Source organism: Pseudomonas sp. A125, assembly GCF_055409485.1.
Genome location: NZ_JBUZVP010000014.1, coordinates 1 through 115343 on the forward strand (window position 1 = coordinate 1; position 115343 = coordinate 115343).

Annotated in this window: 79 protein-coding genes and 1 pseudogene (1 of these 80 running past the window's edge); 26 read left to right on the forward strand and 54 right to left on the reverse strand. The window is 62.2% G+C overall.

The window, feature by feature from the left end; all coding sequences use genetic code 11:
* Positions 1-115: 115 nt before the first annotated feature.
* Positions 116-1006, reverse strand: coding sequence for a LysR family transcriptional regulator (locus ACZRN6_RS19380; RefSeq protein WP_464008558.1), 891 nt, complete (start codon positions 1004-1006; stop codon positions 116-118).
* A 101-nt stretch (positions 1007-1107) separates the two neighbouring features.
* Here ACZRN6_RS19380 and ACZRN6_RS19385 point away from each other — a divergent pair, with 101 nt between their 5' ends.
* The 3 genes from ACZRN6_RS19385 (at position 1108) to ACZRN6_RS19395 (ending at position 5170) form a co-directional block, all read left to right on the forward strand.
* On the forward strand, positions 1108-2523 hold the full coding sequence (locus tag ACZRN6_RS19385; RefSeq protein WP_464008559.1) for an aldehyde dehydrogenase family protein: 1416 nt from the start codon (positions 1108-1110) through the stop codon (positions 2521-2523).
* Positions 2524-2718: 195 nt separating this feature from the next.
* On the forward strand, positions 2719-4611 hold the full coding sequence (mrdA, locus tag ACZRN6_RS19390; protein WP_322146272.1) for a penicillin-binding protein 2: 1893 nt from the start codon (positions 2719-2721) through the stop codon (positions 4609-4611).
* A 91-nt stretch (positions 4612-4702) separates the two neighbouring features.
* Entirely contained in the window at positions 4703-5170 is a 468-nt protein-coding gene (locus tag ACZRN6_RS19395) for an SRPBCC family protein (RefSeq protein WP_322146271.1), read from the forward strand.
* Between the two features lie 21 nt (positions 5171-5191).
* Here the strand turns inward: ACZRN6_RS19395 and ACZRN6_RS19400 are convergent, their stop codons facing one another.
* The 6 genes from ACZRN6_RS19400 to ACZRN6_RS19425 all read right to left on the reverse strand — a co-directional run bounded on the left by ACZRN6_RS19400 (position 5192) and on the right by ACZRN6_RS19425 (position 11208).
* On the reverse strand, positions 5192-5779 hold the full coding sequence (locus ACZRN6_RS19400) for a hypothetical protein (RefSeq protein ID WP_464008560.1): 588 nt from the start codon (positions 5777-5779) through the stop codon (positions 5192-5194).
* Positions 5780-5858: 79 nt separating this feature from the next.
* Complete coding sequence (locus tag ACZRN6_RS19405) at positions 5859-6830, reverse strand: cyclase family protein (RefSeq protein ID WP_322146269.1); 972 nt, start codon at positions 6828-6830, stop codon at positions 5859-5861.
* Between the two features lie 27 nt (positions 6831-6857).
* Positions 6858-7616, reverse strand: coding sequence for an SDR family oxidoreductase (locus ACZRN6_RS19410; RefSeq protein ID WP_464008561.1), 759 nt, complete (start codon positions 7614-7616; stop codon positions 6858-6860).
* Between the two features lie 32 nt (positions 7617-7648).
* Positions 7649-9097 carry an aldehyde dehydrogenase family protein gene (locus ACZRN6_RS19415; protein WP_464008562.1) on the reverse strand — a complete coding sequence of 483 codons (1449 nt, stop codon included), beginning with the start codon at positions 9095-9097 and terminating at the stop codon, positions 7649-7651.
* Between the two features lie 2 nt (positions 9098-9099).
* The gene (locus ACZRN6_RS19420; RefSeq protein ID WP_464008563.1) at positions 9100-10206 is read right to left on the reverse strand and encodes a tartrate dehydrogenase; all 1107 of its coding nucleotides are present in this window, start codon (positions 10204-10206) and stop codon (positions 9100-9102) included.
* A 120-nt stretch (positions 10207-10326) separates the two neighbouring features.
* Positions 10327-11208: a LysR family transcriptional regulator gene (locus ACZRN6_RS19425; RefSeq protein WP_464008564.1), complete on the reverse strand. Its 882-nt coding sequence runs from the start codon at positions 11206-11208 to the stop codon at positions 10327-10329.
* A gap of 150 nt (positions 11209-11358) precedes the next feature.
* Here ACZRN6_RS19425 and ACZRN6_RS19430 point away from each other — a divergent pair, with 150 nt between their 5' ends.
* The gene (locus ACZRN6_RS19430; protein WP_464008565.1) at positions 11359-13716 is read left to right on the forward strand and encodes a DNA polymerase II; all 2358 of its coding nucleotides are present in this window, start codon (positions 11359-11361) and stop codon (positions 13714-13716) included.
* Positions 13717-13920: 204 nt separating this feature from the next.
* Here the strand turns inward: ACZRN6_RS19430 and ACZRN6_RS19435 are convergent, their stop codons facing one another.
* Positions 13921-14136 carry an AbrB/MazE/SpoVT family DNA-binding domain-containing protein gene (locus ACZRN6_RS19435; protein ID WP_003208231.1) on the reverse strand — a complete coding sequence of 72 codons (216 nt, stop codon included), beginning with the start codon at positions 14134-14136 and terminating at the stop codon, positions 13921-13923.
* Between the two features lie 244 nt (positions 14137-14380).
* On the opposite strand from ACZRN6_RS19435, the gene ACZRN6_RS19440 reads away from it, so the two are divergent.
* Positions 14381-14962, forward strand: a complete 582-nt coding sequence (locus ACZRN6_RS19440; RefSeq protein ID WP_322146264.1) for a DUF4174 domain-containing protein — start codon at positions 14381-14383, stop codon at positions 14960-14962.
* A 182-nt stretch (positions 14963-15144) separates the two neighbouring features.
* Here ACZRN6_RS19440 and ACZRN6_RS19445 read toward each other — a convergent pair whose 3' ends face one another.
* The 14 genes and pseudogenes from ACZRN6_RS19445 to ACZRN6_RS19510 form a co-directional block, all read right to left on the reverse strand.
* A complete protein-coding gene (locus ACZRN6_RS19445) occupies positions 15145-16188 on the reverse strand; it encodes an acyltransferase family protein (RefSeq protein ID WP_464008566.1) in 1044 nt (347 codons plus the stop codon).
* Positions 16189-16224: 36 nt separating this feature from the next.
* On the reverse strand, positions 16225-17640 hold the full coding sequence (gene murJ / locus ACZRN6_RS19450) for a murein biosynthesis integral membrane protein MurJ (RefSeq protein WP_322146262.1): 1416 nt from the start codon (positions 17638-17640) through the stop codon (positions 16225-16227).
* Positions 17641-17642: 2 nt separating this feature from the next.
* Positions 17643-19070 carry an O-antigen ligase family protein gene (locus ACZRN6_RS19455; protein ID WP_464008628.1) on the reverse strand — a complete coding sequence of 476 codons (1428 nt, stop codon included), beginning with the start codon at positions 19068-19070 and terminating at the stop codon, positions 17643-17645.
* A 2-nt stretch (positions 19071-19072) separates the two neighbouring features.
* A complete protein-coding gene (locus ACZRN6_RS19460; RefSeq protein WP_464008567.1) occupies positions 19073-20176 on the reverse strand; it encodes a glycosyltransferase family 4 protein in 1104 nt (367 codons plus the stop codon).
* Positions 20167-21384 (reverse strand): glycosyltransferase family 4 protein, encoded by a 1218-nt coding sequence (locus tag ACZRN6_RS19465; protein ID WP_464008568.1) that lies wholly within the window; start codon positions 21382-21384, stop codon positions 20167-20169. The genes ACZRN6_RS19460 and ACZRN6_RS19465 overlap by 10 nt, the downstream gene beginning before the upstream one ends.
* Positions 21385-21392: 8 nt before the next feature.
* Positions 21393-22721 (reverse strand): GH39 family glycosyl hydrolase, encoded by a 1329-nt coding sequence (locus ACZRN6_RS19470; protein ID WP_464008569.1) that lies wholly within the window; start codon positions 22719-22721, stop codon positions 21393-21395.
* On the reverse strand, positions 22711-23901 hold the full coding sequence (locus tag ACZRN6_RS19475; RefSeq protein ID WP_464008570.1) for a glycosyltransferase: 1191 nt from the start codon (positions 23899-23901) through the stop codon (positions 22711-22713). Before ACZRN6_RS19475 ends, ACZRN6_RS19470 begins: the two co-directional genes overlap by 11 nt.
* Positions 23901-25892 carry a GumC family protein gene (locus ACZRN6_RS19480; protein WP_322146257.1) on the reverse strand — a complete coding sequence of 664 codons (1992 nt, stop codon included), beginning with the start codon at positions 25890-25892 and terminating at the stop codon, positions 23901-23903. Before ACZRN6_RS19480 ends, ACZRN6_RS19475 begins: the two co-directional genes overlap by 1 nt.
* A 14-nt stretch (positions 25893-25906) precedes the next feature.
* Positions 25907-26671, reverse strand: a complete 765-nt coding sequence (locus ACZRN6_RS19485; RefSeq protein ID WP_076014315.1) for a polysaccharide biosynthesis/export family protein — start codon at positions 26669-26671, stop codon at positions 25907-25909.
* Between the two features lie 29 nt (positions 26672-26700).
* Positions 26701-27612 (reverse strand): glycosyltransferase family 2 protein, encoded by a 912-nt coding sequence (locus ACZRN6_RS19490; protein WP_464008571.1) that lies wholly within the window; start codon positions 27610-27612, stop codon positions 26701-26703.
* 1 nt (position 27613) lies between these two features.
* Positions 27614-29074: a mannose-1-phosphate guanylyltransferase/mannose-6-phosphate isomerase gene (locus tag ACZRN6_RS19495; RefSeq protein ID WP_322146255.1), complete on the reverse strand. Its 1461-nt coding sequence runs from the start codon at positions 29072-29074 to the stop codon at positions 27614-27616.
* A complete protein-coding gene (locus tag ACZRN6_RS19500) occupies positions 29074-30513 on the reverse strand; it encodes an undecaprenyl-phosphate glucose phosphotransferase (protein ID WP_322146254.1) in 1440 nt (479 codons plus the stop codon). Before ACZRN6_RS19500 ends, ACZRN6_RS19495 begins: the two co-directional genes overlap by 1 nt.
* A gap of 459 nt (positions 30514-30972) precedes the next feature.
* Positions 30973-31275 carry a DUF6124 family protein gene (locus ACZRN6_RS19505; RefSeq protein WP_464008572.1) on the reverse strand — a complete coding sequence of 101 codons (303 nt, stop codon included), beginning with the start codon at positions 31273-31275 and terminating at the stop codon, positions 30973-30975.
* A gap of 298 nt (positions 31276-31573) precedes the next feature.
* Positions 31574-32899: pseudogene (locus ACZRN6_RS19510) on the reverse strand (aminotransferase-like domain-containing protein).
* Positions 32900-32993: 94 nt separating this feature from the next.
* Here ACZRN6_RS19510 and ACZRN6_RS19515 point away from each other — a divergent pair.
* Positions 32994-33623, forward strand: coding sequence for a LysE family translocator (locus tag ACZRN6_RS19515; protein WP_464008573.1), 630 nt, complete (start codon positions 32994-32996; stop codon positions 33621-33623).
* Positions 33624-33650: 27 nt separating this feature from the next.
* A complete protein-coding gene (locus ACZRN6_RS19520; protein ID WP_177048732.1) occupies positions 33651-33992 on the forward strand; it encodes an antibiotic biosynthesis monooxygenase family protein in 342 nt (113 codons plus the stop codon).
* Here ACZRN6_RS19520 and inhA read toward each other — a convergent pair.
* Positions 33989-34669, reverse strand: coding sequence for an isonitrile hydratase (inhA, locus tag ACZRN6_RS19525; RefSeq protein WP_322146250.1), 681 nt, complete (start codon positions 34667-34669; stop codon positions 33989-33991). The two genes, ACZRN6_RS19520 and inhA, sit on opposite strands and share 4 nt — an antisense overlap.
* Before the next feature lie 91 nt (positions 34670-34760).
* Between inhA and ACZRN6_RS19530 the strand changes: the two genes are divergently transcribed.
* The 3 genes from ACZRN6_RS19530 to ACZRN6_RS19540 all read left to right on the forward strand — a co-directional run bounded on the left by ACZRN6_RS19530 (position 34761) and on the right by ACZRN6_RS19540 (position 38614).
* Entirely contained in the window at positions 34761-35744 is a 984-nt protein-coding gene (locus ACZRN6_RS19530) for a GlxA family transcriptional regulator (RefSeq protein WP_464008574.1), read from the forward strand.
* 114 nt (positions 35745-35858) lie between these two features.
* The gene (locus ACZRN6_RS19535) at positions 35859-36446 is read left to right on the forward strand and encodes a biliverdin-producing heme oxygenase (RefSeq protein ID WP_322146248.1); all 588 of its coding nucleotides are present in this window, start codon (positions 35859-35861) and stop codon (positions 36444-36446) included.
* Positions 36443-38614, forward strand: a complete 2172-nt coding sequence (locus ACZRN6_RS19540; RefSeq protein ID WP_464008575.1) for an ATP-binding protein — start codon at positions 36443-36445, stop codon at positions 38612-38614. The genes ACZRN6_RS19535 and ACZRN6_RS19540 overlap by 4 nt, the downstream gene beginning before the upstream one ends.
* Here ACZRN6_RS19540 and ACZRN6_RS19545 read toward each other — a convergent pair.
* The 7 genes from ACZRN6_RS19545 to ACZRN6_RS19575 all read right to left on the reverse strand — a co-directional run bounded on the left by ACZRN6_RS19545 (position 38592) and on the right by ACZRN6_RS19575 (position 44379).
* On the reverse strand, positions 38592-39500 hold the full coding sequence (locus tag ACZRN6_RS19545) for an alpha/beta fold hydrolase (protein ID WP_464008576.1): 909 nt from the start codon (positions 39498-39500) through the stop codon (positions 38592-38594). The two genes, ACZRN6_RS19540 and ACZRN6_RS19545, sit on opposite strands and share 23 nt — an antisense overlap.
* 49 nt (positions 39501-39549) lie before the next feature.
* Complete coding sequence (locus ACZRN6_RS19550; protein WP_322146245.1) at positions 39550-39945, reverse strand: VOC family protein; 396 nt, start codon at positions 39943-39945, stop codon at positions 39550-39552.
* On the reverse strand, positions 39942-40574 hold the full coding sequence (locus ACZRN6_RS19555; protein WP_322146244.1) for a BRCT domain-containing protein: 633 nt from the start codon (positions 40572-40574) through the stop codon (positions 39942-39944). Before ACZRN6_RS19555 ends, ACZRN6_RS19550 begins: the two co-directional genes overlap by 4 nt.
* Positions 40575-40587: 13 nt before the next feature.
* Complete coding sequence (locus tag ACZRN6_RS19560) at positions 40588-40977, reverse strand: hypothetical protein (protein ID WP_464008577.1); 390 nt, start codon at positions 40975-40977, stop codon at positions 40588-40590.
* A gap of 122 nt (positions 40978-41099) precedes the next feature.
* Positions 41100-41561: a cysteine hydrolase family protein gene (locus tag ACZRN6_RS19565; RefSeq protein WP_464008578.1), complete on the reverse strand. Its 462-nt coding sequence runs from the start codon at positions 41559-41561 to the stop codon at positions 41100-41102.
* 198 nt (positions 41562-41759) lie between these two features.
* On the reverse strand, positions 41760-43586 hold the full coding sequence (locus tag ACZRN6_RS19570) for a glycoside hydrolase family 15 protein (protein ID WP_464008579.1): 1827 nt from the start codon (positions 43584-43586) through the stop codon (positions 41760-41762).
* Positions 43579-44379 (reverse strand): SDR family oxidoreductase, encoded by an 801-nt coding sequence (locus tag ACZRN6_RS19575; RefSeq protein ID WP_322146240.1) that lies wholly within the window; start codon positions 44377-44379, stop codon positions 43579-43581. The genes ACZRN6_RS19570 and ACZRN6_RS19575 overlap by 8 nt, the downstream gene beginning before the upstream one ends.
* 161 nt (positions 44380-44540) lie before the next feature.
* Here ACZRN6_RS19575 and ACZRN6_RS19580 point away from each other — a divergent pair, with 161 nt between their 5' ends.
* From ACZRN6_RS19580 to ACZRN6_RS19595, 4 genes are all read left to right on the forward strand, one after another.
* On the forward strand, positions 44541-45284 hold the full coding sequence (locus ACZRN6_RS19580; RefSeq protein WP_322146239.1) for an AraC family transcriptional regulator: 744 nt from the start codon (positions 44541-44543) through the stop codon (positions 45282-45284).
* Positions 45285-45398: 114 nt separating this feature from the next.
* Positions 45399-46844: an efflux transporter outer membrane subunit gene (locus ACZRN6_RS19585; RefSeq protein WP_464008580.1), complete on the forward strand. Its 1446-nt coding sequence runs from the start codon at positions 45399-45401 to the stop codon at positions 46842-46844.
* Complete coding sequence (locus tag ACZRN6_RS19590) at positions 46841-47971, forward strand: HlyD family secretion protein (protein ID WP_322146237.1); 1131 nt, start codon at positions 46841-46843, stop codon at positions 47969-47971. The genes ACZRN6_RS19585 and ACZRN6_RS19590 overlap by 4 nt, the downstream gene beginning before the upstream one ends.
* Positions 47961-49472, forward strand: coding sequence for an MDR family MFS transporter (locus ACZRN6_RS19595; RefSeq protein ID WP_464008581.1), 1512 nt, complete (start codon positions 47961-47963; stop codon positions 49470-49472). The genes ACZRN6_RS19590 and ACZRN6_RS19595 overlap by 11 nt, the downstream gene beginning before the upstream one ends.
* Here ACZRN6_RS19595 and ACZRN6_RS19600 read toward each other — a convergent pair.
* Positions 49469-50047 (reverse strand): TetR/AcrR family transcriptional regulator, encoded by a 579-nt coding sequence (locus ACZRN6_RS19600; RefSeq protein ID WP_322146235.1) that lies wholly within the window; start codon positions 50045-50047, stop codon positions 49469-49471. The genes ACZRN6_RS19595 and ACZRN6_RS19600 overlap by 4 nt on opposite strands.
* Positions 50048-50181: 134 nt before the next feature.
* On the opposite strand from ACZRN6_RS19600, the gene ACZRN6_RS19605 reads away from it, so the two are divergent.
* Positions 50182-51354 carry an MFS transporter gene (locus ACZRN6_RS19605; protein ID WP_322146234.1) on the forward strand — a complete coding sequence of 391 codons (1173 nt, stop codon included), beginning with the start codon at positions 50182-50184 and terminating at the stop codon, positions 51352-51354.
* Here ACZRN6_RS19605 and ACZRN6_RS19610 read toward each other — a convergent pair whose 3' ends face one another.
* Entirely contained in the window at positions 51355-51711 is a 357-nt protein-coding gene (locus ACZRN6_RS19610) for a type II toxin-antitoxin system HicB family antitoxin (RefSeq protein WP_322146233.1), read from the reverse strand.
* Positions 51708-51959, reverse strand: a complete 252-nt coding sequence (locus ACZRN6_RS19615; RefSeq protein WP_464008582.1) for a type II toxin-antitoxin system HicA family toxin — start codon at positions 51957-51959, stop codon at positions 51708-51710. The genes ACZRN6_RS19610 and ACZRN6_RS19615 overlap by 4 nt, the downstream gene beginning before the upstream one ends.
* A 209-nt stretch (positions 51960-52168) precedes the next feature.
* Between ACZRN6_RS19615 and ACZRN6_RS19620 the strand changes: the two genes are divergently transcribed.
* From ACZRN6_RS19620 to ACZRN6_RS19630, 3 genes are read left to right on the forward strand one after another with little or no spacing between them, the layout of a single operon-like run.
* Positions 52169-64492 carry a non-ribosomal peptide synthetase gene (locus ACZRN6_RS19620; RefSeq protein ID WP_464008583.1) on the forward strand — a complete coding sequence of 4108 codons (12324 nt, stop codon included), beginning with the start codon at positions 52169-52171 and terminating at the stop codon, positions 64490-64492.
* Positions 64492-79503, forward strand: coding sequence for a non-ribosomal peptide synthase/polyketide synthase (locus ACZRN6_RS19625; protein ID WP_464008584.1), 15012 nt, complete (start codon positions 64492-64494; stop codon positions 79501-79503). The genes ACZRN6_RS19620 and ACZRN6_RS19625 overlap by 1 nt, the downstream gene beginning before the upstream one ends.
* A 52-nt stretch (positions 79504-79555) precedes the next feature.
* Positions 79556-80515 carry an alpha/beta hydrolase gene (locus ACZRN6_RS19630; RefSeq protein WP_464008585.1) on the forward strand — a complete coding sequence of 320 codons (960 nt, stop codon included), beginning with the start codon at positions 79556-79558 and terminating at the stop codon, positions 80513-80515.
* A 57-nt stretch (positions 80516-80572) separates the two neighbouring features.
* Here the strand turns inward: ACZRN6_RS19630 and ACZRN6_RS19635 are convergent, their stop codons facing one another.
* The 5 genes from ACZRN6_RS19635 to pvdM all read right to left on the reverse strand — a co-directional run bounded on the left by ACZRN6_RS19635 (position 80573) and on the right by pvdM (position 88557).
* The gene (locus tag ACZRN6_RS19635; RefSeq protein WP_464008586.1) at positions 80573-83035 is read right to left on the reverse strand and encodes a TonB-dependent siderophore receptor; all 2463 of its coding nucleotides are present in this window, start codon (positions 83033-83035) and stop codon (positions 80573-80575) included.
* Between the two features lie 117 nt (positions 83036-83152).
* On the reverse strand, positions 83153-84802 hold the full coding sequence (locus tag ACZRN6_RS19640) for a cyclic peptide export ABC transporter (RefSeq protein WP_464008587.1): 1650 nt from the start codon (positions 84800-84802) through the stop codon (positions 83153-83155).
* 159 nt (positions 84803-84961) lie between these two features.
* Complete coding sequence (pvdO, locus tag ACZRN6_RS19645) at positions 84962-85861, reverse strand: dihydropyoverdine dehydrogenase (protein WP_464008588.1); 900 nt, start codon at positions 85859-85861, stop codon at positions 84962-84964.
* Positions 85862-85900: 39 nt separating this feature from the next.
* Positions 85901-87190: a pyoverdine-tailoring periplasmic protein PvdN gene (gene pvdN, locus ACZRN6_RS19650; protein ID WP_464008589.1), complete on the reverse strand. Its 1290-nt coding sequence runs from the start codon at positions 87188-87190 to the stop codon at positions 85901-85903.
* Positions 87187-88557 carry a pyoverdine-tailoring dipeptidase-like protein PvdM gene (gene pvdM, locus ACZRN6_RS19655; RefSeq protein WP_464008590.1) on the reverse strand — a complete coding sequence of 457 codons (1371 nt, stop codon included), beginning with the start codon at positions 88555-88557 and terminating at the stop codon, positions 87187-87189. Before pvdM ends, pvdN begins: the two co-directional genes overlap by 4 nt.
* Before the next feature lie 178 nt (positions 88558-88735).
* On the opposite strand from pvdM, the gene pvdP reads away from it, so the two are divergent.
* Positions 88736-90355: a pyoverdine maturation tyrosinase PvdP gene (pvdP, locus tag ACZRN6_RS19660; RefSeq protein WP_464008591.1), complete on the forward strand. Its 1620-nt coding sequence runs from the start codon at positions 88736-88738 to the stop codon at positions 90353-90355.
* A 49-nt stretch (positions 90356-90404) separates the two neighbouring features.
* On the opposite strand, the gene ACZRN6_RS19665 is transcribed toward pvdP, so the two are convergent.
* Genes ACZRN6_RS19665 through ACZRN6_RS19675 form a run of 3 tightly spaced genes read right to left on the reverse strand, consistent with a single transcriptional unit; the run spans position 90405 to position 94953 of the window.
* Entirely contained in the window at positions 90405-91799 is a 1395-nt protein-coding gene (locus ACZRN6_RS19665) for an efflux transporter outer membrane subunit (protein WP_464008592.1), read from the reverse strand.
* Between the two features lie 7 nt (positions 91800-91806).
* Complete coding sequence (locus ACZRN6_RS19670; RefSeq protein WP_464008593.1) at positions 91807-93780, reverse strand: MacB family efflux pump subunit; 1974 nt, start codon at positions 93778-93780, stop codon at positions 91807-91809.
* Complete coding sequence (locus ACZRN6_RS19675) at positions 93781-94953, reverse strand: efflux RND transporter periplasmic adaptor subunit (RefSeq protein ID WP_322146220.1); 1173 nt, start codon at positions 94951-94953, stop codon at positions 93781-93783.
* A 269-nt stretch (positions 94954-95222) separates the two neighbouring features.
* Between ACZRN6_RS19675 and ACZRN6_RS19680 the strand changes: the two genes are divergently transcribed.
* From ACZRN6_RS19680 to ACZRN6_RS19695, 4 genes are all read left to right on the forward strand, one after another.
* Positions 95223-95705 (forward strand): sigma-70 family RNA polymerase sigma factor, encoded by a 483-nt coding sequence (locus tag ACZRN6_RS19680; RefSeq protein WP_322146219.1) that lies wholly within the window; start codon positions 95223-95225, stop codon positions 95703-95705.
* A gap of 127 nt (positions 95706-95832) precedes the next feature.
* On the forward strand, positions 95833-97170 hold the full coding sequence (locus ACZRN6_RS19685) for a lysine N(6)-hydroxylase/L-ornithine N(5)-oxygenase family protein (protein WP_464008594.1): 1338 nt from the start codon (positions 95833-95835) through the stop codon (positions 97168-97170).
* Positions 97171-97238: 68 nt separating this feature from the next.
* Entirely contained in the window at positions 97239-98459 is a 1221-nt protein-coding gene (locus ACZRN6_RS19690; protein WP_464008595.1) for a putative DNA modification/repair radical SAM protein, read from the forward strand.
* Positions 98456-99289: a TIGR03915 family putative DNA repair protein gene (locus ACZRN6_RS19695; protein ID WP_464008596.1), complete on the forward strand. Its 834-nt coding sequence runs from the start codon at positions 98456-98458 to the stop codon at positions 99287-99289. Before ACZRN6_RS19690 ends, ACZRN6_RS19695 begins: the two co-directional genes overlap by 4 nt.
* Before the next feature lie 196 nt (positions 99290-99485).
* On the opposite strand, the gene ACZRN6_RS19700 is transcribed toward ACZRN6_RS19695, so the two are convergent.
* The 7 genes from ACZRN6_RS19700 to ctlX form a co-directional block, all read right to left on the reverse strand.
* Entirely contained in the window at positions 99486-99983 is a 498-nt protein-coding gene (locus ACZRN6_RS19700; protein WP_322146215.1) for an Lrp/AsnC family transcriptional regulator, read from the reverse strand.
* Positions 99984-99995: 12 nt separating this feature from the next.
* Positions 99996-100841, reverse strand: coding sequence for an ABC transporter ATP-binding protein (locus tag ACZRN6_RS19705; protein ID WP_322146214.1), 846 nt, complete (start codon positions 100839-100841; stop codon positions 99996-99998).
* A gap of 3 nt (positions 100842-100844) precedes the next feature.
* Positions 100845-101558 carry an ABC transporter permease gene (locus tag ACZRN6_RS19710; RefSeq protein ID WP_008434490.1) on the reverse strand — a complete coding sequence of 238 codons (714 nt, stop codon included), beginning with the start codon at positions 101556-101558 and terminating at the stop codon, positions 100845-100847.
* The gene (locus tag ACZRN6_RS19715) at positions 101555-102256 is read right to left on the reverse strand and encodes an ABC transporter permease (protein WP_464008597.1); all 702 of its coding nucleotides are present in this window, start codon (positions 102254-102256) and stop codon (positions 101555-101557) included. The genes ACZRN6_RS19710 and ACZRN6_RS19715 overlap by 4 nt, the downstream gene beginning before the upstream one ends.
* A 133-nt stretch (positions 102257-102389) precedes the next feature.
* Positions 102390-103169, reverse strand: a complete 780-nt coding sequence (locus ACZRN6_RS19720; RefSeq protein ID WP_322146212.1) for an ABC transporter substrate-binding protein — start codon at positions 103167-103169, stop codon at positions 102390-102392.
* Positions 103170-103543: 374 nt separating this feature from the next.
* The gene (locus ACZRN6_RS19725; protein WP_322146211.1) at positions 103544-104590 is read right to left on the reverse strand and encodes an ornithine cyclodeaminase; all 1047 of its coding nucleotides are present in this window, start codon (positions 104588-104590) and stop codon (positions 103544-103546) included.
* Positions 104591-104601: 11 nt separating this feature from the next.
* On the reverse strand, positions 104602-105528 hold the full coding sequence (ctlX, locus tag ACZRN6_RS19730; protein ID WP_322146210.1) for a citrulline utilization hydrolase CtlX: 927 nt from the start codon (positions 105526-105528) through the stop codon (positions 104602-104604).
* A gap of 298 nt (positions 105529-105826) precedes the next feature.
* Here ctlX and ACZRN6_RS19735 point away from each other — a divergent pair, with 298 nt between their 5' ends.
* Positions 105827-106723 carry a GNAT family acetyltransferase gene (locus ACZRN6_RS19735; protein WP_464008598.1) on the forward strand — a complete coding sequence of 299 codons (897 nt, stop codon included), beginning with the start codon at positions 105827-105829 and terminating at the stop codon, positions 106721-106723.
* Between the two features lie 185 nt (positions 106724-106908).
* Here the strand turns inward: ACZRN6_RS19735 and ACZRN6_RS19740 are convergent, their stop codons facing one another.
* From ACZRN6_RS19740 to ACZRN6_RS19760, 5 genes are all read right to left on the reverse strand, one after another.
* The gene (locus tag ACZRN6_RS19740; RefSeq protein ID WP_322146208.1) at positions 106909-107928 is read right to left on the reverse strand and encodes a branched-chain amino acid aminotransferase; all 1020 of its coding nucleotides are present in this window, start codon (positions 107926-107928) and stop codon (positions 106909-106911) included.
* A 242-nt stretch (positions 107929-108170) separates the two neighbouring features.
* Positions 108171-109550 carry a dihydrolipoyl dehydrogenase gene (lpdA, locus tag ACZRN6_RS19745; RefSeq protein WP_464008599.1) on the reverse strand — a complete coding sequence of 460 codons (1380 nt, stop codon included), beginning with the start codon at positions 109548-109550 and terminating at the stop codon, positions 108171-108173.
* Positions 109551-109553: 3 nt separating this feature from the next.
* Positions 109554-110831, reverse strand: a complete 1278-nt coding sequence (locus ACZRN6_RS19750; protein ID WP_322146206.1) for a dihydrolipoamide acetyltransferase family protein — start codon at positions 110829-110831, stop codon at positions 109554-109556.
* The gene (locus tag ACZRN6_RS19755) at positions 110832-111890 is read right to left on the reverse strand and encodes an alpha-ketoacid dehydrogenase subunit beta (RefSeq protein ID WP_010166768.1); all 1059 of its coding nucleotides are present in this window, start codon (positions 111888-111890) and stop codon (positions 110832-110834) included. It lies immediately after the preceding gene.
* A 1-nt stretch (position 111891) separates the two neighbouring features.
* Positions 111892-113127: a thiamine pyrophosphate-dependent enzyme gene (locus ACZRN6_RS19760; protein ID WP_464008600.1), complete on the reverse strand. Its 1236-nt coding sequence runs from the start codon at positions 113125-113127 to the stop codon at positions 111892-111894.
* Between the two features lie 195 nt (positions 113128-113322).
* Between ACZRN6_RS19760 and bkdR the strand changes: the two genes are divergently transcribed.
* On the forward strand, positions 113323-113808 hold the full coding sequence (gene bkdR, locus ACZRN6_RS19765; RefSeq protein WP_003212855.1) for a Bkd operon transcriptional regulator BkdR: 486 nt from the start codon (positions 113323-113325) through the stop codon (positions 113806-113808).
* A 118-nt stretch (positions 113809-113926) separates the two neighbouring features.
* Here the strand turns inward: bkdR and ACZRN6_RS19770 are convergent, their stop codons facing one another.
* Complete coding sequence (locus ACZRN6_RS19770) at positions 113927-114790, reverse strand: MBL fold metallo-hydrolase (protein ID WP_322146204.1); 864 nt, start codon at positions 114788-114790, stop codon at positions 113927-113929.
* Between the two features lie 180 nt (positions 114791-114970).
* Between ACZRN6_RS19770 and ACZRN6_RS19775 the strand changes: the two genes are divergently transcribed.
* Positions 114971-115343, forward strand: partial view of an FAD/NAD(P)-binding oxidoreductase gene (locus ACZRN6_RS19775; protein WP_322146203.1) — the 5' portion only. It continues 872 nt past the right edge of the window; 373 of the gene's 1245 nt are visible here — the first part of the coding sequence; it begins with the start codon at positions 114971-114973; the stop codon falls past the right edge of the window.

Sequence of the window (115343 nt, forward strand, 5' to 3'; positions counted from 1 at the left end):
GGGGTTTCCCCATGTGAGAGTAGGTCATCGTCAAGATTAAATTCCAGAACCCCTGATTGCTAACGCAATCAGGGGTTTTGTTTTTGCGCGGTCGAAAACGTTACGAGCAAACGGTTTAAAAGCCTTGCTCCCTGATCAGCTCAATCAGCGCCCTTAACCCCGCCGGCACATGACGTCTGCCTGGATAATAGAGGCGCAAGCAGTCAAAAGACGGCGTCCAATCCTCCAGGACGCGCACTAACGTCCCCTTCGCCAAATCAGCAGCGGCGTTCCATTCCGTAAGGTAGGTCAATCCCAGTCCCGCCCTGGCGGCCTCGAGCATCAGCGTCGGGTTATCCAGTGTCAAAGCGCCGTGCACCTCAACAGCAAGTGCTTCACCATGACGCTCAAACTCCCAGTGATAGATCGCACCGCCGGGCATTCGGCTGCGAATACACTGATGTGCACGCAGATCCAACGGGCTGACAGGAATGGGGTGGCGGGTAAAGTAGCCCGGGCTGCCCAATACCGCAAAACGCTGGGCCGGGCTGATATCGACGGCGATCATGTCTTGCGGCACTGTATCCCCGAGTCGAATCCCCGCATCAAATCCCTGAGCAACGATATCCACCAGGCGCCCTTCAGTGACGATATCCAGCTTCATCCGTGGATAACGCCGCAGGTATTCCAGCAGCAGTGGCATCACCTGCTTTGCCGCCCCCGCCGAGGTATTCAGGCGCAACGTGCCGCCTGGTTCTGAACTGCGATTTCCCGCCTGCTCCAAGGCCGTACGGATGCTCTGCAGCGCCGGGGTAATCGTCTCGACAAACTCTGCGCCCACTTCAGATAACGACACGCTGCGCGTAGTGCGGTTGAACAGCCTCACGCCCATCCGTGCTTCGAGCCCTGCGATAGAGTGGCTCAGTGCCGACGTCGACACATTCAACTCGGTCGCCGCTGCACGAAAACTGCGATGCCGAGCCACGGCCAGCACGGCTTCCAGCTCATTGAGTCCGGATGTATTCATTGTCCTGGTTCACTCATCAACTCATGCCGATTTGTACGGCTTATCAGCTCAATCATAGTGGCTTACCGTAGGACGCACTAGCTCAGTGTCCCGGAGGACCTATGCAACACATCAACCAGATTTACATCAACGGCGCCTTTGTGACTCCCCAGGGCGACGAACTGTTTGACCTGTTCAACCCTGCCACAGGCCAACGTATCGGCCAGGTCCGATTGGCAAATGAACAGGATGCCCTGGACGCCATCGCCGCCGCCAAGCGAGCGTTTGCCGAGTTCTCCCAAAGCACCACAGACGTACGTATCGGCTATCTCAAACGCATGCACGCAGCAGTTGAATCCATCGAAGACGAACTCACCCACGCAATCATCGAAGAATATGGCGCCCCGATTTCCCGTGCGCGATGGATGGCCAGGCACGCCGCCAGCGTCTTGCAGGATGCCGCATCTGTACTGGAAAACTACAACTTCACCCGACGCATCGGCATTGCCGAAGTGGTTATGCAGCCTCTGGGTGTGGCCGGGCTGATCACCCCATGGAACAGCAACGCCGGTTTCATCTGCGCAAAGCTCGCGGCGGCGTTAGCCGCTGGCTGTACCGCAGTGATCAAACCCAGTGAAATGAGCGCAACCCAGACGTTCATAGTCAGCTGTGCGCTGCATGACGCGGGCTTGCCTCCCGGTGTGTTCAACATCGTTACCGGCCGTGGTGAAACCGTAGGCGCCGTGTTGAGCACCCACCCCGACATCGCAAAAGTCTCGTTCACCGGCTCGACCGCTGTCGGTAAAACGATCCTGCGTGCCGGTGCCGACAGCCTGAAGCGCGTTACCCTGGAGTTGGGCGGCAAATCACCGGTTCTGATTCTCGATGATGCGGACCTCAACGTCGCAGTGCCCATGGCTCTCCAGGCCGGCTTCATGAACAGTGGCCAGGCCTGCATCGCCGGTACCCGGATCCTTGTACCTGAAAGTCGCCTGGCTGAAATCGAAGCGCTGATGATCGAGGAGGTCGCCAAAGTACAAGCCGGAAATCCCCGTGATCCGGCCACCGCTGTCGGCCCTATGGTCAGCCATAAGCAATGGGAACGCGTGCAGCGCTACATTCAAATCGGAGTCGAGGAGGGCGCCCTTCTATTAGCGGGCGGGCCGGGCTTGCCAGAGGGGATCACGGCGGGCTGGTTCGTGAGACCGACGGTATTCAGCCGCGTGACCAATCAAATGACCATCGCCCGCGAGGAGATTTTCGGCCCGGTGCTCTCGATCATTACCTACGCAACCGAGGAGGAAGCACTGACCATCGCCAACGACACGCCCTACGGCCTCCAGGCGTATATCCTGTCATCAGATCCGCAGCGTGCTCACAGGTTAGCCAGCCACATCGATGCTGGCCGAGTCCTGATCAACACCTTGGCCCATGAGCCACTTGCCCCGTTTGGCGGTTTCAAACAGTCGGGGATTGGCCGCGAGTACGGCACGTTCGGCCTGGAAGCCTTCCTGGAGCCGAAGTCGATCCTGAGCTGATTCTCAGCATAAAAACGCATGAGTAAGGCCGACGACCCAAACCAAAGTGCATGAAGAGGCTCCATAAGCACACCGTTCAGGGAAATCGATGCAAAGTGTTTCTGCATTTTTGGTATGGTGCAGCACATTTTCACAAGGACGGATTTCACTTGCGCAGGAAGCGGCGTCGACCTTATTCAACGAGATGCTGTAGAAATGCCTGAACCAATACCGATCAAGGATCACGAAAAAGAAAACCGCCTGGTCAACAAGCGGCTGCTGGCCTGTGCGCTGCTGGTAATCGGCATCACTTGCGCCTTGGTAGGCCGGATGTACTTCCTGCAGGTGGTGCAGTACGACTATCACTCTACGATTTCCGAAAACAATCGCGTCCACGTCCTGCCGATTACCCCGACGCGGGGCTTGATCTATGACCGCAACGGCGTAGTCCTTGCCGACAACCGCCCCAGCTACAACTTGATCATCACCCGAGAGCGCACGACCGACCTTAAAGGTGAGTTGGACGAAATCGTCAGCCTCCTGCATCTGCCCGCCGAAGATCGCGGTGTGTTTGATAAGGCGCTCAAGCAGGCCCGTCATCCGTTCGTGCCCGTCACCCTGTTTTACGAACTGACGGAAGAACAGATCGCCGTGCTGGCCGTCAACGAATTCCGTCTTCCCGGTGTGGATGTCGAGCCGCAATTCGTCCGGCATTACCCGCTGGGTGCACACTTTGCCCACTCCATTGGCTACGTCGGCCGGATCAACGAAAAAGAATCCAAGGCCCTCGACTCGGTGGAGTACCGCGGCACGCAGTCCATTGGTAAAACCGGTATCGAGCGCTTCTATGAGTCCGAACTGCATGGGCACGTAGGCTATGAAGAGGTCGAGACCAACGCCCAGGGCCGGGTGCTGCGGGTGCTCAAGCACACCGACCCGATCCCCGGCAAAAACATCGTGTTGAGCCTGGACGTCAAACTCCAGGAAGCCGCTGAAGAAGCCCTTGGCGATCGGCGCGGCTCGGTGGTTGCCCTGGACCCGGCAACCGGCGAAGTCCTCGCGATGGTCAGCAAGCCAAGCTTTGACCCGAACCTGTTCGTTACCGGCATCAGCTTCAAGGAATACGCCGCACTTCACGATTCCCTCGACCGGCCGCTGTTCAACCGTGTGCTGCGTGGGCTTTATGCGCCGGGCTCGACGATCAAGCCGGAAGTGGCCATCGCCGGCCTCGACAGTGGCGTCGTCACCGCCCAGACCCGTGTGTTCGACCCGGGCTACTACCAACTCCCGGATTTTGACCACAAATACCGCAACTGGAACCACAGTGGCGACGGCTGGGTGGACATGGACGCGGCGATCATGCGCTCCAACGACACCTACTTCTATGACCTGGCCCACAAGCTGGGCATTGACCGCCTGCACGACTACCTGGCCGAGTTCGGCCTCGGCCAGAAGGTCTCGCTGGACATGTTCGAAGAGTCGGCCGGCTTGATGCCTTCCCAGGCCTGGAAGCGCGCCACCCGGCGCCAACCATGGTTCCCGGGCGAAACCGTGATCCTCGGCATTGGCCAGGGCTACATGCAGGTCACCCCGTTGCAACTGGCCCAGGCCACAGCCCTGATCGCCAACAAAGGCGTGTGGAACCGCCCGCACTTGGCCAAGACCATCAACGGCGTGCCGCCAGTGGATGAAAACCCGATGCCCAACGTGGTCCTCAAGGACCCGCGTGACTGGGAACAGGTCAACCACGGCATGCAGTTGGTAATGCACGACCCACGTGGTATCGCCAGGGCAGCAGCGCTGGGCGCGCAATACCGGATTGCCGGCAAGAGTGGTACCGCACAGGTGGTGGCGATCAAGCAGGGCGAACGCTACAACCGTCTCAAGACCCTGGAACGCAACCGCGACAATGCCCTGTTCGTCGGCTTCGCCCCGGCCGAACACCCCCGGATCGTGATTTCGGTGATGATCGAGAACGGCGAGGCCGGTGGCCGCGTGGCGGGGCCGGTGGTGCGGCAGATCATGGACGCCTGGCTGCTCGACCAGGAAGGCCACTTGAAGCCGCAATATGCGACCCCCAGCAAGGCGCCGGGTGACCCCCACGTTTGAGGCCACAAGGGCATGACGCCGTCATGCCTTATCCCTTTTCAAAGGTTGCGCATTGGTCGATGTCGCCTACTGTCAATACAGGAGGTGTCTCATGCACGAATCAAATGAAATAAAACGTAAAGTCCTGCTCAACGCTCCACGTCAACGCATTTGGGAAGCACTGACCGATGCCGAGCAATTCGGCAGCTGGTTTGGCATCGCCCTCAAGGGCAAGCAGTTTGCCCAGGGCCGGGCCATCGAAGCCCCGATTACTTACCCGGGTTACGAGCACGTGGTGTGGAAGGCGAGAATCGAACGCCTTGAGCCGCAGACGCGGTTCTCGTTCAGTTGGCATCCCTATGCCGTAGACCAGGAGGTGGATTACGACACGGAAACCCCCACGCTGGTGGAGTTCACCCTTGAGGATCACGCCGAGGGCATCCTGTTGCGGGTGGTGGAGTCAGGTTTTGACGCGATCCCGGACGCACGCCGCCAAAAGGCCTACAAGAAGAACTCCCGAGGCTGGGACGATCAGATGAATAACATCGAAGACTATTTGGCGAAATCCCATCAGCCGTGAGCTGATGGGGCGCCGTCGCCATCAGCCCTCGTGGGCGGTGCTGATTTGCAGGGTGTCGGTGTAGGTCACCAGCACGCTCTGGCCGACTTTGAGGTTTTTTAGCCCGGCGCGAATTTCCGGTTTTTCCACGGTCAGCACTTTGCTCTGGCCGGCTGGGTTTTCCAGGGTCACCTGGTTTTTCTTCAGGTCGATGTGGGTGATCTTCAACTGCACCTGTACCTGGCGGAAAGCCGCACCGCCAGGGTTTGGGTTATCCGCGGTAGCGCGCAGCACGCCGGCTTTTTCGGTGGCGTCCGGTGCGCTCTTGTCGATGTCGGTGTCCAGCACGGCCGCAACCGAGTGCGTCACCAGCACCTTGACCTGATCACCTACCTTCAGATTGCCCAAGTCCTTGGCCTGATCGCTGAGCTGCACATGCACCTCACGGCCTTCGGCGCCCTGCAGTACCACCTGATGGCTGGCGGCATCCACTTTGAGCACCTTGGTGGTCACCTCATCGGCTTCCAGGGACTTGGACAGCGGGATATCGGCGGCATGTGCCGTCAAGGCACCAGCGGACAGGAGCATAGCCAGGGCAATGGCCTGGCGAAGAGGGCGAATTACGTTCATTGAGTGGACTTCCATGTAAGAGGAGCCCTGAGTCTAGTGGCGAGTTCGCGATTCGCAAATTCGCCACTGGATTGAACGCCTACTTGATCACCACCGGATTCACCGGCGCACCACTGCCGCCGACGATCTTCAACGGCGCCGCGGTGTAGAGGAATTTCCACTGGCCGTCGTCCGCGCAATCAGCGGCCAGTTCCTCCAGCAGCACGATTTCGGTGAAGGCGATGCCCAGGTTGCGCATCAGCGCGCAATGCAGCGGAATCTGCACCCCCGACACCGGATCGGTGATCACCTCGTTGGCGATCGTATCGGTCACCAGGTTGGGGATTTCCATCTCATGGAACCACTCCACCAGCTCCCGGCTGTAGGTCAGCCCCGGCTCCATCAGGTCCTTGAAGAACTCGGCTTTACCCAGCTCATAAAACGCGCCCATGGAGCCGGTGCGGATGATCAGGATGTCGCGCTTTTCAATGGTCACACCCTGGGCCTTGGCGGCGTCGAGCAAGTCCAGGTGGTTGAAGGTTTCGCCACGGCCCAGGCATTTCTTGCCGCGATGGCGGGCCATGTCGATCAGCACCGCGCGCCCAACCACGCCACGCTCGGCAATCGCCAGCACGCTGGCCTTAGCCATGCCGCCGACAGTGGTCTGGGCGTCGTAGCCGTTCCACAGTTGATTGTCATACCAGGCGTGGCCGAGGGCGTCGTACTGGGTCGAGCCTTGCAGCTGCATGAAGATCACGTCGTCGGAATACGCCGCGCCGCCGGTCATGTGTGGCTGTTTGCCGAAATGGTAATGGCTGTGGTCGAGGGTGTTGAAGCGCATCGACGGGTTACGCGCCGGCCACATCGGGTCGCCGTCGGGATGGCCGATCTGCACTTGCAGGGTAAACGTCTTGCCCTGGCGCACCGACGCCACGCCGCGCAGCACTTCGGTTTCAGTCAGGTAATTGAGGGCGCCGACTTCGTCGTCCGGTCCCCATTTACCCCAGTTCTTTGGCAGGCCTTCAAGCAATTGTCGGGTGTTCGGCTCATTCTTATTATGAAGATCACACATAGCAATTCCGGTCCCTGTGAGAGTGAGTTACGCGCAGCGACCGCCATCGACTTCCAGGCAGGTGCCAGTGATGAACGCCGCCTCGTCCGACGCCAGGTACAGGCAGGCGTTGGCCACGTCTTGCGGGGTGGAAAAGCGCCCCAGAGGAATGGTCGCCATGAACTTCTGGCGGTTTTGCGGGGTGTCCGGCACGCCCATGAACTCGCTGAGCAACGCCGTGGCACCCACTACCGGGTTCACGCAGTTGACGCGGATATTGTCCGGCCCCAGCTCTGCCGCCATGGTCTTGCTCATGACCACCACTGCACCCTTGCTGCCGTTATACCAGACCAGCCCCGGGCGCGGACGGATCGCCGCGGTGGAGGCAATGTTGACGAACACACCACCGCCCTGGCCGCGAAAGTGCGGCACAAAATGCCTGGCGCTCAGGAAGATGCTTTTGACGTTGACCGCAAACACCCGGTCGAACTCGGCCTCGTCGACCTCCAGCATCGGCCGGTTGCGGTGGGTGGTGCCGGCATTGTTGATGACGATATCCAGGCCGCCGAATTGCTCCAGCGTGCCGCGCAGCAGGGCGCCCATGCTTTCATCGTTGGCCACGTTGACCTCGATGAAATGCGCATGGCCGCCGCTTTCGGCAATTTCATTCACTACGCGCTGACCGCCGACGGCATTCATGTCAGCGACGATAACCTTGGCGCCCTGGCGGGCGAAGGTCTTGGCGATGCCCTCGCCAAAACCCGAACCGGCGCCGGTGACGATTGCAATTTTATTGGCTAAACGCATGGTGTGTTCTCCGTTCTTGTTGTTGTGAGGAATCAACCGTGTTTGATCGCAATGGTCTTCAAGGTGGTAAAGCCCAGCAGCGCCTCGAAGCCTTTTTCCCGGCCGTAACCGCTGGCCTTCACCCCGCCAAATGGCAGTTCGACGCCGCCACCGGCGCCATAGTTATTGATGAACACCTGGCCACAACGCAGCTTGCGCGCCAGGCGCAGTTGCCGAGCGCCGTCGCGGGTCCATACGCCGGCTACCAGGCCAAACTCGGTGCCGTTGGCCAGGCGGATGGCTTCGGCTTCATCGTCGAAAGGCATCACGGCCAATACCGGGCCAAAGACTTCCTGTTGCGCCAGGCGACTGTCTGGCGGCACGTCGCGAAACAGCACCGCTTCCTGGAAATACCCGCCGCTGCCGGCCTCGGCCACCACTGTCCCACGTGCGGCGACGCTGATCCCGGCCTGTTCGGCTTCGCGAATAAACTCGCGCACCTGGCGTTGCTGCTTCTGGTTGATCAGCGGGCCCATGTCCAGGTCCAGCGCCGAAGGCCCGGCGCGCAGTTCACTGAAACGCTGGCTGAGGCGCGCAAGCAGGGTTTCGTAAATGCTGCGCTCCACCAGCAAACGGCTGCCGGCCGAGCAGGTTTGCCCGCAGTTCTGCACGATGGCGTTCACCAGCACCGGCAGTGCTTCATCCAGGTCGGCATCGGCAAATACCAATTGCGGCGACTTGCCGCCCAGCTCCAGGGTCACCGGGCAGTGGCGTTCGGCGGCGGCTTTCGACACCGCAGTGCCGGTGGCGGTGGAGCCGGTGAAGGAAATGTGGTCGATGCCTGGGTGTGCGCATAATGCTGCGCCGGCTTCATAGCCATAACCGGTCACCACATTGATCGTGCCGGCCGGGAAGCCGACCTCGGCGGCAATCTCCGCCAGCCTTAGTAAAGACAAGCTGGCATCTTCCGCCGGCTTGACCACACAGGCATTGCCCGCCGCCAACGAGGCGCCGACGCTGCGCCCGAAAATCTGCATCGGGTAATTCCACGGGATGATATGCCCGGTCACGCCATGGGGTTCGCGTACCGTCAGCACGGTGTAGCCGGCCTGGTACGGCAGGGTTTCACCGTGCAGCTTGTCGGCGGCCCCGGCGTAGTACTCGAAATAACGGGCGAGGGCGGTGGCATCGGCGCGGGCGACTTTCAGCGCCTTACCGGTGTCCCGCGCTTCGATCTGCGCCAGTTCCTCATGATGTTCCAGCACCGCCATGCCGAGCTTGGCCAGCAAGCGGCTGCGCTCCACGGCAGACAACGAGCCCCACGGCCCATCGAAGGTTTCCCCGAGTGCCAGGCGCGCCGCGCTGATCGCCGCATCGATATCGGCAGCGGTGCCACGGGCAATGCTCGAATAGCGTTCGCCGGTGCTGGGGTCGATCACCGGAATGTCTTCCCGTGAAGTCGAGGCCAGCCATTGGTTGGCGATGTAATGTGCGTTGGTCATGTTCAGCTCCTGTTCCCGCAAACGCATTCGGCGATGGCGCGGCCCACGTCGACGGTGCTGGCGCTGCCGCCCATTTCGCGGGTGCGCGGGCCTTCGGCAAGCACCGTTTCGATGGCATACACGATGGCCGCCGCGGCTTCCTGATAAAGCGGATCACCGTCACCCAGGTGCTCGATCATCAGCGCCGCCGACCAGATTTGCCCGATAGGGTTGGCTACGCCCAGCCCGGCAATGTCCGGCGCCGAACCGTGTACCGGTTCAAACAACGACGGGTAACGCCGCTGCGGATTCAGGTTGGCCGACGGCGCAATACCAATGGTGCCGGTGCAGGCCGGGCCAAGGTCGGACAGGATGTCGCCAAACAGATTGGAGGCCACCACCACATCGAACCAGTCAGGATGCTGCACGAAGTGCGCACACAGAATGTCGATGTGAAACTTGGTGGTCTTCACGTCCGGGTAGCGTCGGGCAATCTCGTTCACCCGCTCGTCCCAGAACGGCATGGTGATCGAGATACCATTGGATTTAGTCGCCGCCACCAGGTTTTTGCGGGGCCGCTGTTGCGCCAGTTTGAAGGCGTAGTCCACCACGCGGTCCACGCCTTCACGGGAGAAGATCGACTCCTGCACCGCGATTTCCCGGGAGGTGCCTTCCCACATCCGCCCACCGACGCTGGAGTATTCGCCCTCGGTGTTTTCCCGCACCACGATAAAGTCGATGTCTCCCGGCACGCGGCCAGCCAGCGGGCAGGGCACACCAGGCATCAGGCGTACCGGGCGGATGTTCACGTATTGGTCAAACTGGCGGCGGATCTTCAACAGTGACTCCCACACGGCGGTGTGGTCGGCAATGATGTCTGGCGCACCCACGGCGCCGAAAAAGATCGCGTCATGGCTGCCAATCTGCTCGGCCCAGTCGTGCGGCATCATCGTGCCGTGGGCCAGGTAGTGCTCGCTGCACCAGGCAAAGTGGTCGAAGTGAAAGTGGATACCGAAGCGCCGGCTGACGGCATCGAGTACCCGCAGGCCTTCGGGCACGACTTCGCGGCCGATGCCGTCGCCGGGAATCACGGCGATGCGGTGGGTGGAGCGGGTGTGGGATTGGGACACGCCGTGTCTCCTGTGTTGTTTTTATAGGAAGGTCTGGCGAGGGCATTCTTGGCACAGCTGTAACGACAGGGGAATTGCTCATTGTGAAATCGGCCTTCGCAAAATTCGAAGGCCGAAGGTTTATGCAGGGTTGGCGCTGAGGTAGTCGAAGAGCGCCAGGCTGGTCAACGAAGGCTGTTCCTTGCGCATGCACAGGTACATCTGTCGGTCGGCCCAGCTGTCGTCGATTTCGATAAAGCGCAAGGCCATCTCCTTGCGGAAAATCTGCACCGCGCCCTGTGGCAGCACGCCCACGCCTTGGCCTGCGGCAATCAAACGGCACACCGCTTCGAAACTGCGCACCTGCATCCGCAGCCGCAACGGCATGCCGATGGCCGCGGCGGCTTCGGTAATCAGCGGGGTAATCGCGGCGTTGTCTTCCAGGCCGACGAACTCATAGCCGAGCAAATCCTCGAAGCGCGCGTGGCGCATTTTTAGCGGATGGTCATTGGGCACGATCAGGCACAGGCGGTCCTGGCAGTAGGGTTCAAACCGCAGCTCTTCGCTGGGCCGGGTGGTGACGATGCCGACGTCCGCCACGCCCTCGCGCACGGCCTGGAGGATTTCCCGGCTGCGCTCCTCGCGAATGTCCAGGCGGATGCCCGGGTGCAAGGTATTCCACTGAGTCAGCTGGCGCGGCAGCTCCTGGCTCATCGCCGAACTGTTGGCGTACAGGCACACCCGGCCGGTGGCGCCCTTGGCGTAGTCGGCGAGGTCGGCATGCATGCCGTCCACTGCCCGCAGGATCGACTGCGCATGCTGGGCCAACACTTCCCCGGCCGCCGTCGGTGAAACGCCGGTGGAGGTGCGGGTCAGCAGGGCAACCTTGAAGTGCTGCTCCAGCAGCGACAGGCGTCGGCTGGCGGCAGAGAGGGAGAGATGCGATTGCTCGGCCGCCCGGGACAGGTTGCCCAGCTTGACCGCCTTGAGGAACAGCTCGATGGAAGTGAGGTCGGGGGACATGCCGGGGTCCTTGTGCGCAGTGGGTGAAAAACTACGCAGTTGCGACCCCGGTGTCCAACCCGGGTTAGAGGTCATTTCCGTTAAATCGCCGCGCCGTGGCACAGGCCGAGTAGAATCACGCCCTGAAAGCGATTCTTGAGGTGTGGCAAGGTGGATTTACAGCAGGGGTTTGTCCTGACCCGGCATTGGCGCGACACCCCGGCAGGCACGGAGGTCAGCTTCTGGCTGGCCACCGATCAAGGCCCAAGGTTTGTGCGCTTGCCGGTGCAGACCTCCGTGATGTTCATCCCCCAGGCCCATCGCAAGCCTGCCGAGCTGCAGCTCAAGGGCGAGCGCGGCATCGAGTTGCGCGACCTGGCGCTCTGCGACTTCCACCATCGCCCGGTGCTGGGCCTCTACACCAAGCAGCACCGCCAATTGATGGACCTGGAAAAGCGCCTGCGCAAAGCCGGTATTGACGTCTACGAAGGCGATGTACGCCCGCCTGATCGCTACATGATGGAACGCTTCATCACCGCGCCGGTGTGGTTCGGCGGCACGCCGGGCGAGGGCGGCATGCTGGTGGAGGCACAGATGAAGCCCGCGCCGGATTACCGTCCACCACTCAAGCTGGTGTCGCTGGACATCGAGACCACCGCCCAGGGCGACCTCTATTCCATCGCTCTCGAAGGCTGCGGCGAACGCCAGGTGTACATGCTCGGCCCGCCGAACAAAACCGACGCGGTGGACTTCAAACTCGACTACTGCGACACCCGCGCCGAACTGCTCGAACGCCTGAACCTGTGGCTCGCCACCCACGACCCCGACGCGATTATCGGCTGGAACCTGGTGCAGTTCGACCTGCGTGTTTTGCACGAACATGCGCAGCGCCTGAACGTGCCGCTGCTGCTGGGCCGTGGCGGTGATGCCATGGGCTGGCGCGAGCATGGCAGCCGCAACCACTACTTCGCCGCAGCGGCCGGGCGGCTGATCATCGACGGCATCGAAGCCTTGCGTTCGGCCACCTGGAGTTTTGAATCGTTCAGCCTGGAAAACGTCGCCCAGACCTTGCTCGGCGAAGGCAAATCGATCGCCACGCCGTACCAGCGCATGGACGAAATCAACCGCATGTTCGCCGAGGACAAGCCGGCACTCGCGCGCTACAACCTCAAGGATTGCGAGCTGGTGACGCGGATTTTCGAGAAGACTGAGCTGCTGAAGTTCCTCCTCGAACGCGCCAGCGTCACCGGCCTGCCGGCGGACCGCAACGGTGGTTCGGTGGCGGCCTTCACTCACCTGTATATGCCGCTGATGCACCGCCAGGGCTTCGTCGCGCCGAACCTGGGAGACAAACCGCCCCAGGCCAGCCCCGGCGGGTTCGTGATGGACTCGCGCCCCGGCCTCTATGAATCGGTGCTGGTGCTCGACTACAAAAGCCTCTACCCGTCGATCATCCGCAGCTTCCTGATCGACCCGTTGGGCCTGGTCGAAGGCCTGCGCCATCCCGAAGACAGTGAGTCGGTCGAAGGCTTTCGCGGTGCGCGGTTTTCGCGTACCCGGCATTGCCTGCCATCGATTGTCGCGCGGGTTTCCGAAGGCCGCGAAGTGGCCAAGCGCGAACACAACGCGCCGCTGTCCCAGGCGCTGAAGATCATCATGAACGCCTTCTACGGCGTACTCGGCTCCAGCGGTTGCCGCTTCTTCGACACCCGGCTGGCGTCGTCCATCACCCTGCGCGGCCATCAGATCATGCGCCAGACCCGCGAGCTGGTTGAAGCTCGGGGTTATGAAGTGATCTACGGCGACACCGACTCGACCTTCGTCTGGCTCGGCAGCGCGCATTCCCAAGAGGACGCCGCACGTATCGGCCTGGACCTGGTACAGCACGTCAACACCTGGTGGCGCGAGCGCCTGCACAATGAGTTTGGCCTGCAAAGCGCCCTGGAGCTGCAATACGAAACCCACTTCAGCCGCTTCCTGATGCCGACCATTCGCGGTGCCGAAGAGGGCAGCAAAAAGCGCTACGCCGGGCTGGTCACCCGCGCCGACGGCAGCGAAGAAATGATCTACAAAGGCCTGGAAACCGTACGCAGCGACTGGTCGCCCCTGGCCCGGCAATTCCAACAGGAGCTCTACCAGCGGATCTTCCACCGCCAGCCCCATCAGGATTACGTGCGCGACTACGTACGCCGCACCTTGAGCGGTGAGCTCGACGAATTGCTGATCTACCGCAAACGCCTGCGCCGGCAACTGGGCGACTACGAACGCAACGTGCCGCCCCACGTACGTGCCGCACGATTGGCGGATGAATACAACGACCGCCAGGGCCGCCCGCGCCAGTACCAGAACGGTGGCTGGATCCGCTACGTGATCACCGTCAACGGCCCCGAACCGCTGGAGGTGCGCCAGGCGCCGATCGACTACGACCACTACGTCACCCGGCAGCTGCAACCGGTAGCGGATGCGATCCTGCCGTTTGTAAACGACGACTTTGGCACCCTGGTGGGCGGGCAGATGGGCTTGTTCTAAAACGGCTTGCCTTGCAGTGGCCAGAGCCTGCAATCTTGACCACTGACGAGCACCAGGCAGCGCAACTTCCATGTGCGGGTGCAGTTCACCGCCGGTGAACTGAATGAGAAATCCCAGGCAACGATCCTGCGCCTCGGTGCGCTTGAGCATCATTGATCCGCAATAGCCGCAGGTGAAGGCGCGGTTGCAAGCCAGGCGAGCTTGCTAGGGCTTGTGGCTCAGTTCTTCCACCAACTCATCCATCCGGTCGGCAATCTTCGGCGTGGTCGACAACACAAAGCCTTTTTGCGTGCCCACATAGGTCTCGACGATATACAGCGTGTCGCCCACATCCAGCCCCAGCTCCTGCAAGGCTTCGTCTGGCAGGCGAATGGCGCCGTCGCCGTCCCAGTCTTCGATCGTGACGCGTTTGCTGTGCATGATGGCTTCCCGTTGAACGATTGAACGGCCTAGCCTAACACCTCAACCCACTGCAGGAGCCTTGGCAATGGTCACGATGAGCAACCGCAATCAAAAGAAACAATGAGGCGTAAGGTGGCTAAACGCCTTGCTTCGCGGGCGTCCTGACCTACGCTTTCTGAAGTTGTCGTAGGAATCATCCTTGAATTTGACTGTCGCACACATGAAACTCAAGAAACCTGCATGGAATTCAAAGGAGGTGTGCATGCTCATCCGGTCGCTGACCCTGGCTACCTTGATGGCTTTTACGGGGCCGCTGCTGGCCGCGGATGATCTCAATCCACTCAAGCAGGATTTGGGTAAATCCCGTCCGTTGGTGGTGGTGGAACTCGACTCCGGCAACCCGACGTTGGCCACCCTCAAGAAACAGCTGGAGGAGCCTGCCAACAAGCAGTCCTTTGAAGAGCGCAACATGGTGCTCTACACCGTGTCATTCGGCAGCATCGGCGCCGAAGGCGAGAAGTTCGCCAAGGACGCGAAGGACAACAAGAAGCTCGCACCGCCTGAAACCAACGCGCTGATCCGGGCACTCAAATTGGGCGCCGGCAGTGGCACCAAAGTGATTCTGGTGGGCAAGGACGGCGAGAAGAAACTCGAGAAGACCGTGCCACCAGATACCCTCAACCTGGCGGAGTTCTTCAGCGCGATTGACCAGATGCCCCAGGCTGAAAAGAACCTGGCCGCCCCGGCCGAGCCTGAGCCTGCTGCCCCGGCGGCTGGCAAGCCGGGCGCCAAGGCTGGCAAGAACACCAAGCATCCTGCGCCGCAACCATCCTTGGACGATTGAACCCTCGCAAGAGCCGGCCAGTCGGTGCGCCGGGCGTTTCTCTGGTCTCAGCCATGGCGAAAAACCATTGTGGGAGCCGGGCTTGCCCGCGATGAGGGACAGACAGTCGACATAGAGTTGACTGACAGTCGGCCATCGCGGGCAAGCCCGGCTCCCACGGGGTTATGCGCCGTTTGAAAAAACTACGTTCCAGGCTTCTCCCCAGCCACCACCGGCGCCTTGCGCACCGGAAACGGAAAGTAGAAAAACCGCAAAAACGCCACCCGCTTGATCACCTCGCCGATCAACAACGGCACCACCACTGCCACCACCAGCCCGATGCTCGCGGACAACAGCGGATGCAGCCCCACGCGCTCCATCAAGTCCACGGTCTTGTGCTGAATCTCCCCGTGGAAGATCAACAGAATCAACGTCGACTGCCCGATGTAGGTCATGGCCCGCGTCAGCACCCCCGAGACCATCATCACCCCGGCCAGCGCCCAGCACACATACACCCCGATCACCGCCAGCAAACTGGTCCACAACCAGTGGTCGTAGCGCCGCTGTGCCAGGTCCATGGTGTCCCAACTGTAGATAAACACCAGCGCAAACAGCGCCATTGCCCCCAGGAGGGTCAGCAGTGAACTCTGGTGGCGGCGCAACACGTCCCGCAGCAGATAACCGAAGATGAAATAGGTGCTGCTGATCAGCGTTACATCAAGGCTGAACGGCAGCCCCGGCATCGTCCACGTCTGCTCCCCGACGGTCACCGGCACCTGCCAGAACCACGGAAGGGTCCAGATCCCGAGCATCAGTTGCAGGGTGATCACCACACAGCTCACGGGCAGTGACAAGCCCAGGCGCTGCATCAGCCGCAACATCACCCAGCCGAACAGAATCGCCACCCAAAAGTGCGGCAAGAACCACAGCGCCTGCCATGGAATGGTGTCCACCGAGGCATACAGCACGCCGCCGATGTCTGGCAGCAGCGCCTGGCCGCGCAGCAGGTCGCGGATCAGGATGTACACCAGCATGGTGAAGAAGAACGGCTTGAGCAATGCATCGGCCTTGCGCACCGCCATCTCGACAAAGGGTTGCTCGGGCTTGAAAAACACCCCGGAAAGAAAGAAGAACAGCGGCAGGATAAACACCGCCAGCAGCGGGTACAGCAAGTCCAGGGAGCTGGCGACAAACCAGCTGTGCCCGAACACGATAATCAGGATGCCAATACCCTTGGCAATATCCATTTGAATCCAGCGTTTTTTCACCTGACTGCTCCCACTCTATAAATCTGCTTTGCGCCACGGCTTGAGCCACAGGCCCATGCCCAGCAACACCACGGCCCCGGCCAGGGTGCTCAAACCCAACTGCAGCCATATGCCCTGAACCCGAAACAACACCAGTGCCGCCACACCCATCGCCAGAGCACTCAACACCCAGTGGCGCTTCCAGGGCAGGGCGCCGAGCAAACCCTGGCGTTGCATCAGCAGTAACGCGGTGCACAGCACGCCGGCCAGCGCGGCCAGCGGGATGCCCGCCAGGCCAAACACAAACGGCAGCATACCCAGCAGCACCACGTTGACCAGGCTGCCCAGCAACTCGCAACGCAGCGGCTGGCGGGTGTCGCCGGCGGCGTAGGCATAACGCGCCAGCAGGGCATTCCAGGCGCCGAATACCAGCGGTACGGCAAACCAGGCCAGCAGCAGCGGCAACGGCGAATCCAGCGACTGCTTTGGCAGCAACAACGCCACCAGGCTCGGCGCTGCCGCCACCAGCCCGACGCCGGCAGGCAGGGTCAGCAGGCTGGCGGTCTCCAGGCCGCGCTTGAGCAGGGCCAGGCGCTCGTCGCCCTGGCGCCGGCTCATCATGCCCAGCAGCACCTGGTTGAGGCTCATCAGCGCAATCAGCGGCAAGTTCATCAGCTTGCGGGCCAGGTTGACCCACGTCACCGCGCCTTCACCCAGCAAGGACGCCACCAGCCGCTCAATCAATGCCAAGCCCTGGCTGGCGCCGTTGCTCAACAGTAACGGCCCGATGCGCCCGCCCAGCTCACGCAATTCCAATGTCGAAGCGCGCAACCGCCACGGCCGCCAACCCAGGCGCACCATCGATGGCAACAGCGCCAGCGGCATCAGCAGGCTGCCGGTCAGGCAGGCCAATGCCAGCGCGTGCGGTTGGGTGGCGGTGCCGGCCAGGGCGAGGTAGGTCACCGGCGGCAGGTTGAACAGCAACGAACCGAGCCCCGCGACCACAAAGCGCTCGCTGGCCTGCAACGGAATACTGAACAGTGCATGCAGCATCAGCCCCGGCACGCTCCAGGCAAGGATCTGCAAGTTGCTGCTGGCAAGGCTGGTGGCCGTTTGCGCGAGCCCCGGGCCGAGCAGTTGCACCAGCCACGGCGCCAGCAGCGTCAACAGCAGGCTGGTCAGCAGGGCAATCAATAGCAGCGCCGGGAACAACACCGCCAGCCAGTCCAGGCGCTCGCCGTCCTTGCGTTGCAGGTACAGCGGCAGGGCGGCGGCACTCAGCACGCCACCGGCCAGCGACATGCGCAACGCTTCGGGCAAGAACAGCGCAATCAGGAACGCATCACTGCGCTCGCCCGCCCCCCAGGCCGCCACCAACAACCACTCACGGGCAAACCCGAGGCACAGCCCCAGCAAGGTCGCCAGGGTCAACCAGAACGCCGATCCGAGCATGCCTAGGGTCCGACGCTGTCGAGCACGGGCTTGCGAAAGCGCAAGGCCTTCGCCTGTGGCAGCCGCGCCGGAAACAGTCGCCGCGCCTCCAGCACGTTGATCCCTACCATCAGCCAGAACAGCGCAATCATCACCAGGGCAAAACTGAAGTAGTGGTCAAAAAAGCCGCTGACCAATGCCGACAGGATCCCGGCCGTGCTGCCCAGCCAGATCGCGTTGTCCTTGGTCAGGCGGATCGGGCCGATCTCCGGCCGGGACTCGCGCCACCAGCGCCAGGTCACGGCGATAAACAGCAGCATGCTGATCACGCCGGTCTTGTAGACGAAGTTCAGCCACAGGTTGGAGATCCCCAGCAAATGTGTGCCGGGCACCGGCGGGTCAACCTTGAAGCCAATGCCCAGCGGGTAACTGGCCACGGCCTGGGGGAACATCCGGTATTCGTCAAAGCGCACTTCGGTACTCGCATTCTGTGTCGAAAAAATCGTCGCCAGACGCTCCTGCAACGGTGGGTAAGACACCACCAGCGCCGCCGCCAATGCCAGGGCGATCATCAGCAACCGCCCGGTGTACGGCACTCGCCGCGACGCCATCCAGATCAGCACCAGCGCCAGGCTGACCATCGCGCCCCGGCTACTGGCCAGTAGTAAGGCCGCTGCGCCCAGGCACGCAACGCCCAGGCCGAGGCCGCGTTTCCAGCCGGTGTTGGTGATGCCGTAGCAGAACGCCAATGGCAGCAGCAACGCCATGATCCCGCCAGTGGCGTTAGGGTGCATCCACGGCGAACCCATGCGCGAGGCCATGGCATCCAGGCCAAGGGACAACGTGTCGATGCTGCCGTAGTTCATCAGGGTCAGGATCGGCAGCATGCCCGAAGCCGAGCGCGTACGGATAAACACCCCGATAGACATCACCAGCATCGCCAGGGTGCCCAGCAGCAGTGCAATCACCAGGGCTTCGCGGTTCTTCTGTTCAACCAGCAGCTTGGCGGCGAGGAACAGCACCGACAGGTTCAGCAACCAGCGCAGCCAGTTGGCCAGGCCGCTGGCCTGGGCGGTAATGCTCACTTGGCCGACGATAAACGGCACCACCGTGAAGATCATCAGCCACAGTAGCATCCGGTCGGTTGGGCGCCGGGACAGCGATGGCACGGCAGGCATGCGTGACAGGAAGCCGTGCCAGATCACCGCGGCCCACGTCAGGGCAATAAGCGCCTCGCTGACCGTACTGCGAATCCCCAGGTTGAGGGTGGAGTAGGGCATGAACGTCGCCACCAGGGCGAACAGCAGTAGCCCCCAGAACGGGAACCGTAAAATCGTCACGGCGGCGGCCATGCCGATCACCGCCAGCACGGCCTTGGCCGGGGAAAGGAATAGGATCAACCCACCAAACAGCAGGCCGAAGACGATGGCGACGAGGCTACCCAGTGAGATTCTCAATTCAATTCCTCGATCAGTTCGGCCAGGCGCCGACGGTAGGCCTGGTGGTTGAAGCGTTCGGCCCAGCTGCGTAACTGTTCAGGTGGCTGTTCAATAGGGTGGTCGGCCAGGTGCAGCATCAACTGCACCAATGCTGCGCCGTCGGTGGGTGAAAAACGCGGCGCCAAGGGTGGAGTAATTTCGTCCAGCGAGGTACCGCTGGCCACCGCGACCGGGGTGCCGACGCTCAGGGCTTCGATCACCGGCAAGCCAAAGCCTTCCGCGTAGGAAGGCTGCCACAGGCGCGAGGCCTTGCGGTAGAGCCCGTGCAGTTCGGCGTCAGATACACCGCTCAACGCGCGTATGCCGGGGTAGTTGCGTTGCGCTTCGGGCAAATGCTCCAGGCTGCCCACCAGCACCAGTTCCGGCACGCTGGGCGACTGGCTGCGCGCCTGCTGCCAGGCGTTCACCAGGAACGGCACGTTCTTGCGCAGTTCCCGGGTGCCCACCAGCAGCCAATAGCGCTCGGGCAATTGCCGGGCCGAGAGGTCCGCTGGCAGTCCGACAAAACCGACCACCTGGTTGGGCAGCACACGAATCTTGCCTGCCGCCTTGGGAAACAGCCGTACGGTTTCATCGGCACTGTATTGCGAAGGCGTCCACACCCGGTCTGCCGTGTGCACCGCGTAGGTGATCGACAAGCGATCGCTGGCCTTGTAGATCATCGCCTTCAGGCGATTGGCGTGGTAGTTGTCCAGGGTGATCTGAAACAGGTCATGCAGCAGCACCACGGTGCGCAGGCCTTTGGGCTTGGGTGGCAGCGGCAGGCCCATATTGAAGGTGCTGATGTACACATCGATGTGCTCGTTGCGCAGGGCCTTGGGCAAGAACCCCGCCTCGAAACGCAGGCGCTGATGAGGTTGGTGCATTGCAGTCTTGGCGCAGCCCCAGTCCGGGCAATGGGCGTTCAGGCGCAGTTCGTCGCCCAGCGGCGCGACACTGAAGCGTTCCAGCTCGATGCCGGGCATAGCGCGCAGGGCATCTTCCAGGGCGTACACCTGGCGGCTGATGCCTGATTGCGGCGAGGTGCCGACGGTGCGGTAATCGAGGCCTACGCGCATGCCGGCTCCTTTTGGCTCAGGGGCGACAGTTGCGCGTACACCTGCTCCAACTGGCTCGCGGCGACGCTCCAGTCGTGGGCGCGGCGCACATAGGCGCGACCGGCTTCGCCCATCGGGGCGGCGACTTCAGGCTGTTGCAGCAGGCGCACCACGGCGTCGGCCAGGCTGTCGGCGGTCTGGCCGCCGAGGTAGTCAAGGCCTTCCACCAGGTCCAGCCCGGACACGCCCTGGTCGGTACTCGCCAGCGGCAGGCCGGCCGCGAGTGCCTCAAGCACTTTGAGCTTGGAGCCGCCGCCATGGCGCAACGGCGCCAAAAACACCGAGCAACTCGATTGCAGGGCCAGCAGGTTGGGGACAAACCCTTGCCACTCAATGCGCCCGTCCTTCCAGCGTTCCCGCCAGCTTTCGGGCATACCAAAGCCGCAGACACTCATGCGCGCGTCAGGGCAGCGGGCCCAGACCTTTGGCAGGATTTCATCCAGAGCCCATTCGATGGCATCGACGTTGGGTGCGTATTCGTAGTTGCCGAGAAACAGCACGCGGCGGGTCGCCGGGTCGGGGCGGGCAGCGGCGAAGTGCGCGCAATCCACGCCGTTGACCACCACCGGCACCGGTTTGCCGGTAATCTGCGCCAGGGTCTGGGCGTCGGCTTCGGTCACGGCAACCACTTGCGCCGCCTGGCGCATCACCCGGCGTTCCCAGCGGGCGTAGCGCCATTGATCGTAGCGAATGAACGGCAGCGCCCAGCCGGGCAAGCGGTCGTAGGTGGCGGCGCCGAGGGACGACTCCACATTGTGTTCGGTCAGTACAAACGGCTGGGAGCGGCGGGCCAGCGCACTTTCGTAAGGCTGGAAGGTGTACGTGTGCTCGATCTGCACCACGTCCCAATGTTCCACCAGCAACTGCTCAAACGTGTCCTGCAGTGCACCCGACAAGCCATTCACGCTGACCAGCAGCGGGTACGGCGCAAACAGCCCGGCCAGCAGGGTTTTCAGGCTACGCAGCGGGCGGCGCGGCAGCACGATCAGTTGTTCCAGGAAGGTTTCCAGCACCTGGCGATCGGTCAGCGATACGGCGTTCTTGTCATGCAACAGCAGGGTGATCCGATGCCCGCGCGCCGCCAGGCTGCGCAGCAAATGAAACTGGCGCGTCTTGCCACCGCTGGTAGCGGGCCAAGGCGAGTAGGGCAGGATCCAGAGGATGCGCATGGGTGGCTTCAATCCCATAACAGAATTTGCAGGTTCGGCTTGACCGGTACGTCCAGTCCATTGGTGCCACTCAAAGGTGTTTCGGTGCCGCGTAACGGGTCATACAAGGTGGCAGTGGTCATGCCCGGCAAGTGTGCGCTGCCGCCACGCGCCGACCAGAAGAACCATACCTTGCGCCCGTCGGCACGGTTCCAGCCGATGCTGAACAGGCCATCGGGCAACTGGTCGGCGGTGGGAGGGTCGCCGGGGGTCAATTTAGGCCCGCTCACCTGCAGGAAATTCTGCAACGCGGTATAGGACGGCTTGGGGTTGGTGTCGATATCCAGCAACCCATAGCTCTGGTCGCGCACGCTGGCGCGCTGGTCCAGGTCGCTCAGGGTAAACAGGAAAATCTTGTCGAAATCCAGCGCGCTCATCAAGGCCACACGGCGCACGATGTAGTCGGCCTGGCCTTGTGGGGTGATGAAATCCTGCACCTCTTTCGGGCCTTTATACGTCGACCAGCCCCACTCGGTGCTCCACAGGGTCTTGACCCCGGCAGCCCGCAGTTTCTGGTTGAGGGCGCCGGTCTTGGCGACGAAGTCCAGGTTCGACGGCTCGTTGCCTTCGGGCAATTGGGTGTAGGGGTGATAGGACATGACAGTGTTCAGGCTCGGCACGCCCAGTTGCAGCAGCCCGTCGAGCATGTTCTGGCCGTTGGGCATTTCGCTGAAGAACGCCATGCCGGCCGCTACCACCGGATTGTTCGGGTTCACCGCCCGCAGCGCGGCGGCGGTGACTTGCAACAGGTTGGCATAGCCGGCCGGGTCGGCGGCGGGGCGCCAGAACCCCAGCAGGTTGGGCTCGTTCCATACCTGCCACGCGTCTACGCTGGGGTAACGCTGGGCCAGCAACGCCATGCGGTTGGCGAAGATGCCTGGGTCTTTGGGCGGGAACTGGTCCTGATAGGGCGAGGAGGCAGGCGCGGTGGTGGCGAACTTCGCCGAGCCCACTAGGTAGAACACCGACTTGATCTGGTTCTGCGCCAGCTTGTTCACCAACTCGTCCAGGGTCGCGACGTTGTACTGGTTCTCGGCGGTTTCCAGTTGGTCCCAGTGCAGGTCCAGGCGCACCCATTCCAGGCCCAGGGCCTTGAGGCGGTCGATCTGCTTCTGATAACGCTCGGGGCTGAACCACAGGAACTGCGCGTTCACCCCCAGGAAATCCTTCCACACGATCTCTTTGCTGCCCTTGAGCACATGGCTTTCGGCGTCGGCCGGGCGGCCCCAGAGAAAGGCGGTCAGGCCCAGTGCCGCGACCACCACCAGGGTCGCCAGGTAAGTGCGTTTACGTGCCATGGTTGCCTCCTGCAATGGCTTGTTCAAACAGTGTTGCAAACTTCTGCGCGGTCAGTGGCCACAGCCGTTCGCGACCAATCGCGGCGGCGCGCTCGGCCCAGTCCCGGGCCAGTTGCGGGTTACGCGCGAGCCGCAGCAGCTGCTCGCTCAAGGCGGCTACGTCGCCTTGGGGATAGATGGCACCGTTACCGCTGGAGACTTCTTCGGCAAACGCCCGGGCATCGGAGGTAATCGCCCCACGGCCGCAGGCAGCCGCCCACGACAATGCACCGCTGGTGCCGCGCTGGCGGCCCAGCAGGCCAAGCTTTTTCGATTCGCGATACGGCAGCACCATCACATGGTGCGCCTGGATCGTCTGCGGGATGTCGCCGGCGGGCAAATTCAGCCGCCAGTCGATGGAGCCCGCCAGGCCGAGTTCGGCGATCTGGCTGTTCAACTGCTCCAGGTAATTGCCGCCTGCGCCAAACGCCATTTCGGCGGCAGTGCCACCGGCCAGGGTTAGGCGCACACGGTCACGCAATTCAGGGGCTTTTTCGAAGACGGCGGCCAGGGCCTGCAACAGGTCTTCGATGCCTTTGCCACGGTAGATAAAGCCAAAGTACAACAGGTGCAGCGTGTCCAGTGGCGGCAGGGCCACGGGCGGGATGCCCAGGTTGGCGTGGTTGATCACCGCCACCTTGCCTGCGGGCAAGTGCATGCGCGCCGTCAGGCAGTCGGCGCCCAGGCGGGTGAGGGTCACCAGCCGGGTCAAACCCCGGGCGACGTGACGTTCTTCGCGCAGGGTCAAGGGATCGGCCAGCACCACTGCCGCTTGGGGTAATGGGCTGGGCAAGGACTCCAACAGGTTCAGCGGAAAGGGCAAATGCTCGCGCCGCCACACCATGCGTTCCGGGTCATGCACGGTGGCGGTCAGTGGCAGTGCAGGGTAAGCCTTGCGCAATTCGCGCAGGGCCAAAAATTCCCCCAACCGCCCACCGCCCAGTTCGGCGTGGACCAAATCGACACCCTGCCAGTCGAAACCGGCGATGGCCTGCTTGATCGACGCCGTGCTGCCGACCACGCCCGTCAAGGGCGTAGCCACCTCGACGCCCAGTTGCTCCAGTGCCGTCTTGAAGTGGTTCGCGTAGTCGGCGATCCCGTTCTTTTCTGGCGGCAGGGGAGCGAGCAGGGCGATACGCATCAGAACGAACCCCGGTATTTGGCGATGGTTCTAAGCACCTTGACCGGCACCTCGAACTTGCGACGGTTGATGATGATGCCATCGACCTTGCCAAACGCCGTGGTGAGAATCGACAGTGCATGCTCAACCACCGGCACCGTACTTTTTTGCGCTTCCACCACCAGCGCAATCAGGTCGGCACGGCGCAGGTTGATGAACGCGTCGCGGTTGTCCAGCAGCGCCGAGGCATCCAGCAACACCACCTGGCCCGGAATGGCCGGCTCAACGCCGCCAACCCGCACCCGCACGCCGTTCTCTTCCAGCAACTGGCGCAACTGCTCAACAATAAAACTCACCCCTTCGCCGTGTCGTGCCGAAGTCAGCCCCAGGGTCAGGCCCTGTTCGGCAATCTGCTCCAGCGGCAGCAAGCCATACAGGCGATAGATACTCGCGTTGAAGGCGTTGGTGCTTTGCGCGGTACTGGTGTCCAGCTCCGGCAGTGTGGTCCACAGCGGCAGGCCAAACTTGCCTTCCACCAGGCCGCCGTCGTGAATACGCTGGTCCAGCAGGTAGCACAGGTAGATCACCAGCAGCCCGACCACGATCGAGAACGGGATGGCCAGCAACAGCATCAACAGGGTTTTCGGGAAGACGCGCCCCGGGTTGAGTGTGGCTTCTTCGATCACCGCGATGTTACTGATCTGGCTTTTATCCAGTTCCCGGTCGATCCGTGATTTTTCCAGGCTGTCCACATACAGCGCGTAGTTTTTCTCGGTGCCGTTCAGCTCACGGGCCAGGCGCGCCAGTTCCGGCTCAATGGCCAGGGCGTCCTTGCGTTGGGCTTCCAGCTCCGTCAGTTGCTTTTGCTGTTGCGTCAGTTGCGTGCGCAGCGCCAGGTTATTGCTGGTTTCATCCAGCAGTACCCGTTGCAGGTGGATTTCCAGGGTGTTGGGTGCACGGTTTTCCGAGCTTTGCACCGTATCGCTTTCACCGGCGACCTGGGCCTGCATGGCACGGATCGACGCGTCCAAAGCTTTGACCGGCGGCGCGTTATCCGTGTAGGTACGCATCATGTCGGCTTTTTCCAGGAGCTTCTGGTTGAGCAGGCGACGCAAGTCTTGTTGCTGAGGGTTCAGTGCAATCTGGCGTACCGTGGTCACCTCTTTGGGCTGGCCCTTGAGTTGGTTGCGGGTACTGTCGATGGCGCTGTCGGACGAGGCAATCAAGCGCGTGGAGTTGAACACTTCGCCACGCAGCACGTTGATCCGCTCAGACAAGTCTTCCAGGCGATCGGTGATGCTCGATGCGCCGATGTCATTCAAGTGCGTGAGGATCTGGTCCTTGTAGCTCTTGATCTGGGCAGCGCTGGAAGACACCTGGCCTTCATAGAACGCGTACAGGCTCTTGCGGCCCAGGGCCTGGGTGCGCTCGTCGATGTAGGTTTCGACCCAATCCTTGACCACCGCCTGGGCGATTTGCGGGTCATCCCAGGTGAAGCTGATGTCCATCACCGTGGAGCCGACGGCGTGGGTCACGTCGAAGTTTTTCTCCAGGCTTTTCGCCAGGCGTTCCACCGGGGTGGTTTCTTCAATGATGCCGACGGTTTCCAGCACCACCCGCACACCGTCGAACACCGAGCCGATGCCTTTTTTGACGTACCACTTGGTGCGCTTCCACACGCCTTCCGGCGGCTGCATCTTGTCCATCACGTCCAGGTAATGTTCGGCCACGGCGCGCACGATAGGGCGCCCGGTCAGCAGGCGCTCTTCGTCGACAATCGGGTCGCGCTGGGTGCTCGGCATGACGATTGGCTGACGGTTGTCGACCTCGATCGGCATCGTCGAGTCACGGCCCGGTTTCACCAGCAACCGCGCGGTGGATTCATACTTGGCCGGCAGCAGAAACGCCCCCAGCAAAATGATCACCAGCGCGGCAAGGGCCGCCAGTTTGAACTCGTGCTTGAAGATGAAGAACAGACGCAGAAGATCACGAAAAGAACGGATCTCGATCATGGGATGTCGCTCCTTTAGTGGTTCGTGGTGTAGCTGTAGCCCACACCAATGGATTTGGTGAAGGGAATCAGCTGGTTCAGGTAAGTGTCCACGCCTTGAATCCGTTCACCGACGTTGGATTTAGGTACAAACACCACGTCACCGCGTTGCAGCGCCACGGGCTTGCGGCCCAGTGCGCCGTTCTTCAGGTACTGGCTGAAATCCAGGAAGTAGGCGTGATAGATACCTTGGCCATCTTCACGCAACAGCGCCACCATGCTTGCGTTGCCCACCGGGCTGACGCCGCCGGCACCGAGAATCGCCTGCTCCATGGTCGGGGCCGTGGCGATGGAGATTGCCGACGGGTTGAACACCGCACCGCCGACGATCACCGTGTTGCCCGGTGCCTGGTTGATGTTCACCGTCACCCGGGGTTCGCGGTATACCGGAGCGAGCTTCTGGCTCAGTTCGGCGGCGACCTCTGCCGGCGTGCGCCGCGCCACCTGGATCGGCCCCAGGAAGGGATAGTTGATCTTGCCGTCGTTCTGCACGGTGTACAGCGTCAGCTCATAAATCGTGCTGACGTTGAACGCCGACAGTGTGGGCATTTCCCCGGCATCGCGGACAATCCGCAGTTGGTCGCCGATGCGGATCCGCTCCACCGCCGGCGGCAACTGGGCCATGCGATCAAGGGCCTGCTTGCCCTCGTTCACCGTCTTGCCATCGGGCGCGACGATGCGCGCCGGGGTATTGCAGGCGGCCAATGCCATCATGGCCAGGACGAGCAAGGTTCGTTTCATCAAAGGGGTCTTCCTGTAGGTCATGATGCTCACCTCCAATAACCGGGGAACATGCTGATGCGCCGCTTGAGGGCGAGGGGGAGCTGGCGCTCCAGATGGCCCAGCCGGTAGCCGAGCAATTTGAACGCGCTGCGCACCAGTACTTCGGGTACGCGGTGCAATGCACCGGCTTCGCGTAATGCTCGAAGCTCGGCCAGTACATAGCGTTTACCTTCAACGCCGGCATCGCCAAAAGCCTGGCGAATCCACGGCTCGCGGCCGTAGAACACGCCAATGTCGAAGTAGCGGTGAAACTCATCCATGAGGCGGTAATCGTGGGAGTGATAGACCAGGGCGCTGGCGGCGTAGCGCACCTTGTAGCCTTCCAGCAACAGGCGGGCAGCGACGTAGGCGTCCTCGCTGCCGATCACATCCGCGGGGAAACCACCGACGGCCTGCAGGGCACTGCGCCGGTACACCGAAAACGAATCCGAGCTGAAGCAGGTCTTGATCCCCAGTTCCGGCGCATCAGCCAGGCTTTTGCTGCGGCTTTGCGGCGGGTAGTTGAAGTGGCGTGACTGGGCGCCCAGCACACCGGCATCCGGGTGCGGCAGTTGGCGGCCATAGGCGACGCCGTTGAGCGGGTCCAGTTGCAATTCGCCCACCAGGTTGGCGAAGGTCTCGGGGGCGGCGGGGATCGCGTCCTGGGTCATCACGATCAGTGCGTCGCCGTCGACCTGTTCACTGGCCCAGCGGCGGGTGCCGCCATGATTGAAATCCTTGGCATCGATCACCTCGACCCGTACGCCGAACTCGCGAAAACGCGCCACCGTGTCATCGCTGGAGGCACTGTCGACCACCAGGGTTTCGTCCGGTTGCAGGGTTTGCATGCGCAGCGCCGGCAGCAGCCGGTCGAGGTGGCTGGAGGCGTTGCGGGTCGGGATGATCAGTGCGGTGCGCATATCAGGGCTTCACTTCTGCGGGCGCACGCCCGTAGATATCGTCAAAGCGCACAATGTCGTCTTCCCCCAGGTACTCGCCGCTCTGCACCTCGATCATCACCAGGTCGATGATGCCGGGGTTGGTCAGGCGGTGCTTGTGCCCGGCCGGAATGTAGGTGGATTCGTTGGCGTTGATCAGGAACTCACGGTCGCCGTTGGTAATCATCGCCGCACCGCTGACCACCACCCAGTGCTCGCTGCGGTGATGGTGCATTTGCAGTGACAGCGAAGCCTGGGGCTTGACCACGATGCGCTTGATCTTGAAGCGGCTGCTTTCTTCCAGCACGGTGTAGGTGCCCCACGGCCGGGTCACGGTGCGGTGCAGGCTGAATGCCGGATGGTCCTGGCGCTTGAGCTCGGCGACGATATAACGCACATCCTGGCTGCGGCGGGCGTCGGCGATCAGGATCGCGTCCGGGGTGTCGACGATGATCAGGTCGCTCACGCCCACCGCGCCCAACACGCGCTTGGGCGAGTCGATGTAGCAGTTGTGCACGTCGTGCAGGATCGCTTCGCCATTGACCTGGTTGCCGTTGGCGTCGCTGGGCGTGAGCTGGCGCAGCGCGTCCCACGAACCGATGTCACTCCAGCCGATGTCGCAGGGCACCACGGCCACTTGGGTGGATTTTTCCATCAGCGCCACGTCGATCGAGATGTCCGGCGCAGCACCGAACCCTTCGGCGTTCAGTTCACGCTGGCGGCAGTGGTTGTTATTCAGGCTGTGGCCGTGGTCGAGGGCAGCCTTGGCGGCGTCGAGTACGGCGGGGGCGTGCAGCGCCAGTTCCTCAAGCAGCGTGCTGGCCTTGAAGCAGAACATCCCGGCATTCCACAGGTGCTTGCCGCCGTCCAGGTAACCCTGGGCGGTGGCGAGGTCAGGCTTCTCGACGAAGCGCTTGACCCGGAAACCCTGGCCCAGTGCCTCGCCTTGTTCGATGTAGCCGAAGCCGGTCTCCGGGTGGTCGGGCTGAATGCCGAAGGTCACCAGGTAGCCGGCCTCCGCCAGGTCACGGGCTTGCGTGACGGCGTCGGCAAAGGCGCTTTCATCAAGGATCAAATGGTCGGCGGGCAGGATCAGCAACTGTGCCTCGCTGCCGAAACTCTCCTGCACATGCAGGGCGGCCACGGCGATGGCGGCGGCGGTGTTTCGACCGAATGGCTCCAGCAACAGGTCCAGAGCCAGGTGGGCCTTGTTGACCACGCGGTAGTCGTCAAGCGTGCGAAACAGCAGGTCGCGGTTGGTCACCGTCAACACGCTTTCCACCCCCGGCAAATGACTAGCCCGCAGGAAGGTCTTTTGCAGCAGGCTTTGGCCATCACGCATGCGCATGAAGGGCTTGGGCATGTTCTGGCGCGACACCGGCCACAGGCGAGTACCCGAGCCACCGGAAATGATGCAGGGAATCAAGCCGTTGAGGGTGTTCATCAATAGACTTCCTTGGTCGAAAGGACGGCCGGGACCGTCATGAAAACGATGTACAAATCGAACCACACCGACCACTTCGAGATGTACTCCAGGTCGTACTCGACGCGTTTCTGAATCTTGAACAGGGTGTCGGTCTCACCACGATAGCCGTTGATTTGCGCCCAGCCCGTGATGCCCGGTTTCACCCGGTGCCGCGAGCTGTACTCGCTCACGGCCACTTCGTAGGGCACCCCGGCAGCCTTGGTGGCAGTGGCGTGTGGGCGCGGGCCGACCATCGACATATTGCCCAGCAGCACGTTGAACAACTGCGGCAACTCATCAATGCTGGTCTTGCGAATAAACCGGCCCACGCGGGTGATGCGCGGGTCGCCGCGGGTGGTTTGGCGGTCGGCGTTGAAGTCGCTCATCTCGGTGTACATCGAGCGAAACTTGAACACCCGGATCACGTTGTCGTTGTAGCCAAAGCGGTTTTGGCGAAACAGCACCGGGCCTTTGGAGTCGAGCTTGATGACGATCGCCGTGATCAACATGATCGGCGACAACGCCACCAGGCCAAGGGCCGCCAGGATCAGGTCTTCGCAGCGCTTGATAAACGGCGACCAGCCCCGCAGCGGCACATGGGAGGTGTTGAACATCAGGATGCCGCCCACATCGGTGATACGGCTGTGGCCATAGCGCAAGGCGGCCATGTCGGGTACCAGCATCACGTTGACGGACATTTGGCGCAGGCGCTTCACCAAGCCGTTGATGCGCTGTTCGGCGGCCCAGGGCAGGGTGATCATCACCTGGTTGACCTGCTCGGAGCGGATCAGTTTTTCCAGGTCGCGGGTATTGCCCAGCAGCGGCAGGTTGCTCAATTCCTTGGGGATGCGTTCGGTGCGGTCGTCGATAAAACCGATCAGGCCTGAGCGGATATCGCCATTGCGTTGCAAGTGGTCAGCCACGTGCACGGCGGTGTCGGTGAAGCCGAGTATCACCGTGCGTTGCAGGTATTTGCCGTTCATCATCAGGTTGCGGAACAAGCGCAGCATCACCATCCGTTCCAGCCCGAAAAACGCGAGGCTGGTGATAAACCAGAACGCCAGGTTGCGTGGGCTCAACTGCGGGAACATCAGCAGGATCTGGTACATGAACAGCAAGATGCAAAAGGCCGAGGACCAGGCCACCAGCATGGTGCGAAACCGCAGGCGGTTGCTGAACAACTCCTCGGAGTACACCCCCATGGCCTGGAACAGGATAATCGTCAGGATCGCGAAGAACAGCAGCAGACCGAGAAAGTGGGCGCGCAGTTCAGGCGCCATGGGGTCTGGGTAAAATAGCAGGATCAGTGCCGGTAAAACGGCGGTGAGGCCGTGCATCAATTTTACGAAAACAACAAAAAACTCAATAAAGCCGGCCCGGGTCAAAAACAGGCTGTCGACTGACGACTTCTCACGCATAAAAACATCCCTCATTGCACACCAGGGCGTCCGTGTTCGGCTGCTCATCCATAAAGGCAGGGCTTGCTTTATAAGTGGCGCCAGACGAACGGCTTACTTCGCTGGGTAATACGCAATTACCTATCTATTTGCAGGGAATTTGCGGGGTACTGGCTAAATGAAGGTTCCGATTTTCTTGTTCGTCAAGGTTTTGACATTTTTTTAAGAGTGGCGTCCTAGACACTTCGGGTACTGTTCCGCGTGACAGTTTGTTGACTGTCTTGGTCGGATTCTCGGGTTCTTCGAGAACAAAATGCTGGCGTTTTGGAGTGTAGGAACAAATTTGGGAATTTTCCTGCAATGGAGGAAAACCTTTTTTTGACGGAGGCGGAATGCGGGGGTTTTGGGGGACAAGCGACGAGTGGTGAGGAGATGAATCCTTCACCACCTCGGCGCGGTACTAGGCTTCGGGGTTACCTTTCAAGCCTTGCGCAAGTGCAGGCACTCGATCGAGCGGTCTACCGTGGTCTTGGCAATTTCCAGCAGGTGCCACACCGCCAATAATTTCGCGCGCTCGGGGCTCTGCAGCAGTTCGCCGCAGTCGAGCGCGGTGGCCGAGGCGCTGCTCAGGAGGCTTGCGGTGTAGAGCAGGGAGTCTTCGAAGCTCAGGTCTTCGTTCACGGTGTGGAAGCCCTGGGAGGGCAGGTAGTGTTCAAGGGCGCGATTGAAGGCGGCGCGGTTTTTTAGCAGGTCGAGGGGTGGGTCGGGGACGGGTTTATTCATGGTGTAACTCCATATGTTTTAGGAGCTGACACCCGTCGCGACTAAACGAGGGTGGCGGCTATGCGCAGGTTAGTCGACCGGCCACATGGAAAACCTGCGCACCCGAAGGCGCCCTACGCACAGCCACCATAAAACTTCATGAGAACCATGCGCCATGTAAGATCCGGGCGACTAAACCCGTTCACTGATGAGCAGTGAAGGGACGAAGACTAGCCACCGGTTCCAACAGGCACAAGGCCGAAAGATTGTCTCGGAAACGTCCCGCAAATTAAAGGGATTTACCCTGCTGGCCCTTTATTTATATCCGAATGGCCTCGCGAATTTTCCCCAAGGCTAATCTCAACGTCGCCAAATCAATCGACCCCAGTGCCACCCGTAACGCATGCGGCACATGCGCCGTACAGGCAAACGGCTCGGCACTGGTGACACGCACACCCTGGCCCTCAAGCGCAGCCACCACCGCATCCGCCCGCAGACCTTCCGGCAACACCAGCCACAGGTAATACGACGCCGGATGCGCAATCACCTCGCAACCCTGCAAGACCTCCCGGGCCAGCGCCTGACGTTAGCGTGCATCCTGGCGCTTCTGTTCTTCCAACTCATCCACCGCGCCGGATTCTATCCAGCGGCACGCCAGGTTGACCGTGAGCGTCGGCGTGCTCCAGGTGGCGACGCGAATCGCCTGCTCCAGCGCCGGCACCCACGCCTTGGGCGCCACGATAAACCCCACCCGCAACCCCGATGCCACGCTCTTCGAAAGGCCAGACACATACACCGTGCGCAGCGGCGCATAGGTGAACAACGGCTTGGGCGCAGGCTCGGCGAGAAAGGCATAGGCGCCGTCCTCGATCAGTAAAAAATCGTAGCGCTCAGCCAACGCGGCAAGGCGCTCCCGGTCCGCTTCGCCCATCACCGTGCCCAGCGGATTGTGCAACGTGGGCATGCAATAAAACCCCCGCACCGGGCGCCGTTTGCACAAGGCCTCCAGCGCATCCAGATCCGTATGCCCAGCCGGTTGCGGCAGCGGCTCCAGGTCGATGCGTTGGGACTGGGCCAGGGTTTTCAGCCCGGGATACGTCAGCGCATCCACCGCCAACACATCCCCCGGTTGCAGCAGCGCCATCAGGCTGACGGCGAGGCCTTGTTGTGCACCGTTGACGATCAGCACTTGCTCGCCACTCACGCGAATCTGCCGATTGCGCAGGTGCCGTGCGGCGGTCTGTCGTTCATGGGCGCGGCCGCCCTGGGGGGCGGAATGCAGCAGCGCATCGAGGTCGCCCGAGGCGGCGATGGCGCGCAAACCGTCGCGCAGCATCTCGGCCTGGCCGGGCAGCGAAGGGTAGTTGAGGCTCAGGTCCACGGTGCCCGGTTGCATTGGCTGTTGCACCAGGCCCATGCCCCGCAGCAACGTGGTGTCGCGCACAAAAGTGCCGCGCCCCGGCTCACCCACCACCAGGCCGCTGGCCTCCAGTTCGCTGTACACCCGCAAGGCGGTGGCCAGGGCGATGCGATGGCTGTTCATCAGGTTGCGCACGGTCGGCAACTGAGTGCCCGGCGGCAATTTTCCGGCGCGAATCCGCGTAGCCAGTTCATCAACGATCAGTTTGTAGCGAACCTGAGCCATGGCGCGTTCCCGTGCAAAGCGTATCTAGATCAATTTTTTGTTTGTATCAGGTGAGCTGATTAATCTACAGGCTTTCCCGGTGGATGGCTTGAGCATGATCGACCTCGCAACCCTGGCTGTTTTCTCTGGGGCAGTCCTGCTGCTGTTGTTATCGCCGGGCCCAAACATGGCCTTCGTCATCAGCCACGGTGTGACCTATGGCTGGCGTGGCGGTGTGGCGTCGGGGTTGGGCATCAGCGTAGCGGACCTGCTGCTCACGGCCCTGACCGCGACCGGCGTCACCGCACTGGTTGCCAGCTGGCCGCCGGCCTTCGACCTGATCCGCTATGCCGGGGTGTTGTACCTGCTGTGGCTGGTGTTCAAGACCGTGCAAAAAACACCGGCCCTGGACACCGCCCACGTCACCCGCGTACCCCTAGGCCGGGTGTTTGTGCGGGCGATGCTCAACAGTTTGCTCAACCCCAAGGCGTTGCTGTTTTTCATGGTGTTCCTGCCGCAATTCGTCAGCCCCGAGGCGGGGCCGATCGCGCTGCAACTGGTGCAACTTGGGGTCATCCTGACGCTGATCAGCGGCGTATTTCATGCCGTGCTGGGGATTTTTGGCGGGGCGGTGAGCCGGTTTTTTGCCGGCAAACCGGGTAGCGCAGGTTTACAGAAATGGGGCCTGGCCACCGTGCTGATGGTGCTGGCCGTGCGGTTGGCGCTGATGTCTCGGCCAGCGTGATAAACCACTTATAAAAGGACGTTACCCATGTACATCGCAGCCTTTATCTACAAGCCCGGTGAACGGGATGACGAGTTCCAGCGCCTCACGGATTTGATCGACGCACTGGCGGCAAGGCTGCCGGGATATGTGGGGGCCGAGTCGTGGCGCTCGGCGGATGGCGGGTTGATCAACGCCAGTTATTACTGGCGCGATGAAGCGTCAATCCGCGCCTTTGCCAGCCACCCGACCCACCTGGAAGCCAAGCGCCTGTACCGCCGCTGGTACGGCGGTTATCACGTGGTGATTTCCAAGGTGGAACGGGCGTATGGCGACGGCACGATCGGGCATCTGGTGCCCGCCGACCGCCACGGGCACGCGAACGCTTAACCCAACCGCGCCGCCGCCCGGGCCACGATTTCGCCCCGCGTCTTACGCGACTCGGCAGTGCGTTTGCGGGCTTCCTCCAACACAGGCTGCGGCGCGGTTTCCGGCCGGCCTGCATTGAACGGCGGGGCCGGGGCATATTCGATCTGCAACTGCACCAGTTGCGCCGCTGCCTCGCCGTACAGCTCGGCTGCCAGGGTCAGGGCAAAATCGATCCCGGCGGTAATCCCGCCACCGGTCAGCAGGTTACCGTCACGCACCACGCGCTCCTGCACCGGGATCGCGCCAAGCGGGGCGAGCATGTCGTGGTAGGCCCAGTGAGTGGTCGCCCGACGCCCGCGCAGCAAACCCGCGGCGCCCAGCACCAGGGAGCCGGTGCACACCGACGTCATATAACGCGCGGTCTGCGCCTGGGCCTTGAGAAACGCCAGCGTTTGCTCATCCTCCATCAACGCCCCGACACCTGAGCCGCCGGGCACGCAGATCACATCCAGCCTTGGGCACTCCTCAAAGGTGGTGCTCGGTGTAAACACCAGCCCGGTACTGGAGGTGACCGCTGCCAAGTCCTTCCACACCAGGTGCAGCTGCACATCCGGCAGCGACCCCAACACGTCATAAGGCCCGGTGAGGTCCAGTTGCTGGATACCTGGGAACAACAAAAAGCCAATCTGCAAGGTCATGGGCAATACACCTGATAAAGGGATGGACGGCTTCACTCTAGTCACCTAGGCTTTGGCGTATACGCCATTGAGCCCACGAATTACGCCAATCATGCCCAAAATCATCAACGTGCTCGCGTTCCCCAATGTGCAGGTGCTCGACGTCACCGGGCCCCTGCAAGTGTTCGCCTCGGCCAATGACCTGGCGCGTCAGCAGGGCTTGCCGCTGCCCTATGTGGTCAGCGTGATCGCCGCGCAGGCAGAACCGGTGATGACCTCCGCAGGCCTGGCCCTGGTGGCCGAGCCGCTGCCGGCCGCCGACGCGCCCTGCGACACGTTGGTGATCGCTGGCGGCTGGGGCGTGTACGGGGCCGCCGAAGACCCGGCGCTGGTGGACTGGGTTCGCCAGAAAGCCACACAGTCGCGGCGCATCACCTCGGTGTGCACCGGCGCTTTTCTGCTGGCGGCCAGCGGCTTGCTCGACGGCTGCCGCGTGGCCACCCACTGGACCCGCTGCGAAGAGCTCGCGCGTAGATACCCACGGCTGACGGTGGAGGCCAACCCTATTTTCATCCAGCAGGGCAAGCTGTGGACGTCCGCCGGGGTGACCGCCGGCATCGACTTGTGCCTGGCGTTGGTGGAGGAGGATCTTGGCCGCGCGGTCGCCATGGAAGTGGCGCGCCACCTGGTGGTATTTCTCAAGCGTCCCGGTGGGCAATCGCAGTTCAGCGTGACGTTGTCCCTGCAAAAGGGCGGCAGCCGCTTTGCCGAGCTGCACGCCTGGGTCGCCGAACACCTGGGCCTGGATTTGAACATCGCCACTCTGGCGGCTCAGGCGGGCATGAGCCAGCGCAGTTTCGTGCGCCACTACCGCGCCGAAACCGGCCAGACGCCGGCGCGGGCGGTCGAACTGATCCGCGTGGAGACCGCCCGCCGGCAACTGGCTGATAGCAGCGTCTCGATCAAGCGCATCGCGGTGCACTGCGGTTTTGGCTGTGAAGAAACCATGCGCCGCAGCTTCCTGCGGGCGGTGTCGATCACGCCCCAGGTGTACCGCGAACGGTTTTCCTCGCCGCTTTTATCTGAACCTATTTGAACGAATGGATACGCTTTTGTATCAAGGTGCTATGTTACCCACAGCCCCTTGCGCAGTGACTTGATCCCAGGCCTCTACGTCGCGGTTTCGACCCTTCCGGCGTACGCACAGCTCATGAATGCACTTCCTCTTGTCATTGTCGAATTGCGCGCGGCAACCGCTGCGCTGCATCGACGCCTCGATACCCGGCTGCCTTTTTCCCGAATGGACCTGACGCTCTATCGCGAGCTGATGAGTGCTTATTACGGTTTCTACCAACCGCTGGAGCGCGCCCTGGCGCCGTGGGCCGAGGGTATCCCAGGCCTTGAATGGGCACGGCGCGGCAAAACCCCTTTCTTGCACGCGGACCTGGTTGCCATGGGCCTTGAGCCGGTGCAAGTCGATGGGTTGCCGTTGTGCCAGCAATTGCCTGCTTTCGAAAGCGTGCCGCAAGCATTCGGCGCACTCTATGTGCTGGAAGGCGCCACCCTCGGCGGCCAGGTGTTGCGCAACCTGATCGAGATCAAGATTGGCGTAGGTTCCACGAATGGTGGCGCCTTCATGAATGTCTACGGCACCGAGACCAGCGCACTGTGGCAGCGCTTTCTTGATAGCCTCTACCAACTGCAAACCCCTGCTGAACGCCTGGAGGCCGTTGACGTCGCGCAGTCGACCTTTCTGTGTTTCGAGCAGTGGCTGGCCCGCTGCGGGGTGCTGCGATGAGCGCGGTCGATACGCTGATAGACGATTGCGCCAGCGAACCCATCCACATACCCGGTTCGATCCAGCCTCACGGCGTGCTGTTGACGTTGAGCGAGCCGGCGCTACAGATCCAGCAGGCCAGCAGCAACTTCAATGTGGCGTCGGGCCCCGCACTGGCCAGCGTTCTCGGCGACAAAGCACTGGCGCAGGTGAGACTGGCCCTGGCAGACCTGGACGCCGATGAAGATGAGCCCCATCAACTGGTACTCGATGGCTGCACCTACGACATCCTGCTCCACCGTCATCAAGGGCTGTTGTTTCTGGAGCTGGAACCCTCCACCGCGGCCCGGCACGCCACAGGGCAACAGACAGCCCGCACGTTGCGTCGCCTGCAGTCGGCCAAGACCCTCGATGCGTTGTACCAGACGTGCGTCACCGAAATTCGTGCCCTCACAGGTTACGACCGGGTCACGCTGTACCGCTTCGAACAGGAAGGCCACGGCAAGGTCATCGGCGAAGCCCTCAGCGACGGCATGCAACCCTACCTGGGCCTGTGTTTCCCCGCCTCGGACATCCCGCCCCAGGCCCGCGAGTTGTACCGCCTGAACTGGGTGCGGGTGATTCCCGATGCCGAGTACCAACCGGTGCCGATCCTGCCGGCCCTGCGCCCCGACAACGGAGCGCCGCTGGACCTTGGCTTTGCGGTGTTGCGCAGCGTGTCCCCGGTGCATTGCCATTATCTGAAGAACATGGGAGTGCGTTCCTCCATGAGCATTTCACTGCTCAAGGACGACCAACTCTGGGGCCTTATCACCTGTGGCCACCGCGAGCCGTTGCGCGTGTCCCATGAGCTGCGCACATCGTGTACCAGCATCGGCCAGCTATTGTCGATGCAGATCACCTTGCTCCAGGAGCAACAGGAGCGCCGCCAACAGCAGGACAAAGCCACGATGATCGAGACGTTGGTCACGGCCATGGCGACGGACCAACACGATGTGATGGAAAGCCTGCTGCCCCATGCGCAGTCGTTACTGGCCCTGACCAGTGCCGGTGGCTTGGCGATTCTGGTGCAAGAGCGCCTGCATGTGTTTGGCATCTGCCCCACCCGCGCTGAAATCCACGCGCTGTACCAGTGGGTACGCGCTCAGGGCAAAGGCGTGGTGCACAGCCATCAACTGTCGGTGGATTTCGCCCCGGCGGCGGCCTATCAGGCCCATGCCAGCGGCCTGTTGGCCTTTTGCCTGCCAAAGCCGGTGGACAACGCGGTGATGTGGTTTCGCCCGCAGGTCAAGTCTACGGTGGAGTGGAGCGGCCAGCCGGTCAAGCATCGGGAACCCGGCACCGCGACCTTGAGCCCGCGCCTGTCGTTTGAACTATGGAAACAGCAGGTCGACGGCAAGGCGCTGTATTGGTCGCTGTCGGAGCTACAGGCGGTGGAGAGCCTGCGGCGCAACGCGCTTGAGCATGACCTGGCACGCCAGGTCATGCGTGAACATGAGGCTGTGCGGGCGCGCGATGAACTGGTGGCCGTGGTCTCCCATGACCTGCGCAGCCCGCTGACTATCCTGCTGATGCAGTGCGGCATGATGCGCAGCATGGTGCCCGCTGAAGACAACAAGGCCAATCGGCGCCTTGCCTGCGCAATTGAAACCATGCAAAACGCCACCTCACGCATGAACACGTTGCTGGAAGACTTGCTCGATATCTCGCGCATCGAGGCCGGGCGCTACAGCGTCTCGCTGCAACTGCTCGATGTGGCGGCGACTCAGGAGCAGATCTGCTCGATGTGGCAGCCGCTGGCGGCAGACAAGGGTGTCGGGCTGACCTGGCGCGCCGCCCCTGGGCTGTGTGTGCAGGCCGACCCGGAGCGATTGTTCCAGGTGTTTTCCAACCTGCTGGGCAATGCCCTCAAATTTACCCCGAAGGGTGGTGTGATCGAAGTGATTGCCGAGGCGGCGGGGGACGAAGTGCTGTTCCGGGTGTGCGACAACGGCATCGGCATTGCCCCGTCTCACCTGCCGCACATCTTCGATCGCTACTGGACCTCCCGCGAGGGCAACCCCACCGGCAGTGGGCTGGGGTTGTACATCTCCCACGGCATCATCGAAGCCCACGGCGGCACCCTGTGGGCTGAAAGCGTGGCGGGGCAGGGCAGCGTATTCAGCTTCAGGATCCCGGCTGGGGGTTGAGGCCCAGCAGTTCGAAGATCGCCTCAAGGGTGGCGTGGGGCGCTTCCTGGGGGATGTTGTGGCCCACACCGGCCAACACCTCACGCCGATAGAAACCGCTGAAATTTTCCAGGTCATCATCTTCCACCGGGGCTGGGCCCACACCGTCATCGGCGCCGCACAACGAGATGCTCGGCACCGAAATCGGCGGCGGCTGCACCAGTGCCTGCTCGATGCTTTCCAGTGCCGGGTCACCCGGTGCGTACATGAAGCGGTGACGGTAGGAGTGGACCACCACCTCGACAAAGTCCGGGTTATCAAACGAGGGCGCGGTTTTACCATGCAGGCTCGGCCCCTCGGCCCAGGACGGCGACCACAGTGCCCACAGCAACTGGCAGAACTCACGCCGGTTGGCGGTCAGCCCGTCGATGCCGCGTTGGGTGTGAAGGTAAAACTGGTACCACAGCCGATACTCTGTTTCCGGCGCCCGAGGCCGGGTAGACGCCGCAATATCCTGAATGTTGTAGCCATCGCCCGTGACCAGGCCGCGCACCCGCTCAGGCCACAGGGCTGCGACGATACAGGCGGCGCGTCCGCCCCAGTCATAGCCCACCAGCGTGGCCTTTTCGATGAACAGGGCATCCATGAAATCCAGCAAATCCCTGGCCAGCGCCGCCTGTTGGCCGGAGCGCATCACCTGGGCATTGATAAACCGTGTCGGGCCATAACCGCGCAGGTACGGCACCAGCACCCGGTAACCGCGCTCGGCGACCACCGGGGCAATCTCGTCATAGCCGCGAGGGTCGTAGGGGAAACCGTGCAGCAGGATGACCACTTCGCCGCCTTCCGGGCCATGGGCTTCGTAGGCGATATCGAGCATCGGTGTGCGAACGTGAAGGGTGGGCATGGAGGCTCCGGTGGTGCAGAGGAAGTGATGGAACTGTAGACCAGACCGATTACTGAACGTCGTCTGAAAGGCTGCAATTGCTTGACTTGTCTAGACCGGCCTGGCGCAAGCCGATGCAATTGCCCCATGGGTCGCGCACTTGGCACATCCACTCGCCGCCCTCGATTGCCATCGGGCCGCGATACAGCGTGGCGCCCAAAGCGACCAGGCGCTGAACCTCCTGAGACAGGTCCGCCACCCGCCAATACACCACCGACCCAGCCGCGCCGCTCGCGACCTTGTTGTCGGCATTCACGATTTCAATAGCCACGCCGTCTACGTCCAGATGACCGAAGTCATCGGGCACGTGGTAGACGCGGATAGCTCCAGGAAAGGCCTTGGCATACCAATCGGTGGCAGTGCGCCAGTCAGGGACGTGAATCAGGATGGAGATGATGGGAGTCAACCGAACAGTACCTGCTGCCAATGGGTTTCACTGATGATCGCGATCGGAATGCCGCTATTTCTCAGCTCGACGGCTTTTTTGATCTTCGTGCCATATGAGCTATGCAGCCACTGTTCGTTGCCAACACTCCCGACCACGAGGAAATGAACCTTCTTGCTGACCGAGTTGCCGATAAGGCCGCCGCGTTCGACGACCAGCGACTCACATTCCTTGCGGGGCCCATACGCCATGACACCGGTAAACAAAAAGGTCCGGTCCTGCCACTCCAGAGTCGGCGCCGGATGGTTCAGCGCAAGGCTGGTGACAGCCGAGGGGCGTTGAGGTGATCCCACCGAGACGCCGGAAAACTGATGCAGCATTTCTAACAGTTCTGCGGATTCTTCCGCGTCCAGAACGCCGTCAATCAGCATGCTGGCAAGGCGCTGATAAAGAATGTTTACCACCGGATCCTCCAGTTGGAGCAGGTGGGTTTCTATCCAGTGCTTAAGAAACTCGGCTTCCAACTGATTGATATTCCCGTCGGCGACCAATCCGGCGGTGACGCCAAGTAATGCGTCGGCAGAGCGTCGATCCATTCGCGCCTTGTGGAAGAAGTGACTACGTTCGAATTCCTGATGAAGATCAGTCATGCGTCCTTGCTCCTTACTCTTCGGTTTCGGTGGCCTGATTAAAATACTTCGTCTTGTCTGGAGTGAAGGTCACGATCATGTGGGTGCGTGAACAGGTCATCACTGTTTCCTCAGTCGGATCGATGTCAAGGTTCTCCCCGCGAAGGCCTTGCCACTGTGCCAAATAGATGAATGAACCGAATTTTTCGAGCTTTTTCAGGCTGCGGCTGACACCACCTTTCCACCCAAGTGACGGTAGCTCGCCAGCCAGGCAAGCCTGGGAAAGGTTGGGGCGTTTTTTCGCCAGTTCTCGGCCAACTTCCCAGCATTTGATTAAGCCTTTGTCGTGGCTTTCCCACATCTCGGTCCAGCTCAGGTGGGGTCGTGGGGTTGTGTCGATGCTTTGTTGTATGCGCTGGGTCATATTCCTTCCTTGAATATTGAGGGGGGCTGTAAACGTTGGGACCGATATAGGCATATCTTGTGATGTTTGCCAAATAACCTGTGGCGAGGGAGCAAGCTCCCTCGCCACGGTTGGGGGCTGGCTCAAATCTCTGCGTGGGTGATGACGTGTTTGAAGTGATGCCGCCACAAATCCGCGCCCAGTTTTCCCGAACGGTCCAGCGACGAACCCACGGTCAAATCGCTGATCAGCGTGGGCTGTAATCCCGCATCAAACAACGCAAACCCGGCCGCCAATACACATGTGTCGGTTTGGATGCCGCACACCAGTACCCGCTCTGGCGCGAGGCTTTTCAGGTGGCTGAGGGTCTCGGGCGTCGGGGCGTAGCCGTGTTTGATGAAGACATGGTCGGCGGCGATCAGGCTGTCGTCGTCCGGCGCCGGTTGCCAGCCGAGTTGGCGGGCGAAGGGGGTGATGCTTTCGTCGTGACGCTCGACGGTGGCCACTGACGGCATGCGGCCCAGCAGGGCGTTGATGCCGTTCACCAGCCAGCCGGGCGGGGAGAAGGAGGGTTGTACATCAATGATCAGCAGTACCTGGCGCATTGGAATCCTGGCTGGGATCGAAGGGCCACGCATTGTGCATCGGGAACACTTCGTCTCCAAGTCTGGCGCGGTCTTCGTGGGAGCTGGCTTGCCTGCGATGGCGGTGGATCAGCTCATGCATCAATGACTGAAACACCGCCATCGCAGGCAAGCCAGCTCCCACAGAGTTACTCACTTGCGGTCAGAGAGTGCTCGGCCTTACGGCTGCCAAACCGTTTTCTCCCCGCTCAACTTGCGGTCCAGAAACGTCGCCGCACTGATCAGCGCCAAATGGCTCAAGGCTTGCGGCGTATTGCCCAAGTGCCGTGCCTGGTTATCAAACTCCTCTGCATACAACCCCAGCGGATTGGCGTAGCGCAGCAACTGTTCAAATTCCAGGTGCGCCTTCTCCACTTGCCCGGCCCGGGCCAGGCATTCCACGTACCAGAACGAACACGCCGCAAACGCGCCTTCGGTGCCTTGCAGGCCGTCAATCTGGCTGTCGTCGTTGCGGTAGCGGTACACCATGCCGTCACGCACCAGGCTTTTCTGGATCGCTTCCAGGGTCGATAACCAACGCGGATCCGTCGCCGCGACGAAGCGCACCAGCGGCATCAACAGCATCGAACCGTCCAGCGCCGTGCTGCCGATATACTGCACAAAATGCCCGCGCTCTTCGTTCCAGAAGTTGCTCCAGATGTCCGCGTAGATCGCCTGGCGGGTTTGGTCCCAGCGGGCAAACGGCGCCGGCAGCGAACGCTTGGACGCCAGTCGAATCGCCCGGTCCAGGGCCACCCAGCACATCAGCCGTGAATGCAGGAAGTGATGCTGCTCGCCGCGCATTTCCCAGATGCCGACGTCTTTGTGGTTCCAGGTTTCGCAGACCTGGTCGGCCACTTCCACGGTGTGTCTCCAGCCCTCGTGGGAGATGGCTTCGCCGTATTTGTTGACCAGGTACACCGCGTCCATCAGCTCGCCATAGATATCCAGTTGCAGCTGGTTGTAAGCCTCGTTGCCGATGCGCACCGGTTGCGCGCCGCCATGGCCGCTGAGGTGGGTCAGTTCGGTTTCCGGAAGCTCCTGGCGACCGTCGATGCCATACAGAATATTGATTTTCATCGGCTGGTCGCAGCAGTCACCGACGCGGCCTTTCAACCAGCGCATGTAGCCGTTGGCTTCCTCGATAAACCCCAGGCGCATAAAGGCGTAGACGGTAAATGAGGCATCGCGGATCCAGGTGTAGCGGTAGTCCCAGTTGCGCTCGCCGCCGGGTGTTTCCGGCAGGCCGAACGTTGCGGCGGCGACGATTGCGCCGTGTTTTCGCGAGGTCAGAAGCTTAAGGGCAAGGGCCGAGCGGTTGACCATTTCGCGCCAGCGCCCACGGTAGTTGGACTGGGCGATCCAGCCGCGCCAGAATTTCAGGGTGCGGTCCAGGTACAGGTCGCTGCCCTCGTTTTTTACGCGGGGGTCGTCCGCCCCACCCAGGACAAATTCGGCACCTTCTTCCAGGCCCAGGTCGAAGGTGGCGACGGCGGCATCGCCGTCCAGTTGCATGGCGTGGCTGCCGATCAGGCGCAGGCCCGGTTGGCCAGCCGCTTCAAAGCACACGTCAGCGTCATCCAGCGTGGCTCGGGTAGGGGCACGGGCGTAGTCATGGCGCACGGCGCAACGCATATGGAAGGTGGCTTTGCCGCTGACCACCCGCACCCGGCGAATCAGCAGGGGCAGGTCGTCGATGTTTTCACTGATGGTCAAAAAGTCGGTGACTTCCACCACCGCCTCGTTGCTCAACCAGCGGGTTTGCAGCACGTTGGTGTCGGGCAGGTAGATCTGCTCTCGGCGGGCGTCGGGCAGGTCCGGCGTGAGCTGGAATATCCCGGCCGCTGGGGAGTCCAGCAGCGAGCAAAAAATCGACGGGCTGTCGAACTCCGGCCAGCAGAAAAAATCGATGCTGCCTTTGTCGTTCACCAGCGCCGCACTGCGCATGTCGCCAATGATGCCGTGGGCGTCGATGGCACTTTGTGGTTCGTTTTTCAGATCAACCATTGCCGCGAAACTCCGGATAAAGGCTCATGCCGCCATCAATGAACAGCGTGCTGCCCACCACGTAGTCGGAGGCATCACTGGCTAGCCACACCACCGCATTGGCCACGTCTTCGACGTCGCCCACGCGGCCATAGGGAATCAACTTGAGTAGCTCCACCTCGGCCGCGCCTTCGGTGGCGGCGCGGTTGATGGCAGTGCGAATCGCGCCGGGTGCAACGCCGTTGATACGGATGCGCTGCTGGCTGACTTCCTGGGCGAGGGTGCGCATCAGCATCTCGACGCCGCCCTTGGATGCGGCGTAATTCACATGCCCGGCCCAGGGGATCAGCTGATGCACCGAGCTCATGTGGATGATCTTGCCGGCGGCCCGGGACACCCCTTCGCGAATGCCCTGGCGATTGAAGATGCGCAACGCGGCGCGGGCGCAGAGGAACTGGCCGGTGAGGTTGACGCCGATTACCGCGTTCCAGTCCTCAAGGGTCATGTCGACGGCGGCGGCGTCTTTTTGCATGCCCGAGTTTGCCACCAGGATGTCCAGGTGCCCGAACGCCTCGAGGGTTTGTGCAAACAGCCGCTCGACATCGGCTTCTTTCGACACGTCGGCGCCAATCGCGATCGCCCGGCCGCCGTTGGCATTGATCTGTGCCGCCAACGCTTGTGCCGGCGCCGCCTGGGCGTTGTAGTTCAGCACCACGGCGGCGCCGGCCTCGGCCAAGGCCTTGGCAGCCCCTGCACCGATCCCGGAACTGGCGCCGGTGACCAGCGCTACTTGTTGCTCCAACGAAATGCGCATTGCCCACCCAACCTTTCTCAAAGAGCCCAATTAGCTGACTGATGGCGTGGGCCACAAGTTCACCGGCTGTCTTGAATGCGACGATGGCTGTCTATATCTATCGTTTTCGCCACGGGGCTTTTCGCTAGAATCAACCCTTGATTGATCCGAGCCTTTTGCCGATGAACAGCCAACCCCGCCCATGGCTTGAAGCCTACGCCGATAATTACCGCAATGACGACGTGGTGCATCCCCATTGCCATGCCCAGGCGCAGTTGATCCATGGGGTGTCCGGGGTGATGGTGGTCAGCACCGCCCAGGGCAGTTGGCTGGTGCCGTCCGGGCATGCGCTGTGGGTGCCGGCCGGCACCCCGCACGAAATCCGCATGGCCGGCGAAGTGCACATGCGTACGCTGTTCCTGATGCCCGAGGCCGAGCCGGGGTTGGGCCGCACCTGCCAGGTGATCGAAGTGTCGGCGTTGCTGCGCGAGTTGATTGTCGCGGCCACGCAGATTGCCGGGCACAACAGCCCGCGCCTGCAGGCAATGGTCGAGTTGATCCGCATGGAGTTGCTTGCCGCGCCAGTGGTGGCGATGCACGTGCCGGTGCCCGGCGAGGCGCGGTTGGCGAGGTTATGCACGCACTTCATCCGCAACCCTTCCGACGACAGCAGCCTGGAATCCTGGGCCGACAGCCTGAACATGAGCGCCCGTACCCTGAGCCGGGTGTTCCAGCGCGAGCTGGGCATGAGCTTCGGCGAATGGCGCAAACGCGCCAGGCTGGCCCTGAGCTTGAAGTCGCTGGCCCAGGGCGTGTCGATCCTGGAGGTGGCACTGGAGCACGGTTATCAGAGCCCGAGTGCGTTCAGTGCGATGTTTCGTCGCTCGCTGGGCTATCCACCCAGTCATTTTCGCCCGGGGGCTTAGTGTTGCGTCAGGTAACGCAATTGTCCGTTTAGCGACGATACATGGCCCTGACGCTGGCGAATCGGACAGGCCACCTGCCTAACCTGCAAGGCTCCTTCTTGAGCGAGCCTTGTGATGCACAGCCCTTCTTTTCATCCATGGATGCCCATCGCCCTGTTAAGCGTGCTGGCCGGGTGCAGTGGCGTGTCCGGCCAGCCATCCACCGTCACGGCGCAGCCCGCCCCGCGGCTCACGGCCGAATCCGCCGAGGCGTTGCCCGCCCGTTGGTGGCAGTTGTACCGCGACCCGCAGCTGGATGCGCTGGTGGCGCGGGCCCTGCGCCAGAACAAAGACCTTGCAGCCGCCGCGGCCCATGTCGATGCCTTGCTGGCGCGGCTGGAACAGGCAGACGGCGAGCGCCTGCCGGCCACGTCCCTGGACTACGGCCTGGCCTACGGTCGCAGCCGTGACGACCAGACCCTGGCCCAGGCCACCCGCAGTCATGCCGGTGCGCAATGGAGCCACACGCCTGAATTTTCCCTGAGCTACACCCTCGACCTGTGGGGTGAGGTGCGTTATCGCATTGCCGCAGCGCGCGCGGATGCCCAAGTGGCGCGGGCGCTGGAAGACGAGTTGCGGGTGACGGTGGCCGCGCAGACCGCCCGCGCTTACGCCCAGGCCTGCGTGTATGGGTTGCAGCAGCAGGTGCAAGCGCACTCGGTGCAGGTGCTGGAGCAAAGCGTGGCGCTCACGCACAAGCTGCAACAGGCCGGCGCGGCGACGGAGCTGGACCTGAGCCGCCTGCAAGGCCTGTTGGAAGAAACCCGTGCGCCCTTGCCGATGTTTGCGGCCCGGCGCAGCAGCGCGCTGTATGAGCTGGCCGTGCTCAGTGGTTTGCCGCCGGAGCAGGTCACCCCACGCAGCTGTGCCCAAGGCCCGCAGTTGCAAGCCCCGCTGCCGGTGGGCGAGGGCTGGGCGCTGGTGCAGCGCCGGCCAGACATCCGTCGCGCCGAGGGGCAGCTGCGCGCCGCCAATTCCACGGTGGGGCTGTCGCGGGCCGAGCTTTACCCACGGATTACCTTCGGCGCGATGCTTGGTTCGTCTGCCAGCAGCCTGGGCAAACTGGGGGACAGTTATGCAACGGTGTACTCCGTGGGGCCGCTGGTGTCCTGGCGCTTTCCCAACCGGCAAGTCGCCCAGGCGCACGTCAGGCAGAGCCAGGCCGAAGCCCGCCAGGCGTTGGCACAGTTTGACGGCACAGTGCTCACCGCGCTCAAGCAGGTTGAACAGGCCATGGCCTTGTACCAGGGCGAACAGCAGCGGCGCCAGGCGCTGGCCGCTGCCCTGGGCAGCAACCGCCATGCCTTTGACCTGGCCTCCCGTGGCTACCACGCCGGCGCGCTGGATGCGCTGCAACTGCTGGACAGTGAACGCAGCCTTGTAGGCCTTGAAGCCCGTGTGGCCGAGTCCGACCTGCGTTTGATCAACCGCCAGATCGACCTGTTCCAGGCCCTCGGTGGCGGCTGGCAGCGTGACGAACAAACCGCCCCCTTACCTATCGTTGCTGGAGCGAAGCCATGAACCAGGCTGTTGAACCCATTCGCCTGTCCGTTATGCAGCGCCATCGTCGCGCCCTGATAGCCACGGCCTCGCTCGCCACGCTGTTGGGGCTGGCAGCCTTTGCCGGGTATTGGTGGCAGTGGGGGCGCTTTCTTGAAGAAACCGACGACGCCTACGTGCGTGCCGACTGGGTCGCCATCAGCCCACGGATCGCCGGGTATGTGGCCCAGGTGCTGGTGGAGGATAACCAGCCGGTAAAGGCCGGTGACCTGTTGGTGCGTATCGACGACCGGGACTTTACCGAGCGGCTCAACAGCGCCCAGGCGCAATTGCAACAGGCGCAGGCGGCGGCGACGGCGCAACTGGCCTCGGTGCAAACCCTCGACGCACAAATGAGCGAGCAACGGCAACGTATTGCCCAGGCCCGCGCGGCCTTGAGCAGCGGCGAGGCCGAGGCCCGGCGCGCGGGGCTCGATTACCAGCGCTATCGTGAATTGGTCGCGCAACAGGTCGCCAGCGCCCAGCACCTGGAAACCGTCAGTGCCAGTAAGGCCCAGGCTCAGGCAGCGCTGGCACAAGCGAGCGCTCAGGTAGCGCGCCAGCAGGCACAGCTGCAGGTCGTGCAGGCGCGCCGTCAACAGGCACAGGCGCAAATCCTTGAACACCAGGCGCGCATCGGCGAAGCCCAGGCCAATCTGGCCCTGGCCCGCAACGCGCTGAAAGACACCGAGATCCGTGCGCCTTTCGATGGCGTGGTAGGCCAGCGCAAGGTCCGTCGCCAGCAATACGTGATGCCCGGCCTGCCGCTGCTGGCGGTGGTGCCGGTGGAGCAGGCCTATGTGATTGCCAACTACAAGGAAACCCAGTTGCAGCACATGTCGCCCGGGCAGTCGGTAGAAATCGCGGTGGACAGTTTTGCCGGTGCGCATTGGCGCGGCAAAGTGGAAAGCATCGCTCCCGGCTCCGGTGCGGTATTTGCGCTGTTGCCGCCAGACAACGCCACCGGCAACTTCACCAAGATCGTCCAGCGGTTCCCGGTGAAGATCCGCCTGGAGCCTGGTGAATCGCGGGTTTTGCCGGGCATGTCGGTCATCGCCACGGTCGATACCCGGCCCGGTAGCGCGCAGGAGCACGTCCATGGAGGTTGAAGGGCGTGTGCCGTTTCGCGCCTGGGTCGCGGTGATCGGTGGGCTGTTCGGCTGCTTCATGGCCGGGATGAACGTGCACGTCACCAGCGCGGCGCTGCCGGAAATCGAAGGCGCGCTGGGCGCAACGTTTGAGGAAGGCTCATGGATTTCCACGGCCTACCTGGTGGCGGAAATCATCATGATCCCCCTGACGGCCTGGCTGGTGCAGGTGTTCTCCCTGCGCCGCGTGATGCTGTGGGGCTCCGGGATATTTTTGGTGGCTTCGGTGGCGTGTTCGCTGTCGCCGAACCTGCAAGTGATGATTGTTATCCGGGTGGTTCAGGGCGCAGCCGGGGCGGTGCTGATCCCGTTGTCATTCCAACTGATCATCACTGAGCTGCCCGCCAGCAAGATCCCGCTGGGCATGGCGTTGTTCAGCCTGGCCAACAGCGTTGCCCAGGCGGCCGGGCCGTCGATTGGCGGCTGGCTGACCGACGCGTATTCCTGGCGCTGGATCTTCTACCTGCAACTGTTCCCGGGGGTCGCGCTGCTGGCGGCAGTGGCCTGGTCCATCGACCGCCAGCCGATGAACCTGAGCCTGCTGCGCCAGGGCGACTGGCTGGGTATCGGCTGCATGGTGCTGGGGCTGGGGGCGTTGCAGATTGTGCTGGAGGAGGGCGGGCGCAAGGACTGGTTTGGCTCGCCCTATATCGTGTGGATGACGCTGGTGGCGGTGGTGGGATTGATCGGCTTCGTTGCTCGTCAGTTATGGGGCAAGCATGCCTTTATCAACCTGCGACTGTTGGGGCACTACAACTTTGGCGTGGCCAGCGTGGCGATGTTTATCTTTGGCGCCAGCACCTACGGCCTGGTGTTTCTGGTGCCCAACTACCTGTCGCAATTGCAGCACTACAACGCCCGCGAAATCGGCGTGAGCCTGATTGCGTATGGGCTGGTGCAGCTGATCATGGCGCCGTTTCTACCGCGCCTGATGAAATGGGTCAGCGCCAAAATGCTGGTGGCGTCGGGGTTCGCGATCATGGCGTTGGGCTGCTGGATGGGCGCGCACCTGTCGGCAGACAGCGCCAGCAACGTGATCGTGCCCTCGATCGTGGTGCGCGGTATGGGCCAACCGTTGATCATGGTGGCGTTGTCGGTACTGGCGGTACATGGCCTGGCCAAGGCGCAGGCCGGGTCGGCCTCGGCGGTGTTCTCGATGTTGCGCAACCTGGGCGGTGCGGTGGGTACGGCGCTGCTGGCGCAATTGGTGGTGGTGCGTGAGCGCGTGCATTCGGCGCGCATTGGCGAGTCGGTGACGCTGTTCGACCCGGCCCTGCAGCAGCAACTGCCTGGTGGCGCAGTACTGCAGCAACAACTGCCGGAGCATCAAGTGGTGCTGAACCTGCTGGACCAGAGCATTCGCCATCAGGCGTTTTTAATGGCCTACAGCGATGCGTTCTTTCTGGCGTGTGTGGCGTTGGCCGCCTGTGCGGTGGCGGCGTTGCTGTTGCGGCGCACCTAGGCCGAGGGTTTCAAGCCACGCAGCAGCAACTCCAGCCCTTGCAAGGCTTCTTCCAGTCGCTCGCCCGGGTGTTCATCCTGGGCGATCCACAGCGATGCGCTCACCAGGCTGCCGTTGATCAGCCTCGCCAACGCCTGGCTGCAGGCTTGCTCGATAAGGCCCGCTTGCATCAGGTCATCAAGTAAGCTGCGCAGCGAATCCACACATTGCTGCTGGTCGGTTGCGCCCAAAACCGCCGGGGCATCCTGCAGCACAATGCGCTGGATCTCGGCATCCTGGGCCATGCGCAAATAGGCCCGGCAACGTTCGCAGAAGCCGTCCCAGGGGGTGTCGGCCTGTTCGGAGATACGGTGCAGGCTCGCGTCCATTTCACCGTCGAGCTGGGCAACCACCGCCGCCAGCAAGCCCTTTTTGTCGCCAAAATGATGGTACAACGCACCCCGGGTCAGGCCGGCGCGAGCGGTAAAATCGTCCATCGATGTCTGGGCGTAGCCGTGTGTGGCGAAGGCCTGGCGGGCGCTGGCGATCAGGCGGGCGCGGGTGTCTTCAATCATCTCGGCACGGGCTCGGCTCATGGGTAAGGCTCACAATAGGTGATTGACATACGGCGCGTATGTTACGCATGATTTGTCACATACGCACCGTATGTATTTTGCCCCGAAACTTGTGAATAGCAAGTTTCGGGGCGCTCAGGAAGAGGTTACACACCATGGCGAACCCCTACGCCGAGCTATTCCAGGCGCCTGGTTCCAGGGCTTTTGTATGGGCGGGCATGCTCGCCCGCATGCCGATCTCCATGACCGGGATCGGCTTGATCACTATGCTGTCGCAAGTGCATGGTGGTTATGGACTGGCCGGTGCGGTGACGGCCACCTTCGCGCTGGCCACGGCGTTCTGTGCGCCCCAGGTTTCGCGATTGGTGGACCGTTATGGCCAGGGGCGGGTGTTGCCGGTTGCGGCGTCCATCGGCGGCGGTGCGCTGTTGCTGTTGTTGCTCTGTACCCGCATGCAGGCGCCGAGCTGGACGCTGTTCATCTTCGCCGCCCTGGCCGGGTGCATGCCCAACATGTCGGCCATGGTGCGGGCACGCTGGACCGCGCTGTATCGCGGCCAGCCCAAGTTGCAAACCGCGTTTGCCCTGGAGTCGGTGCTTGATGAGGTGGTGTTCATTGTGGGCCCGCCGGTCTCGGTGGGCTTGTGCGTGCTGTTGTTCCCCGAAGCGGGGCCGTTGATTGCCGCGCTGTTCCTGGCGGTGGGTGTGACCGCGTTCGTGCTGCAACGCCAGACCGAACCGCCGGTGCATGAACACCACGCAGAGCATGGCCGGTGGCTGATCGCTTCGCCCTCGGTGTTGATCCTGATGGTGCTGTTGATGGCCATGGGCATCATCGTCGGCGTGGTGGACGTGGTCAGCGTCGCCTTCGCCCAGCATCAGGGCCAGCCGGCTGCCGCGAGCATTGTGTTGTCGGTGTATGCCATCGGCTCGTGCCTGGCCGGGCTGGCGTTTGGTGCCCTGAAATTGAAATCCCCGTTGCCTCGCCAGTTCCTGTACTGCGGCGTGGCGACGGCGATCACTACGCTGCCGTTGTTGCTGGTGACGAACATTCCCGGGTTGGCGGCAGCAATTTTCATCTCCGGCCTGTTCTTCGCCCCGACATTGATCGTGTCCATGGCCCTGGTGGAACAAATCGTCCCGCCGAGCCGCCTGACCGAAGGTATGACCTGGCTGATCACCGGCCTGAGCATCGGCGTGGCCATCGGCGCTGCCAGCTCGGGCTGGATGATCGACCACTTCGGCGCACCCAGCGGGTTCTGGGTGGCGCTGGCGGCGGGGGCGGTGGTGCTGGGGGCGGCGCTGTCGGGGTATCGGCGGTTGGGGTGATTACCCTGTCACCAGTGCGCCGCGATGTTGCAGGAATTCGTTCAGCGCTTGCCGCGTGAGATCGTTCAACGTCACTTTTTGCCGGGCTGCCGCGAGGGCAGCGGCCAAGTGGAGGTCATGGCCGACACGGACGTTGAACGAACCCTTGCAGGGCTTTTCCGGTGTTTGCCCAAGGGCCTGGCAGGTCTCGATGTAGTCGTTTACGGCGTGGCAAAAAGCCGTGTCCAACTCGGCGACGGTTTTTCCCTCGTAGCTGACCAGCGCCTTGATGAAAAGCAGCTTCCCGAACAGGCAGTTGTCTTCGATGCTGGCTTCGATGGAGCCGATGTAGCCTTTGTGTTTCAGCTGGTTGTTCACTGAATCAGTTCTCCTGATTTCAATTGTTCGATGACCTGGCGCCGAATGTAGTGTTTCAGTTCGTTGCCGGGGTGAGGCTTGTGCAGGTTGATCATTGCACTGGGGTCGCCCTTGTCGAACCTGACCCGGCTACCCGCCCCTTCGATTTGCGTGTAGCCCAGGCGCCGCAGCAGCGTGACGAGTTCGGACCAGGTAAAGGCCGATTGCTCATTGAACAGTTTGGCCAGCAGCTTTTCATTTTTCGACACGGCGATCCTTGCCTGTAACTAAATGTAGTTGCAAATGATGGGTTGCGTCAATGATAGGACAGCCTCGCCGAGCGACGCGGTGTTTGATGTAACCCTTGATGACACCGTGGTCTGCGCCCCCAATCCCCCGCTAATTTTTCCCCTCCGGATTCGTTTTATAGGGACGACGTGCCTTTGTGCTTCCTGCCTATTGCCCCGGATCCCAAGAAATGAACGCTGAAGACTCCTTGAAACTTGCTCGCCGGTTTATCGGGTTGCCCCTGGAAAAACGCCAGATGTTCCTCCAGGCGCTGCACAAGGAAGGGGTAGATTTTTCCCGGTTTCCGATCCCGGCAGGGGTGGATGCAGCCGACCGCCAGACGCTGTCCTACGCGCAGCAGCGGATGTGGTTTCTCTGGCAACTGGACCCGGCCAGTGGCGCCTATAACCTGCCTGGCGCGGTGCGGCTCAAGGGCGCGTTGAGCCTGCCGGCGATCGAGCAAGCGTTCGCCAGCCTGGTGGCCCGCCATGAAACCTTGCGCACGGTGTTCCAGCCCCAGGCAGACGAGCGCCTGTTGCAAGTGGCCATGCAGTCGCCGCTGGTGGTTGAACAGTTGGACTTCAGTGCCCTGGCACCCGCCGAGCGTGAGCAGGCGGTGATGCAGGCCGCCACCCGCCAGTCGCTGCTGCCCTTCGACCTGGCCAACGGCCCGTTGCTGAGGGTGCAATTGCTCAAACTGGCGGAGCAGGAGCACGTATTGCTGCTGACCTTGCACCACATCGTCTCCGACGGCTGGTCGATGAACGTGCTGATCGACGAGTTCATCCGCTGCTACGACGCCCATGAGCGCAATGAGCCGCCGCAACTGCCGGCCCTGCCGATCCAGTACAGCGACTACGCCCTGTGGCAGCGCCGCTGGCTGGAGGCCGGCGAGCAGGCCCGTCAGCTGGAATACTGGCAGGCACGACTGGGGGATGAGCACCCGGTACTGGAGTTGCCCATCGACCATCCGCGCCCGGCGATGCCCAGCTACCAGGGCACCCGGCATGATTTTGCGATTGACCCGGCGTTGGCCGCGCAGCTGCGCAGTTGCGCGCAAAAACACAATGTCACCTTGTTTATGCTGCTGCTTGGCGCGTTCAATGTGCTGCTGCACCGTTACACCGGCCAGGGCGATATTCGGGTTGGCGTGCCGATTGCCAACCGTAATCGCAGCGAAGTCGAAGGGCTGATCGGTTTCTTCGTCAACACCCAGGTGTTGCGCACCGAGCTGACCGGGCAAACCCGTGTCGACCAACTGCTGCAAAGCATCAAGGAGCACGCGCTGGGCGCCCAGGCTCACCAGGAATTGCCGTTCGAGCGCCTGGTAGAAGCCTTGAAAGTCGAGCGCAGCCTGAGCCATACACCGCTGTTCCAGGTGATGTACAACCACCAGCCGCAAGTGGCGGACATCGCTGCGGTCAACACCGCTTCCGGGCTTGAGTTGTCGCTGGTGCAATGGCAAGGCCGCACCACCCAGTTCGACCTGAGCCTGGACACCTTCGAAAAATCCGGCACCCTGCACGCTGCACTGACCTACGCCAACGACCTGTTCGACGCCGCCACCATCGAGCGCATGGCCCGGCATTGGCTCAACCTGTTGCAGGCGATGGTCGCCGATGGCAGCCAGCGCATCGGTGAACTGTCGATGCTCGAAGCCACAGAGCAGCACGTGCTGGTGCATGACTGGAACCAGACGGCCGCGACGTACCCGACCGAACGTGGCATTCACCATTTGATCGACGATCAGGTGCAACGCACTCCGCACGCCATTGCGCTGGTGTTCGGCGCGACGCAGTTGACCTACGTTCAGCTCGACGCGCGCGCCAACCAGTTGGCCCATGCCTTGCGCGAGCAGGGTGTTGGACCGGACGTACTGGTGGGGATCTGCATCGAGCGCTCCATCGAAATGGTGGTCGGCCTGCTGGCGATTCTCAAGGCCGGTGGCGCCTACGTCCCGCTGGACCCGGAATACCCCCGCGACCGCCTGGCCTACATGATCGAAGACAGCGGCATACGGTTGCTGCTCAGCCAGCACAGCCTGCTGGCGACCTTGCCGGTCGACACCATCAGCGTCATTGCCCTGGACCAGGCAGAAGGCTGGCTCGACGGCTACAGCGACGAATCACTGGTCGTCAACGTGGAGGCCCTGAACCTTGCGTATGTGATCTACACCTCCGGCTCTACCGGCAAACCCAAGGGCGCCGGCAACAGCCATCGCGCGCTGGTCAACCGCCTGTGCTGGATGCAGCAAGCCTATGGCCTGGACGCCAGCGACGCGGTGTTGCAGAAAACCCCGTTCAGCTTTGACGTGTCGGTGTGGGAGTTCTTCTGGCCGTTGATGAGCGGCGCACGGCTGGTGGTCGCAGCGCCCGGCGCGCATCGCGAGCCGGCACGCCTGATCGAGACCATTGGCGAGCACGCCATCACCACGCTGCACTTCGTGCCGTCGATGCTCCAGGCATTTATCCATGAGCCGGGCGTGCAGGCCTGCGCCAGCCTCAAGCGCATCGTATGCAGCGGCGAGGCGCTGGCGCTGGATGCGCAGCTGCAGGTATTCGCCAAGCTGCCCGGCGCTGGTCTTTACAACCTCTACGGCCCGACTGAAGCGGCCATCGACGTCACTCACTGGACCTGCATCGACGAAGGTGCCGACAGCGTGCCGATCGGCCGGCCCATCGCCAACCTGGGCACCTATGTACTGGACGCGCAACTGAACCCGGTACCGGCCGGTGTCGCCGGTGAGCTTTACCTGGGCGGCACCGGGCTGGCCCGCAGTTACCACCGTCGCCCGGCGCTGACCGCCGAGCGTTTTGTGCCATGCCCGTTCCTTGCGGGTGCGCGGCTGTATCGCACCGGCGACCGGGTGCGCCTGCGCGTCGATGGTGTGATCGAATACCTCGGTCGCCTCGATCACCAGGTCAAGCTGCGCGGCCTGCGTATCGAACTCGGTGAGATCGAGACCCGCCTGATGCAACACCCGCTGGTACGCGAGGCCGTGGTGCTGGTGCAGGGCGGTAAACAGTTGGTGGCGTACCTGGTGCTGGAAGGCGACGAGCCAACGACCCCATGGCAACCGGCGTTGAAAGCGTGGCTGTTGAACAGCCTGCCGGAATACATGGTGCCCACCCACCTGATGCCGCTGGTGAAGCTGCCAGTGACCGCCAACGGCAAGCTCGACCGCAAGGCCTTGCCGTTGCCGGACGCTGCACCGCAGCAAGCGTTCGTGGCGCCACAGGATGCGCTGCAAAAAGCCCTGGCGGCGATCTGGGAGGATGTGCTCGGCCTTGAGCGCGTGGGGCTCGAAGACAACTTCTTCGAACTGGGCGGCGACTCGATCATCTCCATCCAGGTGGTCAGCCGTGCGCGGCAGGCCGGCATCCGCATCAGCCCGCGTGACCTGTTCCAGTACCAGACCGTACGCAGCCTGGCACTGGTCGCCACCCTCGATAATCGCTCGGCGGTGGATCAGGGACCGGTGACCGGTGATGCCGTGCTCGGGCCGATCCAGCAGCATTTCTTCAGCCGCGGGATGCCGGTGCGCGAACACTGGAACCAATCGCTGCTGCTGACCCCGCGTGAGGCCTTGAATGCGCAGTGGCTCGATACAGCGCTGACGCACATCATCAATCACCACGATGCCTTGCGCCTGCGGTTTACCGAAAGCACCGAGGGCTGGCAGCAAAATCATGATGCTCCGGTGGCAAGCGCTGATCTGTGGCTACGCGCTGCCGAATCGGCTGAACACTTGAATGCCTTGTGCAACGAGGCGCAGCGCAGCCTAGACCTGCAAAGCGGCCCGCTGTTGCGAGCCTTGCTGGTCACGCTGGCCGATGGCAGCCAGCGCCTGGCGCTGATCGTTCACCACTTGGTGGTCGACGGTGTGTCCTGGCGCGTATTACTGGAAGATCTGCAACAGGCATACGAACAATTGGCGGCAGGCGGCGGCATTGAGCTGGCGCCGAAAACCAGTGCATTCCAGGGCTGGACTGCACGGCTCGAACAGCAAGCGCAGCGCTTCGATGAACAACTGATGTACTGGAAAACCCAACATCAGGATGTGAAGGACCTGCCGTGCGACCGACCTCACGCCAGCTTGCAAAATGCGCAGGGTGAAAAAATCGAATGGCGACTCGACGCCGAGCGTACCCGTCAGTTGCTGCAACAGGCGCCCGCCGCGTACCGCACGCAGGTCAATGATCTGCTGCTCACCGCGTTGGCCCGTACCCTCAGTCGCTGGACCGGTCAGGCGGGCACGCTGATCGAGCTCGAAGGCCATGGCCGCGAAGACCTGTTCGATGACATTGACCTGAGCCGCACCGTGGGTTGGTTCACCAGCCTGTTCGCAGTCAACCTCACCGCCAACGATGATCTCGACGGTTCGATCAAGTCGATCAAGGAGCAACTGCGCGCGGTGCCGGACAAAGGCCTGGGCTATGGCGTGTTGCGTCATCTGGCGGCCCCGGCAATACGCGCCGAGCTGGCGGCACTGGCGCCATCGCGGATCACCTTCAACTACCTGGGCCAGTTCGACCGTCAGTTCGACGAGGCGGCCTTGTTTGTGCCGTCTGCCGAAACCAGCGGTGTGGCGCAGGATCTGGCGGCGCCATTGGCCAACTGGCTGACGGTTGAAGGCCAGGTCTATGGCGGCGAACTGTCGATGAGCTGGGGCTTCAGCCGCGCGATGTTCGACAGCGCGACCGTGCAGCAACTGGTGGACCACTATGCCAGCGAACTGCACGCGCTGATCGAACACTGCTGCACCTTGCCGGCCGCGCAAGCCACACCCTCGGACTTCCCGCTGGCGCAGGTGACCCAGGCGCAACTGGATGCGCTGCCGGTGCCGGCCGGTCAGCTCGACGATCTCTATCCACTGTCGCCCATGCAGCAAGGGTTGCTGTTCCATACCCTGTACGAACAGGCGGCGGGTGAGTACATCAACCAGTTGCGCGTCGACGTGCAGGGCCTTGATCCCGAGCGCTTCCGCGCCGCTTGGCAGGCCACCGTCGATGCGCAAGATATCCTGCGCAGCGGTTTCGTCTGGCAGGGCGAACTGGCGCAACCGCTGCAGATCGTGCACAAGCAGGTGCAACTGCCGTTCGCCACACTGGATTGGCGCGCCCGCGACGATCAGCCGGCGGCCCTCGCGGCGCTGGCCGATGCCGAGCGAGCGCAAGGCTTTGACCTGGCCTGTGCGCCCTTGCTGCGCCTGGTGCTGGTGCAGACCGGCAGCGACCAATGGCACCTGATTTACACCCATCACCACATCCTGATGGACGGCTGGAGCAACTCGCAGTTGCTCGGCGAAGTATTGCAACGCTATAGCGGCCGCACACCGGCGAATGCCGGCGGCCGTTATCGCGATTACATCGCCTGGCTGCAACGTCAGGATGGCCAATTGAGCCAGGACTTCTGGAGCGAACAACTGGCCGCGCTGCAAGAGCCGACCCGACTGGCCCGCGCGGCCACCGCAGGCGAGCGCCAGAGCGGTCACGGCGACCATTACCTGACGCTGGATGCGCAACGCACCCAGGCGCTGGAAGCGTTTGCCCGCCAGCAGAAAATCACCGTCAACACCCTCGTACAAGCCGCGTGGCTGCTGTTGCTGCAACGCTATACCGGGCACGAAGCGGTGGCGTTCGGCGCGACCGTGGCCGGACGTCCGGCGGACTTGCCCGGCATCGAGCAACAGGTCGGTCTGTTCATCAACACCTTGCCGGTGATCGGCGCACCGCGTCCGGATCAAAGCGTTGGTCAATGGTTGCAAACGGTGCAGGCGCAGAACCTCAGCCTGCGTGACTTCGAACACACGCCGCTGGCGGACATCCAGCGTTGGGCCGGGCAGGGCGGTGAAGCGCTGTTCGACAATATCCTGGTGTTCGAAAACTATCCGGTAGCCCAGGCGCTGAACCAGGCCGGGCAGGGGCTGGTGTTTGGCGATGTAGGCAACCTGGAGCAGACGCATTACGCGTTGAGCGTGGCGGTGACCCTCGGCCAGCAGCTGGCGTTGCATTACAGCTTCGACCGCGGCCAATTCGCGAGTGAGGTGATCGAAGGCATCAGTGTGCATTTGCTGCAACTGCTTGAGCAATTTGCCGAGTCGGCAGAACGCAACCTGGGTGAAATCGCCCTGGCAAGCCGCGACGAACAGGCCCGCCAGCAAGCGCAGAACCACCCACAGCCATACCCGGTGGACATCGGCGTGCATCAGCGCATTGCCGCTCTGGCGGCCGAACGCCCACAACGCACGGCGGTGATTTTCAACGATCGGCATTTCAGCTACGGTGAAATCGACCAGCGCGCCAACCAACTGGCCCACGCGCTGATTGCCCGTGGCGTTGGCGCGGAAACCCGTGTGGGAGTGGCGTTGCCGCGCAGCGAGTCGGTGATTGTGGCGTTGCTGGCGGTGCTCAAGGCCGGCGGCGCTTATGTGCCGCTGGACACCCGCTACCCGCGCGAGCGCCTGGCCTATCTGATCGAGGATTCGGGGCTGGCGCTGCTGATCAGCGATTCGTCGGTGTCGGCGCAACTGCCGGTTGCCGAATCGGTCCCCTTGCTGGAACTGGATCGTCTTGACCTGCGTGAGCAGTCGATCAAGGCGCCGTCGGTGCAGCTCGACCCGCACAACCTTGCGTATGTGATCTACACCTCCGGCTCCACTGGCAATCCGAAAGGCGTCAGCGTCGCCCACGGTCCATTGGCCATGCATTGCCAGGCCATCGGCCAGCGCTATGAAATGCGCGACAGCGACTGTGAGTTTCATTTCATGTCGTTCGCCTTCGACGGTGCCCACGAACGTTGGCTGACCAGCTTGACTCACGGGGCTTCGCTGCTGATTCGCGACGACACGCTGTGGACACCGGAGCAGACCTACAACGCCATGATCAAACACGGCGTGACCGTGGTTGCGTTCCCGCCGGTGTACCTGCAACAACTGGCTGAACATGCCGAGCGCGTCGGCAATCCGCCGAAGGTGCGCATCTATTGCTTTGGCGGTGACGCAGTGCCGAACGCCAGTTTCGAGCGGGTCAAGCGTGCGCTCGATCCGGACTACATCATCAACGGCTACGGCCCCACCGAAACCGTGGTCACCCCGCTGATCTGGAAGGCCGGTCGCGAGGTGCTGTGCGGTGCCGCGTACGCGCCGATCGGCAGCCGCATCGGTGACCGCAGCGCCTATGTGCTCGACGCCGACCTGAACCTGTTGCCCCAAGGCATGGCCGGTGAGTTGTACCTGGGGGGCAGCGGCCTGGCCCGTGGGTACCTCAACCGACCGGGGCTGACTGCCGAGCGTTTTGTCGCTGACCCGTTCAGCACCGCTGGCGGCCTGCTTTATCGCACCGGCGACCTGGTGCGCCAGCGCGCCGACGGCACGTTCGACTATCTGGATCGTATCGATAATCAGGTGAAGATCCGCGGTTTCCGCATCGAGTTGGGTGAGGTCGAAGCGGCGCTGCAAGCCCTTGATGGCGTACGCGAAGCGGTGGTCGTGGCCCAGGAAGGCAACGCCGGCAGCGGCAAGCGCCTGGTGGCTTATGTGGTCGGCGATTCGGCCCGTGCGGGCCTCACCGAAGACCTGCGTGCGCAGCTCCAGGCCGCACTGCCGGCGCACATGGTGCCGGCGTATGTCTTGTCTTTGGAACGCATGCCGCTGACACCGAACGGCAAGCTGGATCGCAAGAACCTGCCCAAACCGGATGTCAGTCAACTGCAACAAGCCTACGTCGCTCCGCGCAACGCGCTGGAGCAGCAACTGGCGACGATCTGGCAAGACGTGCTCAAGCTTGGCCAGGTGGGTATCAGCGACAATTTCTTCGAGCTGGGTGGCGATTCGATCATGTCGATCCAGGTGGTCAGCCGTGCGCGGCAGGCCGGGGTTCGCTTCACCCCCAAAGACCTGTTCCAGCACCAGACCCTTCAGGCGCTGGCCATGGTCGTACAGACCGGTGAGACGGTACAGGCGATCGATCAGCAACCGGCGACCGGCACCACGGTGCTGTTACCGATTCACCAGCAATTCTTCGCTCAGGAAATTCCCGATCGTCACCACTGGAACCAGTCGGTGATGCTCAAGCCGGCGCAGGCACTGGATGCACACGCGTTGGAGCAGGCGCTGGAGGCGTTGGTGGCGTATCACGACAGCTTGCGTCTGGAGTTCGTCGAGCAGGCTGGCGGCTGGTCGGCGCACTATCGCGACCTCGCGCCGCACACGGATCAACCGCTTCTGTGGCACGTGGAGGTCGCGGACCTCGCAGCCCTTGAGGCACTGGGTGACAAGGCCCAGCGCAGCCTGCAATTGAACGGTGGCTCACTGATCCGCGCGGTGCTGGCGAACCTGGCGGACGGCACTCAACGGCTGTTGCTGATTGTCCATCACCTGGTGGTCGATGGCGTGTCGTGGCGGATTCTGTTCGAGGATCTGCAGAACGCCTACCGGCAGATCCTCTCAGGTGTAGGTGTGCAGCTGCCGGCCAGGACCAGTGCGCTCAAGGCCTGGGCGGCGGCATTGCAGGACTACGCCGCAACGCCTGCGCTGCAGGCCGAACTGGGTTTCTGGCAGCAGCAGTTGCAGGGCGCTTCGCCAGCCTTGCCGTATGACCGTCCGAACGGCGGGCAGCAACATGGTCAGGCCCAGACCCTTCGTAGCAAGCTGGACCGCGCCCTGACTCGCCAGCTGTTGCAGGACGCTCCGGCGGCCTATCGCACCCAAGTCAACGACGTGTTGCTGACCGCGCTGGCGCGCGTGATGGTGCGCTGGACCGGTGACGAGAATGCGCTGGTGTTGCTTGAGGGGCACGGTCGCGAAGATCTGTTTGAGCACATCGACCTGACCCGTACCGTGGGCTGGTTCACCAGCGTGTTCCCGGCGCGGCTGTCGCCGGTTGCGGATCTCGCTGGGTCGCTCAAGCAGATCAAGGAACAGCTGCGGGCGATTCCGCATAAAGGCATCGGTTTCGGCGCACTTGCGCACCTGGGCGATGAACAGGCCCGTGAGTCCCTGCAAGCCTTGCCGGTACCCTGCCTGACCTTCAATTATCTGGGTCAGTTCGACGCCAGCTTCGATGCCGCCGACGATGCCCTGTTTGTGCCAACCGGCGAATCCGGCGGTGAAGAAGTCAACATGCAGGGGCCGCTCGGCAACCCGCTGGCGCTCAACAGCAAAGTCTTCGGAGGGGAGCTGGATCTGAGCTGGACCTACAGCGGCGCGATGTTCGATGCCGCTACCATCCAGCGCCTGGCCGACGACTATGTGCAAGAACTGACGGCGCTGATCGGCCATTGCTGTGACCACGCCAACCGTGGCGTGACGCCGTCGGATTTCCCGTTGGCGCAACTGTCGCAGCCGCAACTCGATGCGCTGGTGCTGGAGCCGCAAGGTATCGACGACATCTACCCGCTATCGCCGATGCAGCAGGGCATGCTGTTCCACACCTTGCTCGAACACGGCAACGGCGACTACATCAACCAGATGCGCCTGGACATCGATGGCCTCGATCCGCAACGCTTTCGTGCGGCCTGGCAAGCCGTGGTGGATGCCCATGACATCCTGCGCACCGGGTTCTTCTGGCAGGGTGACCTGCCGCAACCGTTGCAAGTGGTACAGCGTCAGGTCGACGTGCCCTTCAGCGTGCTCGACTGGAACGGCAAGGCCGGGCTCGACGTGGCACTGCAAAACCTCGCCGACAAAGAGCGGGCACTGGGGCTGGACCTGACCTGCGCGCCGCTGCTGCGCCTGGTACTGGTACGTACTGCAGTCGATCATCATCACCTGATCTACACCAATCATCACATCCTGATGGACGGCTGGAGCAGTGCGCAGTTGCTCGGCGAAGTGTTACAGCATTACCGCGGTGAAGCGGTTGTGCGTCCGGTCGGTCGCTACCGCGATTACATCGGCTGGTTGCAGCATCAGGATGCGGCGGCTGCCCAAGCCTATTGGCTGGCGGCGTTGAATGACCTGCAAGAGCCGACGCGCCTGGCCGATGCCATCGCGCGTCCTGATGCGGGCTTGCCGAGTGTCGGTTACGGCGATCATTACCAAGTGCTGGACGCGGACCTCACCCTGCGCCTGGACACGTTTGCCCGGGCCTCGAAAGTCACCGTCAACACCCTGGTGCAAGCTGCATGGCTGCTGCTGTTGCAGCGTTACACCGGCAAGGATTGCGTGGCATTCGGTGCCACGGTCGCCGGGCGTCCGGCGGACCTGCCGGGGGTCGAAGCGCAGATTGGCCTGTTCATCAACACTTTGCCGGTGGTTGCTGCGCCGCAAGCACAGCAAAGCCTGGCGAGCTGGCTGCAAGGTGTGCAGGCGCAAAACCTCGCCTCACGGGAGTTTGAACACACGCCGCTGGCAGACATCCAGCGCTGGGCCGGGCAGGGGGGCGACGCGCTGTTCGATAGCCTGATGGTGTTCGAGAACTACCCGATTGGCGACGCGCTGGAGCGTGGTGCGCCGCAAGGTCTGCGTTTCGGCGCGGTGGCCAATCAGGAGCAGACTAACTATCCGTTGACCCTGCTGGTGAACATGGGCGCGCAACTGTCGGTGCATTTCAGCTACCAGTGCGAAAGCTTTGCGGCGGCCAGCGTGGCGCAGCTTGGCGCGCATTTGCAGCGCCTGCTGAGTCAGATGGCTGACGCAGACGGGCGTTCGCTGAGTGAGCTGAACCTGATCGAAAGTGTCCCGGGCGTCGAAGCCGTTTTCGTCACCGAGCTGTGCATCCATCAACGTATTGCCCTTCAGGTTGCGGCCACCCCGGATGCACTGGCCGTGACCTTTGCCGGCACACGGCTGAACTACGCTGAACTGGACGCGCACGCCAACCGTCTGGCGCACAAGTTGATCGAACTGGGTGTCGGACCGGAAGTACGGGTGGGCGTGGCGATGCCGCGTTCCGGGCAGTTGCTTGTCGCCTTGCTGGCGGTGCTCAAGGCTGGCGGTGCATACGTGCCGCTGGACCCGGATTATCCGGCGGATCGCGTCGCTTACATGCTCGAAGACAGCCGTGCGCGGGTGCTGCTGACCGAGCAGGCCGTCGCCGCGACCCTGAGTGTGCCGGGCGATACCCAAGTGTTACTGCTGGATCAGCTTGCACTGGACGTTTATCCGCACAGCGCGCCCGACACTGCAGTGCAACCGGACAACCTCGCCTACGTGATCTACACCTCCGGCTCCACCGGCAAGCCCAAAGGCGTGGCGATTGCCCATCGCAACGTCATGGCGCTGATCGACTGGTCAGCCAGGGTCTACAGCCGCGATGACATTCAAGGCGTGCTGGCTTCGACTTCGGTGTGCTTCGACCTGTCGGTGTGGGAACTGTTTGTCACCCTGGCCAACGGCGGATCGCTGATCATTGCGCGTAATGCGCTGGAACTGCCCCAGCTGCCGGCTCGCGATCAGGTTCGCCTGATCAATAGCGTGCCGTCGGCGATTGCCGCGCTGCAACGTGCCGGGCAGATTCCGCCGAGCGTGCGCATCATCAATCTGGCGGGCGAACCGCTCAAGCAAGGCCTGGTTGACGCGCTGTACGAACAAGCGACGGTCGAACACGTCTATGACCTGTACGGCCCGTCTGAAGACACCACCTATTCGACCTGGACCCGCCGCAGTGCCGGTGGTCAGGCACGGATTGGTCGGGCCCTCGATCACAGCACCAGCCATTTGCTCGATACCGACCTGCAAGGGGTGCCGCAAGGGGTTTCGGCGCAGTTGTACCTGGCGGGCGCCGGTATCACTCGCGGTTACCTGGGCCGTGCAGCGATGACCGCCGAGCGCTTTGTGCCCAACCCATTCGTCGGCAACGGCGAGCGGATGTACCGCACCGGAGACCTGGTGCGCCAGCGCGAGGACGCCGATCTGGAATACCTGGGCCGGATCGACCATCAGGTGAAAATCCGGGGATTGCGTATCGAACTGGGGGAGATCGAGGCGCGATTGCTCGCCCAGCCGACGGTGCGCGAAGCGGCGGTGCTGGCCGTCGAAAGCGTGACCGGCGCACAACTGGTGGCCTACGTGGTCGCCGCGCAACTGGATCTGTACGACGGCGATGCGCAGCGGCGGCTGCGCGACGGACTAAAGACTGCCCTCAAGTCTTCGTTACCTGACTACATGATTCCCGCGCACCTGCTGTTCCTTGAGCAGTTGCCACTGACCCCCAACGGCAAACTCGACCGCAAGGCCCTGCCCGCAGTGGATGTCAGCCAGATGCAGGCCGCGTATGTCGCGCCGCACAGTGAGCTTGAGCGGCAGGTCGCGGCGATCTGGCAGCAAGTGCTTACCGTGGAGCGCATCGGCCTGAACGATCACTTCTTCGAACTGGGTGGGCACTCGCTGCTGGCGGTCAACGTGGTATCGCGCATTGCCCTTGAACTGGGCCTGACGCTGACCCCGCAACTGTTATTCCAGTGCCCCGTACTGGGGGATTTTGTCGCTCGACTCGATACAGGAGGCGGGGCAATCAACGAACAGAAACTGAGCAAGCTGGAAGCCCTGCTTGACGATATGGAGGAAGTCTGATGGACAAGAGTGTTGCTTTGAGGGTAGCCAAGCGCTTTATCACTCTGCCGCTGGACAAGCGTAAGCTTTACCTGGAAAAGATGCTCGAAGAGGGTGTTTCTCCGGCCAACCTGCCGATCCCGCAAACACGCTCCGGGTTTACGGCGATTCCTCTGTCATACGCTCAGGAACGTCAACTGTTCCTCTGGCAAATGGATCCGCACAGCACCGCGTATCACATCCCCAGCGCCTTGCGCCTCAAGGGCCGGCTGGATGTCGCGGCGCTGGAGCGCAGCTTTAACGCGGTGGCGGCGCGTCACGAAAGCTTGCGCACCACTTTCGCAGAGCACGGCGAAACCTTCTGCCAGGTGATTCATCCGCAGCTGCCGTTGAGCGTCAACTTGACGCCGCTGGCCGAAGGCCTCGACGTCGCGAGTGAGGACGCTGCGATCAAGGCGTTCGTCGAGAGCGAGACTGCGCGCCCGTTCGATCTGCAACAGGGCCCATTATTGCGGGTGTCGCTGCTCGAAGTGGCGCAAGACGATCACGTGCTGGTGCTGATCCAGCACCACATCATCTCCGATGGTTGGTCGATCAAGTTGTTGGTGGGCGAGCTGATCCGGCATTACGCCGCCGACACCGCCGGGCACTCGCTGAACCTGCCGGAACTGACGGTGCAATATGCCGACTACGCGATCTGGCAGCGCCACTGGCTGGAAGCCGGTGAGCGTGAGCGGCAACTGGCCTATTGGATCAACACCTTGGGCGGCGAGCAGCCGGTGCTGGAGTTGCCGATTGATTTTCCACGCCCGGCAGTACAGAGCCTGCGCGGGGCGCGGCTCGAACTGAACCTGCCGGCAGCCCTCGGCGATGCGCTCAAACAACTGGCTCAGCGCGAAGGTGCGAGCCTGTTCATGGTCTTGCTGGCCTCGTTCCAGGCGTTGCTGCATCGCTACAGCGGCCAGGCGCAAATTCGCGTCGGGGTGCCGACGGCCAATCGTAACCGGGTCGAGACCGAAGGGCTGATCGGCTTTTTCGTCAACACTCAGGTGCTCAATGCCGACGTCCACGGACAACTGCCGTTCAACGAGTTGCTGGCCCAGGTCAAGCAATCGGCGATGGACGCCCAGGCGCATCAGGACTTGCCGTTCGAACAGTTGATCGAGGCCCTGCAACCGGAGCGCAGCTTGAGCCACAGCCCGGTGTTCCAGGTGATGTTCAACCACCAGGCCAGCCGTGACCAAGGCCTGCGCTTGGCGCAATTGCCGCACTTGAGCGTCGAGGACGTGCAGTGGGAAGGGCGCACCGCGCAGTTCGACCTGACCCTCAATACGTATGAGTCCAGCGACGGCCTTGCCGCCGAACTGACCTACGCCACCGATCTGTTCAAGCCCCAGACTGTCGAGCGTCTGGCTCGTCACTGGCAGAACCTGCTGCACGGCATCATCGCGGCACCGGCCCGGCGTATCGGCGAATTGCCGTTGCTGGAAAGTGCCGAACACGCTGTGCTGTTGCAGGACTGGCTGCGCGTCGCCGATCGCACTGCGCGAGCAGAATGCGTGCATCAGGACTTTGCCTTGCGTGCGCAGCAAGACCCGCACTCCAGCGCGCTGATCATCGGCGAAGATGTGTTGACCTACGGTGAGCTGGATGTTCGGGCCAATCAGCTGGCGCACAGGTTGATCGAGGCCGGTGTCGGCCCCGATCGGTTGGTCGGGATTGCCGTCGAGCGCAGCGTCGAAATGATTGTCGGCCTGCTGGCGATCCTCAAGGCCGGTGGCGCTTATGTGCCGCTGGACCCGGCGTACCCGGAAGATCGCCTGGCCTACATGATCGAGGACAGCGGCCTGCAATTGTTGCTGACCCAATCGCACTTGCAGGTGCAGTTGCCGATCCCGGCGGGCGTACAAACCCTGTTGCTGGATCAGCCACAGAACGAGCTGTCGTCGTATCCGCCGACAGCGCCGCAGGTCACCGTCAGCGGCGAGCACCTGGCCTACACGATCTACACCTCCGGTTCCACCGGAAAGCCCAAAGGCGTGATGGTGCGTCACGCGGCACTGAGCAACTTTGTCGCGAGCATGATCAGGCAGCCGGGGATCGCTGCGGCAGATCGCATGCTGTCGCTGACCACGTTTTCCTTCGATATTTTCGGCCTGGAAATCTACGGCCCGCTGCTGGCCGGCGCCTGCGTGGTGCTGACCGGCAAGGACGTGCATCAAGACCCGCAAGCGGTACTCGACCTGATCGAGCGTCACGCCGTGAGCGTATTGCAAGCCACGCCGTCGACCTGGCGCATGCTGCTCGACAACGAACATGCCGCAGTCCTTCAAGGCCGCACTTTCCTCTGCGGCGGCGAAGCGCTGTCCCAAGAACTCGCACACCGCATGCTGGCGTTGACGCTGAGCGTGTGGAACCTTTACGGCCCCACCGAAACCACCATCTGGTCGGCGCAACATGCGTTGAGCGCCGACAGTCACCGCCCGTTCCTCGGTACGCCGATCGACAACACTGCGCTGTATATCCTCGGCAGCGACCTTGAGCTCAACCCGCTCGGTGCCTCGGGGGAACTGCTGATCGGCGGCGACGGCCTGGCCCGAGGTTACTTCCAGCGCCCGAGCCTGACGGCCGAGCGTTTTGTGCCGGATCCCTTCTCCAAAACCGGTGCGCGGCTGTACCGCACCGGCGACCTGACCCGCTACCGTGCCGAAGGCGTGATCGAATACGTCGGGCGGATCGACCATCAAGTCAAGATCCGTGGCTTTCGGATCGAACTGGGCGAGATCGAAGCGCGCTTGCTCACACTCGATAGCGTGCGCGAAACCGTCGTGGTCGCGCAGGACGGTCCGACGGGCCCGCAACTGGTGGGCTACGTGGTGCCTGCCAGCGGCGAAACCCTTGATGCCGATGGCGAGGCCGCATTGCGCGCTGCACTCAAGGCCCGCCTCAAGGCCGAGTTGCCGGAATACATGGTACCGGCGCACCTGCTGTTTCTCACGCAACTGCCACTGACCCCCAACGGCAAAGTCGATCGCAAAGCGTTGCCGGCCCCGGATGCCAGCCTGTTGCAAGCGACGTACCGCGGGCCACAAACCGTCACCCAGCACACGGTCGCCGAGATCTGGCAAGCGGTGCTGAAACTGGATCGCGTGGGCTTGAGTGACAACTTCTTCGAGCTTGGCGGCCATTCGTTGCTGGTGACCCAGGTGGTCTCGCGGGTGCGCCAGGCGCTGAACGTATACGTGCCGCTGCGTACGCTGTTCGAACACAGCGTCCTGGAGGATTTCGTCGCCGCCCTTGGGGTCGGGCAGGCACATCAGGAACCGCCAATCGTCGCGTTGCCACGCCTGCAACCGCTGGCACTGTCCTATGCCCAGGAACGCCAATGGTTCCTCTGGCAACTGGAGCCGACCAGCACCGCTTATCACGTGCCGGCCGCGCTGCGCCTGCGGGGTGACCTGGACCTGTCGGCGTTGCAGCGCAGCTTCGATGCGCTGATTGCCCGTCACGAATCCCTGCGCACCTGTTTCGTCGAGGAACAAGGACAGACCCTGCAACTGATCCAGCCCGACGTTACGCTGGCGCTTGACGTGCAGAGCGTCGCGGCGGATGTGGATGAGGCCGTGCTGCAAGCGCTGGTCGCCGAAGAAACCCTGCACCTGTTCAACCTGCAGCAAGGGCCGCTGTTGCGGGTCAAATTGCTGCGCCTGGCCGCCGATGACCATGCGCTGATTATTACGCTGCACCACATCGTTTCCGATGGCTGGTCGATGAGCATCATGGTTGACGAGCTGGTTGCGCTGTATGCCGCGTACAGTCAGGGTCAGGTTGCGCAATTGCCGGCGCTGGCGGTGCAATACGCCGACTATGCCGTGTGGCAAAAGCAATGGATGGGCGCGGGTGAGCGCGAGCGTCAATTGAGTTACTGGACTGCACAATTGGGCGGCGGTGATCAACCGTTGCTGGAGTTGCCGACGGATCGTGCGCGGCCACCGGAGCAGAGCTACCGCGGGGCCCGTCGCGATATCCCTGTGAGCCCCGAACTGGCAACGGCGCTCAAGCAGCTTGCCCAGCGCGAAAACGTCACCCTGTTTGCACTGTTGCTGGCGTCGTTCCAGACCTTGTTGCACCGCTACAGCGGCCAGGCCGATATTCGTGTCGGCGTACCAGTGGCCAACCGTAGCCGGGTGGAAACCGAGGGCCTGATCGGCTTCTTCGTCAACACCCAGGTACTCAAGGCTGAATTCGACAGTCAACAGTCGTTCCGCAGCCTGTTGCAGCAAGTGAAAAATACCGTGCTCGGCGCCCAGGCCCATCAGGACCTGCCGTTCGAACAACTGGTCGATGCGTTGCAACCGCAACGCAGCCTCAGCCACAGCCCACTGTTCCAGGTGCTGCACAACCACCAGAGCCAGACCCGCCAGGCCCAGGGCGCAACGCGCTTGCCGCGCATCGAAATCGAAGGCCTGAGCTGGGCCTCGAACACGGCGCAGTTCGATCTGACCCTCAACACCTTCGAGTCCACCGATAGCGTCTGGGCCGAGCTGACCTACGCCACCGATCTGTTCGACGCTGCGACGATTGCGCGCCTGTCGCAACACTGGACCAACCTGCTGCAGGGCATCGTTGCCGACAGCGGGCAGCGCATCGCCGAGCTGCCATTGCACGACGCCGCCGAACGCCAGGCCATGCTGTTGCAATGGAACCCGGCGGTCGTCGACTTTGCGAGCGAGCAGTGCCTGCATCAAATGATCGAAGCCCAGGCGGCGCGCGCGCCACAAGCGATTGCCGTGATCTGTGGCGACCAGGCCCTGAGCTATGGCGAACTCAACGCCCGTGCCAACCAACTCGCCTACAAGCTGATCGACTGCGGAGCAGGGCCGGACGTGCGTGTCGGCCTGGCGGTTGAGCGCAGCCTGGAAATGCTCGTCGGCCTGCTGGCTATCCTCAAGGCTGGCGGCGCTTATGTGCCGTTGGATCCGACGTATCCGCAAGAGCGCCTGAGCTACATGATTGGCGACAGCGGCATCGGCCTGCTGTTGACCCAAAGCCATTTGGTCGGACGTTTGCCGGTGCCGGACACCGTACGCAGCCTGATGCTCGACCAGCAGCGTGACGGCCTCGAAGGCTACAGCGACAGCAACCCGCACGTGCGCATGAGCCCGGACAACCTGGCTTATGTGATCTACACCTCGGGTTCTACCGGTCAGCCCAAAGGCACCTTGCTGGCGCATCACAACGTGCTGCGCCTGTTCAACGCCACGAATGCGTGGTTCGACTTCGGCGCCCAGGATGTCTGGAGCCTGTTCCATTCTTACGCGTTCGATTTCTCGGTCTGGGAAATCTTCGGTGCGCTGCTGTACGGCGGAAAACTGGTGGTGGTGCCGCATGAGGTCAGCCGCTCGCCGGAAGACTTCTTCGCCTTGCTCTGCCGTGAGCAAGTCACCGTGCTCAACCAGACGCCATCGGCATTCAAACAACTGATGCAGGTCGCTTGCGCACCGGAGCACGCAAGCCGGCAAACGGCCCTGCGCTATGTGGTGTTCGGTGGTGAGGCGCTGGAGGTCAAGAGCCTGCGTCCGTGGTTCGAGCGTTTCGGCGATCAGGCGCCCCAACTTATCAACATGTACGGCATCACTGAAACCACGGTGCACGTGACCTACCGCCCATTGTCGATGGCCGACCTTCAGCGTGACGCCAGCAGTCCGATTGGCGAACCGATTCCCGACCTGTCGTGGTACTTGCTCGACGCTGATCTGAACCCGGTATCCAAGGGCTGCATCGGTGAGCTGTATGTCGGGCGAGCCGGTTTGGCACGGGGTTACCTGAACCGCGCCGACCTGACGACGTTGCGCTTCATTCCCGACCCGTTTGCGGCCAACGGCGCTCGTCTGTATCGCACCGGCGACCTGGCGCGGTATCGCGCCGACGGCACGATCGAGTACATCGGGCGTATCGACCATCAGGTGAAGATTCGCGGCTTTCGCATTGAGCTGGGTGAAATCGAAGCGCAGTTGCTGGAACAAACCGCGATCCGCCAGGCAGTGGTGCTCGCGCAACCGGGCCCGAGCGGTCAGCAACTGGTGGCGTACCTGGTGCCGAGTGATGCGTCATTGCTTGAAGCCAGTGCAGTCGCGCAAACGCAATGGCGCGATAGCGTGCGTGCCGAACTCAAGGAAAACCTGCCGGACCACATGATCCCGGCGCACCTGTTGTTGCTGGCCCAACTGCCGTTGACGGCCAACGGCAAACTCAACCGCAGCGCGCTGCCATCGCCGGATGCGAGCCAGGCTCAACAGGCTTATCAGGCGCCGCAAAGCGATCTGGAACAGCGGCTGGCTGAAATTTGGCAGAACGTGTTGAAGCTGCCGCAAGTGGGGCTCAACGACAATTTCTTCGAACTGGGCGGTGACTCGATCATCTCGATTCAGGTGGTCAGTCGTGCCCGTCAGGCCGGGATCCGTCTTACTCCGAAAGACTTGTTCCAGCACCAGACCGTGCAGCGATTGGCGCTGGTGGCGCAGGTCGGCGAGAGCGAAATCAGCATCGACCAGCAAGCAGTGACCGGTGCAGCGCTTCTGTTACCGATTCAGCAGCAGTTTTTCGAGGATGAAATTCCCGAACACCATCACTGGAACCAGTCGGTGCTGCTCAAGCCGCGCGAGCCGCTGGCTGCGGACACGCTCGAACAGGTGCTGCGCGCACTGGTGGTTCACCATGACGCTTTGCGCCTGAGCTTCAGCCAGCACGATAACACCTGGCAAGCCGGGCATCTTGCGGTCGACAATCTGCCAAAAACCTTGCTTTGGCAGGAGCATGTCGCCGAGGCGGCAGAACTCGAAGCGTTGGGTAATCGCGCCCAGCGCAGTCTCGATCTGCACAACGGGCCGCTGCTGCGCGCGGTACTGGCTAACCTCGCCGATGGCAGCCAGCGTCTGTTGCTGGTGATCCACCACCTGGTGGTCGACGGCGTGTCATGGCGGATTCTGCTCGAAGACCTGCAAAGCGCTTATCAGCAAGTCATCAACGGTGAGGCACTGAGCCTGCCGGCGAAAACCAGTGCCTTCAAAGACTGGAGCGAGCATTTGCAGCGTTACGCCAACGGCCCGGCGTTGCAGGAAGAGTTGGCTTACTGGCAAGCCTGCCTGAGTGACGTCAGCACCGATTTGCCGTGCAAGCGTATGGACGCCGGTCAGCAAAATCGTCTGGCGCACACCGTACAGACCCGACTCGACCCTGAGCTGACCCGGCAATTGCTGCAAGAAGCGCCGGCGGCTTATCGCACGCAGGTCAACGACCTGCTGCTGACCGCGCTGGCCCGGGTGATCGGGCGGTGGAGCGGTCAGTCCTCGACGCTGATCCAGCTCGAAGGCCATGGCCGTGAAGAGTTGTTCGACGGCGTCGACCTGACCCGCACCGTCGGGTGGTTCACCAGCCTGTTCCCGGTGCGCCTGACCCCGGCGGCAACGCCAGGCGATTCGATCAAGCAGATCAAGGAACAATTGCGTTCGATCCCCGATAAGGGCATTGGCTTCGGCGCGCTGCGTCATCTGGGTGATGCTCGGGCGCAGCAAAGCCTGCGCGCACTGCCGACACCGCGTATCACGTTCAACTACCTTGGCCAGTTTGATGGCAGTTTTGAAGGCGATGACGGCGCGCTGTTTGTTCCGGCGCAGGACAATGCCGGCGTCGATCAGAGCCCGGATGCACCGCTGGGCAACTGGCTGACGCTTAACGGGCAGGTATATGGTGGCGAGCTGCGCGTCGGCTGGACGTTCAGCACCGAGCGTTTCGACAGCGCCACCATCGAACATCTGGCCCGGGAATACGCGGATGAACTGGCGGCACTGATTGCTCATTGCCTGACCACGGGCATCGAAGGCCTGACGCCATCGGACTTCCCGCTGGCCGGCCTGACCCAGGCGCAACTCGACAGTCTGCCGCTGGCAGCGCGCCAAGTCGCCGATATTTACCCGTTGTCGGCGATGCAGCAAGGCATGTTGTTCCACAGCCTCTACGAACAAGCCACCGGTGATTACATCAATCAGGTGCGGCTCGATGTCGATGGCCTTGATTCGCAGCGTTTCCTCGCGGCCTGGCAAGCGGCGGTGGACAATCACGACATCCTGCGCACCAGTTTTGTCTGGCAGGGGCAAGTGGCGCGGCCGCTGCAAATAGTGCACAAGCAACTGGACATGCCGTTCAGCGTCCTCGACTGGCGCGCCCGCAGCGATTGGAAAACTGCGCTGGATACGCTGGCCACCGAGCAACAGGCACAGGGTTTCGACCTGAGCCAGGGGCCGCTGCTGCGTATGGTTGTGGTGCGCCTGGACGATCAGCGCTGCCACTTGATCTACACCAACCATCACATCCTGATGGACGGCTGGAGTAACTCGCAGTTGCTCGGCGAAGTGCTGCAACGTTACAGCGGTGTGGCTCAACCGGCGCCGGCCGGGCGTTATCGGGACTACATCGAGTGGCTGCAACGCCAGGACGTGCAAGCCAGTGAGCAGTACTGGACGGCGCAACTGGCCGATCTGCAAGCACCGACGCGTCTGGCGCAGGCACTACAGGCCCAGCGTGGCGACGCCCCCCGCCATGGCCATGGCGAATATCTCTACCGGCTTGATGCCGCACAGACCCAACGGTTGGGGGCGTTTGCCCGGCAACAGAAGGTCACGCTGAACACCGTGATCCAGGCCGCATGGCTGTTGCTGTTGCAGCGCCTGACCGGTCAGCAAAGTGTGGCGTTCGGCGCCACGGTGGCTGGTCGTCCGGCCGAACTGCGCGGCGTCGAGCAACAGATCGGCTTGTTCATCAACACCTTGCCGGTGATCGCCAGCCCACGCGCGGAATCCAGCGTCGGCCAGTGGTTGCAGAGCGTGCAGGCGCAGAATATTGCCTTGCGTGAACATGAACACACGCCGTTGTTCGATATCCAGCGTTGGGCCGGCCGCAGCGGTGAAGCGCTGTTCGACAACATCCTGGTGTTTGAAAACTACCCGGTGTCCGCGGCGCTGGAGCAGGGCGCGCCCCAAGAGCTGCGCTTCGGCGAGGTCAACAATCACGAGCAGACCAACTACCCGTTGACCCTGCTGGTGCATTTGGATGATGAACTGTCGATGCACTTCAGCTATCAGTGCGACAGCTTTGCAGCCGCCAGCGTGGAACAACTGGGCGCGCATTTGCAGCGTCTGCTCAACCAGATGACCGTAGCGGGCCAGCGTTCGCTCAGCGAGTTGAACCTGATCGACGTCGCCGCCTCGACCGTCGACACGGACTTTGTCACTGACCTGTGCATCCATCAAGGCATCGCCCTTCAAGTGGCGGCCACGCCGGATGCGCTCGCCGTCACCTTCGCCAACACGCAGCTGACTTACGCCGAGCTGGATGCCCGAGCCAACCGTCTGGCGCACAAGCTGATCGAGCGGGGCGTCGGCCCTGAAGTGCGTGTGGGTGTGGCGATGCAGCGTTCCGAGCAATTGCTTGTCGCGTTGCTGGCAGTGCTCAAGGCCGGTGGCGCCTATGTGCCACTGGACCCGGATTATCCGGCCGATCGCGTGGCCTACATGCTTGAAGACAGTTGCGCTCGCGTGCTGTTGAGCGAGCAAGCCGTTGCTGCGACCCTGACGGTGCCGGGCAATACGCAAATAGTGCTGATGGATCAGGTTGAGTTGAGCGGTTACCCGGACAGCGCGCCGCAGACGTCGGTGACTGCGGACAACCTGGCTTATGTGATTTACACCTCGGGCTCCACCGGCAAGCCCAAAGGCGTGGCGATTGCCCACCGCAACGTCATGGCGCTGATCGACTGGTCAGCGAAGGTCTACCGGCGCAGCGATATTCAGGGTGTATTGGCCTCGACGTCAGTGTGCTTCGATCTGTCGGTGTGGGAGCTGTTTGTCACCCTGGCCAACGGCGGCTCGCTGATCATTGCGCGCAATGCCCTGGAGCTACCGCAGTTGCCGGCCCGTGACCAGGTGCGACTGATCAACACCGTGCCATCGGCCATTGCCGCGCTGCAACGCGCCGGACAGATTCCGCCGAGCGTGCGGATCATCAACCTGGCCGGTGAGCCGCTCAAGCAAGGCCTGGTGGACGCGCTGTATCAACAGCCGACCGTCGAACACGTTTACGACCTCTACGGCCCGTCGGAGGACACCACCTATTCGACCTGGACCCGGCGCACCGCAGGGGGGCAGGCGCGTATCGGCCGGGCACTTGACCACACTGCCAGTCATTTGCTGGATGCCGATCTGCACACAGTGCCGCAGGGCATTTGTGCCGAGCTGTACCTGTGCGGCGCGGGCATTACCCGCGGCTACCTGGGCCGCGCAGCGATGACCGCCGAACGCTTTGTGCCTAACCCGTTCGCCACCCATGGCGAACGTCTGTACCGCACCGGCGACCTGATCCGCCTGCGTGAAGAGGGTGAGCTTGAGTACATGGGCCGCATCGACCATCAGGTGAAGATTCGTGGCTTGCGTATCGAGCTTGGTGAAATCGAAGCGCGCCTGATCGCCCATTCGGCAGTACGTGAAGCGGTGGTCGTGGCCAGTGAGGTGCTGGGAAGCCAGCAGTTGATCGCTTACCTGGTGCCAACTGACCCGGCGGCGCTGGACGCCAGTGATGTGCAGCAGCGCGAACGGTACGACCAACTCAGCGCCTGGCTGGGTGCAGTGCTGCCGGATTACATGGTGCCCACGCATTGCCTATGGCTGGCGCACATGCCGTTGAGCCCCAACGGCAAGATTGATCGCAAACGTCTGCCGGCGCTGGAACTTTCGGCGGCGCAACTGCATGTCGAACCGGCCAACGCCACCGAGCAGGCGCTGGTGGCTATCTGGAAGGACGTGCTGGGGGCTGAACAGATCAGCACCACCGACAGTTTCTTTGCCTTGGGTGGCGACTCGATCGTCTCGATTCAAGTGGTCAGCCGAGCCCGCCAGCAAGGTATTGAGTTGAGCCCCAAAGACCTGTTCCAGCAACCGACCATTCAGCAATTGGCGCTGCGTGTTCAAACCACGTCGGCGACCCGGTCGCCGGCTGCGGTATTGGTCGATGTGCCACTGCATGGTTTGAGTGAGGCGCAAGTCGCCGGGCTGCCGTTGCCGGAAGGACGACTTGACGGTCTGTATCGCTTGTCGCCGATGCAGCAGGGCATGCTGTTCCTGGGCCTGAACTCGCCGGAGTCCGATCTCTACATCAACCAACTGTGCATTCCGGTACAGGGCCTTGAGCCTGCACGTTTGAAAGAAGCCTGGGAAACCGTCAGCCGCCGGCATGACATTCTGCGCACCGGTTTCCTCTGGCAGGACATGGCCGAGCCGCTCCAATTCGTGCTTGGCGATGCGCAATTGCCGATCAGCCTGCTTGACTGGCGTGATCAGGATCATTCGGCACAAGCCCTGCAGAACCTGGCCGATGCGGAGCGGGCCAAGGGCTTCGAACTGGATCGTCCGCCGCTGCAACGCCTGACGCTGGTGCAGGTCGGCGAAGGCAGCTATCAGTTGATCTGGACCTATCACCACATCCTAATCGACGGCTGGAGCAGTTCGCAGTTGATCGGTGAAGTGTTGAGCCAGTACTCCGGACAACGTCTGGCCGAAGCTGTGCCGTATCGTCGTTACATCAACTGGCTGCAACAGCAGGATGCCAATGCAAGCGAAGGCTTCTGGCGCCAGCACCTGGCGTTGCTCGACGAGCCCACCTACCTCGCCGACGCGGTCGCCCGCACCGGCAATGGCCGTGGTCACGAAGCGCTGTACAGTCGTTTGGGCGAAACCCGCACCGAACAGCTCAAGGCCTTCGCGCAATCGCAGCAGATCACCCTCAACACGCTGGTGCAAGGCGCGTGGCTGATGCTGTTAAGCCGTTACAGCGGCCAGCGCTGCGTGGTGTTCGGTGCCACCGTGGCCGGGCGCCCGGCGAGCCTGCCGGCGTCGGAATCGATTCTGGGCCTGTTCATCAACACGCTGCCGGTAATCAAGGAAGTGCCGGCCGAACAGGCGGTCGGGCAGTGGCTGCGCGACTTGCAGGATTTCAACCTGGAAATGCGCGAGCGCGAATACACGCCGCTGACCGACGTGCAACGTTGGGGCGGGCGTGCGGGTCAGTCGCTGTTCGACAGCATCATCGTGTTCGAGAACCATCCGATTGATCAGGCGTTGCGCGAGTGGCGCGATGACTCTTTGACGTTTGGCGAAATCAACGCCGCGGGCCTGACCAACTTCCCGATGGACTTGATGGTCACCCTCGAAGACGGTCTGGTGATCGAGTACATGTTCCTGCGTGAGCATTTCGACCTGGCGACGGTTGAAGGCATCCGCAGCAACATGGAAGGCTTGCTCACGGCGTTGTCGCAAGATGCCGGGCAAGCGCTCGGTTGTATCGGTCTGCCGACTGCGCAGGTGCCTTTGGCGGCAGTTGCCGAGGCATCGGCCGAGACTCAGCCGGTTCACCGGCGTATCGAACAATGGGCCGTTCAGCACGGCGGGCAAACGGCGCTGATCTTCAAGGGTGAAACGTTCAGCTACGGGCAGATCGACGCCCGGGCCAATCGCCTGGCCCATGCGCTGATCGCGCAAGGTGTTGGCCCTGAAGTGCGGGTGGGTGTCGCGTTGCCGCGCAGCGAGAACATGATTGTGGCGTTGCTCGCGGTGCTCAAGGCCGGTGGCGCCTATGTACCGCTGGACGCGAGCTATCCGCGTGAGCGCTTGAGTTATCTGATGCGTGACTCCGGCATTGCGTTGTTGCTCAGCGATTCGAGCTTGCGCCAGGTGCTGCCGACGCAGGACAACCTGCATGTGCTGGAACTGGATCACCTTGATCTGACTGCCCAGCCGGGCAGCGCGCCGAATGTGCCGGTGCAGCCGGACAACCTTGCCTACGTGATTTACACCTCCGGGTCCACCGGGCAGCCCAAAGGCGTGGGTGTGGCACACGGGCCGCTGGCGATGCACTGCCAGGCCATCGGCCAGCGTTATGAAATGAGCGCAGCCGACTGTGAGCTGCACTTCATGTCGTTCGCTTTTGACGGTGCTCATGAACGCTGGTTGACCACATTGACTCACGGGGCGCGTCTGTTGATTCGTGACGACAACCTGTGGACCGCCGAGCAAACCTACAACGCACTGCATGAGCATGGCGTGACGGTGGCGGCGTTCCCGCCGGTCTACTTGCAACAACTGGCCGAACACGCCGAGCAACATGGTAATCCGCCGGCAGTACGCATCTACTGCTTTGGTGGCGATGCGGTGCCGGTGGCGAGTTACGAGATGGCCAAGCGTGCGCTGAAACCGCACTACATCATCAACGGCTACGGTCCGACCGAAACCGTGGTTACGCCCCTGATCTGGAAAGCCGGGGCTGAGGATGAGTGTGGCGCCGCTTACGCACCGATTGGTAGCGTGGTCGGCGAGCGCAGCGGCTACGTGCTCGACAGCGACCTTAACCGTTTGCCGGTCGGCATCGCGGGTGAGTTGTACCTGGGCGGCGCGTTGGCGCGTGGTTACCTGGGGCGTGCCGGCGGCACCGCCGAACGCTTCGTGGCGAACCCGTTCAGTGCCGACGGCAGTCGTCTGTATCGCACGGGCGATCTGGTTCGCCAGCGCGAAGACGGCACCGTCGACTACCTCGGGCGGATCGACCATCAAGTGAAGATTCGCGGTTTCCGTATCGAACTGGGTGAAATCGAGGCACGTCTCAAGCAGCAGCCGGGTGTGCGTGACGTAGCAGTAGTGGCGCGTGAAGGTGCCAGCGGCAAGCAGTTGGTCGGCTATGTGCTGGCCAATGCCGACGGGGCTGTGGACGGTTTGTGTGAGCGCTTGCGCGAACAGCTCAAGGCCAGCCTGCCGGATTACATGGTGCCGGCGCACCTGATGCTGCTCGAATGCATGCCGCTGACCCCGAACGGCAAGCTCGACCGCAAGGCCCTGCCAAACCCTGACGCCGAACAGCGCCAGGCGTACGTGGCACCGGCTACCGAGCTGGAAAAAGCCCTGGCGAAGATTTGGCAGGACGTACTGAAAGTCGAGCGAGTGGGCCTCACCGATAACTTCTTCGAACTGGGTGGCGACTCGATCCTCAGCCTGCAAGTGGTGGCCCGCAGCCGCGTGCTCAAAGCCCAGGGGCTGGGCCTGAAACTGCGCGACCTGATGCAGAAACCGAGCATCGCCGAACTGGTGGCCAGCGTTCAGGGCGTGACGGTAAAAGCCTGCGGGGTGTTGGCGATGAACGCCGAGGTCAAAGGCGTAGCGCCGCTGTTCTGCATTCATGCAGGGTTCGGCACCGTATTTGACTACGAGCCACTGGCCCGGCGTTTGAGCGGTCAACGCCAGGTATTGGCGATTCAGTCGCGGATGTTGCTGGACCCGGCCTTCAACGATGAGTCGTTGCCCGGCATGGCAAGCGATTACGTGGCGCAGATTCGCGAGAAACAACCGCAGGGTCCGTATCACCTGCTGGGCTGGTCGCTCGGCGGTACGCTGGCGATGCTGATGGCCGAGCAGTTGGAGCAGGCCGGGCAACAGGTGAAGTTTGTCGGCCTGGTGGACAGCTTCGTGCCGTCGGCCAAGGTCGACGCCGGGGCTGCGGATGACTGGCAAGCCGATCTGCGGGATTTCCTGCGAGTCACGTTGCCGGATGCCGCGCCCGGTTTGAATATCGACGGCGAGGAAACACCGCCTAACCTGCGGGTGGTGTTCAACGCCGCCATGAGTGTCGAGCGTGGGACTTCAACCTATGTCGCATTGGGCGCTGATGAGCTGGCCCATGTGTTCAGTGTGGCCCGGCGACTCAAGCAGCTGTCGCTCAAGCTCAAGCGTTGTGGGCCGTTGCGGGTCCACCCGGTTTGCTGGTGGACATTGGGCCGGGAAGAGGAGGCGGGCGAACTGGCCGCGCAACTCGAACAGCCAGGCATGGGCGGCGAATGGCTTGATTGCGGGCACTTCCAGATCCCGCGGGATGAAACTTTCCTGTCGCAGGCTGAAGAAATGCTCGGCGAGATCGTTGAACCAGTAGCCATGTCCTGAACCTGAACACCGTCAGGGCGTTGCAAGACGCCCCGGCGGCCTGGAGATTTGAATGTCGTTGAACCCTGATATCGCCGCATTTCTGCAACTGGTGGGCAACGGTCGCGCCAGCGGCAAACGCGTCGGCATGCATGAGTTGAGCCCGCAGCAGGCCCGCGAACAATTCGATCAGTCGTCCTTGTTGATGGACGCTGGCGGTGAAGCCTTGGAAGTGGTGGATGAACTGCAATTGCCCGTGCGCGATGGCACGCGCCTGAACGCGAGGGTCTATAGCAATCACGCGGTGCAGGCAGGCGCCGGACGTCCGGCCCTGCTGTACTTTCACGGCGGCGGTTATGTGGTCGGCAGCCTTGATTCCCATGACTCGCTGTGCCGCGCGCTGGCCTCGATGGCCGATTGCGTGGTGGTGTCGGTGGCCTATCGCCTGGCACCGGAGTTTCGCTTTCCGACTGCCGCCGAGGATGCGCAGGACGCCTGGGACTGGCTGGTTGCCAACGCGCAACGCCTGGGTATCGACGCCACGCGACTGGCGATTGCCGGTGACAGCGTCGGCGGCAGCCTGGCCACGGTGCTCGCCGCGCAACTGGCAAACGCTGCAGTGCAGCCGCGTTTGCAGGTATTGATCTACCCGGTCACCGACGCCAGCCGCCGTACGCCGTCGATTGAGCGTTTCGGTGAGGGGTATTTGCTGGAGAAGGATTCCCTGAGCTGGTTCTATGAGCACTATCAGCGTGACCTCAACGACCGCCTCGACCCGCGCTTTTCACCGTTGCTGGCCGATGTTGCGCCGAACGTGGCGCCGGTGTTGCTGGTGCTGGCCGAGTGCGATCCGCTGCATGACGAGGGTGTGGCGTATGCGCGTCATCTACAAGCGTCGGGCGTATCGGTGGAGTTGAAGGTATATGAAGGCATGACCCATGACTTCCTGCGCATGGGCGCGATCATCGATGAGGCCGAAGAGGCGCAGCAGCATATTGCCGAGCGGCTGGCGCAGGCGTTTGCGCGGGGGTAATTGATGGAGTAAAAAAAACGCCGGCAAATGCCGGCGTTTGTTTGAGCGCTGAACGTGTTACCAGTTGTAGGTCACGTCGGCGGTCATGGTACGGCCTTCGCCGTAGTAGCAGTCCAGCGTACTGTTGCAGCCCGACACGTATTTCTCGTCGGTGAGGTTCTGCAGGTTGGCTTTGAGCTTCACGCCTTTGACGTGCAACGGCGATTTTTCCAGGTCGTAGGAGACCATGGCGTCATACACGGTGTAGGACGGGATCTGGAAGGAGTCTTCCACGTAGTCCGAGCCATAGCTGCTGCGCACGTAGCGGGCGCCCAGGCCTACGCCGAAACCGGCGAGGGCGGTGGAGATGTCGAAGTCGTAGTTGATCCACGCCGAAGCGGTCAACGGCGGCGCCATGGCCAGGGTGCGTCCCTGGCGACCATCGTTGCTGCTCTCCCACTTGATCTGGTTACGCGACACGGCGGCCAGAACGCGCAGGTTCTGCGTGACGTTGACCTTGCCTTCCAGTTCCACACCGCGGGAGCGCACGGTGCCGCTCTGGATGCTGAAACCCGGGTTGGCGAGGTCGGTGGTGAGCATGTTGTCCTGGTCGATCTGGTAGGCCGACAACGTGATGAAGCCGTCGATGGCCTTCGGCTCGTACTTGATGCCGACTTCGTACTGCTTGCCGGTGGTCGGTTTGAACGCGCCGCCGCTGACATCGCTACCGGTTTGCGGCAGGAACGATTCGGCGTAGCTGACATAGGGCGTCATGCCGTTGTCGAACTCGTAGCCCAGGCCGGCCCGGCCAGTGAACTTCTCGTCCTTCTGGTTGGAGTGGCCGCCGCTCAACGGTTGCTTGTTGTCGGTCTCGGCAAAGTCATAACGACCGCCGAGGGTCAGGAACCACTGGTTCCAGCGCAGTTGGTCCTGGGCATACAGGCCGGTCTGCTTGATGGTGTTGTCCCACTTGTATGGCGCGCGGAAGTTGAATTTGCTGCCATACACCGGGTTGTACAGGTCGATGCCCGGGCCGGGGTTGTCATAGAGGCCGAGGAACTTCGAGTTGAAGTGGTAGTAGTCCACGCCCAGCAACACGGTGTGATCGATATCGGCAGTCTTGAACTTGGCCTGGGCGATGTTATCGATGCCGTAGACCTTGTTGTGCTGCGACCAGTCCACGCCATAGCGGGTCTGGTAGCTTTTGTCGTTGAGACCGGTGACCGGGTTGGTCTGGAACGCGTAACCGTGCAGCGGCGCGACGTACTGGTCGTTGACGTCGGCGTAGCGCGCGTTCTGTTTCAGGGTCCAGACGTCGTTGAGTTCGTGGGCGATTTCGTAACCCACCACGAACTGCTCGCGGTGGTACTTGTTCACGTCCGGCTCGCCGAGGAACAGGCTGCGACTGATGCGCCCGTTCGGGGTGCTCTTGACCGTGCCGTAGGCCGGCAGGCCCTGGGCTTCCGGTACGTCGTGGTCTTTCTGGTACTGGCCGAACACCGTGATGGTGGTGCGGTCGTTCGGCAGCCAGGTCAGGCTCGGCGCGAGCATCATGCGGTTCTGGCTGGCATAGTCGATGGCCGAGCTGCTGTCGTTGACCACACCGGTCAGGCGATACAGAAATTCGCCCTGGTCATCAATCGGGCCACCGAGGTCGAAGGCGCCGTATTTGCGGTCATAGCTGCCGCCCCCGAGCACCACTTCGTGCACCGGGGTAGCGGTCGGGCGCTTGCTGACCATATTGACGATGCCGCCCGGCTGGTTCTGGCCGTAGAGCACCGACGCCGGGCCTTTGAGCACTTCAACGCGCTCCAGGGTGTACGGGTCGATCTGCAGCGAGCCGCCGGTGCTGCCGCCGCCGTAGGGCAAGTGCAGGCCGTCTAGGTACAGTGGGGTAGGGGTGAAACCACGCGAGGTCGGTTCGTCGAAAATCTTCACCCGTTCGGCAAAGCCGCCACCGGTAATGCCGGGTGTGTAGCGCAGGGCTTCGGTGACCGATTGCGAGCCACGCATCTTGATTTCGCCTTGGGTGACGACGTTGATGGTCTGCGGGATTTCCTTCAGCGCGGTATCGGTCTTGGAGCCGCTGGCGCTGCGTTTGGCGACGATCCCGTCAACCTTGCCCCAGGCCGATTCCTCGGCGGCGGAAATGTTGGTGGGTGCCAGGTTCAGGCTGCCGTCGCCGCTGCTGCGCGAACGTAATGCGATATTGTTGCCCTGGACGTTGTAGGCAATGTCGGTGCCTTGAAGCAACTGGGCGATGGCCTCGGTGGGTTCCAGGTTGCCGCTGACTGCGGCGCTGCGCAGGCCGCTGACTTCATCCGGGCTGTAGAGCACTTGCAGATTGGTTTGGCGACCGAATTCCTGCAACGCGCTCCCCAGCGACTGAGCAGGAATATTGATCGAGACTGTGGCGGCTTGTGCATGGCCGATCATCGTCAACGTCATGGCCATGGCACAGACGGCCGGCAGGGTTGAACGGAAGGAACGGCGGATCAGCAGAGCCTTGGCGAGCGGGTTGAGTCCGTGCGGTGCGGGCATTGTTCTTCTACTCTTCAAAGTGTTGACTGAGAACTATTTCTATTAACTATAAGTAAGACGTTGAGCCTTCTGAAAACCAGAAAGGCTCAACGCTTTTTTTTTACAGTTTTTTCACAATCAGGCAGGTTGCAGCTCGCTGACCACTTTTCCGGCGTTCATGCGCACCAGCTGGTCCGCCACATCGAAGTAACGATCGTCGTGGGAAATGACGATGATGGTTTTGCCCAGGCGCTTCAGGTCCGGTAGCAGTTCGGTGTAGAAAATCCGGCGGAAGGTCGGGTCCTGATCGGCCGCCCATTCGTCGAACACCAGCACCGGGCGCTCTTCCAGCCAGGCATTGACCAGTGCCAGGCGCTTGCGCTGGCCGGTGGACAAGTCGGTGGTGGTAAAGGAGCCATCGCGCACGCTGACTTTGTGGGCAATCTCCAGGCGTTGCAGGTAGTTGTTGGCGTCATCCGGAATATGCGTGTCGCCTTGCACCACGTCATCGAACAGGTAGTAGTCGGCAAAGATGGTGGTGAACAACTGACGGTAGTCGTCGCGGGTGAGCGCGGTGACCACCTGGTCATTGAGGCGGATCTCACCCTGCTGCGGCGCATACAAGCCAAGCAGCAACTTGATCAGGGTGGTCTTGCCGCATCCGTTTTCGCCGACGATGAAAATAATGTCGCCTTGCTCGATCTTCAGGTTCACCGGCCCGAGACGGAACGGCGTGGCGCCCTCGACAGCCGGGAAGGTGTACGACACATCGGTCAGTTCCAGGCTATGTACCGGTGTCTTCTGATGGCCCTGGTCGTTGAGCAGCAGATGCGGTTCTGGCGACGAGAACTGCTCGGACAAATCGGCAATACGGCGGAACGCGATTTGTGCGCGGCTGACAATCGGCAGCGTGCCGATGATGTGTTCCAGCGGGCCTTTCATGTACAGGAGCACCAGCACGAAACCGCTCATCACCGCTTTATCGGCACTCGGCCACAGCGATTGCAGGCAAAGGGCCAGACCGATCACCACAAAAAACAGCATTGAGCCCAGGGTTTTGGCCACGACGAAGATATTGACCGAGCGCACCTGGGTTTCGCAGATTTTGTCTGCGGTGGCTTCTATGCCCGAGACGAACATGCGGTGCCGGCGCGGGCGGTGGATGCGCAGCTCTTTCGCGCCTTCGGCGACCGCATGGTAGTGCTTTTGCAACTCGTCTTCATGTTCGCGGGCGCGCATGAAACCTTGCATGCCACGTCCGCGGGCAATGTATTGAATGACAGTGCCGATCATGATCGCCACGACCATCATCAGGAACATGGGCCAGGAGAGCATTGCCAGGTAGCCCATGCAACCGAGGGTAACGGTCATGGAAATAGCCAGCGGTGCGAAGGCGAAGGCGAAATCGCTGATAGTGTCGACGTCGTGGGTCAGCACCGGGATCAAGCGATGGCTGCGATAGCGTTCGATTTGAGCGATGGGGGCCGACAGCACTTTTTCGCCCAACTCTTTACGCAGTTTGGCGATGATGTGTTGGCCGACATAGTTGGTGCCGATGTCGGAGAAGATCGAACTGGTCAGCGCCAGCAGGCACAGGCCGGCGAACACCGCGACCATGGTGTTGCTCAGGTTGCCCTCGGAGTGCAGCACGTTATTGATGGTCGCCAGCAACGCCGTGACGCTCAGGCCGCCGACCATGCCGAGCAGGATCGAGCCGGTAACGATCAGCCGAAAGGGTTTGAGCAGGGCAAACAATTCATTGATCACCCCGCGTGTTGGTTTGCTCATGGAGGTTCCCTGCTTGAAAGAGCGGCGAAGGCCGGGGTCGGTCGCGGGCTTGGCCTGGGTGACGTGGAGGGCGCAAGCGCGCCGGCATGCGTTGCATGGCCGGATCGCGCTCATCTGTAAAACGACTGGAGAGGTGGTTAATTTAGTCGGGCGGCGGTGCTACAGATCCCGGGCGACACGCAAGCCAAGCCAGTCGCCGCGGGTGTCGGTATACGTTGCGTTGCGGTTGCCCGAGCGCGAGAACACCGGTGCTTCACCCCAGTCATTGCCGCGGATCTGGCGAACTTCGCACTTGCCGGTCAGCCGGGCGCTGCCATCGCTTGGCGCGCCGACATAGCTGTCGTTGTAGCAATCGGCGGTCCACTCATAAACGTTGCCGTGCATGTCATAGACGCCGAAGGCATTGGCCGGGAAGCTGCCAGCCGGCGAGGTGAAGTTGTAGCCGTCGGCAGCGCCATAGGTGTTCGCATGTTGGGCGATGCTGTATTCCTTGCCCTCATCGAACGGGAAGGGGAATGAACCGGTGCTGCCAGCCCGGGCGGCGTATTCGCGCAGGGACTCGCTGACCAGTCGATAATGCTTGCCGGTCTTTTTCGACAGCCATGCCACGTAAGCCTCGGCCTCGGGGAAGTCCATGCACACCGCCGGATGTTTGTCGGTGTATTGCTTGCTCGGGTCGCTGCCCTGGTAATCAGGGATGCCGGCCTTGCACGCACGGCCCGGGCGGGTATCGCCGTCGGGCATCCGGTAGCCGGTGTCTCTGAGGTAGGCAAACCATTCACGCTTGAGCACCTGGAAGCGGCTGATGGCCAGCGGTTTGGCGAAGGTCACCGGGTGCAATGGGCCTTCATCGGGTTCACGGCCGACTTCGTTTTCCGGCGTGCCCATGGTGAAGGTGCCGGTGGGCAGCACGACCATTTCCGGGCAATCCTTGCAGTCTTTGAACACCTTGCCCGGCTTGCTGGTTTCGGCTGCCTGCGCAAGCCCCGGCAGCAGGCTGGCGAGCAGGCCGGCGAGGGCCAGTGACTTCAAGGAAAAGCTACGCAGCTCACTGTTCATCATTTCTCTCGATAACAGGTTGAAAAGGAATGTGCGGTGTCAGGCAGCTCTAAGCTGCGTGCCAAGCAGCGCCATGAAACGGTCGATTTCCTGCTCGTTGTTCAGCAGGCCGGGGGCCGTGCGAATCACCGGGCCCACATCACGATGGACGGCGTCGGCGACCACGCGGTTTTGCATCAGGTAGGCGGCGACTTTGTCACTGTCCTTGTGCTTGATCCGGAAGAAGGTAAAACCGGCAGAAAGCTCTGGGCTCAACGGGGTAACCAGCTCGATTTGCGGGTGCTCCAGCAAGCGCTTTTTCAGATAGCTGTTGAGTGCATGAATGCGCGCCTGAACCTCGGCCTTGCCCAGTTCCAGGTGCAGCTTGAACGCCTCGTCGAGCGCCCAGCGATGCTCGAACGAGTGGTAGCCGCCGGGCGTCATGGTGGTCGAGAAAGCCGTGGCTTCGGAGAAGGTCGGGATGATCGGAGTCACGTATTTGACCTCTTCAAATCGGCTGCAGACGATGCCCGTGCCACGCGGGCCGAACATCCATTTATGGGTGCCGGCGATGAAGAAGTCGCAGTTCATCGCGGGGAAGCTCAGGTCGTCGACGCCGAAGCCATGCACGCCATCCACCACGTAGAGGATGCGATCCGCATCGCTGCGGCCGCGGTTGTGCTTATCCACCAGCGCACCGATGTCGGCGATTGGCAGTTTCACGCCGCTACCCGAATGCACCCAGCACATGCCCAATACACGGGTTTCGGGGCGAATGCTGCTGTCGATGGCCTCAAGGATTTCGGTTTTGGTGGCGGTTTGCGGGTCTTTGAACAGGCGGATTTTGCGCACGTGCGTGCCATCGCGTTCGGTGCGCAGGGCGAGGATGGTGTGGGTGGCGTAGTGTTCGTGCTCGGTGGTGAGAATTTCCTGATCGGGACGCACGTGTACGCCGCCGTAGATCATCGCCAGCCCTTCGGTGGTGCTGCCGGTAAGCGCTATCTGCCTGGCATTGGCTTGCAGGTAGCGCCCCGCCCAGGCCCGCACCTGCTCTTCGCGTTCTTCGATCACGCCCAGGTCCCAATCCATCGCCAGCCCCGGGTTTTTATCGAGGGCGGCGCGGTGCTTTTCGATGGCCTCACGCACCGGTTTGGGATGCGTGGTGATCAAGAAGTTGGAGAAGTGCAGGTAATCCGGATCCTGATTGAACAACAGGCGCAGTTGCGCCCATTTGTCCCGAGGCGCAGGCGCCTGTGGCGTCGCGTGTGCCAAGGCGGGCAAGCTGGCGGTCAGTGGCAGGCCGGCGGCGAGAATCCCGGCCTGCTTTAGAAAGGCTCTGCGGTTGCTCATGGTTTGCCAGCGCCCTGCTGCGAAACCAGCGCAGGCTTCGCGGCGTTCTGTACCTGATCCCAGACCCTGAGGAAGTTGCCGCCCCACAGTTTGGCAATGTCTGCTTCGGAGTAACCGCGTGCAAGCAACTCAGCCGTGACGTTGGGAACGTCGCCGACGTTTGCCCAACCCTTGACGCCGCCGCCCTCATTGAAGTCCGAGCTGATGCCGACATGGTCGATGCCGATCTTGCGCACGGTGTAGTCGATGGCGTCGCCATAGTCCTTGAGGGTGGCTTTCGGCTCTTCTTCAAGAATGCCGTAGAGTCGGCCGGCGTATTGGCCGAATTTTTCTTCGCTCCAGGCAGCAATGATCGGGTCGCCCGGCATCAGTGCCATCGCGAGGTTCGGCAGTGGAGGCAGGCCGAATTCCTTGCGCAGGTCGTTGAGCCTGTCCTGGGTCTTCTGGGTCAGCGGGCGCAGGTACTGGGAGAACCCCACCACCTGCACCACGCCACTGCTGTTTTTGATCAGTTGCATTTCCTTGTCGGTGAGGTTGCGCGGGATATCCACCATGGCGCGAGGCGCCGAGTGCGAGGCGACCATCGGCGTGCGGCTCAACTGCGCGACTTGCTCCAGTGCCTGGGTCGACATCTGCGAGACATCGATGATCACGCCCAGGTCGTTCAGGCGTTTGACGGCTTGCTTGCCCAGGTCGGAGAGGCCGCCGAGTGCGTCCGGCGAGTCATTGAAAAAGGGTAATGGGCGCGACGAATCGGCCCAGTCGTTGTTGCCGATGTAGCTGAAGCCGAACATGCGCATGCCGCGCGCCGTCCACAGGTCCAGTTGATTCAGGTCGTGGCCCAATGGGTAGGCGTTGAGCATGCTGATGAAAATCGCGAACTTGCCTTCGCCGTGCAAGCGGCGGAAGTCGTCCGGGGTGTAGGCAATGGCGACCTGGTTGGGAAAGTCGCGCACCATGCCGGAGATGATTTTGTAGCGGATCTCCTGCTGGTTTCGGGCCTCTTCGACGAACCCGGCGGTAGGTTTGTGCGGTGCGTTGGCACCGTTCCACAATTCCGGCCAGCCGAAGATCGTCAATGCCGCGCCGGACAGTCGGCCACGGTTGGCCTTGACCAGGTCGAACTGGCCCGTGCCGTCCTTGTCGGCTTCGTTGCCGTCAGTGCCGAAGTTCTGCATCAGGCTGACGTGGCTGTCGAAAGAAAGCATGCGCTCGTGCAGTTCACGGGCTTGCTCGACCACTTTGGCCGGGTAGCCGAGATCATCCTTGAACCAGATATCCCAGGCAGCGAAGCCGGCAGCGGCGCTGATTGCCAGGGCCAACGGCAGGCCAATATAAAGAGCCTTTTTTGAACGGGGTTTTGTCATTGCCATCTCGGTCAGGTTCGCCATCGAGGTTCAGGCGCGGGGCCTTTGCTATCTGGGATGAACGAGTCATCGGCTGAGGAATTTAGGCGGCGATCTTTTCCATGCCGCATAAATTTGTGTAACCAGCAAACGTTCTAGCTTGGATAAAGCCTGCTTCATGGCTGACACAGGTAGGGCAATGAAGATTTCTCGACGATGGTTCATGGCAGGCCTGGCGCTGACGGGCGCCGCCGTGCCTGCGGCTTATTTTGGGCATCGTGAATGGACGAAGCCGGATCCGACGATCACTCCCGGCGAGGCCTCGTTTGACGTCGCGGACGTGGCCGGGCAGCGCCTGGCGAATGCCTTGCGCGGTGTTTGGGACATTCGTTTCGAAGGCCGTGATGCAGGCCTTGAGGGCTTGCCGCTGAATGGGTTGCAGGTGTTGCTCGACATTGGTCAGAAAGGCCGTGGGGTGTGCGGTTTTCTCGATACGCCCGAGCGTCTGCGTTCCGGCGAAACGCCACGTTACCGAATTTTGGGCGATCTGGCCGGCGGCGATGGGGCGAAACTCAGTTGGCGCCTGATTGGGGCCAATGGCCATATCGACTATGAACTGGACATGATCCTGGATGAGGTCTGGGCCGACTTCGGCAATGCCGGCAGCGGTACCCTCAGTGGTCGCGCCTCACGCCTTGATCGTCCGCTGGCCTTGCCGGTCCAGGACAACCGTTTTATTGCGGTCAAGCCTCTGTTTCCCGAGGCGCGTGAGCGCACGCCACTGAATCCGACACTGCTGGCCTGGCTGATTTCGCCCGAGCACCGTCTGTTTCACCAGGTGTGGCATGCCACGCGGGACAAATGGCACAAGCTGGCCGAAGACAAGCGTGATGCCCTGCGTGGCATCGGCTGGCAGCCCGGGCCGCGCGACAAGGAGCGTGATGCCCGTGGGCCGCGCAAGGATCGCAACGGTTCGGGAATCGACTTCTTCTTCATGCATCGGCACATGCTCGGCACCGCACGCTCGATGCAGGATCTGCCGTCCTGGGAATATTTCCCGCTGCCACAGCCGGAGCTGATTCGCGACCGTGTCGGCTTTGCCCGTTATTTCGACAACCACGACGGCACTTCACTGCCGCCGACCTGGCTGGCCGCGGGTGATGACGCGTTCAGTCAATGGGTCAGCGACATCAAAACCGCCGAGACTTATCAGAGCAATTTCCAGGTATGGGAGTCGCGCTACCGCGATCCGGCGTATCTGGCCAAGCTTAGCCTCGGGCAGTTTGGCTCCGAGGTGGAACTGGGTCTGCACGACTGGCTGCACATGCGCTGGGCGTCAGTGCCACGTGACCCATCCAACGGCCAGCCGGTACCATTCGCTCGCGACCCCGCGGATTTCGCGGCGCGTTGGTATGCGCCGGAAAACGACTTTCTCGGTGACCCGTTTTCATCCCATGTGAATCCGGTGTTCTGGCATTTCCATGGCTGGATTGATGACCGGATCGAAGACTGGTTCCGCGCGCATGAGCGCTTTCATCCGGGTGAAGTCAGCCGGATGACGGTCAACGGCGTTTCGTGGTTTGCCCCGGGGCGTTGGGTCGAGGTCGATGATCCGTGGCTGGGGCCAACCACTCACGGTTGCAGCACCACGCAGGGTCTACAGGTTGGCAAGTCGGTGGAAATGGACCCGGAAACCATGAAGCTGGCGCTGCGCGTCACCTTTATCGACGACGAGAAAAAACTCGCCGGGTTGTTCCGGCGCGTGCCGCAACGACCGTGGTACGCGCGCCACATGAAGGCCAGGACCGAGCCGGCCTAAGGTTCAATCGCGGGCAAGCCCGCGATGCTTTTTTGCATGAGCCAGCGGCTTACAGCGTCTGCCACCCGCCACCGAGTGCCTTGTACAACGCGATGCTCGCCTGCAAACGTGACAGGCGCAGTTGCACATTCAGATTCTGCGCCGCATACAGCGTGCGCTGGGTTTCCAGGACCGTCAGCAGATCCTCGGCGCCAGCCTGATAGCGGCTCTGGGCGATATTGAACGCGCTCTGTGCCTGATTGAGCTCTTCGGTTTGCCACTGGCGTTGCTCATCGAGGCGGCGAATGCTGTTCAGGGCTTTTTCGACGTCGGCGAAACCATTGATGATCGCGCCGCGATAGGTCTCCAGCAGTTCTTCCTGGCGAGCTGTGGCCTTGTCGCGTTCGGCAGCCAGTCGACCGTTGTTGAAGATCGGCGCGGCCAGCCCGGCGGTGAGGTTGTAGAAGGGGTTTCGGATCAGTTCATCGAACTGATTGGCGCCCGAGCCGAGGCTGGCGGTCAGGGTAAGTTTGGGCAGCATGGCCGCACGGGCGACGGTGACATCGGCCTGGGCGGCGGCCAGTTGCGCTTCGGCGCGGGCGATGTCCGGTCGGCGGGTCAATAGATCGCTGGGCAGGCCGGCAGCAATCTGCGGCCACTGCAGTTGATCGAAGGTTTCCAGGCTGCGGGGCAGGTCCTGTACCGGCCGGCCGAGCAGCGCCGCGAGGCTGATCGTGGTGTCCTGGGCCTGTTGCTGGACCAGCGGCAGTTGGCGTTGCTGCGCCGCCACCAGGCTCTTCTGTTGGGCCAGTTCCAGGGCTGTAGCAGAGCCGGCATTGAAGCGGGTCTGTACCAATCGCAGAACGTTTTCGGCGTTGGCCAGGTTCAGCCCGGCGATCCGGCTCTGCTCGCGCAGGGACAGAACCTGCACGTAACTGTTGGCGACACCACTGAGCAGGGTCAGCTCCACTGTGGCCTGGTCGAATTCACTGGCCTGGAGGGAAAATTGCGCGCTATCGCGGGACGCACGATTGCCGCCCCAGAAGTCGATCTCGTAGCTCGCGCTGAGGTTGGCGTCGAAATAGTCCACCGCCTTGTTGCTGCTGTCGGCGTCCAACTGGCTGTAGCCATTGCCGCGCAGCAGTTTCTGGCGATTGGCATTGAGACCGGATTTGATCTCGGGCAGCAATGTCCCGCCGGCAATTACCGTGTCGGCCTGGGCCTGGCGCACCCGGGCGATCGCGGCGGCCAGGTCATGGCTGCCGGTTTGTGCCTGTTTGATCAGCTCATCGAGCTGCGGGCTGGAGAATCGTGTCCACCATTGCAAATCGTCGCGGGCGAGATCGTCCTGGTGCGGCGATTGCCAGGTGGGCGGGGGTTGCACGCCGCTGTCCGGGCGCTGGGCGGGCGTGCCGCAGGCGCAGAGCAACAGGCACGCGGTCAACAGGCTGAGGCGCGGTTTCATAGATCTGTCATTCACTGGTAAGGGCCGTGACCGGGTCGAGCCGGGCGGCTTTGCGGGCGGGCATGAAGCCGAAGACAACGCCGGTCACCAGCGCGCAGCTGAAGGCGCCGAGAACCGCCATCAAGGAAAATGCCACGGCGACTTCGCTGAGAATCAGCACGCCGCCGACGATCAACGCCAGGGCGATCCCGGCAATACCGCCGACCACCGACAACATCACGGCCTCGGTCAGGAATTGTCGCAGGATGTCGCGCTGGCGAGCGCCAGTGGCCATGCGAATGCCGATCTCGCGAGTGCGCTCGCGCACGGTCATGAGCATGATGTTCATCACGCCGATGCCGCCTACCAACAGCGAGATCGCGGCAATCGAGCCGAGCATCAGCGACAGGGTGTTCTGGGTGCGTGCCTCGGCCTGGATCATCGCGGCGTTGTTGGTCAATTGAAAGTCATGCTTATCGTTGTGCAGGCGCAGCATCAATTGCTCGATGGCGTGCTCCGCATCCTTGACCTTGCGCGCATCTGCTGCCGCGATGGCCACGTACTCCGGATTGCGTGTGCCGAACAGTCGGAGGCTGGCGGCCGAGTACGGTATGGCGATACGGTTGTCGCTGTCCGAATCTCCGGAGCTGGCGCCTTTTTCCGCGAGGACACCGACCACCTGAAATGGCACATTCTCGATCAGGATGTACTGGCCGATGGGGTGGGCGACATCCTTGAGCAGTTTGGTGCGTACCTTGTGGCCGATCACCGCAACCGCTGCTGCATTGCGCTCGTCGTCTTCGGTGAAGTAGCTGCCCTCGACCACTGGCCAATTGAAGATCGCCGGGAAGTTGGTGTCGTTACCGCCGACGTAACTCAAATGGTCGGCATTGCCGAAACGCACGCCGGCCTCGGCGCCGTTGACCGGCATGATCCGCTGTACTTGTGGCAGGCTGGCGAGTGCGTGGACGTCGTCGAGGGTGACGATCCCCGCCGGCGTGCGCGGGTTGGGCGCCGAACCGCTGAGGTAAATGATATTGGAGCCGAACGCGCCCATTTGTGCCATGACCTGACGTTTACTGCCTTCGCCGACCGCGAGCATCACCACCACTGACGCAACACCGATGATGATCCCGAGCAGCGTCAGCGCGGTACGAAAACGGTTGATCCACATCACCCGCCAGGCGGCGTGCAGGGCATCGAGCAGTTCACCTTTCCAGGCACCGGTGGCCTCGGCCCCTTCGCTCAGGCGATTGCGCAGATCCACCGCTTGCAGGGCGCCGGGATTGGCGCCGGGCCCGGCATCGGGCTTGTCACGGGCGCTGTCACTGATAATCAGCCCGTCGCGTATCTCGATGATGCGGTTGGCCCGCGCCGCCACTTCGCGGTCGTGGGTGATCAGGATCACCACATGGCCCTGGCTGGCCAGTTCGTCCAGCAGGGTCATGACCTCGGCGCCACTGTGGCTGTCGAGGGCGCCGGTAGGTTCGTCGGCGAGGATGATATGCCCGCCGTTCATCAACGCCCGGGCAATCGAGACCCGCTGCTGCTGGCCGCCGGAAAGCTGGTGCGGGCGGTTGGCGGTACGCTCGGCCAGGCCCAGGCGCGTCAGCAGGGCCTTGGCGCGGGCATGGCGTTCGGCGGCGCTGATGCCGGCATAGATCGCCGGCATCTCGACGTTTTCCTGGGCCGAGCCGGAAGGGATCAGGTGATAGCCCTGGAACACGAAACCGAACGCCTCGCGGCGCAGCCAGGCGAGTTCATCGCTGCCCAGTCGGGCGACGTTTTCCCCGGCGAACAGGTAGTCGCCCTCGGTGGGGCGGTCGAGGCAGCCGAGGATGTTCATCAGCGTGGATTTGCCGGAGCCCGAGGCGCCGACAATCGCCACGAATTCTCCGGCATGGATCGCCAGGTCGATGCCGCGCAGCACATCAACCTGTGGCGTGTCGCCGCCGCCGTAGGATTTGCGGATACCCTTGAGTTCGATCAGTGGGGTCGACATTCAACCCCCGCTGCCATCGGCCGGGCCGATCAGCAGGTGATCGCCTTCGTCCAGGCCTTCCAGCACCTGGACTCGCAGGCGGTCGCTGAGGCCCAGGCGAATTTCGCGCTGTTCAATGCTGCCGTTTTTCGCCACCACGCGGGCAATCTGTCGGTCGGCGCCGAGGCGTCCTTGCAGGGCGGCGACCGGCGCGGTCAGGGTGTCCCTGGCCTGGCCCGCGACGAAGAATACCTGGGTGGTCATTTCCGCCATCAAGGCGTTATCGGTGTTGTCGACGTCCAGCAGCACCGTGTATAGCACCACTCGCCCGGTACCGTTTTTGCTGGCGCTGCTAGGGCTGCCACCGCCCTGGCTGGTTTCGTTGAGCGGCTTGGGCGGGATCGGCAAAATCTGCCGTACGGTGCTGGTCCAGCGCCGCCCACCGCCGCTCAAGGTGGTGAAGTAGGCGGTCATGCCGGGTTTGACATGGCCGATATCGGCTTCCGACACTTCGGCCCATACGGTCATCGGCGAAAGCTTGGCGATCCGCAGGATCAGCGGCGTTTGCTGCTGGGCGTTAAGGGTCTGGCCTTCCCGGGCGTCCACTGCGACCACGGTGCCGCTCATCGGCGCATAAATGCGCGTGTAGCCCAACTCTGCCTCGTCACTGCGCAGGCTGGCCTTGGCCTGGCGGATCTGCGCCAGGAACATGTCGACCCGCGCCTGGGTGGCGCTCAGTTCGGCTTTGGCGGTTTGCACGTCTTCTTCACGGGTGGCGTTATCGGCCTCCAGGCGCTGCTGGCGCTGGTACTTCTGGCGAGCCAGTTCGTGCTGCGCGCGCTGCTCCTGCAACTGGGCCTGCAGGTTCTCGATGGCAAAGCGGCTCGCGTCGAGCCTGGCTTTTTGCGTCGAGGGGTCGATCTCTACCAACAGTTGGCCTTCCTTGACCTGGGCACCGGCCTCTACGTGAATCTTCTGGATCTGTCCGGACGCCTGGGCGCCCACGTCGACGTAGCGCCGGGGTTGCAGGGTACCCAGGGCCGTGACGCTGCTTTCGATATCGCCACGCGTCACAGTGACGGTCGCCAGCTTGTCCCGGCCCGGCGGCAAGACCTGCCAGGCAGCTAAAGCGATGACGGGGATCAGGCACGCGACCACAAGCAGGGCGCGTCGGGCAGGTCGAGGACGTTTCATGCAGAGTTCCAGCCAGGAAAGATCGGCCCGCAGGAGCGGGAAGCTGACTGGTAGACGAGGACATTGTCCGGGGATTTAGGCCGTTACATATGCCGTTACAGGTGTGTCAGGCAAAATAATTGGCCGGCGTTGCAAGTCTTGTTTAAAACTAGATGAGAATTACTATAAATTACACGCACCTCAAACTGCCATCATCGAGCTGCATCACCGAATCGGCCGTTATCTTCGTAATCAAAGGACCTAATGCCGCCTTCAGGCGGTCGGGAGTCATGTTGGAAAACTACTATCGCGAGCTGGTGTGTTTCCTCAACGCCAAGCTGGGCAACCGTCAGGTGGCCGAAGATGTGGTGCATGACGCTTATGTGCGGGTGCTGGGGCGCGCCAGTGAGGTCCCGATCGACCAGCCCCGGGCGTTTCTCTATCGCACGGCGCTCAACCTGGTGATCGACGGTCATCGGCGCAACGCCCTGCGCCAGGATGAACCCCTGGAAGTACTCGACAGCGAGGAGCGCTTTTCGCTTTCCTCGCCCCACCACAGCCTGGACCACGGGCAGCGCCTGGAGATGCTTGAGCGCGCACTGGCCGAACTGCCGGCGCTCTGCCGTGACAGTTTCCTGCTGCGCAAGCTCGACGGTCTGTCCCACCCGCAAATCGCCGAGCGCCTGAGTATTTCCCGCGCGCTGGTGGAAAAACACATCGTCAATGCCATGAAGCATTGCCGGGCGCGCATTCGTGAGTGGGATGTGCACTGAGTCCAGCGATAGCTAAATTTTATTTCATTGTCCTCGTCTCCTATCAACACACGACCTGTTGCTGTGCCTTCAGGTCTCTGAGGCTTTCCCGCCCCACTGCCACGGGGCTTATCCAGAGGACACTGGAATGACACAGGCAATTGCATCGCCCGCCGTTCACGACCTGATCGGTATCGGTTTCGGCCCTTCGAACCTGGCGCTGGCCATCGCCCTGCAGGAACGCGAGAAAGCCCAGGGCAAACTGGACGTGCTGTTCCTCGACAAGCAGGCCGACTACCGCTGGCACGGCAACACCCTGGTCACCCAGAGTGAATTGCAGATCTCCTTCCTCAAGGACCTGGTGACCCTGCGCAATCCCACCAGCCCGTATTCGTTCGTCAATTATCTGAAAGCCCACGGGCGCCTGGTGGACTTCATCAACCTGGGCACCTTTTATCCGTGCCGCATGGAGTACAACGACTACCTGCGTTGGGTCTCCGCGCAGTTCCAGGCCCAGAGCCGTTACGGCGAGGAAGTGCTGGCCATCGAGCCGATCCTGCATCAGCAGCAGGTCGAGGCGCTGCGGGTGATCTCCCGGGATGCCCAGGGTGAGCAGCACGTTCGCACCACCCGCTCGGTGGTGGTCAGTGCCGGTGGTACGCCGCGTATTCCGGCCTCGTTCAAGGGGCTCAAGGATGATGGGCGGGTGTTCCATCACTCCCAGTACCTGGAGCGCATGGCCCAGCAACCGTGTGTCGACGGCAAGCCGATGCGCATCGCGATCATCGGGGGTGGCCAGAGCGCGGCCGAAGCCTTTATCGACCTCAACGACAGCTTCCCGTCGGTGCAGGTCGACATGATCCTGCGCGGCTCGGCCCTCAAGCCTGCCGATGACAGCCCGTTCGTCAACGAAGTGTTCTCGCCGGAATTTACCGACCTGGTGTTCCAGCAGAACGGCAGTGAGCGCGAGCGCCTGGTCAACGAGTACCACAACACCAACTACTCGGTGGTGGACCTGGACCTGATCGAGCGCATCTACGGGATCTTCTACCGGCAGAAAGTCTCCGGTATTGCCCGTCACGCGTTCCGCACCCTGACCACCGTGGAAAAAGCCACGGCCGGGCCGTTGGGTGTCGAGTTGGCGCTGCGCAACAACGCCACCGGCGAAACCAGCCTCAACCACTACGATGCAGTCGTGCTGGCCACCGGGTATGAGCGCCAGATGCACCGCCAGTTGCTGGCCCCGTTGGCAGACTACATGGGCGACTTCGAGGTCAGCCGCGACTACCGCATCGTCACCGACGAGCGCTGCAAGGCCGGCATCTACATGCAGGGCTTCAGCCAGGCCAGCCATGGCTTGAGTGACACCTTGCTGTCGATTTTGCCGATTCGTGCCGACGAGATTGCCGCGTCGCTGTACGAGCATGATCGCAGCCGTGGCAAAAGCCGTTCGGTGCAGGACCTGCTGCTGGCCACCGCCAGCTGACAGGCTGTACTTGAACCTCGGGGCTTGCTGCTTATACTGTACAAAAAACCAGTATCGGTAGAAGCCCCATGCAGTTGATCGAAAAACTCAGCATCCTCGCCGACGCCGCCAAGTACGACGCCTCCTGCGCCAGCAGCGGCGCGCCCAAGCGCAGCTCGGAAGGCAAGGCGGGGCTGGGTTCCACCGATGGCATGGGCATCTGCCACAGCTACACGCCCGACGGTCGCTGCGTATCCCTGCTCAAGGTATTGCTGACCAACTTCTGCCTCTACGACTGCCAATACTGCGTCAACCGCCGCTCCAGCGACGTGCCCCGTGCACGCTTCAGCCCGGAGGAGGTGGTGACCCTGACCCTCGACTTCTACCGGCGCAACTGCGTCAGCGGGCTGTTTCTCAGCTCCGGCATCATCCGTTCGGCCGACTACACCATGGAGCAGTTGGTGCGGGTTGCCAAACTCCTGCGCGAAGAACATGACTTTCGCGGCTATATCCACCTCAAGACCATTCCCGAAGCCGACCCGGCGCTGATTGCCGAGGCGGGGCGGTATGCCGATCGCCTCAGCGTGAACATCGAGTTGCCGACGGACAAGAGCCTGCAAACCCTGGCGCCCGAGAAGCAGATCGTCTCGATCAAGCAGGCCATGCAAACCATCTATACCGGTGAACAGACCGTGCTCAACGAGCCCCGCGCGCCGCGTTTCGCGCCGGCCGGGCAGAGCACGCAGATGATCGTCGGCGCCGATGACACCGACGACAGCACCATCCTCCATAGCGCCGAGGCGTTGTACGGCAATTTCAAATTGCGCCGGGTGTATTACTCGGCGTTCAGCCCGATACCCAACAGCCCTAAAAGCGTACCCCTGGCAGCGCCGCCTTTGATGCGCGAGCACCGTTTGTACCAGGCGGATTTCCTGTTGCGCAGTTATGGGTTCAGCGCCAACGAATTGTTAGAAGGGCCCGGCGACCTGGCCCTGGATATCGACCCTAAATTGGCGTGGGCGCTGGAGCACCGCGAGGTGTTCCCGCTGGACCTGAACCGCGCCGAGCCGACGCTTATTGCGCGCATTCCCGGGATTGGCCTGCGCACCACCCAACGGCTGGTGGACCTGCGCCGCCAGCGCAAGATCCGCTTCGAAGACCTGGCGCGCATGCGCTGCGTGCTGGCCAAGGCCAAGCCATTTTTCATCACCAGTGACTACCACCCGCAGCAGGCGGAAAGCACCAGCATGCTGCTGCGCGAACAACTGCGTGACCGGCCGCAGCCGCAGCAAATGGGGCTTTGGGGATGATCAGCCTGGAATGCGACAACCTGTTCGGCACCTGGCGCGAGCAGGCGCGCTGGTTGCTCAGTCATCAGATTGACCCAAGCCATGTGAGTTGGGGCGTGGCCGAAGTGGCGGACCTGTTTGCCACGGACGAGCAGTACCCGGCCGAATGCGGGCCGTTCCAGGCGCGGATTCCCAAGGCACTGCTGGAGCTGCTGGAATCTGCCGCGTGTTACCACGGTGAACAGCGCTGGAGCCTGTTGTATGAAGTGTTATGGCGCGTAAGCCATGGTGACCGCACAGCGATGATGTCGGGGGACAAGCTGGGCAGCGAGTTGCAGCGGCGGATCAAGCAGGTGCAGCGCGAGGCCCATCACCTGCATGCGTTTGTGCGGTTTATCGCATTGCCGGCAGAGGCGGGGCCGCAGTTGCCGGAGTATGTAGCGTGGCATGAGCCGGCCCACGATATCTTGAAGGTGGCCAGCCAGCATTTTGTCGGGCGCATGGGGCGCCATCGCTGGATGATCGCCACGCCTTTGGATGGGGTTTATTACGATGGGGAGCGGTTGATCCATCAACGGCAATGCCCGGCGCAATGGCAGGCGTTAGCGCAGAATGTCGAGGACCCCCACAGTGCGATGTGGCTGACGTACTACAGCCATATCTTTAACCCGGCGCGGTTGAACCCCAAGGTAATGGAAGGGCATTTGCCGAGTCGGTTCTGGAAGAATCTGCCGGAGGGCAAGTTGATCCCGGGTTTGATCAGCGAGGCGCGTACGGGTAAGCAGCGCGATGGGCAGGCGAAGTTGATTGGGGCCAGGCCGGGCAAGCGAATCTCAAGCGGACCCGGTTAATGTAGGAGCGGGCTTTTGTGATGAGCGGGCTTTTGTAGTGAGCGGGCTTGCCCCGCGCTGGGCTGCGAAGCAGCCCCAATAAACTCACCGAGTTCTTTCAGACGGAACCGGAGCGCAGGTTTTAGGGCCGCTTCGCAGCCCAGCGCGGGGCAAGCCCGCTCACCACAGTAATGTGTGTGGTTTTAGCAGGTGGTGTTCAGGCCAGTTCCGTAGCGGTATTTTTCACCACAGCCAACTCCGGGTGCGCCACCAGTTTATCGATGTGCAATTCATCGTTGTTCAACCAGGTTTCCGTCAACACCCGGTAGTGCTCCATGTCCCGGCAGCGCATGCGCAAACTGTAGTCGAAAGGCCCGCTGATCAACTGGCATTCGAAGACTTGCGGGCAGGCTTTGACGCACGCCTCAAACGCCTTTTGCGCCGAGCGCCCGCTCTGGTTGGACAGGGCCACCAGCACCAGCAATGACAACCCCGGCGAAACCAGCTGCACATCGATGATCGCCCCGTAACCCCGGATGACCCCACGTCGCTCCAGCTTGCGCACCCGCTCCAGGCATGGCCTGGGCGTCAGGTGCACCAGCGACGAGAGTCGTTCGTAGGTGATGCGGCCCTGGTGCCGCAACACGTCGATGATGGCTTCATCGATGCGGTCCAGTGCAGGGGAGGCGTTTGGTCCGGTGGCCTTGGTATCCATGGTGTCTGGTGTTCACTTCAATCGGTTGGAAAGAAATTGCTGCAAGCGTTCGCTGTTTGGCTGATCGAGGATCTCGGCTCCACCTTGTTCCTCAACACGGCCCTGGTGCAGAAACAACACTTGGCTGGACACCTGCCGGGCAAAGCCCATTTCGTGGGTGACCATGAGCATGGTACGACCTTCCTCAGCCAACGTCTGTATGACTTTAAGCACTTCTCCTACAAGTTCCGGGTCGAGCGCCGAGGTGGGCTCGTCGAACAGAATAATCTCCGGCTCCATCGCCAGGGCCCGGGCGATGGCCACGCGCTGTTGCTGGCCACCGGAGAGGAATGCCGGGTATTGGTCGGCCACACGGCCCGGCAGGCCTACCTTGTCGAGGTACAGGCGTGCACGTTTTTCGGCCTCTGCGGCGCTCACGCCCAACGCCCGGCGCGGGGCCAGGGTGATGTTTTCCAGCACCGTCATGTGGCTCCACAGGTTGAAATGCTGGAACACCATGGCCAGGCGGGTGCGCAGGTTCTGCAATTGCGCCTGGTGCGGTGCGCGGGTGCCGGCGCGGCCTTGCTGCATTTCGATGCTGATGCCGTCCAGGGTGATGACCCCGGCGTCCGGCTGTTCGAGGAAGTTGATGCAGCGCAGCATGGTGCTTTTGCCGGAGCCGCTGGCGCCGATCAGGCTGATCACGTCGCCGTTGCGTGCGTTGAGCGAGACGCCCTTGAGCACCTCATGTTCGCCATAGCGTTTGTGCAGGCCTTCGACCTGGAGTTTGATGTTGGCGTTTTCGGCCACGGCCACCGGTTTGGCGGCCGGGCGTACATCGGTGGGGTAAGCGGCCAGGGCCTGCGCGGACTGATTCATGGGTTAGCCTCGGGTAGGAACAAGAAAACGCATCCAGCGACGTTCGGCCAGTCGAAACAGGCCCACCAGTGCAAAGGACAGCAGCATGTACAACAGGGCCGCGATACCGAATGCCTGGAACGTGAGGAACGTTTCGGCGTTGGCATCGCGGGCCACTTTCAGGATGTCGGCGATGGTGGCGGTGAACGCCAGGGAGGTGGCGTGCAGCATCAGGATCATTTCGTTGCTGTAGGCCGGCAGTGCGCGGCGCAGTGCAGCGGGCACCACCACAAACAGGTTCAGGCGCCAGCCGTGCAGGCCGTAGGCCTTGGCGGCTTCGATTTCCCCGTGAGGGATGTTGCGAATCGCCCCTGCGAAGATTTCTACGGTGTAGGCGCAGGTGTTCAGCACAAACGCCAGCAGCGTGCAGTTCAGCGCATTGCGGAAAAACTGGTTGAGCAGGGCGTTGTCCTGCACCACGTCGAGGCCGTAGAGGCCGGTGTAGCAAATCAGCAACTGGATATACAGCGGCGTGCCGCGAAACAGGTAGGTGTAGACCTCCACCGGCCAGCGGATCCAGAAGTGTTCCGATACCCGTGCGATCGCCAGCGGGATCGACAGGAAGAAGCCCAGCACCACCGAGATAATAAATAGCCACAGGGTCATGGCCACGCCGGAAAAGCCGTTGCCGTCGGTGAACAGGTAGGCCAGGCCGTATTGCTGGATCAGTTCGATCATCGCGCCATCCCCTTGATGCCCACGTTGTAACGCCGTTCGAGGCGTTTAAAGATGCGGTTGGAGAGAGTGGTGATCACCAGGTACACCAGGCCCGCGAGGATCAGGAAATACAGCGGGTCGTTGGTGGTCTTGCCGGCGTTCTGCGCGGCCTTGACCAGGTCCGACAGGCCGATGATCGACACCAGCGCCGTGGACTTGAGCAACACCAGCCAGTTATTGCCCAGGCCCGGCAACGCGAAGCGCATCAGTTGCGGGAACAGCACCAGGCGAAAGCGCTGCCAGCGGCTCAGGCCGTAGGCGGTCGCAGCTTCCAGTTGGCCAGCCGGCACGCTGAGGATCGCCCCGCGAAAGTTCTCGGTGAAGTACGCACCGTAGATAAAACCGAGGGTGATGACACCGGCGGTAAACGGGTCGATTTCGAAGTAGGCCCAGCCAAGCATTTCGCTCAGGTCGTTCAGCCACAGTTGCAGGCTGTAGAAGATCAGCAGGATCAGTACCAGGTCCGGCACGCTGCGGATCAGCGTGGTGTAGAGCGTGGCCGGAACCCGCAGCAGCTTGACGCTGGAGAGTTTGGCACCCGCCGCGATCAGTCCCAGGGACAGGCTCAGGAGCAGCGCCAGGAACGCCAGCTTGACCGTCATCCAGGCACCCTGGGCCAGCAGCGGGCCGAAGCCCTGCAAGTTGAGGAGTTCATTCATGGAGGGGAGATCTCTGTGGGGCTCAGACGTCCCCTGTAGGAGCCGGCTTGCCGGCGATGGGGCCGTCGAGTTCAGCGCAATGCTTCAGGCAGCCATCGCTGGCAAGCCAGCTCCTACAGGGGCGAGGTGGATATCACTCGTTGTAGATATCCTGATCGCCGAAATATTTCTTCTGGATCTGTGTGTAGGTGCCATCGGCCTGGACGGCGGCGATGCCTTTGTTGATCAGCTCCACCAGGTCCTTGTCGTTCTTGCGCAAGCCCATGGCGATGTCGAGCGGCAGGGTCGGGTCCTTGAAGGCCGGGCCGGTCTTGAAGTCGGCGCCTTCAGGCTTGGACAGGAAGTTCAGCTGGGCTTCGAGCTTGTCGGTGAGGGTGGCGTCGAGGCGACCGTTTTGCAGGTCGGCGTAGTTCTGTTCCTGGGACTGGTACGCCTTGATCTGCGCGCCGAGCCTGGCCAGGTGCGCACGGGCGTAGGCTTCTTGCAGCGAGCCTTGCAGCACGCCCACCTGTTTGCCTTTCAGCGATTCGGGGGTGTCGCCGAAGTCGGCGCTTTTGCGGGTGATCACCGAGGTCGGGCTGAGGAACAGCCGGTCGCTGAAGTCGATGACTTTCTGGCGGGCCGGGGTCACGGCCATGGAGGACATGATGGCGTCGAACTTGCGTGCGCGCAGGGCCGGGATCATGCCGTCGAATTCGTTGTGGACCCACACGCATTTGACTTCCAGCTTGGCGCAGATGGCGTTGCCCAGGTCGATGTCGAAACCTTGCAGGCTGCCGTCGGCGGCGACGGATTCAAACGGTGGGTATTCGGGGAAAACCCCAAAGCGGATTTCTTTCCATTCCTGAGCCTGGGCAGCGGTTGCGGCCAATGGCAGGAGCAGCGCAGCGAAAAGTGATCGGAGCGGAGTCATGTGTATTCCCTATATTTTGTAATTGATGTCAGGGCAGTAGAAAAGTTGAAAGCTAAGGCGAGCTGGCTTTTGTGGCGAGGGAGCTTGCTCCCGCTGGGCTGCGCAGCGGCCCCAAAATCCCGGGAGCGCTACGCACTCCAGCGGGAGCAAGCTCCCTCGCCACATTGGGCTGCCTCACTACATTGGGCTGTTTGTTGTCAGAGAGAATGCTTCAAGATGGTGCGTTTTTTGTGTCGTTTACCCCCGCTGCGGCGCGCGGAATGTGCTGTTAAAACGCGGGCCACAGCGGAAACGGCTGGGGTACCCGCTAAATCGGCTTGTGGACCGGGCTTTTTCGGTCTGCCCCTCACGCAAAGCGGCAGGCCAGAGCGGTCTCAGGCGCGCTTTTTGTGCTGTGCGGCCGGTGGCTGGGCCAGGCGGGCAAACAGGTCTTTGGGGTCGGCGAGGTCCGGCACCAGTTCCAGTTCGCTGCCCACGTCCAGCGCCTTGGCCACGTCCAGCACGTAACGCAATGCCGAGTAGTCTTCGATGGCAAAACCCACCGAGTCGAACAGGGTGACCTGGCGCGCATTTTCGCGGCCCGGGGCCTGGCCGTTGATCACTTGCCACAGTTCGGTGACCGGCGAATCTTCCGGCATGTGCTGGATTTCGCCTTCAATGCGGCTTTGCGGTTCGTACTCGACGATCACGCGGGCACGTTCGACGATTCGTCGGTCCAGTTCGGTCTTGCCGGGGCAGTCGCCGCCCACGGCATTGAGGTGCATGCCCGGTTCGATCATCTCGTTCGTGAGGATGGTGGCGTAGGCCTTGTCGGCGGTGACGGTGGTGACGATGTCGGCACCTTTCACGGCTTCGGCCACGCTGCCTGCCAGGATCACTTTGATCGCCGGGAAGGCTTTCAGGTTGGCCGCCAGTTTGGCGGTGGCCTTGGCGTCGATGTCGAACAGGCGGATTTCATTGATGCCCAGCATCGCGTGGAAGGCCAGGGCCTGGAACTCGCTTTGGGAACCGTTGCCGATCAGCGCCATGCTGCGGCTGTTGTCCCGGGCCAGGTAGCGCGCCACCAGGGCCGAGGTGGCGGCGGTGCGGATCGCGGTGGTCAGGGTCATTTCGGCCAGCAGTACCGGTTTGCCGGTGTCCACATCGCCGAGGGCACCGAAGGCCATTACGGTGAGCATGCCGCTCTGGGTGTTTTTCGGGTGGCCGTTCACGTATTTGAAGGCGTACAGCGAGGCGTCGGACACCGGCATCAGCTCGATCACGCCCTCGGGGGAATGGTTGGCCAGGCGCGCGCATTTTTCAAAGTCCTGCCAGCGCAGGTAATCGGCGCGGATGTACTCGGCCATCTCGGTGATGCAGGTTTGCAGGCCTTTTTGCGAAACCAGGTAGCTCAAGTCGTTGACGTCGATATAGCGGGTCATGGGAGGACTCCTTATTGAAATGAGGGGCGGGCGGGCAGATGCACTTCGGCCAACATGCAGCGCGCACTGCCGCCGCCGATGCGTTCGATGTTGTCGATGTTCACCACCACCGGGCGGGTGTGACGTTCCACATGCTGGCGCTGGGCGGGCTTGAGCGAGCCCCAGGCGCTGGCCGACATCACCAGCAGCGGCTGGCCGTCGCGGTCGTGGACTTCGAGCATGTTGCCGGCGAAGGCTTCCAACTGTTCGAAGTCCAGGGCGACGATGTCTTTTCCGGTGCCGCGCAGGGAGCCTTCCAGGGCCTGGCGCTCGTGGTCGTCGGGCAGCGCTTGCAAGCACACCACGGAGAGGTCGCGGCCGACGCTCATCATCACGTTGCTGTGGTAGATCGGCGCGTGGTGGCGGTCGACGGCATGGAACACGCAGACCTGGTAGCCCAGGCGTTCGGCGAACTGGCGCAGGGCATCCTGATGCGTACGCCCCGAGTGGCACGCATAGCTGATGCGGTGCTGGCGGTCGAGGACCATGCTGCCGGTGCCTTCGAGGAACATGTTCTGTTGTTCGAGGTGGCTGAAGTCGATGGTGTCTTTGATCGCGAAACGCTGCTCCAGCACTTGGAGCACACCTTTGTCGCGCTCCAGGCGGCGGTTCTGGCCTTCCATCGGGTACAGCACCAGGCTGCCGTCGGCGTGGCTGCTCCACCAGTTGTTGGGGAAAATCGAATCCGGGGTGTGGGGAGCGGGGGTGTCTTGAACCACCAGTACTTCCACGCCGTGATGGCGCAGGGTGTCGACGTAGCCGTCGAACTCTTGCAGCGCTTTGTGCTGTGCCGCCAACGGATCGAGGGGCGCGCGCTGGAAGCGGTTGTTGATCGCGGTGTCCGGGTTGAAGGCGAAGTGCGCCGGGCGGATCATCAAGACGGTATTGGTGGTTTGCATGGGGGCACGGGTCCATGGGGTTGGGCAGTGAGGCTATTTTGTGCGGTGTGAAGGAAGAATCCCGGCTGAAGTGAGGGGGCGGCCCAGCCGGGAAAGCTGAAAAGCGCGGTGTGGCAGCCGAATCGGCTGCTGGGTGCGGTTGAAGGAATAAAGCTGATCAACTGTGGGAGCTGGCTTGCCTGCGATAGAGGTCTGTCAGTTGATACTTGATTGGCTGACAGACCGCTATCGCAGGCAAGCCAGCTCCCACATTAGTATGGGGGGCTGCAGGAATTGAGTCCGTCATTAAGGAGTGCCCATGCCCACTGAAGTTCGTCTCGCCCAAACCACTGACGCCGAGGGCATCAGCCAGGTCATCCTGGCGGCCCTGCATGACAGCAACGCCCGGGATTATCCGGCGGATGTGATTGCGCGGGTGGCGAGCAACTTTACCCCCGAGGCTGTCGTGGGGTTGCTGGCGCGGCGAACGGTGCTGGTGGCGACCCAGGATGACGTGATCGTCGCCACTGCCGCGCTGGATGCCAATGTGGTGCGCTCGGTGTTCGTCAATCCGGCGCTGCAAGGGCAGGGCATCGGGCGTTTGTTGATGATTGAAATCGAGTTGCGCGCCCGGGAAGCCGGGGTGACATCGCTGCATGTGCCGTCTTCGCTGACCGCGGAGCCGTTCTATACCAAGCTGGGGTTTCACACGGTGCGCGACGTTTACCATGGCAATGAGCGCACGCTGGTGATGGAGAAGGCGTTGTCATCGCGCCATCCCATCGGCGTCTACCGCGACCGGGCGCATCGGGCGCAGGTGGTGGCGCTATGGCAGGCGGCGTTTGGTTATGACGCAGCGCATAACACGCCGGGCCTGGCGATCGACAAGAAGTTGGCGGTGAACGATGGGTTGTTCTTCGTGGCCACCGACAAGAAGGCGGTGATTGGCACCATCCTCGCAGGCTACGACGGGCATCGTGGCTGGCTGTATTCGGTGGCGGTGCATGACGATTATCGGCGACAGGGCTTGGGCGCTTCGCTGGTGCGGCATGCGGAGCAGGCGTTGACCGTCTTGGGCTGCATGAAGATCAATCTGCAGATCACCAGCGGCAATGATGCGGTGATGGGGTTTTATGAGGCGCTGGGTTATGGCGCGGAGCCGCGGATCAGCATGGGCAAGAAGGTTCTGGGGAATATCCCGGGGGATAAAGTCTGAACCTCGGTTTTCCAGACGCAGGAAACCAAATGTGGGAGCGGGCTTGTTGTGGTGAGGGGGTTTGTTCCCCGTTGGGTTCACTACAGATTGATGGGGCTGCTTCGCAGCCCAGCGCGGGGCAAGCCCGCTCACTACAGCAAGCCGGCTGCCACATTGGTTTTGTGGTGTTGCTGGCAGCCGTGTGCTTAGACTTTGACGATCCAGCCTTCAGGCGCTTCGACGTCGCCGGATTGCACGCCGGTCAGCTCTTTGTAGAGCTGCTGGGTGACCGGGCCGACTTCTTTTTCGCTGTAGAACACGTGCAGCTTGTCTTTGTACTCGATGCCGCCAATCGGGGTGATCACGGCTGCGGTGCCGCAGGCGCCGGCTTCCTTGAAGTCCGACAGCTTGTCGATCAGCACGTCGCCTTCAACCACTTCCAGGCCCAGGCGCGATTTGGCCAGCTCGATCAGCGACAGGCGGGTGATGCCCGGCAACACCGACGGTGAGTTCGGGGTGACGAACTTGTTGTCGTGGGTGATCCCGAAGAAGTTGGCCGAGCCGACTTCTTCGATCTTCGAGTGGGTGGCCGGGTCGAGGTAGATGCAGTCGGCGAAGTTGGCTTTTTTCGCCAAAGAACCAGGCATCAGGCTGGCGGCGTAGTTGCCACCGACCTTGGCCGCACCGGTGCCGTTGGGAGCTGCACGGTCGTAACCGGAGATCAGGAAGTTGTGCGGGGTCAGGCCGCCCTTGAAGTAGGCGCCTACCGGGATGCAGAAGATCGAGAAGATGAACTCCGGCGCAGTACGCACGCCGATGTTGTCGCCGGTGCCGATCACGAACGGGCGCAGGTACAGCGCGCCGCCAGTGCCGTACGGCGGGATGAACCGCTCGTTGGCGCGGACCACGTCCTTGCAGGCTTCGATGAAGGTCTCGGTCGGCACTTGTGGCATCAGCAGGCGGCCACAGCTGCGCTGCATGCGCGCTGCGTTCTGGTCCGGGCGGAACAGGTTGATCGAACCGTCCTTGCAGCGGTAGGCCTTGAGGCCTTCGAAGCATTGCTGGCCGTAGTGCAGGGCGGTGGAGCCCTCGCTGATGTGCAGCACGTTGTCGTCGGTCAGAGTGCCTTCTTGCCAGGCGCCGTCTTTCCAGGTCTGGAGGAAACGCTTGTCGGTCTTGATGTAGTCAAAACCCAGCTTGTCCCAATTGATGCTTTCGTTACCCATGACACCCTCTATCTTTGGTCAACCGCCTGGTCGAAGGCAGGCTTATGGTTTATTTCTGGATGGGCGCAACAATACTTCATTCTTGGCTTGTGTGGGAGCGGGGTAGGTGGACCATTCGGCATCCTGGTCGGCCGATCCACCGTCATCGCGGGCAAGCCCGGCTCCCACATTCGACCGTGTTGCCCTGTCGAATGCCGATCCCTTGTGGGAGCTGGCTTGCCTGCGATGGCGCTACCGCGGTCTCAAAGGTGCAATGCATGCCCCAGGGCCCGTAGCGCCGCTTCTTGTACCGCTTCGCCGAGGGTCGGGTGGGCGTGGATGGTGCCCGCCACGTCTTCCAGGCGCGAGCCCATCTCCAAGCTCAGGCCGAAGGCCGTGGACAATTCCGAGACGCCCACACCGACCGCTTGCCAACCGACGATCAGGTGATTGTCGCGCCGCGCCACTACCCGCACGAAGCCGGTTTTCGACTCCAGGGTCATGGCCCGGCCGTTGGCGGCGAACGGGAAGCTCGAGACGATGCAGTCCAGGCCTGCGGCCTTGGCTTCGTCCGGGGTCTTGCCGACCACCACCAGTTCCGGGTCGGTGAAGCACACGGCCGGGATCGCGGCCGGGTTGAATTCGCGGGATTTGCCGCTGATCAGTTCGGCGACCATCTCGCCTTGGGCCATGGCGCGGTGGGCGAGCATCGGCTCACCGCTGAGGTCGCCGATCGCCCACACGTTGCGCATGCTGGTCTGGCAACGGCTGTCGATCTTGATCGCCGAGCCGTTCATGTCCAGGTTCAAGGTTTCGAGGTTCCAGCCCTGGGTGTTGGGTTTGCGACCAACGGCAACCAGCACCTGGTCGGTTTCAAGCGTCAGCGTCTCGCCGCTGGGGTCACGCACTTGCAGGGTGTTGTGCTCAAAGCCGGTGACGCTGTGTTTCAAAAATACCTTCACTCCCAGTTGCTTGAGGGATTCGGCCACCGGTTGGGTCAGTTCAGCGTCGTAGGCCGGCAGGATCCGGTCCTGCGCCTCGACCACGCTGACCTCGGCGCCGAGCTTGCGATAGGCAATCCCCAGCTCCAGGCCGATGTAGCCACCACCGACCACGATCAGGCGTTTAGGGATGCGCTTGGGCGCCAGGGCTTCGGTGGAGGAGATGATCGGCCCGCCAATCGGCAGCATCGGCAGGTTGACGCTTTTCGAACCGGTGGCCAGCAGCAGGTGTTCGCACTGGATGCGTTGGTCGCCGACGTCGACGGTCTTGCCGTCCACAACCTTGGCCCAGCCGTGAATCACCTGGACCTTATGCTTTTTAAGCAGCGCGGCGACGCCGGTGGTCAGGCGGTCAACGATGGCGTCTTTCCATTCAACGCTTTTGCCGATGTCCAGGGTCGGCACATCGACCTCGATGCCCAGCGGTGAACCCTGGCTGTGGTGCACGGTTTGCTGGAATTGTTCGGCGACATGGATCAGTGCCTTGGACGGAATGCAGCCGATGTTCAGGCAGGTGCCGCCCAGCGACTGGCCTTCCACGAGAATGGTCGGGATACCCAACTGGCCAGCGCGAATCGCTGCTACATAACCGCCAGGCCCGCCGCCGATGATCAGCAGCGTGGTGTGCAATGTTTGAGACATGGGTTACTCCAGGAACAGGCTGGCGGGTTGTTCGAGCAGGCCACGGATGGCCTGGATGAATTGCGCCGCGTCCATGCCATCGACCACCCGGTGATCGAAGGAGCTGGAGAGGTTCATCATCTTGCGGATCACGATCTGGCCCTTGATCACCATCGGCCGCTCGACAATGCGGTTGACCCCGACGATGGCCACTTCCGGCAGGTTCAGCACCGGTGTGCTGACAATCCCGCCCAGCGCGCCCAGGCTGGTCAGGGTAATGCTTGAACCCGACAGCTCATCGCGACTGGCCTTGCCAGTGCGCGCAGCGTTGGCCAAGCGGTTGATCTCTTCTGCCGTGCCCCACAGGTTGCGGGCTTCGGCGTGACGTACCACCGGCACCATCAGGCCGATATCGCTCTGGGTGGCGACGCCCACGTGCACGGCACCGAGGCGGGTGATGACCTGGGCTTCGTCGTCGTAACGCGCGTTGATCTGCGGGTAGTCGCGCAATGCGACGACCATGGCCCGTACCAGGAACGGCAGCAGGGTCAACTTGCCACGGGTGGCGCCGTGTTTCTCATTGAGGTGCACGCGCAACTCGTCGAGGGCGGTGACGTCGATCTCTTCCACATAGCTGAAATGCGCGGCGCGCCGGGTGGCGTCCTGCATGCGCTGGGCGATCTTGCGGCGCATGCCGATCACCGGAATCTGCTGCTCGTCGTTGCGTTCGGCGTAAGGGTTGGAGGCACTGGAATTTTGCGCCGGACCCTGGAGCAAGTAAGCGTCCAGATCTTCATGCAGAATCCGGCCGGCTGGGCCGGAACCCTGCACCAGTCGTAGCTGGATGCCAGCATCCAGCGCATGTTTGCGCACGGCCGGGGAGGCCAGCGGGCGGTCGTCGACCTCGCGGGCCACGGGCGATTGCGTCGCTGCTACTGCAGGCTTGGCGGCCGGTTTGGGTTCAACCACCGGCGCGGCCTTGGCTTCAACTTTCGTGGCCGGAGCAGGTGCAAGCTCTTCAACCACTGCAGACAATGCCGATTCTTTGGTATTGCCGGCGCCTTCCACTTCGATACTGATCAAGACGCTGCCAACCGCCATGACTTCGCCGGGCTCGCCGCCGAGGGAAATCACCTTGCCGTGCACCGGCGAAGGAATGTCCACCATGGCCTTGTCGGTCATCACATCCGCCAGCACCTGGTCTTCTACCACCAGGTCGCCGACCTTGACGTGCCACACCGACAATTCAACTTCTGCGATGCCTTCGCCAATGTCCGGCATCTTGATAACGTGCGTGCCCATTCAGACCTCCATAACCCGATGCAAAGCCGCGCCCACTCGGGTCGGGCCAGGGAAATACGCCCACTCTTGCGCGTGCGGGTAGGGGGTGTCCCAGCCGGTGACGCGCTCGATCGGCGCTTCCAGGTAGTGGAAGCAATGCTCCTGCACCAGCGCCACCAGCTCGGCGCCGAACCCGCAGGTACGGGTGGCTTCGTGAACGATCACGCAGCGGCGGGTTTTCTTCACGGAGTTGACGATGGTTTCCAGGTCCAGCGGCCACAGGCTGCGCAGGTCGATGACTTCGGCATCGATGCCGGTTTCTTCAGCGGCGACTTGCGACACATACACGGTGGTGCCGTAGGTAAGGATGGTCACGTCCTTGCCTGGGCGGGCGATGGCAGCCACGTCCAGTGGCACGGTGTAGTAACCGTCCGGCACTTGCGCTTGCGGGTGTTTCGACCACGGGGTTACCGGGCGGTCGTGGTGGCCGTCGAACGGGCCGTTATACAGGCGCTTGGGTTCGAGGAAGATCACCGGGTCATCGTTTTCGATGGAAGCGATCAGCAGGCCCTTGGCGTCGTAAGGGTTGGACGGCATCACCGTACGCAGGCCGCAGACCTGGGTGAACACCGCCTCAATACTCTGGCTGTGGGTCTGGCCGCCGTAGATGCCGCCGCCGCACGGCATGCGCATGGTCAGCGGTGCCGTGAACTGGCCGGCCGAGCGATAACGCAGGCGTGCGGCTTCGGAAATGATCTGGTCGGTGGCGGGGTACACGTAGTCGGCAAACTGAATCTCGGCCACCGGCCGCAGGCCATAGGCGCCCATGCCCACCGCCACGCCGACGATCCCGCTTTCGGAGATCGGCGCGTCAAACACCCGCGAGGTGCCGTACTTGTTCTGCAAACCCTCGGTGCAACGGAACACGCCGCCGAAGTAACCGACGTCCTGGCCGAACACCACCACGTTGTCGTCGCGCTCAAGCATCACATCCATGGCCGAGCGCAAGGCCTGGATCATGGTCATGGTCGTGGTGGTCATGGCGGTTTCCAGCTGGATATTGTTGTTGTGATCGTTCATGTCAGACCCCCAACTCTTGACGCTGGCGCTTCAAGTGCTCCGGCATCTCTTTATAAACGTCTTCGAACATGGTCGCGGCGCTTGGAATCTGGCCACCGGCCAGGGTGCCGTACTGTTCGGCTTCTTTCTGGGCCTTGATCACTTCAGCTTCCAGCTCGGCACTGACCGCCGCGTGTTCCTCTTCGGACCACTGGCCAATCTTGATCAGGTGCTGCTTGAGGCGGGCGATCGGGTCGCCCAGCGGGAAGTGACTCCAGTCGTCGGCGGGACGGTATTTGGACGGGTCATCGGAGGTGGAGTGCGGGCCGGCGCGGTAGGTCACCCACTCGATCAGCGTTGGCCCCAGGTTACGGCGGGCGCGTTCGGCGGCCCAGGCAGAGGCGGCGTACACCGCGACAAAGTCGTTGCCGTCGACCCGCAGCGAGGCGATGCCGCAACCCACGCCGCGTCCGGCAAAGGTGGTGGCTTCACCGCCGGCGATGGCCTGGAAGGTGGAGATCGCCCACTGGTTGTTCACCACGTTGAGAATTACCGGCGCGCGATACACGTGGGCGAAGGTGAGGGCGGTGTGGAAGTCGGATTCAGCGGTGGCGCCGTCGCCGATCCAGGCCGAGGCGATCTTGGTATCGCCCTTGATGGCCGAGGCCATGCCCCAGCCCACGCCCTGGACGAATTGGGTGGCGAGGTTGCCGGAAATCGTGAAGAAACCGAAGTCTTTTACCGAGTACATGATCGGCAACTGGCGGCCCTTGAGCGGGTCGCGCTCGTTGGACAGCAGTTGGCAGATCAGGTCTACCAGCGGCACTTCGCGGGCCATCAGGATGCTTTGCTGGCGGTAGGTGGGGAAGCACATGTCGTCGATGTTCAAGGCCAGGGCCTGGGCGCTGCCGATGGCTTCTTCGCCGAGGCTTTGCATGTAGAACGACATTTTTTTCTGACGCTGGGCGACCACCATGCGGTTGTCGAAGATCCGCGTCTTGAGCATGGCGCGCATGCCCTTGCGCAGAATCTCGACTGGCACGCCTTCAGCCCATGGTCCGAGGGCCTGGCCCTGATCGTCGAGCACGCGAATCAGGCCTTTGGCCAGGTCGGCAGTGTCGGCGGGTTCTACGTCAATGGGGGGTTTGCGCACCAAGCCTGCGTCGGTGAGGCGCAGGTAGGTAAAGTCGGTCTTGCAGCCTGGGCGGCCCGAGGGTTCGGGGACGTGCAGGCGCAGTGGTTCATACTGCTGAGTCATGGCTTTCTACGCTCTATCTTGTGAATTTCTTGTAGTGGGCGCGGTCGCTGACAGTCCGTCTTCGGGTAGAAGAAATCTTGTCCTACAACAATCATAGGCTCGGCTCAGGAGAATATTTATCTCTGTTTCGTTGCGTTGGAGATCATTTGGGGATAAAAAAACTGCATAAACATAATAAACAGGTGGTTTTGTCTCATGCGCAAACTGGACCGTATCGATATCGGCATTCTGAACGCCCTTCAGGAGAACGCCCGCATCACCAACGCCGACCTGGCCCGCTCGGTCAACCTGTCGCCCACGCCGTGTTTCAACCGGGTCAAGGCGATGGAAGAATTGGGCCTGATTCGCGACCAGGTAACGCTGCTGGACGCCGACCTGCTGGGGCTGCACGTCAATGTGTTCATCCACGTCAGCCTGGAAAAGCAGAACGAATTGGCCTTGCAGCAATTTGAAGGGGCGATTTCGGATCGCCCCGAAGTGATGGAGTGCTACCTGATGGCCGGCGACCCCGATTATCTGATTCGGGTGCTGGTGCCGACCATCCAGTCCCTGGAGCGTTTCATGATGGACTTCCTGACCAAAGTCCCGGGTGTCGCCAACATCCGCTCCAGCTTTGCCCTCAAGCAAGTGCGCTACAAAACCGCGCTGCCGCTACCGGCCAATGGCATCAACCTCGGTTAATACCCCACCGTCCCTGTAGGAGCTGGCTTGCCAGCGATAGCGGAGTATCGGCCACCAGATGCGCTGTCTGAAACACCGCCATCGCTGGCAAGCCAGCTCCTACAATGGGTAATGTATTTCAAAGTTGATTAAGCGGAATCTTCAGGTAAACCACCCCATTCTCCTCCGCCGGCGGCATCACCCCGGCCCGCACATTCACCTGAATCGCCGGCAGCAACAATGTCGGCATGCCCAACCCGGCATCCCGCGTGGTACGCATCTCGACAAACGCGGCCTCATCCACCCCGTCATGCACATGAATATTGCCCGCCCGCTGTTCCGCCACCGTGGTCAGGCACTTGGCCGCGCGGCCTTCAGGCGGGTAGTCATGGCACACATACAACCGGGTTTGCGGCGGGAAGGCCAACAACGTGCGCATCGACGCGTAAAGCTGGCGCGCATCACCACCTGGGAAATCGCAGCGCGCCGTGCCCACATCCGGCATGAACAGCGTGTCGCCCACTAGAATCAGTTGGTCTTCAATCAGGTAAGCCATGTCCGCCGGCGTATGCCCCGGCACATGCAGCGCCTGGGCCTTCAGGTTGCCGATATGAAACACCTCATCCGGCGCAAACAGCTGGTCGAACTGCGACCCGTCCACCCGAAACTCCGGCTCCAGGTTGAACAGGTTCTTGAACACCCCCTGCACCTTGCTGATGGACTGGCCAATTGCGATCTTGCCGCCCAACTGACGACGCAAATACGGCGCCGCCGACAGGTGATCCGCATGGGCATGGGTCTCAAGCAACCACTGCACCTGCAAACCATGCTCGCGCACAAACGCGATCACCTGGTCAGCCTGGCCAGTACCGGTACGCCCGGAGGCCGGGTCGTAATTGAGCACCGAATCAACGATGGCACACTGGCCACCGTCCGTTTCATAGACGACGTAGGTGTAGGTCGACGACGCCTCGTCCAGAAAGGATTGAATCAACGCTGACATGACGGGTTTCCCGGATAGCTAATGGCGGCTTACATTCAGTGGGTTTTCCACATAACCTTGCGAGCTTAAGTGAATTGAATGACCCGAGGCAAAGGATGGCATCGTGGTGGCAAACAGCTGGGGCGTGATGCCATACGGCAACGACCCTTGCGTGCATTAACCAAAAAAAGGCCATAGACCATGAACGACCAACACTGGGGACCTACCATCAGTGGCGATATCGTTGTCATCGGTGGCGGCTCGGCAGGCATCGGCCTGCTGGCCAGCCTGCTCAAGCGCGACCCGCACCTGAACATCATCCTGATCGAGCCGAGCGACCACCACTACTACCAGCCGGCCTGGACCCTGGTGGGCGGCGGCGCCTATGACGTTGCCAAAACCGTACGCCCCATGGCTGATGTGCTGCCCAACGGCGTCACCTGGGTCCAGGCCGCGGTCAGTGAGCTACTGCCCGACGAGCAAACCCTGGTGCTCGACAGCGGTCAGCGCGTTACCTGGAAAAACCTCATCGTGTGCCCGGGCCTGCGCCTGGCCTGGGAAAAGATCGAAGGCC

Bases quoted from the DNA above. Each gene is read 5' to 3' on its own strand.
- ACZRN6_RS19595 (WP_464008581.1), top strand. From the start codon at position 47,961: ATGGAGGTTGAAGGGCGTGTGCCGTTTCGCGCCTGGGTCGCGGTGATC.
- ACZRN6_RS19380 (WP_464008558.1), bottom strand. From the start codon at position 1,006: ATGAATACATCCGGACTCAATGAGCTGGAAGCCGTGCTGGCCGTGGCT.
- ctlX (WP_322146210.1), bottom strand. From the start codon at position 105,528: ATGCAAACCACCAATACCGTCTTGATGATCCGCCCGGCGCACTTCGCC.
- ACZRN6_RS19545 (WP_464008576.1), bottom strand. From the start codon at position 39,500: ATGCCCACCCTTCACGTTCGCACACCGATGCTCGATATCGCCTACGAA.
- murJ (WP_322146262.1), bottom strand. From the start codon at position 17,640: ATGCTCGGATCGGCGTTCTGGTTGACCCTGGCGACCTTGCTGGGGCTG.
- ACZRN6_RS19725 (WP_322146211.1), bottom strand. From the start codon at position 104,590: ATGACCCGCTATATCGACGTCAACGACTTGAGCTACCTGGTTTCGCAA.
- ACZRN6_RS19670 (WP_464008593.1), bottom strand. From the start codon at position 93,780: ATGTCGACCCCACTGATCGAACTCAAGGGTATCCGCAAATCCTACGGC.
- ACZRN6_RS19620 (WP_464008583.1), top strand. From the start codon at position 52,169: ATGAACGCTGAAGACTCCTTGAAACTTGCTCGCCGGTTTATCGGGTTG.
- ACZRN6_RS19445 (WP_464008566.1), bottom strand. From the start codon at position 16,188: ATGGATATTGCCAAGGGTATTGGCATCCTGATTATCGTGTTCGGGCAC.
- ACZRN6_RS19575 (WP_322146240.1), bottom strand. From the start codon at position 44,379: ATGCGCATTTCGTTGGAGCAACAAGTAGCGCTGGTCACCGGCGCCAGT.
- ACZRN6_RS19715 (WP_464008597.1), bottom strand. From the start codon at position 102,256: ATGAATGAACTCCTCAACTTGCAGGGCTTCGGCCCGCTGCTGGCCCAG.
- ACZRN6_RS19590 (WP_322146237.1), top strand. From the start codon at position 46,841: ATGAACCAGGCTGTTGAACCCATTCGCCTGTCCGTTATGCAGCGCCAT.
- ACZRN6_RS19570 (WP_464008579.1), bottom strand. From the start codon at position 43,586: ATGGTTGATCTGAAAAACGAACCACAAAGTGCCATCGACGCCCACGGC.
- ACZRN6_RS19705 (WP_322146214.1), bottom strand. From the start codon at position 100,841: ATGAATCAGTCCGCGCAGGCCCTGGCCGCTTACCCCACCGATGTACGC.
- ACZRN6_RS19665 (WP_464008592.1), bottom strand. From the start codon at position 91,799: ATGAAACCGCGCCTCAGCCTGTTGACCGCGTGCCTGTTGCTCTGCGCC.
- ACZRN6_RS19710 (WP_008434490.1), bottom strand. From the start codon at position 101,558: ATGATCGAACTGATCCAGCAATACGGCCTGGCCTACCTGTTCACCGAC.
- ACZRN6_RS19740 (WP_322146208.1), bottom strand. From the start codon at position 107,928: ATGGGTAACGAAAGCATCAATTGGGACAAGCTGGGTTTTGACTACATC.
- bkdR (WP_003212855.1), top strand. From the start codon at position 113,323: ATGCGCAAACTGGACCGTATCGATATCGGCATTCTGAACGCCCTTCAG.
- ACZRN6_RS19440 (WP_322146264.1), top strand. From the start codon at position 14,381: ATGCTCATCCGGTCGCTGACCCTGGCTACCTTGATGGCTTTTACGGGG.
- ACZRN6_RS19480 (WP_322146257.1), bottom strand. From the start codon at position 25,892: ATGATCGAGATCCGTTCTTTTCGTGATCTTCTGCGTCTGTTCTTCATC.
- ACZRN6_RS19505 (WP_464008572.1), bottom strand. From the start codon at position 31,275: ATGAATAAACCCGTCCCCGACCCACCCCTCGACCTGCTAAAAAACCGC.
- ACZRN6_RS19755 (WP_010166768.1), bottom strand. From the start codon at position 111,890: ATGAACGATCACAACAACAATATCCAGCTGGAAACCGCCATGACCACC.
- ACZRN6_RS19640 (WP_464008587.1), bottom strand. From the start codon at position 84,802: ATGAGCAAACCAACACGCGGGGTGATCAATGAATTGTTTGCCCTGCTC.
- ACZRN6_RS19565 (WP_464008578.1), bottom strand. From the start codon at position 41,561: ATGCGCCAGGTACTGCTGATCATTGATGTACAACCCTCCTTCTCCCCG.
- ACZRN6_RS19560 (WP_464008577.1), bottom strand. From the start codon at position 40,977: ATGACCCAGCGCATACAACAAAGCATCGACACAACCCCACGACCCCAC.
- lpdA (WP_464008599.1), bottom strand. From the start codon at position 109,550: ATGTCTCAAACATTGCACACCACGCTGCTGATCATCGGCGGCGGGCCT.
- ACZRN6_RS19385 (WP_464008559.1), top strand. From the start codon at position 1,108: ATGCAACACATCAACCAGATTTACATCAACGGCGCCTTTGTGACTCCC.
- ACZRN6_RS19555 (WP_322146244.1), bottom strand. From the start codon at position 40,574: ATGACTGATCTTCATCAGGAATTCGAACGTAGTCACTTCTTCCACAAG.
- ACZRN6_RS19580 (WP_322146239.1), top strand. From the start codon at position 44,541: ATGAACAGCCAACCCCGCCCATGGCTTGAAGCCTACGCCGATAATTAC.
- ACZRN6_RS19460 (WP_464008567.1), bottom strand. From the start codon at position 20,176: ATGCGCGTAGGCCTCGATTACCGCACCGTCGGCACCTCGCCGCAATCA.
- ACZRN6_RS19600 (WP_322146235.1), bottom strand. From the start codon at position 50,047: ATGAGCCGAGCCCGTGCCGAGATGATTGAAGACACCCGCGCCCGCCTG.
- ACZRN6_RS19720 (WP_322146212.1), bottom strand. From the start codon at position 103,169: ATGACTCCGCTCCGATCACTTTTCGCTGCGCTGCTCCTGCCATTGGCC.
- ACZRN6_RS19485 (WP_076014315.1), bottom strand. From the start codon at position 26,671: ATGAAACGAACCTTGCTCGTCCTGGCCATGATGGCATTGGCCGCCTGC.
- ACZRN6_RS19585 (WP_464008580.1), top strand. From the start codon at position 45,399: ATGCACAGCCCTTCTTTTCATCCATGGATGCCCATCGCCCTGTTAAGC.
- ACZRN6_RS19475 (WP_464008570.1), bottom strand. From the start codon at position 23,901: ATGCGTATCGCCCTGCTCGCTCCCCTGCCGCCAGAAAAGAACGGGATC.
- ACZRN6_RS19470 (WP_464008569.1), bottom strand. From the start codon at position 22,721: ATGGCACGTAAACGCACTTACCTGGCGACCCTGGTGGTGGTCGCGGCA.
- ACZRN6_RS19415 (WP_464008562.1), bottom strand. From the start codon at position 9,097: ATGACCAACGCACATTACATCGCCAACCAATGGCTGGCCTCGACTTCA.
- ACZRN6_RS19635 (WP_464008586.1), bottom strand. From the start codon at position 83,035: ATGCCCGCACCGCACGGACTCAACCCGCTCGCCAAGGCTCTGCTGATC.
- ACZRN6_RS19695 (WP_464008596.1), top strand. From the start codon at position 98,456: ATGATCAGCCTGGAATGCGACAACCTGTTCGGCACCTGGCGCGAGCAG.
- ACZRN6_RS19675 (WP_322146220.1), bottom strand. From the start codon at position 94,953: ATGAAACGTCCTCGACCTGCCCGACGCGCCCTGCTTGTGGTCGCGTGC.
- pvdN (WP_464008589.1), bottom strand. From the start codon at position 87,190: ATGAGCAACCGCAGAGCCTTTCTAAAGCAGGCCGGGATTCTCGCCGCC.
- ACZRN6_RS19395 (WP_322146271.1), top strand. From the start codon at position 4,703: ATGCACGAATCAAATGAAATAAAACGTAAAGTCCTGCTCAACGCTCCA.
- ACZRN6_RS19435 (WP_003208231.1), bottom strand. From the start codon at position 14,136: ATGCACAGCAAACGCGTCACGATCGAAGACTGGGACGGCGACGGCGCC.
- ACZRN6_RS19495 (WP_322146255.1), bottom strand. From the start codon at position 29,074: ATGAACACCCTCAACGGCTTGATTCCCTGCATCATTTCCGGTGGCTCG.
- ACZRN6_RS19400 (WP_464008560.1), bottom strand. From the start codon at position 5,779: ATGAACGTAATTCGCCCTCTTCGCCAGGCCATTGCCCTGGCTATGCTC.
- ACZRN6_RS19540 (WP_464008575.1), top strand. From the start codon at position 36,443: ATGAGCGCGGTCGATACGCTGATAGACGATTGCGCCAGCGAACCCATC.
- ACZRN6_RS19630 (WP_464008585.1), top strand. From the start codon at position 79,556: ATGTCGTTGAACCCTGATATCGCCGCATTTCTGCAACTGGTGGGCAAC.
- ACZRN6_RS19625 (WP_464008584.1), top strand. From the start codon at position 64,492: ATGGACAAGAGTGTTGCTTTGAGGGTAGCCAAGCGCTTTATCACTCTG.
- ACZRN6_RS19500 (WP_322146254.1), bottom strand. From the start codon at position 30,513: ATGCGTGAGAAGTCGTCAGTCGACAGCCTGTTTTTGACCCGGGCCGGC.
- ACZRN6_RS19405 (WP_322146269.1), bottom strand. From the start codon at position 6,830: ATGTGTGATCTTCATAATAAGAATGAGCCGAACACCCGACAATTGCTT.
- ACZRN6_RS19685 (WP_464008594.1), top strand. From the start codon at position 95,833: ATGACACAGGCAATTGCATCGCCCGCCGTTCACGACCTGATCGGTATC.
- ACZRN6_RS19680 (WP_322146219.1), top strand. From the start codon at position 95,223: ATGTTGGAAAACTACTATCGCGAGCTGGTGTGTTTCCTCAACGCCAAG.
- ACZRN6_RS19760 (WP_464008600.1), bottom strand. From the start codon at position 113,127: ATGACTCAGCAGTATGAACCACTGCGCCTGCACGTCCCCGAACCCTCG.
- ACZRN6_RS19425 (WP_464008564.1), bottom strand. From the start codon at position 11,208: ATGTCCCCCGACCTCACTTCCATCGAGCTGTTCCTCAAGGCGGTCAAG.
- ACZRN6_RS19530 (WP_464008574.1), top strand. From the start codon at position 34,761: ATGCCCAAAATCATCAACGTGCTCGCGTTCCCCAATGTGCAGGTGCTC.
- ACZRN6_RS19535 (WP_322146248.1), top strand. From the start codon at position 35,859: ATGAATGCACTTCCTCTTGTCATTGTCGAATTGCGCGCGGCAACCGCT.
- ACZRN6_RS19750 (WP_322146206.1), bottom strand. From the start codon at position 110,831: ATGGGCACGCACGTTATCAAGATGCCGGACATTGGCGAAGGCATCGCA.
- pvdM (WP_464008590.1), bottom strand. From the start codon at position 88,557: ATGACAAAACCCCGTTCAAAAAAGGCTCTTTATATTGGCCTGCCGTTG.
- ACZRN6_RS19690 (WP_464008595.1), top strand. From the start codon at position 97,239: ATGCAGTTGATCGAAAAACTCAGCATCCTCGCCGACGCCGCCAAGTAC.
- ACZRN6_RS19520 (WP_177048732.1), top strand. From the start codon at position 33,651: ATGTACATCGCAGCCTTTATCTACAAGCCCGGTGAACGGGATGACGAG.
- ACZRN6_RS19770 (WP_322146204.1), bottom strand. From the start codon at position 114,790: ATGTCAGCGTTGATTCAATCCTTTCTGGACGAGGCGTCGTCGACCTAC.
- ACZRN6_RS19735 (WP_464008598.1), top strand. From the start codon at position 105,827: ATGCCCACTGAAGTTCGTCTCGCCCAAACCACTGACGCCGAGGGCATC.
- mrdA (WP_322146272.1), top strand. From the start codon at position 2,719: ATGCCTGAACCAATACCGATCAAGGATCACGAAAAAGAAAACCGCCTG.
- ACZRN6_RS19490 (WP_464008571.1), bottom strand. From the start codon at position 27,612: ATGCGCACCGCACTGATCATCCCGACCCGCAACGCCTCCAGCCACCTC.
- inhA (WP_322146250.1), bottom strand. From the start codon at position 34,669: ATGACCTTGCAGATTGGCTTTTTGTTGTTCCCAGGTATCCAGCAACTG.
- ACZRN6_RS19605 (WP_322146234.1), top strand. From the start codon at position 50,182: ATGGCGAACCCCTACGCCGAGCTATTCCAGGCGCCTGGTTCCAGGGCT.
- ACZRN6_RS19465 (WP_464008568.1), bottom strand. From the start codon at position 21,384: ATGCGCATCCTCTGGATCCTGCCCTACTCGCCTTGGCCCGCTACCAGC.
- pvdP (WP_464008591.1), top strand. From the start codon at position 88,736: ATGAAGATTTCTCGACGATGGTTCATGGCAGGCCTGGCGCTGACGGGC.
- pvdO (WP_464008588.1), bottom strand. From the start codon at position 85,861: ATGAACAGTGAGCTGCGTAGCTTTTCCTTGAAGTCACTGGCCCTCGCC.
- ACZRN6_RS19410 (WP_464008561.1), bottom strand. From the start codon at position 7,616: ATGCGTTTAGCCAATAAAATTGCAATCGTCACCGGCGCCGGTTCGGGT.
- ACZRN6_RS19515 (WP_464008573.1), top strand. From the start codon at position 32,994: ATGATCGACCTCGCAACCCTGGCTGTTTTCTCTGGGGCAGTCCTGCTG.
- ACZRN6_RS19700 (WP_322146215.1), bottom strand. From the start codon at position 99,983: ATGGATACCAAGGCCACCGGACCAAACGCCTCCCCTGCACTGGACCGC.